Annotated in this window: 92 protein-coding genes, 3 pseudogenes and 2 riboswitches (1 of these 97 running past the window's edge); of the genes and pseudogenes, 47 read left to right on the top strand and 48 right to left on the bottom strand. The window is 63.3% G+C overall.

Going from position 1 to position 115,343, the window contains the following annotated elements; translation table 11 throughout:
• The 4 genes in view from DEIDE_RS15210 to DEIDE_RS15195 are tightly spaced (at most 3 nt apart) and all read right to left on the bottom strand, a layout consistent with a single transcriptional unit that may run on beyond the window.
• Positions 1–1,187 carry the 5' portion of a hypothetical protein gene (locus DEIDE_RS15210; protein WP_012695215.1) on the bottom strand. 49 nt of this gene lie to the left of the window's left edge, so only the first 1,187 of its 1,236 coding nucleotides appear in the window; it begins with the start codon at positions 1,185–1,187; its stop codon lies beyond the left edge, outside the window.
• 3 nt (positions 1,188–1,190) lie between these two features.
• Positions 1,191–4,403, bottom strand: a complete 3,213-nt coding sequence (locus DEIDE_RS15205; RefSeq protein ID WP_012695214.1) for a tubulin-like doman-containing protein — start codon at positions 4,401–4,403, stop codon at positions 1,191–1,193.
• A gap of 3 nt (positions 4,404–4,406) precedes the next feature.
• Positions 4,407–4,733 (bottom strand): hypothetical protein, encoded by a 327-nt coding sequence (locus tag DEIDE_RS15200; RefSeq protein ID WP_012695213.1) that lies wholly within the window; start codon positions 4,731–4,733, stop codon positions 4,407–4,409.
• Positions 4,734–4,736: 3 nt separating this feature from the next.
• Positions 4,737–5,993: a hypothetical protein gene (locus tag DEIDE_RS15195; protein WP_162485695.1), complete on the bottom strand. Its 1,257-nt coding sequence runs from the start codon at positions 5,991–5,993 to the stop codon at positions 4,737–4,739.
• A 1,082-nt stretch (positions 5,994–7,075) separates the two neighbouring features.
• Here DEIDE_RS15195 and DEIDE_RS15185 point away from each other — a divergent pair.
• The 3 genes and pseudogenes from DEIDE_RS15185 to DEIDE_RS19795 all read left to right on the top strand — a co-directional run.
• Positions 7,076–7,629 (top strand): annotated as a pseudogene (locus DEIDE_RS15185) (transposase); the annotation flags it as partial.
• Between the two features lie 1,045 nt (positions 7,630–8,674).
• Positions 8,675–12,478 carry a diguanylate cyclase gene (locus DEIDE_RS15180; protein ID WP_083764300.1) on the top strand — a complete coding sequence of 1,268 codons (3,804 nt, stop codon included), beginning with the start codon at positions 8,675–8,677 and terminating at the stop codon, positions 12,476–12,478.
• Positions 12,479–12,969: 491 nt separating this feature from the next.
• Positions 12,970–13,053: riboswitch (cyclic di-GMP riboswitch) on the top strand.
• Positions 13,054–13,232: 179 nt separating this feature from the next.
• Positions 13,233–13,361 (top strand): hypothetical protein, encoded by a 129-nt coding sequence (locus DEIDE_RS19795; RefSeq protein WP_275040580.1) that lies wholly within the window; start codon positions 13,233–13,235, stop codon positions 13,359–13,361.
• A gap of 178 nt (positions 13,362–13,539) precedes the next feature.
• On the opposite strand, the gene DEIDE_RS15175 is transcribed toward DEIDE_RS19795, so the two are convergent.
• From DEIDE_RS15175 to DEIDE_RS15160, 3 genes are all read right to left on the bottom strand, one after another.
• Positions 13,540–14,691, bottom strand: a complete 1,152-nt coding sequence (locus DEIDE_RS15175; RefSeq protein ID WP_012695208.1) for a ribonuclease Z — start codon at positions 14,689–14,691, stop codon at positions 13,540–13,542.
• 52 nt (positions 14,692–14,743) lie between these two features.
• Positions 14,744–15,903, bottom strand: a protein-coding gene (locus DEIDE_RS15170; RefSeq protein WP_162485635.1) for an IS3-like element ISDds1 family transposase whose coding sequence is annotated in 2 segments (ribosomal slippage) — positions 14,744–15,648 and positions 15,648–15,903 — 1,161 coding nt in all. Because the reading frame shifts where the segments join, the coding sequence is not laid out codon by codon here.
• 210 nt (positions 15,904–16,113) lie between these two features.
• Complete coding sequence (locus DEIDE_RS15160) at positions 16,114–16,641, bottom strand: GNAT family N-acetyltransferase (RefSeq protein ID WP_012695207.1); 528 nt, start codon at positions 16,639–16,641, stop codon at positions 16,114–16,116.
• Between the two features lie 96 nt (positions 16,642–16,737).
• On the opposite strand from DEIDE_RS15160, the gene DEIDE_RS15155 reads away from it, so the two are divergent.
• The gene (locus DEIDE_RS15155) at positions 16,738–17,961 is read left to right on the top strand and encodes a TCR/Tet family MFS transporter (protein WP_012695206.1); all 1,224 of its coding nucleotides are present in this window, start codon (positions 16,738–16,740) and stop codon (positions 17,959–17,961) included.
• 91 nt (positions 17,962–18,052) lie between these two features.
• Here DEIDE_RS15155 and DEIDE_RS15150 read toward each other — a convergent pair whose 3' ends face one another.
• Positions 18,053–18,544: a hypothetical protein gene (locus DEIDE_RS15150; protein WP_162485694.1), complete on the bottom strand. Its 492-nt coding sequence runs from the start codon at positions 18,542–18,544 to the stop codon at positions 18,053–18,055.
• A 369-nt stretch (positions 18,545–18,913) separates the two neighbouring features.
• On the opposite strand from DEIDE_RS15150, the gene DEIDE_RS15145 reads away from it, so the two are divergent.
• Complete coding sequence (locus tag DEIDE_RS15145; RefSeq protein WP_012695205.1) at positions 18,914–19,387, top strand: hypothetical protein; 474 nt, start codon at positions 18,914–18,916, stop codon at positions 19,385–19,387.
• Positions 19,388–19,507: 120 nt separating this feature from the next.
• Here the strand turns inward: DEIDE_RS15145 and DEIDE_RS15140 are convergent, their stop codons facing one another.
• Positions 19,508–21,397 (bottom strand): glycoside hydrolase family 2 protein, encoded by a 1,890-nt coding sequence (locus DEIDE_RS15140; RefSeq protein WP_012695204.1) that lies wholly within the window; start codon positions 21,395–21,397, stop codon positions 19,508–19,510.
• 379 nt (positions 21,398–21,776) lie between these two features.
• Between DEIDE_RS15140 and DEIDE_RS15135 the strand changes: the two genes are divergently transcribed.
• Together DEIDE_RS15135 and DEIDE_RS15130 are read left to right on the top strand one after the other, a co-directional pair.
• Entirely contained in the window at positions 21,777–22,715 is a 939-nt protein-coding gene (locus tag DEIDE_RS15135; RefSeq protein ID WP_242403014.1) for a CvpA family protein, read from the top strand.
• A 43-nt stretch (positions 22,716–22,758) separates the two neighbouring features.
• Positions 22,759–23,151: a hypothetical protein gene (locus DEIDE_RS15130; RefSeq protein ID WP_012695202.1), complete on the top strand. Its 393-nt coding sequence runs from the start codon at positions 22,759–22,761 to the stop codon at positions 23,149–23,151.
• 70 nt (positions 23,152–23,221) lie between these two features.
• Here DEIDE_RS15130 and DEIDE_RS15125 read toward each other — a convergent pair whose 3' ends face one another.
• The 4 genes from DEIDE_RS15125 to DEIDE_RS15110 all read right to left on the bottom strand — a co-directional run bounded on the left by DEIDE_RS15125 (position 23,222) and on the right by DEIDE_RS15110 (position 27,609).
• Positions 23,222–23,578 carry a hypothetical protein gene (locus DEIDE_RS15125; protein WP_012695201.1) on the bottom strand — a complete coding sequence of 119 codons (357 nt, stop codon included), beginning with the start codon at positions 23,576–23,578 and terminating at the stop codon, positions 23,222–23,224.
• Between the two features lie 182 nt (positions 23,579–23,760).
• Positions 23,761–26,280 (bottom strand): carboxypeptidase regulatory-like domain-containing protein, encoded by a 2,520-nt coding sequence (locus DEIDE_RS15120; RefSeq protein WP_083764299.1) that lies wholly within the window; start codon positions 26,278–26,280, stop codon positions 23,761–23,763.
• A 1-nt stretch (position 26,281) separates the two neighbouring features.
• Positions 26,282–27,052 carry a FimB/Mfa2 family fimbrial subunit gene (locus DEIDE_RS15115; protein WP_012695199.1) on the bottom strand — a complete coding sequence of 257 codons (771 nt, stop codon included), beginning with the start codon at positions 27,050–27,052 and terminating at the stop codon, positions 26,282–26,284.
• Between the two features lie 62 nt (positions 27,053–27,114).
• Positions 27,115–27,609, bottom strand: coding sequence for a hypothetical protein (locus tag DEIDE_RS15110; RefSeq protein ID WP_162485693.1), 495 nt, complete (start codon positions 27,607–27,609; stop codon positions 27,115–27,117).
• A 45-nt stretch (positions 27,610–27,654) separates the two neighbouring features.
• A riboswitch (cyclic di-GMP riboswitch) is annotated at positions 27,655–27,737 on the bottom strand.
• Between the two features lie 390 nt (positions 27,738–28,127).
• On the opposite strand from DEIDE_RS15110, the gene DEIDE_RS15105 reads away from it, so the two are divergent.
• A complete protein-coding gene (locus tag DEIDE_RS15105; RefSeq protein WP_012695197.1) occupies positions 28,128–28,625 on the top strand; it encodes a ferritin-like domain-containing protein in 498 nt (165 codons plus the stop codon).
• A 124-nt stretch (positions 28,626–28,749) separates the two neighbouring features.
• On the top strand, positions 28,750–29,733 hold the full coding sequence (locus DEIDE_RS15100; RefSeq protein ID WP_012695196.1) for an acetamidase/formamidase family protein: 984 nt from the start codon (positions 28,750–28,752) through the stop codon (positions 29,731–29,733).
• Positions 29,734–29,830: 97 nt separating this feature from the next.
• On the opposite strand, the gene DEIDE_RS15095 is transcribed toward DEIDE_RS15100, so the two are convergent.
• From DEIDE_RS15095 to DEIDE_RS15085, 3 genes are all read right to left on the bottom strand, one after another.
• Entirely contained in the window at positions 29,831–31,066 is a 1,236-nt protein-coding gene (locus DEIDE_RS15095) for a sugar efflux transporter (protein ID WP_012695195.1), read from the bottom strand.
• A 323-nt stretch (positions 31,067–31,389) separates the two neighbouring features.
• Positions 31,390–33,909, bottom strand: coding sequence for a PAS domain-containing sensor histidine kinase (locus tag DEIDE_RS18215; RefSeq protein ID WP_049760556.1), 2,520 nt, complete (start codon positions 33,907–33,909; stop codon positions 31,390–31,392).
• Positions 33,910–34,635: 726 nt separating this feature from the next.
• Entirely contained in the window at positions 34,636–35,094 is a 459-nt protein-coding gene (locus tag DEIDE_RS15085) for a hypothetical protein (RefSeq protein WP_012695193.1), read from the bottom strand.
• Between the two features lie 99 nt (positions 35,095–35,193).
• On the opposite strand from DEIDE_RS15085, the gene DEIDE_RS15080 reads away from it, so the two are divergent.
• Positions 35,194–35,871, top strand: a complete 678-nt coding sequence (locus DEIDE_RS15080) for a response regulator transcription factor (RefSeq protein WP_012695192.1) — start codon at positions 35,194–35,196, stop codon at positions 35,869–35,871.
• A gap of 3 nt (positions 35,872–35,874) precedes the next feature.
• Positions 35,875–37,329, top strand: coding sequence for a sensor histidine kinase (locus DEIDE_RS15075; protein WP_012695191.1), 1,455 nt, complete (start codon positions 35,875–35,877; stop codon positions 37,327–37,329).
• 136 nt (positions 37,330–37,465) lie between these two features.
• Here DEIDE_RS15075 and DEIDE_RS15070 read toward each other — a convergent pair whose 3' ends face one another.
• Both DEIDE_RS15070 and DEIDE_RS15065 read right to left on the bottom strand, forming a co-directional pair.
• Positions 37,466–39,007, bottom strand: coding sequence for a bifunctional metallophosphatase/5'-nucleotidase (locus DEIDE_RS15070; protein WP_162485715.1), 1,542 nt, complete (start codon positions 39,005–39,007; stop codon positions 37,466–37,468).
• Positions 39,008–39,057: 50 nt separating this feature from the next.
• A complete protein-coding gene (locus tag DEIDE_RS15065; RefSeq protein WP_041227867.1) occupies positions 39,058–40,068 on the bottom strand; it encodes a serine hydrolase domain-containing protein in 1,011 nt (336 codons plus the stop codon).
• 78 nt (positions 40,069–40,146) lie between these two features.
• Between DEIDE_RS15065 and DEIDE_RS15060 the strand changes: the two genes are divergently transcribed.
• The gene (locus tag DEIDE_RS15060) at positions 40,147–41,847 is read left to right on the top strand and encodes a PhoX family protein (protein ID WP_162485692.1); all 1,701 of its coding nucleotides are present in this window, start codon (positions 40,147–40,149) and stop codon (positions 41,845–41,847) included.
• On the top strand, positions 41,844–42,140 hold the full coding sequence (locus DEIDE_RS15055) for a hypothetical protein (protein WP_041227866.1): 297 nt from the start codon (positions 41,844–41,846) through the stop codon (positions 42,138–42,140). Before DEIDE_RS15060 ends, DEIDE_RS15055 begins: the two co-directional genes overlap by 4 nt.
• 482 nt (positions 42,141–42,622) lie before the next feature.
• Here the strand turns inward: DEIDE_RS15055 and DEIDE_RS15050 are convergent, their stop codons facing one another.
• Positions 42,623–44,014, bottom strand: a complete 1,392-nt coding sequence (locus DEIDE_RS15050; protein ID WP_012695186.1) for a diguanylate cyclase domain-containing protein — start codon at positions 44,012–44,014, stop codon at positions 42,623–42,625.
• Between the two features lie 675 nt (positions 44,015–44,689).
• Entirely contained in the window at positions 44,690–45,517 is an 828-nt protein-coding gene (locus DEIDE_RS15045; RefSeq protein ID WP_012695185.1) for a hypothetical protein, read from the bottom strand.
• 146 nt (positions 45,518–45,663) lie between these two features.
• Here DEIDE_RS15045 and DEIDE_RS15040 point away from each other — a divergent pair.
• The 6 genes and pseudogenes from DEIDE_RS15040 to DEIDE_RS19670 all read left to right on the top strand — a co-directional run bounded on the left by DEIDE_RS15040 (position 45,664) and on the right by DEIDE_RS19670 (position 51,299).
• Positions 45,664–46,497, top strand: a pseudogene (locus DEIDE_RS15040) (IS982 family transposase).
• A gap of 72 nt (positions 46,498–46,569) precedes the next feature.
• Positions 46,570–47,901: a carboxypeptidase regulatory-like domain-containing protein gene (locus tag DEIDE_RS15035; RefSeq protein WP_242403013.1), complete on the top strand. Its 1,332-nt coding sequence runs from the start codon at positions 46,570–46,572 to the stop codon at positions 47,899–47,901.
• Positions 47,902–48,422: 521 nt separating this feature from the next.
• Positions 48,423–49,172 (top strand): trypsin-like serine protease, encoded by a 750-nt coding sequence (locus tag DEIDE_RS15030; RefSeq protein WP_012695182.1) that lies wholly within the window; start codon positions 48,423–48,425, stop codon positions 49,170–49,172.
• Between the two features lie 48 nt (positions 49,173–49,220).
• A pseudogene (locus DEIDE_RS19925) lies at positions 49,221–49,352 on the top strand (IS701 family transposase); the annotation flags it as partial.
• A 198-nt stretch (positions 49,353–49,550) separates the two neighbouring features.
• Positions 49,551–50,978: an aldehyde dehydrogenase family protein gene (locus tag DEIDE_RS15025; RefSeq protein ID WP_012695181.1), complete on the top strand. Its 1,428-nt coding sequence runs from the start codon at positions 49,551–49,553 to the stop codon at positions 50,976–50,978.
• Positions 50,979–51,116: 138 nt separating this feature from the next.
• Entirely contained in the window at positions 51,117–51,299 is a 183-nt protein-coding gene (locus tag DEIDE_RS19670; RefSeq protein WP_041227865.1) for a LysM peptidoglycan-binding domain-containing protein, read from the top strand.
• A 124-nt stretch (positions 51,300–51,423) separates the two neighbouring features.
• On the opposite strand, the gene DEIDE_RS15015 is transcribed toward DEIDE_RS19670, so the two are convergent.
• Positions 51,424–51,687 carry a cold-shock protein gene (locus DEIDE_RS15015; protein ID WP_012695180.1) on the bottom strand — a complete coding sequence of 88 codons (264 nt, stop codon included), beginning with the start codon at positions 51,685–51,687 and terminating at the stop codon, positions 51,424–51,426.
• A 270-nt stretch (positions 51,688–51,957) separates the two neighbouring features.
• Here DEIDE_RS15015 and DEIDE_RS19405 point away from each other — a divergent pair, with 270 nt between their 5' ends.
• The 5 genes from DEIDE_RS19405 (at position 51,958) to DEIDE_RS14995 (ending at position 56,837) form a co-directional block, all read left to right on the top strand.
• Positions 51,958–52,107: a hypothetical protein gene (locus tag DEIDE_RS19405; protein ID WP_193589579.1), complete on the top strand. Its 150-nt coding sequence runs from the start codon at positions 51,958–51,960 to the stop codon at positions 52,105–52,107.
• 109 nt (positions 52,108–52,216) lie between these two features.
• Positions 52,217–52,765, top strand: coding sequence for a tyrosine-type recombinase/integrase (locus tag DEIDE_RS15010; RefSeq protein ID WP_012695179.1), 549 nt, complete (start codon positions 52,217–52,219; stop codon positions 52,763–52,765).
• A 471-nt stretch (positions 52,766–53,236) separates the two neighbouring features.
• Entirely contained in the window at positions 53,237–55,129 is a 1,893-nt protein-coding gene (locus DEIDE_RS18210) for a PAS domain-containing sensor histidine kinase (RefSeq protein WP_012695177.1), read from the top strand.
• Positions 55,130–55,970: 841 nt separating this feature from the next.
• Entirely contained in the window at positions 55,971–56,291 is a 321-nt protein-coding gene (locus tag DEIDE_RS15000) for a hypothetical protein (protein ID WP_012695176.1), read from the top strand.
• Positions 56,292–56,390: 99 nt separating this feature from the next.
• A complete protein-coding gene (locus tag DEIDE_RS14995) occupies positions 56,391–56,837 on the top strand; it encodes a substrate-binding domain-containing protein (RefSeq protein ID WP_242403012.1) in 447 nt (148 codons plus the stop codon).
• A 153-nt stretch (positions 56,838–56,990) separates the two neighbouring features.
• Here DEIDE_RS14995 and DEIDE_RS14990 read toward each other — a convergent pair whose 3' ends face one another.
• From DEIDE_RS14990 to DEIDE_RS14980, 3 genes are all read right to left on the bottom strand, one after another.
• Positions 56,991–57,344, bottom strand: a complete 354-nt coding sequence (locus DEIDE_RS14990) for an HD-GYP domain-containing protein (RefSeq protein ID WP_083764295.1) — start codon at positions 57,342–57,344, stop codon at positions 56,991–56,993.
• A gap of 154 nt (positions 57,345–57,498) precedes the next feature.
• Positions 57,499–58,200 carry a cytochrome c biogenesis protein CcdA gene (locus DEIDE_RS14985; protein ID WP_012695172.1) on the bottom strand — a complete coding sequence of 234 codons (702 nt, stop codon included), beginning with the start codon at positions 58,198–58,200 and terminating at the stop codon, positions 57,499–57,501.
• Complete coding sequence (locus DEIDE_RS14980) at positions 58,200–58,724, bottom strand: TlpA family protein disulfide reductase (RefSeq protein WP_012695171.1); 525 nt, start codon at positions 58,722–58,724, stop codon at positions 58,200–58,202. Before DEIDE_RS14980 ends, DEIDE_RS14985 begins: the two co-directional genes overlap by 1 nt.
• Positions 58,725–58,921: 197 nt before the next feature.
• Here DEIDE_RS14980 and DEIDE_RS14975 point away from each other — a divergent pair, with 197 nt between their 5' ends.
• A complete protein-coding gene (locus DEIDE_RS14975; RefSeq protein ID WP_041227860.1) occupies positions 58,922–60,037 on the top strand; it encodes a peptidase MA family metallohydrolase in 1,116 nt (371 codons plus the stop codon).
• A gap of 321 nt (positions 60,038–60,358) precedes the next feature.
• On the opposite strand, the gene DEIDE_RS14970 is transcribed toward DEIDE_RS14975, so the two are convergent.
• The 6 genes from DEIDE_RS14970 to DEIDE_RS14945 all read right to left on the bottom strand — a co-directional run bounded on the left by DEIDE_RS14970 (position 60,359) and on the right by DEIDE_RS14945 (position 67,457).
• Positions 60,359–61,150, bottom strand: coding sequence for an ABC transporter ATP-binding protein (locus DEIDE_RS14970; protein ID WP_012695169.1), 792 nt, complete (start codon positions 61,148–61,150; stop codon positions 60,359–60,361).
• Positions 61,151–61,184: 34 nt separating this feature from the next.
• A complete protein-coding gene (locus DEIDE_RS14965; RefSeq protein WP_012695168.1) occupies positions 61,185–62,186 on the bottom strand; it encodes a FecCD family ABC transporter permease in 1,002 nt (333 codons plus the stop codon).
• Positions 62,183–63,115, bottom strand: a complete 933-nt coding sequence (locus tag DEIDE_RS14960) for an ABC transporter substrate-binding protein (protein ID WP_012695167.1) — start codon at positions 63,113–63,115, stop codon at positions 62,183–62,185. The genes DEIDE_RS14965 and DEIDE_RS14960 overlap by 4 nt, the downstream gene beginning before the upstream one ends.
• A 25-nt stretch (positions 63,116–63,140) precedes the next feature.
• The gene (locus tag DEIDE_RS14955; RefSeq protein WP_012695166.1) at positions 63,141–64,139 is read right to left on the bottom strand and encodes a FecCD family ABC transporter permease; all 999 of its coding nucleotides are present in this window, start codon (positions 64,137–64,139) and stop codon (positions 63,141–63,143) included.
• Positions 64,136–65,068 (bottom strand): sucrase ferredoxin, encoded by a 933-nt coding sequence (locus DEIDE_RS14950; RefSeq protein WP_012695165.1) that lies wholly within the window; start codon positions 65,066–65,068, stop codon positions 64,136–64,138. The genes DEIDE_RS14955 and DEIDE_RS14950 overlap by 4 nt, the downstream gene beginning before the upstream one ends.
• A 202-nt stretch (positions 65,069–65,270) precedes the next feature.
• Complete coding sequence (locus tag DEIDE_RS14945) at positions 65,271–67,457, bottom strand: SDR family oxidoreductase (protein WP_012695164.1); 2,187 nt, start codon at positions 67,455–67,457, stop codon at positions 65,271–65,273.
• A 575-nt stretch (positions 67,458–68,032) separates the two neighbouring features.
• Between DEIDE_RS14945 and DEIDE_RS18205 the strand changes: the two genes are divergently transcribed.
• Entirely contained in the window at positions 68,033–70,792 is a 2,760-nt protein-coding gene (locus DEIDE_RS18205) for a PAS domain S-box protein (protein ID WP_049760555.1), read from the top strand.
• Between the two features lie 211 nt (positions 70,793–71,003).
• Here the strand turns inward: DEIDE_RS18205 and DEIDE_RS14935 are convergent, their stop codons facing one another.
• The 5 genes from DEIDE_RS14935 to DEIDE_RS14915 form a co-directional block, all read right to left on the bottom strand.
• Positions 71,004–71,432: a Fur family transcriptional regulator gene (locus DEIDE_RS14935; protein ID WP_012695162.1), complete on the bottom strand. Its 429-nt coding sequence runs from the start codon at positions 71,430–71,432 to the stop codon at positions 71,004–71,006.
• A 150-nt stretch (positions 71,433–71,582) separates the two neighbouring features.
• Positions 71,583–73,205, bottom strand: coding sequence for a catalase (locus DEIDE_RS14930; protein ID WP_012695161.1), 1,623 nt, complete (start codon positions 73,203–73,205; stop codon positions 71,583–71,585).
• Between the two features lie 211 nt (positions 73,206–73,416).
• On the bottom strand, positions 73,417–74,328 hold the full coding sequence (murQ, locus tag DEIDE_RS14925) for an N-acetylmuramic acid 6-phosphate etherase (RefSeq protein WP_012695160.1): 912 nt from the start codon (positions 74,326–74,328) through the stop codon (positions 73,417–73,419).
• Between the two features lie 5 nt (positions 74,329–74,333).
• Positions 74,334–75,509, bottom strand: coding sequence for an anhydro-N-acetylmuramic acid kinase (locus DEIDE_RS14920; RefSeq protein WP_012695159.1), 1,176 nt, complete (start codon positions 75,507–75,509; stop codon positions 74,334–74,336).
• Positions 75,506–76,276 (bottom strand): GntR family transcriptional regulator, encoded by a 771-nt coding sequence (locus DEIDE_RS14915; RefSeq protein WP_041227917.1) that lies wholly within the window; start codon positions 76,274–76,276, stop codon positions 75,506–75,508. Before DEIDE_RS14915 ends, DEIDE_RS14920 begins: the two co-directional genes overlap by 4 nt.
• A 125-nt stretch (positions 76,277–76,401) precedes the next feature.
• Between DEIDE_RS14915 and DEIDE_RS14910 the strand changes: the two genes are divergently transcribed.
• From DEIDE_RS14910 to DEIDE_RS14890, 5 genes are all read left to right on the top strand, one after another.
• Positions 76,402–78,156, top strand: a complete 1,755-nt coding sequence (locus tag DEIDE_RS14910; protein ID WP_012695157.1) for an ABC transporter substrate-binding protein — start codon at positions 76,402–76,404, stop codon at positions 78,154–78,156.
• 123 nt (positions 78,157–78,279) lie between these two features.
• A complete protein-coding gene (locus DEIDE_RS14905; RefSeq protein ID WP_012695156.1) occupies positions 78,280–79,251 on the top strand; it encodes an ABC transporter permease in 972 nt (323 codons plus the stop codon).
• A gap of 43 nt (positions 79,252–79,294) precedes the next feature.
• Positions 79,295–80,419, top strand: coding sequence for an ABC transporter permease (locus tag DEIDE_RS14900; protein ID WP_012695155.1), 1,125 nt, complete (start codon positions 79,295–79,297; stop codon positions 80,417–80,419).
• 66 nt (positions 80,420–80,485) lie between these two features.
• Positions 80,486–82,051 (top strand): glycoside hydrolase family 10-like protein, encoded by a 1,566-nt coding sequence (locus tag DEIDE_RS14895; protein WP_012695154.1) that lies wholly within the window; start codon positions 80,486–80,488, stop codon positions 82,049–82,051.
• A 168-nt stretch (positions 82,052–82,219) separates the two neighbouring features.
• Positions 82,220–83,107: an N-acetylglucosamine kinase gene (locus DEIDE_RS14890; RefSeq protein WP_012695153.1), complete on the top strand. Its 888-nt coding sequence runs from the start codon at positions 82,220–82,222 to the stop codon at positions 83,105–83,107.
• A gap of 60 nt (positions 83,108–83,167) precedes the next feature.
• On the opposite strand, the gene DEIDE_RS14885 is transcribed toward DEIDE_RS14890, so the two are convergent.
• Positions 83,168–84,220, bottom strand: coding sequence for a sugar-binding transcriptional regulator (locus tag DEIDE_RS14885; protein ID WP_012695152.1), 1,053 nt, complete (start codon positions 84,218–84,220; stop codon positions 83,168–83,170).
• 124 nt (positions 84,221–84,344) lie between these two features.
• On the opposite strand from DEIDE_RS14885, the gene DEIDE_RS14880 reads away from it, so the two are divergent.
• From DEIDE_RS14880 to DEIDE_RS14865, 4 genes are all read left to right on the top strand, one after another.
• Positions 84,345–85,175, top strand: a complete 831-nt coding sequence (locus DEIDE_RS14880; RefSeq protein ID WP_012695151.1) for an MIP/aquaporin family protein — start codon at positions 84,345–84,347, stop codon at positions 85,173–85,175.
• Between the two features lie 27 nt (positions 85,176–85,202).
• Positions 85,203–86,702 carry a glycerol kinase GlpK gene (gene glpK / locus DEIDE_RS14875; protein ID WP_012695150.1) on the top strand — a complete coding sequence of 500 codons (1,500 nt, stop codon included), beginning with the start codon at positions 85,203–85,205 and terminating at the stop codon, positions 86,700–86,702.
• A 153-nt stretch (positions 86,703–86,855) separates the two neighbouring features.
• Positions 86,856–88,427, top strand: a complete 1,572-nt coding sequence (locus DEIDE_RS14870) for a glycerol-3-phosphate dehydrogenase/oxidase (protein ID WP_012695149.1) — start codon at positions 86,856–86,858, stop codon at positions 88,425–88,427.
• Between the two features lie 141 nt (positions 88,428–88,568).
• Positions 88,569–89,627, top strand: a complete 1,059-nt coding sequence (locus DEIDE_RS14865; protein ID WP_012695148.1) for a glucose-1-phosphate thymidylyltransferase — start codon at positions 88,569–88,571, stop codon at positions 89,625–89,627.
• Between the two features lie 24 nt (positions 89,628–89,651).
• Here the strand turns inward: DEIDE_RS14865 and DEIDE_RS14860 are convergent, their stop codons facing one another.
• The 3 genes from DEIDE_RS14860 to DEIDE_RS14850 form a co-directional block, all read right to left on the bottom strand.
• Positions 89,652–90,155 (bottom strand): hypothetical protein, encoded by a 504-nt coding sequence (locus tag DEIDE_RS14860; RefSeq protein WP_012695147.1) that lies wholly within the window; start codon positions 90,153–90,155, stop codon positions 89,652–89,654.
• Between the two features lie 51 nt (positions 90,156–90,206).
• Positions 90,207–90,818, bottom strand: a complete 612-nt coding sequence (locus DEIDE_RS14855) for a hypothetical protein (protein WP_012695146.1) — start codon at positions 90,816–90,818, stop codon at positions 90,207–90,209.
• A 61-nt stretch (positions 90,819–90,879) separates the two neighbouring features.
• Positions 90,880–92,160, bottom strand: a complete 1,281-nt coding sequence (locus DEIDE_RS14850) for an AMP-binding protein (RefSeq protein ID WP_012695145.1) — start codon at positions 92,158–92,160, stop codon at positions 90,880–90,882.
• Between the two features lie 200 nt (positions 92,161–92,360).
• Between DEIDE_RS14850 and DEIDE_RS14845 the strand changes: the two genes are divergently transcribed.
• From DEIDE_RS14845 to DEIDE_RS14835, 3 genes are read left to right on the top strand one after another with little or no spacing between them, the layout of a single operon-like run.
• Positions 92,361–93,410 carry a branched-chain amino acid ABC transporter permease gene (locus DEIDE_RS14845; RefSeq protein ID WP_041227855.1) on the top strand — a complete coding sequence of 350 codons (1,050 nt, stop codon included), beginning with the start codon at positions 92,361–92,363 and terminating at the stop codon, positions 93,408–93,410.
• On the top strand, positions 93,407–95,203 hold the full coding sequence (locus DEIDE_RS14840; protein WP_012695143.1) for a branched-chain amino acid ABC transporter ATP-binding protein/permease: 1,797 nt from the start codon (positions 93,407–93,409) through the stop codon (positions 95,201–95,203). The genes DEIDE_RS14845 and DEIDE_RS14840 overlap by 4 nt, the downstream gene beginning before the upstream one ends.
• Positions 95,200–95,907, top strand: a complete 708-nt coding sequence (locus tag DEIDE_RS14835) for an ABC transporter ATP-binding protein (RefSeq protein WP_012695142.1) — start codon at positions 95,200–95,202, stop codon at positions 95,905–95,907. Before DEIDE_RS14840 ends, DEIDE_RS14835 begins: the two co-directional genes overlap by 4 nt.
• A 78-nt stretch (positions 95,908–95,985) precedes the next feature.
• On the opposite strand, the gene DEIDE_RS14830 is transcribed toward DEIDE_RS14835, so the two are convergent.
• The 3 genes from DEIDE_RS14830 to DEIDE_RS14820 form a co-directional block, all read right to left on the bottom strand.
• Positions 95,986–97,125, bottom strand: a complete 1,140-nt coding sequence (locus tag DEIDE_RS14830) for an ABC transporter substrate-binding protein (RefSeq protein ID WP_012695141.1) — start codon at positions 97,123–97,125, stop codon at positions 95,986–95,988.
• Positions 97,126–97,349: 224 nt separating this feature from the next.
• Positions 97,350–98,543 (bottom strand): MFS transporter, encoded by a 1,194-nt coding sequence (locus DEIDE_RS14825; RefSeq protein WP_012695140.1) that lies wholly within the window; start codon positions 98,541–98,543, stop codon positions 97,350–97,352.
• Positions 98,543–99,082: a DUF6428 family protein gene (locus DEIDE_RS14820; protein WP_012695139.1), complete on the bottom strand. Its 540-nt coding sequence runs from the start codon at positions 99,080–99,082 to the stop codon at positions 98,543–98,545. The genes DEIDE_RS14825 and DEIDE_RS14820 overlap by 1 nt, the downstream gene beginning before the upstream one ends.
• A gap of 57 nt (positions 99,083–99,139) precedes the next feature.
• Between DEIDE_RS14820 and DEIDE_RS19250 the strand changes: the two genes are divergently transcribed.
• A complete protein-coding gene (locus DEIDE_RS19250) occupies positions 99,140–99,283 on the top strand; it encodes a hypothetical protein (protein WP_162485691.1) in 144 nt (47 codons plus the stop codon).
• 10 nt (positions 99,284–99,293) lie between these two features.
• Here DEIDE_RS19250 and DEIDE_RS14815 read toward each other — a convergent pair whose 3' ends face one another.
• Both DEIDE_RS14815 and DEIDE_RS14810 read right to left on the bottom strand, forming a co-directional pair.
• Positions 99,294–99,647 (bottom strand): ArsR/SmtB family transcription factor, encoded by a 354-nt coding sequence (locus tag DEIDE_RS14815; RefSeq protein WP_012695138.1) that lies wholly within the window; start codon positions 99,645–99,647, stop codon positions 99,294–99,296.
• Between the two features lie 228 nt (positions 99,648–99,875).
• The gene (locus DEIDE_RS14810) at positions 99,876–101,063 is read right to left on the bottom strand and encodes a PucR family transcriptional regulator (protein WP_012695137.1); all 1,188 of its coding nucleotides are present in this window, start codon (positions 101,061–101,063) and stop codon (positions 99,876–99,878) included.
• Positions 101,064–101,178: 115 nt separating this feature from the next.
• Between DEIDE_RS14810 and DEIDE_RS14805 the strand changes: the two genes are divergently transcribed.
• The 8 genes from DEIDE_RS14805 to DEIDE_RS14770 all read left to right on the top strand — a co-directional run bounded on the left by DEIDE_RS14805 (position 101,179) and on the right by DEIDE_RS14770 (position 109,499).
• Complete coding sequence (locus tag DEIDE_RS14805) at positions 101,179–101,979, top strand: fumarylacetoacetate hydrolase family protein (protein WP_012695136.1); 801 nt, start codon at positions 101,179–101,181, stop codon at positions 101,977–101,979.
• A 53-nt stretch (positions 101,980–102,032) separates the two neighbouring features.
• Positions 102,033–103,586 carry a 5-carboxymethyl-2-hydroxymuconate semialdehyde dehydrogenase gene (hpaE, locus tag DEIDE_RS14800; protein WP_012695135.1) on the top strand — a complete coding sequence of 518 codons (1,554 nt, stop codon included), beginning with the start codon at positions 102,033–102,035 and terminating at the stop codon, positions 103,584–103,586.
• Positions 103,583–104,395 carry an NAD-dependent epimerase/dehydratase family protein gene (locus DEIDE_RS14795; protein ID WP_012695134.1) on the top strand — a complete coding sequence of 271 codons (813 nt, stop codon included), beginning with the start codon at positions 103,583–103,585 and terminating at the stop codon, positions 104,393–104,395. The genes hpaE and DEIDE_RS14795 overlap by 4 nt, the downstream gene beginning before the upstream one ends.
• A 12-nt stretch (positions 104,396–104,407) precedes the next feature.
• On the top strand, positions 104,408–105,940 hold the full coding sequence (gene hpaB / locus DEIDE_RS14790; protein ID WP_012695133.1) for a 4-hydroxyphenylacetate 3-monooxygenase, oxygenase component: 1,533 nt from the start codon (positions 104,408–104,410) through the stop codon (positions 105,938–105,940).
• Positions 105,933–106,913, top strand: a complete 981-nt coding sequence (hpaD, locus tag DEIDE_RS14785; protein ID WP_012695132.1) for a 3,4-dihydroxyphenylacetate 2,3-dioxygenase — start codon at positions 105,933–105,935, stop codon at positions 106,911–106,913. The genes hpaB and hpaD overlap by 8 nt, the downstream gene beginning before the upstream one ends.
• Positions 106,914–106,926: 13 nt before the next feature.
• A complete protein-coding gene (hpaH, locus tag DEIDE_RS14780) occupies positions 106,927–107,781 on the top strand; it encodes a 2-oxo-hept-4-ene-1,7-dioate hydratase (protein ID WP_041227853.1) in 855 nt (284 codons plus the stop codon).
• Positions 107,774–108,535, top strand: a complete 762-nt coding sequence (gene hpaI, locus DEIDE_RS14775) for a 4-hydroxy-2-oxoheptanedioate aldolase (RefSeq protein WP_012695130.1) — start codon at positions 107,774–107,776, stop codon at positions 108,533–108,535. Before hpaH ends, hpaI begins: the two co-directional genes overlap by 8 nt.
• 268 nt (positions 108,536–108,803) lie before the next feature.
• Positions 108,804–109,499, top strand: coding sequence for an HAD family hydrolase (locus DEIDE_RS14770; RefSeq protein ID WP_012695129.1), 696 nt, complete (start codon positions 108,804–108,806; stop codon positions 109,497–109,499).
• Positions 109,500–109,532: 33 nt separating this feature from the next.
• Here DEIDE_RS14770 and DEIDE_RS14765 read toward each other — a convergent pair whose 3' ends face one another.
• The 4 genes from DEIDE_RS14765 to DEIDE_RS14745 form a co-directional block, all read right to left on the bottom strand.
• Positions 109,533–109,811: a hypothetical protein gene (locus DEIDE_RS14765; protein ID WP_041227851.1), complete on the bottom strand. Its 279-nt coding sequence runs from the start codon at positions 109,809–109,811 to the stop codon at positions 109,533–109,535.
• Between the two features lie 380 nt (positions 109,812–110,191).
• Entirely contained in the window at positions 110,192–111,613 is a 1,422-nt protein-coding gene (locus DEIDE_RS14760) for a replication initiator protein A (RefSeq protein WP_242403011.1), read from the bottom strand.
• Between the two features lie 1,733 nt (positions 111,614–113,346).
• The gene (locus DEIDE_RS18730) at positions 113,347–114,240 is read right to left on the bottom strand and encodes a ParB/RepB/Spo0J family partition protein (protein WP_012695126.1); all 894 of its coding nucleotides are present in this window, start codon (positions 114,238–114,240) and stop codon (positions 113,347–113,349) included.
• Entirely contained in the window at positions 114,233–115,006 is a 774-nt protein-coding gene (locus DEIDE_RS14745; protein WP_041227844.1) for a ParA family protein, read from the bottom strand. The genes DEIDE_RS18730 and DEIDE_RS14745 overlap by 8 nt, the downstream gene beginning before the upstream one ends.
• Between the last annotated feature and the right edge of the window lie 337 nt (positions 115,007–115,343).

The raw sequence follows: 115,343 nt of genomic DNA, 5'->3' as shown, positions 1-115,343 counted from the left end.
AGCTGTTCGAAATTCCGGTCGAGTCGGGCAGCGTAACTGCTTTGTTCGACCTGCAGGTTCGCTCCGGCCTCCTCGAACTTGCCGCTGGCCCGGCTGAGGGAATCTCCCACGGTCTGGACACGCTCCAGCAGCGTCGAGGTATTGCTTTCCACCGTCTCCTGCAGGCGCGTGATGCTGGTGGCCTGAGCCGAGAGGTTCTTCTCCATCTCCCGGCTGCTGCTGCGCAGCGAGGCCGCCGCGCCTTCCTGCGCCTGCACCAGTTCACTCACACCCTGGCTGAGGCCCTGGGTCAGCTGCTGGACGGACGTGTCGATGTTGCCAAACACCGTTTCGATCTGGGTGCTGGTCTTCGCCAGGCCGTCGAGGCTCTGCCCAAGCGTGTCTCCGGCCTGGCCCAGCACCGTCTCGAGCTGGCCGGCGACCTCCTGCAGGCGCCGGTGAATGTCCTGAAAGCTCTGTCCGGCGTCGCGCAGGTACCGGCTCATGCGTTCCATCTGGGAGGTCAGGGCGCGCGGGAAGGTGGCCGGCACCAGTTCGGCGTGCACGAAGGCCAGCAGCTCGTCTTGAAACGCTTCCTGCTGGCGGGACGCCAGGGCGTAGGCGACGCCGGTGCCCAGGCTCAGCAGGATGCCCCACAGGCTCGCCCCGAAGGCCCCCTGCATCACACTCATGGTTTCGCCCAGGGCACTGGCCAGCTGGCCGGGTTCGGTGGCTTTGGCCGCGTTGCGGATCGGTTCGACCAGCGTTCCGATGGATCCCGCCAGACCCAGCACGGTCCCGAGCAGTCCCGCCAGCATCAGCAAGTTCGGAATGTTGCGCACAGCTGACAGCCGCGCCTCACTGACCGCGGCGACCGCGTCACTTGCCGCCTGCACGTCCGGACTGGCCAGCGTGCGCGCCCGGGTGACCGCCACCACCGCGCGGCGGATGGCGCTGTGCTCAGGAAAGGTCCTCACGGCCGTCAGGGCGTCTTCGGCCACTTCATCGGACTCGGGGGGATCTTCGGTGTCGAGCGCCACCGCGATCTTTTCGCGCACCAGCCGCAGGCGGGCCCGCTCCTGGGTGCGCTCGCGGGCCGCGCTCAGCAGGGCCAGCGCGAACACCGCCGTCAGCGGCAGCATCATCAGCCAGAGGGTGATCCAGCCTTCGGGGCGCAGGTAGAACATGGTGTTGATGATTTCTTGCATGGTTTAGGCTCCGGGGAACGGACTGTAGGGCATCCCGAAAGGATGGTTCGCCTCTTCCGGATGGAAGCTGCAGCGCATACCGTTCTTGATGACGTCCTCTTCGGTCTTGCCCACCTCACCACCGCACTTGACACAGAAGTACCCGTCATGCGGCGCTGTGAGGTTCTTCGGGAGCCGGTCGCCCTGGTTCTTGTAGAGGCCCTGAATCAGGTTGTCGTCGGGCGGGAAGGTTTCAAGCAGCGCCTGGCGCAGGTCGTCGTCCGCCGTGAGGTGGCGCAGCAGGGCCGTTTCGGCCACCTTGTCGTTCCAGTCGCTCACCGCGCGGGCCTGCCCGCCCTGGAGCTGCCCGTGCAGCCATTCCACGTACGCCTTGCGTCCGGCGTGAGGGGTTGCTCCCTCTGCGACTTTCTGGCGGACGCGGGCGTCCATCTCGCTCTTGAGCAGGGTCGCGGCGTTGGTCAGGCTCTTGCCGAACGAATCCCGGGGCTCAAAGGCCAGTTTGCGGGCGGCCTTGCCGAAACGGGCCGGCAGCTTGCGCCGCCGCTTGTCCGCGTCGGGATTCTCGCCCGGCTGGTTGGGCCAGTCCATCACCAGGTAACCGCCCTCAAGCCGCGTCACCCCATGCAGCGCTGAGAGGAACACCAGCCTCTCGGCTTCCTCGAGCTTGCGGATTTCGGTGTCGTTGATGGGCGTCCAGTCAATGTCGCTGCGTTTGCGCGTGAAGTAGGTGCTGAACCGGGTGGGCTGGCTGTAGGACAGCTCGCGCACGTCGTCCGCGCCGCGCAGGGCAAACCGGTACCACTCTTCGAGCATCACCACGCGGTACGGGTCGATGCCCTGCAGTTCCTTCGCGGCCGGGTACTTGCTGACCCACGGTTGCACGGCTTTGCGGAAGTCCGGGGTCAGGTTCATCCCGACCAGCAGTTTGCGGCTGGGCAGCGGGCTCATGGGATCGACCTGACCGAGAGGAGCGTTGAGCTGCAGGAACAGGCCCGCGCTGGTCGCGGCGCCCATCGCCTGACTGTTCGGGTCGAAGCTGGGGCTGCGTTTGTCATACAGACGGGTGACCACGTCCTTGCCCCCGCTGCGCAGGGTCTGCTCGAAGGGTTCGATGGCCAGCTGCTCGAGGGTGTTGAGCTGCGAGCGTTCAAAGTTGTCCTGACCGACCGACCAGGGACCAAGCAGCCAGTCCGGATCGTTCGCGCCGGGCAGTACGCCCTTGAGCAGCGCTTCCCAGGAGCGGATCAGGCGCGCTGAATGGGTTTCTTTGGTGCGGTCGTCGATGGCGATCGCTTCTTCTTTGTCCACCGTGCCGTTGGGTGGCGGGTCGAACAGAGACAGGCCGTTGACGTCGTTGGTGTCGTTTTCCAGCTTGGCGCGCAGTTCCCGCCAGCGGTCCGTCTGATTGGTCAGGCGTTTGCGCAGGTTCGTCAGGCGGCGCACAACCTTCTGCGTCTCGTCGTCCAGCACCGTCAGGGTGCCCACCTCGGCTTTCAGGCCACTGCCCGTGTCCCGTAGGGCTTCCTTGACCTTTTGATTGACGCGCGCCTTGAGCTCATCGTCAAGCGCCCGGCTCAGTGCCGGCAGCAGCTGCTTGGACGCCTTGTCCTTCAGGAAGAACACGCCGAGCAGAGTGTTGGTGCGGATGGTCTCCATCTGGTCGATGACGCCGTTGGCGCCGCCAGTCTTCCCTTCGCCGGGCTCCCAGCCACGCAGCTCGCCGATGCGGGGCTGCACGGCCTGCAGCAGGTCAAGCAGCATGTGCGGGCCCTGGTCGTAATCCAGCAGGCGGCTGGACACCAGCCCATGAACTCCGGCCATGACGCCCTCAGCCGCGCGGCGGCGGTTGTCGTTGACGGTGGCATGCACCAGTCCGCGCAATCCTTCACCGCGCTCCTTACCGAAAGCGGCGCGCAGATCGTCGAGGGCCTTGCGGGCGGCCTGCGGATTCCCGGTACGGGCGGCGCGCATGATCTCGTTTTTCTTGGCATCGAGACTGGCCCGGATGGACGCGCCCCCTTCATCGAGCAGCAGCGCTTCGGTCAGCGCCGGGACGGTGAGGCCCAGGGCGTCGAGTTCACCGTCGGGGTTGCCCTCGTACTTGCGGTCCTTCCAGCGGTCGACCGCGTGCACCAGCGTGCGGTACTTCAGCGCTTCGAGAATCCGGCGCATGGGGTACTCGATGGTCGACAGTCCGAAGGTGGAGAACGCGAACGCCCGGCCCTGCTGGACCGTCACCGGACCGGCGTTGACCATGTACGCCATCGGGTCGGTTTCCGGCACAAAGACGTTCAGGAACATGCGGTCGGCGATGGCCTGGGTGAGGCGCATCAGGTCGACGTTCTCGGTGCTGTTGGGGCGGAGCAGGTACACCAGGTCGTACGGCATGGCGTCGTGAGGCAGGACCGGGCTGCCTTCAGGCTTGTCGGGGAACTTGATGGTCTTGTACCGCTCGGTGTCGGTGTGCAGGTGGTACTGGTTGAGTTCGGCCAGGGCGTGGTAGGCGTTGGTCTTCCAGATCTCGGCGTCGGATTTCTGCGAGATGCTGAGGTTCGGGTGCGGCAGTGTGAACATGGCGAGGGTTTTCTCCTCGTCTTCCAGGACGGTCCGCAACAGGATGCCGATATCGCTGGCCGTGCCGCTGCAGGTTCCCCCGCACAGGGTGCCGACCACGATCACCCGCACGCCAGTCTGACCGGTCGAGGCGTTCACGGCGAACTGTACGTCCATCTCCAGGCCGGCGTTGTTGACGTTCAGCGCCGCTTTCGCCTGGGCGTCCGTGAGGTTGCGCAGCCGCGCCACGCGCTGCGTGATGGCGTTTTTGATCTCACTGTAGTTTGGCGGGTACAGCAGCGCCAGGCGGCCCACCATGCGGATGTGACCGGCCCCGGAGTCGATGCTCTGGGCCGGCAACTGGGCGAGGGTTTCTGCGTCAGCCCAGGTGTTCAAGGCGATGCTGGCCTCATGAATTTCCGGGCGGTGCAGGATGTCACGCCACGCGGTGGCCGGAATGCCCAGCGTCTTGAAGTCGTCGGTGCCGTTGAACCGGTTGGGCTTGGCCACGTCCGTCTCGACCGCCAGGAACTCCAGCCAGGGGGCGCGCTGCAGGCCGCCGACCTCCCAGTCGATCCGGTCGGCGAGCGCTTCGAGAATCTCGGTTCCAGTGCTGCCCATCCCGATGACCAGCGTTTTAAAGACCCGCATGCTCTGTGCCATGGCTTACTCCTTGCCCATCCGGGAGAACACGGCGGAAACCAGCACCGCCAGAATCAGGAACGTGACAGTAATGGCCGCCATGTAGATCACGTCCGCTGGGCGGAACAGGAAGTACATTCCGCAGGCCAGACCGACCGCAATCAGGAACAGCGCAAATCCCATGCCCTTACGGGCGGATTCCACCGCGCCGCTGCGTCCGGCACCGAACAGCAGATGCGCGAAGCCGACGGCGGCGGCGTACCAGACCAGCAGGGTCAGCCCGACCGTGGTCCAGAACCCCACCTGGGTGTAGAGCGGCACAAGTTGACCGAAAATCGAGTTGAGTTCCATCGGTTATCCCTCTCCCTGCATGAATGCGACGTTGACCGTCCGGGTAATTTCGCGCGGCACACCGCCTGGGCCGCGCACTTCGCCACTGAATTCGAGGGGAATATCCGGCTCCTCAGGGCGCAGGGACACGGTCGCGGTGTCGCCGACAACCACCCGGCCCGCCACGCTGCTCAGCCGGACATCCTCGTGAACGCCCCGCACCCTCAGGTCCCGTCCGACGCGCGTCAGCTCCGCGACCCGTTCCGCCGGCAACCCCTGCACCGGAACCACCGGCGTGTCCCCTTCGTGGACGTAGCCGGGACCAGCCAGGACGCAGAAGGCTCCGGATTTGGGAAGATCTTTCAGGCTGAAGGCCTGATCGCCCACGCGCAGGGTCCCGCGGCCGCCCCCTCCGCCTCCGGTCCCGCCGAGAAGTTTCCATGCGGCGAAGCCGCCTCCCAGCAGCAGCAGCCCGATCAGGACCGGGGCCAGGTTGGGAGTTCCGCCGCCGGGGGCCTTTTGTGTCGTGGCCGCGAGCAGCTCGGAGCGGTGGCCCCCGGTCAGGGGAGCGGCCGTAAAGGTTTTCGGCGCGAACACAACCGCCTGCAGCTGCCCCTGCACGTCTCCTCTCGGCCTGGTGATGACGTAGGGGATGTTCAGGGTGGCGCCGTCCTGAGTCCCCTCCACCCGAGTCCAGCGCTCGAGGGTGTTGAGGTATTCCGGGGCATTGGCGCTCATCAGCTTGACGCCCGAGGCGCCGACGCTGGCCGCCGTATTGGTGATCAGCACCAGCACCGTACCGGCATCCTGGTCAAACTCCTGGGTGAGTTCGACGGCCACACGCTCGGTATCGTGCCCACCGACGCTGCCCACCGACGGTGTGGTCGGCCACAGCGCTGAAATGCGGGTGTGATCGGCCAGCCGGTCGGCGCCGACCTGCAAGGTCAGGTTGGCCGGGTCCCGGTAGGCCCAGGGCTGCAGCTCCCAGGCCCGGGCGGTGACACGGTCACCGGGAACGGTCACCTTCTGGACAAACTGAGTGGCCAGCTCACGGGCTGCCTGCGCCCCTAGTGGGTCAGCCTTGTAATGGCCGGTGCTGAAGGCGACCACAAAGTGGGCGTTGCTGCGCTCGAGATCACCGCCCGCGTCCTTGACGGCGTCGGTTACGGAACTGACCAGGCGGGCCACACTGGGTTCGAGGCTGCTGCGGACCAGCTCGGCTTTCCCCTGACGTGTCTGCGCCTCCGTGTGAGAAGTACTGAGAACTACCGTTAAGAACATGAGCGGCATCACCCGAGATGTCCGCTCACATAAAAACTTCAATTGTTTTTTGTTGTGTTGCACTGTCTTGCTCCTAACGTAGAGAGGACGAAACATATGAGTCATTAGGGTAACCCTGAAGACATTTCAGGAAAGTCACATGCCACACCCATCAGAGTAGGGCATGGGTTGCCGCCCATCGTTAAGAGAGTGAGAGGGATTTCTAGTCATGGTGTGCAGCTGCACCATTCGCTCCCCCTCCCTTCCACCGCGCACGGCGGGGCTGAACCCGTTTCACGTTTTCAGAGTGAGGGGACACGGCGTCATTCATTGACGTTATCCGTTCAGTTCAGCACCGTCATAAACTGTCTCCAGCACGTGCAAAACTGCCTGACAGAAGAATGCCGTGCACAGCCTCCAAGGAAGCACGCTTAGGGTTGGACAACCAGCGAGACCCGACGTGTACGGTGGATTTGGACTGCTGGGTCCACCCGCTTTCAGCGCTGTCCGTGGCAATGTCGGGGTCTAGGGATGGAGGTAAGCCATTTAGCTCACGCCTCTTTGTTAATGTCAGGGAGCGAATCCTCCGAAAGCGAAGCTCGTTCTTCCAACCCGCTCAAACGGAACGTCCCGAGCGCCAGAAAGCCGTGACGCACAGGAGGCGCACGCCACATTCTGAGACCAGTATTGCTGCTGACAGCAGCTGCATGGGTGGCCTTCATTGCGCCAGAGCCAACCACCGGGGAACTGCCGTACACCAGTCTTGAACCCGGGAGAGGTGGCCTCAAGCGGACGCAGCCACGGAGCCGGTGTGATCCACGCCTTTACGGCTCGAGAGTGGGTTCTGACGTCGCCAGCTACCTGGTCACCACGGGCAGCAAAAGCGCAGCGCCAGCCAACAGCAGGGCGATGACCGCGGCCACAGTCAGAAACCGGAGCTGGGCCGCCTGCTTTTTCACGGAGTCGGCCAGGTGCTGTGATGTCGTCTGAAATGCCTCCTGGGTGCCAACGATTCGCTGCCCGAGTAGAGTCACATCCGCGCGGAGACGCACAATCCGGTCTTCGACGCCAGTACCTGGATGTCGCCCGGACCCGAAAGACGGTCAGTGCATGACCTGCGTTTGTTCAGCCGGGTCCAGCAGCAGCGCCACAGTGAATCCTCGGCCATCATCATCGACAGCCGCACTCTACAAAGCACACCCGAGAGCGGGCACCGGGGCGGCTTCGACGGGGCGAAGAAACGCAATGGTACCAAGGTGCATCTGGTAGTGGATACGCTGGGTCACCTCGTCACCCTGATGACCTCTCCGGCGAACGAGCAGGACCGTGTTCAGGTCCAGGCCCTGTGTCAGCAGGCGCAGGAGATCACCGGCGGCATGCTGGAAGTGGTGTTGCTGATCAGGGCTACACCGGGCAAGCCCCCGTCGAAGCGGCTCGCAACAGCAACATCGAGTTGGTGGTCGTAAAGCGCAGTGACGCTTCACGCGGCTTTGTCCTGCTGCCCAAACGCTGGGTGGTCGAGCGCTCCCTCGCCTGGTTGTCGCGCTTCCGCCGCCTCGGGCGTGATCTCGAACGCCTCTCGTCCACGCTGATCGGCTTTCACTTCGTTGCCGCAGCCGTTCTGATGCTGGCAAAACTCAAGCCCCTTTTAGGATGACGTCTTTCCCAGCCTCTAGTCTTCAGGTCCACGGGCGAGGTCCAGTGGTGAGATTGCCAGCGTGCCATGCGTCATTGGCGTCCCAGGAGGGTGACCCAGCACTTCCTTGATGCCTGCCTGGCAGATACCCGCATAGGGCGCCACTCAATAGGTAAAGCAGATATGGATTCATCTCGCCCTATGTAGGCCCCTCAATGCTTCCGCGCCAAGAGCCCTGGCCGCCGGACAAGGCGAGATGCACACTGCGTACCTCTTGGCCTCAAATAAGGAAGGGGGGTTCCTCACGACCCGGCCAGCCCGTTTTGTGGGCATCCAGGAGTTGGCATACAGGCTGAAGTCCCCAAACAGGGGTGCGCTCCAGGGACTCAGGCTGTAGCGAGTCGTGCGTATCAGCAGCTGGCTGACGTCGTTGTTGTCCAATCTGGAGTCTGCCCTCCCGTAGACCAGTCAAAGGTTAAGGCAGGCACTGATCGTGCGGGCGGTGTCTGTTGTTACGGGCAGATCGCAGCCTTGAGGCACGCCATCATCTGTTTGTCCAGCGTAGTTGGCTCTTATGCCTCAGCCCGCGCCTGAAGGGTGATAAGACCCTGCCGGGGTCAGACATCATGGCTGCCAGTCTGCCATCCCGCCTTAAGCTTCAGTGTTCTTGCAAAACAGCTTTGGCAGAGACACGGCTGACTAGAGCAGCTGTAATCTGGATGCATTTCTGTACCGTATCCCATGAATCCAACAGGCCACGTGAGCTTTAATCGTTCCCGTTAGAGATCTGTGAGTGAGAGTAGGGCATGATGTGGAAGAGACCTCTCAACCTAAAGCACCTCATGAGTCGGGTCTCCCCTCAAAGCTCACCGCCTCTCTGATTCATCGGTCTAGCACTGCTCAACGTCGGGCGTTTTGGTTCCAGACCCTTTCCGCGCTTCGTTCCGACGGATTGGAAATCACGAGACTTCATTAAGGTATAGTTTTTTTCATAAAGACAGTATCATGTGAAGTAGCGCAATGTTGACCGATCGACCTGAGTACCTGTAACTCCTTCCGAGGTTTCATGACGACCGAATCGTGTAGCGAGCCTGGAAACTTAACCAACCCCCTCGAGGCTCTCGCTACGACCAGCTGGGCAGAAGAGTTACGCCTTCAAAACGCTCAAGCTCGGGACCGGGTAAAAGAGGACCCGCAGGGAGCTTATCGCGAGGCAGGCAGCCTTCTTGCGCAGGCCGAGAAACTGGGTGACCTGGCATCTCAGGCCAGTGCCCTACACACGCAGCTTCTCAGCCTTCTGGAACTCGGCGACACGGAGCACGCGCAGTCACTCGCTGCACTCGCGGCCGACCGCTATCTTCAGAGCGCCCAAACCAACGGATACTGTGAAGTCCAGCTTCTACGCGCCGGATTGGCACTCTCCAGCAACCGGTCTGATGAGGCGCTGCGCCTCTGCGACGACATCATCGATGCCTCTCAGGACGAACCCACCACGACTCTGGCCGAAGCTTTGCTCACCAAGGCTATGGTGTTGTTCCGTCAAGGACGGCATGCGGATGCCAGCAGCAGCCTGCAGCACAGCGGTGAAGTGCGGTTATTGCTCGGCGATAAGGCAGGACATGCCAAATGCCTGAATAACATCGGCCTGATTTACGAAGCGGACGGTGACTTTGTGCAGGCACTGAACAGCTTTATGCGCTGTCTGGAATTTCTGCGCACCAACGAAATGGCCATGGACGGCCTGCTGAGCGCCTGTCTGGTGAACGTCGGAAAGGTCTACAGGGAGCTGGGGGAAACTGACAATGCCGTCGACTCGCTGAACAGGGGCGTAGAAATTGCCGAACAGGCCCGGCATCTCGATAAGGCTGGAATCTACGTCAGCCTTGCGGCCGGTCACTCGGAACTCGGGCTGATTCACCGCGAGCGCAAGCAGTTCAGCCAGGCGCTTGATGCGTTCATGCAGGCCCTGCATGTGACACAGAGTGATGGGATGCGCCGCGAGAGGTCCACGCAAGGTGGCAGCGCGCTTCATGAAGAAGCAGAGGTGCTGGATAACATTGGTCAGACGTACGCCCTGATGGGCGAGACAGACCAGGCTTTCAAGGCACTCAACCAGGCACTGCAATTGTCCCTGGCAGCTGACGATACCTCGAGTCAGGCCAGCGTCCTGACGCACCTCGGCTCCCTGTATGCTGCCAGCGGGCAGCACCAGCAGGCCATACCTCTGCTGCGCCGCGCCCTGAAGTTTGCGGACACTATGGCCCTGAAACGTCAGGCGCTCGAAGCTCACGAGCAACTGGCGCGGGCCCTGATGGGAGCCGGTCAGGATACAGAAGCCGCCTCGCATCTGCTGGTGGTCACGGAGCTTCAGCGAGATCTGTTCCGGACCGATAACGAGCGCCGGCTCCGCAACCTCACCGGCCAGCTTGAACTGGAAAAAGCCCGCTACCAGGCTGACATCTACCGTCAGCTCAACGATGTCTCGCTGAAAGCGCGCCAGGATGCCGAAAAGGAAGTCCAGGAGCGCACCGCCGAGCTTGAGCGCGCGCAGCTGGAAATCGTGAACCGACTGGGCCTGGCGGCCGAGTACCGTGACGACAAAACGGGCCTGCACACCTACCGGGTAGGCAATATCACGGCGCTGCTGGCCGAAGCACTCGGGCTCCCCGCGCCGAAGGTCGAACTGATCCGGCTGGCAGCCCGCCTGCACGATGTGGGCAAAATCGGGATTCCGGATACCATTCTGCTGAAACCGGGCAAGTTCACCCCCGAAGAGTACGAGGTCATGAAGCACCACACGATCATCGGCGCGCGTGTACTCCAGGGTGGACGTACCGAGCTCATGCACCTCGCTGAGCAGATTGCCCTGACCCACCATGAACGCTGGGACGGACAGGGCTATCCCAGGCGGCTTTCCGGCCAGGATATTCCGCTGGTTGGCCGACTTGTTGCCGTGGCGGACGTCTGGGACGCACTGACCAGTGAGCGGCCTTACAAAGGAGCCTGGAGCTCTGAAGACGCGCTGGCCGAATTGCGAGCCCAGGCCGGCCGGCAGTTTGACCCGGCGGCTGTCGAGGCGTTTGTACAGCTGGTTGAGAACGGGGTTCTGGAACAACTCGATGACCGGCTGAATTCCCAGGCGGAGCACGCTGACGACGCTCCACCGCTGATTCCTGGCGCAGCTGGCCCCGATCTTCCTTTTGAGATCCACAACTCGTCGTTCGACAATGTCATTCCCTATATCGATGCACTTATCAAAGGAGCCTGGCAGGTTCGCGACGAAGGTCCAGAAGCGCTCATCGGGCCGAGCCTGCAGGCACTTGAGCTGGCTCACCAGTACGGGTACGCTTCAGGCGTCGGCTACGCGCAGCGTAATCTTGCGTACGCGCACGCGGCGCAGCACCAGTACTCCGAAGCCGTGGACTTACTGACCAAGGCCCGGATGTGCGCTGAACAGCTCCCGGACCTTGTGCTGAAACGAGACTGTGCTGTGCAGCTGGGCCGGATCTACGCGCAGCTGCTCGATCCTGAACGTGCGCTGGCGTACGGGCAGCTGAGTCTTGAGGTGTCCAGAATGCTTCATGACCAGGCGGGGGAAGCCCAGGCACTCTTTGACCTTGGTCAGGTCTACCGCACCCTTGAGGGCCGGCACGAGCAGGCGCTGGAATCGATCAAGGGCGCGGGCTCACTGTTCGATGGTCTGACAGACCTGAAAGCGGCCGCGTCGTGCCATGCCGAGCTGGCCGAGCTGCACTTCGGACTGGGGCATTACGAAGAAGCCGCCTTCGAGGGGCGCCGGGCACTCGCGCTAGCTGCAAGTGGTGGAGCAGCGGCCGTGCAGGTTCATGCTCTCACCATTACGGCGCGTGCCTTGGAGGCGCTGGGGGACTGGAGCAATGCAAAGGGCCTGTATGAGGCGGCGTGGGACACGGGAGAGCCTTCCGAACCGCGCATGGCAGCCCAGGTTGCCTGGAGCAGGCTGTACGCGGCCTGCAGCCTGCTGCGGCATGGTGAGCTCGAAGAAGGCGAGCGCCTGCTGGAAGGTACCCTGAACCTGGCTCAGCAGCACGACCTGAAGGCAGTCGCCGAACAGGCATGTCGCGAGTACGTCCGGCTGTACAAGGCCCGGGGGGACGCAGAACAGGCCCTGGCCTTTCAGGAACAGGCGCACACGCTGGAAGTTGAGCAGTTCCGGCAGGACAATGGCCGGCGGGCTCTGGCGCTTACCATCGGGCACCATTCGGACCGGGTACGCATGGAATCCAACTCCTTCCAGAGCCGCAGTATGGAACTGGCCACCACCAATGTGGCGCTTGAACAGGCAAACCAGGAAAAGACAGCCCTGCTGGCAGCGCTACAGGAGCAGACCAAGGTGCTGCAACGCCAGTCCCGGGAGGACGGCCTGACGGGCGTCTACAACCGACGGTATATCGAAGAAGCGCTGGCGACAGAACACTCCAGGCACCGTCAGACGCACCGTACGCTTTCCCTGTTGATGATCGATATCGACCATTTTAAGGCCGTTAACGACAAGTTCTCCCACCCTGTGGGCGACGAGGTGCTGCGGCGGATCGCCAAGCTGTTCAAGGCAACCTGCCGGGCCCATGATCTGGTGGGGCGATACGGTGGCGAGGAATTTCTGATTATTCTCCCGGACACGACGGTGCCTCAGGCAATAGAAGTGGCCGAACGTATCCGGCGCCTGGTTGAGGAATATCCCTGGCGGGAGATTCATCCAAAGCTGCACGTCACGCTCTCGCTTGGTGTTTGTGGCCGAATGGATGTCGCCAACCACGAACGCCTGCTCTCGTTGGTCGACGAGAAACTGTACGAGGCCAAGCATGGCGGCCGCAATCGCGTCGCTTCCTGAATGTTCGCCCAAGGGCATGATTTGGCCAAATCTGGACCACGGTGCCAGGCCCGGCGTTTAGTCGACGTGACACGCTTCTGTGCGTAGAGGGTGCCTGTTGCCCTCATAGCCTGTGCCCTACTGTTTTCAAGTGTCCTGGGAGTGGGTTGTTTTTCAGCCATAGTCACCAGGGCCAATTTTTACCTTTAGCTTTTTCATTCGTGTCGTGGACCGAAAATTCCTATCTGTGAGGCCACGCTAAAGTCAGGGACGAAGAGTCCAGGGTTTTAGAATGATCAGCCAACCCTTAGATGGTTCTACATGTAGGCAGAGAATTTGCTTCTTCTTGGTAAGTTTTGCTGTGCACAACGACCGCTATAAGGCTGGTCATTGCTTTCTTTCAGGTCTCATAACCAATCCTGAGGAGACTAGAGTTCTGCTGAGAGCTCTATTAAGTATTAAGATTAGATAAATATGCGCAAGGGTTGACCATTGTGAAGTTTTGTATGAGAATAACGGCACGAAGCAATGAAATGTTCGATGTAACCGGGCACCTATCGAACATGGAGCTAGTGGTGCGACCGACGTTTCATACGTCGGTTTTGTTTTGCCGGCGGGTGAAGCAGGGACCTTTTCCCCAGAAAAGGTACAGCCGTTTTCAGGGACCACTTCCTGATTCGGATCGTCTTCCCGTCAATTCAGACGAAGCTGGATCGCGCTTTCCCAGGCCAACCGTCTGTACATTGCGGCCCACCTCATCTTCAAGGAGCCTACTATGCGCCACTTCATCATTGCCGTTCTCGCTATGACCCTGCTCGCCGCTCCCGGAGCCAGCGCCGGCTCTTTTGGGGCGTGGGTCAGCAGCACCCCTGAACCCGTCACCACCCAGCCTACCGTCAAATAAGCACCTGACGACAGAGAACATATCAATAGAACGTCGCCGAGAATCTCTCGGCGACGTTCTCCCTTTTTGCTGGTCACAGGAGTATCAAGGCAGCCTCCAGAGCAGGCTGACCTCAGAGGCCACGATAATCCTTCGCTCCCCCTCACGTACCGCCAGAGGTAAAAACGCTTCCGCGAAGTTATCCCAGCAGAGTGGACAGAGCAGCCCCGGCGCAGATGCCGCGGAATGACATTTTGTTGATCGAGTCCTTTCCTCTAAATTGGCTTCCACCGTCGGAAGGGAGCTTCTGGTGACTCTGATTCCAGGCAATCCAGCATTCCTGCGGCAGGTTCGTGCTTGATGGTATCCAGCCGTCAGGAAAGCTCGCCGACGGAAAGGTTTGTCTGACAGTCCCCAGCAGATCATTCCAACGGTCCGGACGGTAGCGTCGTGACAGGTGCAGAAGGGTCAGGTGTTTCACCTCAGCCGCGGCAGCCAGACGAGCGACCTGACTGACCGTGGTGTGATGGTGGCGACAGGCCAGTTCAGAGTCTTCAGGAGCGTACTGCGCCTCTGCGTAGAGACTCTGTACATTCTGCAGCGCCACGCTCAGGCGCCGAAGTTCTGACTCATCGAGCAGAAAGTCCGTGAAATAAGCGAGGCTGTCTCCGGGCTCGCGAGACATCAGCTTGGCGGCCAGCGCGGCGGCGTCGTGGACGGTGCCTTGAATCTCCAGCTTTCCACTCACACCATGCTTCAGCTGTGTCAACCAGGGTCCTGGGCTCAACTTCGATTGAGCTAGGGCTTCGCGGTCCACAGTCAGCCGGTCGGGCTCACGCAGGATGAAGCCCAGGCTGGTTCCGTGATGGAGGAGCGGCACCACCTGAACGCTGACCTCGGCCGTCTGAATAATCGTTCCCTGATGGCCACGAGTGCCAGCACAGTGCATAACAGCAAAGGCCTCATGCGCCTCGAAACGAAAGGACTGCACCTCCTCGGCTGATACGTCGTGTACCAGCCAGGTCCCGCGCAGCTCCGGGGCAAAGTTCCACCAGTAGCCCTGAAAGCGGTGGGACAGGATCTGGGCCGTCCCAGGAGGACCCCACACGTGATTCTCGCGACCGGCGCGGTCGAACGTTGCCCGGAAGAAGTCATCAAAGCCGCCCACGTGATCCATATGCAGGTGGGAAAACAACAGGTGGTCTACGGCCTGAAATTCAGCAAAGGGAAGAGCTGTCAGCGTTCCCGCGCCGCAGTCGAGCAGCAGCCGCTTCCGGCCCTGGCCGCTGTCAGCCGTCACCCAAAGCGCGTTGTCTTCCCCTGGACGTCCAAGTACCTGCGCCTGCAACATAACCGCCAGCCTACTGGTCCATTGGGCCTGGCCCGATATTGCGTAGCTGAAGTTAAGCAGCTGTAGCTTGGCGTTCGAACTCCAGGGGCGTCAAGTACCCAAGAGACGAGTGACGACGCTGACGGTTGTAGAAGACCTCGATGAATTCAAATACGGCTTGTCGGGCCACGTCCCGGGTCTCAAAGATGGTGTCCTCCAGCAACTCCCTTTTCAGGGAGCTGAAGAAGCTTTCCACCACGGCGTTGTCCCAACAATCCCCCTTACGACTCATACTGCCCCTGGCCCGCATGCGGGCCAGTTCTGCCTGAAAGATGCCACTCGCGTATTGACTGCCCCTGTCGCTGTGATGAAGGAGGCCTGGTGGCGGAAGACGTCGGCCAGCAGCCATCTGAAGGGCCGCCAGTGGCAAGGTGGCTGGCATCTGCATGTCCATCGCGTAACCCACCACGGCTCGCGAATGCAGGTCTAAGGTGACTGCGAGATACAGCCAGCCCTCTTTCGTGGGCAGATACGTCAGGTCCAACGCCCAGACCTGGTTCGGCTGCGAGACCTCGAACCGCCGCTCAAGCAGGTTCGGGCAGACGGCCATGGTGTGACTGCTCTCCGTGGTCCGCACCCAGCGGCGCTTTCCCTTGGCCCGCAGACCACTGGCACGCATCAGACGCGCCACCCGCTTGCGGGACACGCGCACTCCTCCAGCGTGCAACTCCGCGTGAATGCGTGGCGCCCCATAGCGGCGTTTACTACGTTGATGCACTTCCTGGATGCGCTGCTCGAGCAGCGCATCCTCTTCCTTGCGGTCGCAGATCGGCCTTCTTCGCCAGCTGTGGTACCCGCTCACCGAGACCTCCAGCACCCGGCACAGCAGGTCCAGGCGGTACTCGGGGCGTTGATCTTGGATGAATTCATACCTCAGCGTGTGGTTTCTTTGGCGAAGAAGGCTGCCGCCTTTTTTAGGATCTCGCGCTCCTGTCGCAGGATTTCGTTCTCCTTGCGAAGCCGTTGTATCTCCTGTTGCTCTGGAGTGAGGAGCTGTTTGCCCTGACCAGGGAATGCCAACTCGCCCTTCTCCTGCTCAGCATTCATCCATTTGCGCAGCAGGGAGCTGTTGATGCCCAGGTCACGCGCGGTGCCCGACAGGTTGCCGCTCGTTCGAGCAAGCTGCACTGCGTCTCGCTTGAACTCGGCGGTGTGGATTCTGCGATCAGTCATGATGGTGCCTCCTATCGTGAGGGCTTATCTCCATCTACGCCATATCGGGTCATCCTCACATAACGCTCATGAGATGCGCCATTAGGCTCATGCTTAGGTCAGGTATTCCCAGACGCTGTCCCAAAGGTGGGGCGGCTGGACCACGGTCCCGTCTCCGGCTGGTGCGGGATCAGCTCTTCAGGTACTTTCTGGCAGAGTTTGCTCCCCTGATCAGGGTGATCCCGCCCAGGTCGACCGGTCCACACGGAAGACCAGATATCCCTGGTCTCTCCCTTCGGTCAGGTGCTCCTGCAGCTGACCACCGATCTTCTGCACTGCCCGTTGAGAGCGCAGGTTCTGTGAGGCAACCAGGAACACCACATGATCCACAAAGTGGAACGCATGCCCAAGCATCAGGCGCTTCATGTCGCCGTTGTAGGTGCCGCCCCAGTATGAACGGGCCAGGAAGGTCCAACCGATTTCGAGGCTGTGAGGATGGATATCCCTGGAGTGAAAGCGTGACGCACCGATCACGGTGCCGGTGCTGGCCTCAGTGGCCAGAAGTGCTCCGCCAGAAGCGAGCATGCCGTCAAAGTAGGCACGGAAGACAGCCGGTTCGTGCCGGTTGTCCGGGTGCTGCTCCCAGATCAGCGGGTCGGAGGCCGCAGCGTACAGAGGGCCGAAATCCTGTTCTTTCAAGGGCCGCAGCGTCACCCGGGCTCCTGACAGCGTGGGCTGGAAATCAAAACGTGGGGTCATGTCATCCTTCTGATTCGCGGGGAGTGTTCGTAAGGTGGGGCGGTCCTGCCGACGTGTGGCAGGGTGACTCGAAGATCGCGAACTACACTGGGCCTGATGCGCTCCCGTCCTGCTGCCATGATTTTCATCCTGCTGACCGCGCTGATCGACATTATCGGCATTGGGCTGATCATTCCGGTGCTGCCGGGACTGGTCAAGGAACTGGCGGGATCGGAAGTAGCGGGCGCGCGCACCATCGGTCTACTGACGGCGGCATACGCAGTGATGCAGTTCATCTTTGCGCCGATCCTGGGGGCCCTGAGCGACCGGTTCGGACGGCGGCCGGTCCTGCTGTTTGCCCTGACCGGAATGGGGCTCGATTACCTGCTGCTGGCGTACGCGCCAGACCTGACGTGGCTCTTCATTGGACGCATCCTGGCCGGGATCACCGGCGCGAGCCTGACGGTGGCCAATGCGTACATTGCCGACGTCTCGCCGCCCGAGCAACGCGCAAAGAACTTCGGCCTGCTGGGGGCCACCTTTGGGGTGGGATTCATCCTCGGGCCGGCTCTGGGTGGACTGCTGGGCGAGTACGGGCTGCGGGTACCGTTCCTTGTGGCGGCGGCCCTGACCGGACTGAACGTGTTGTACGGCTTGTTCGTCCTGCCGGAGTCCCTTCCGGCCAGCGCCCGCGGCAAGGCTATGCAGCGCAGCGACCTCAACCCGCTGCTGCCCCTGAAGGCGCTGGGTGAGTACCCGATCCTGCGCAGCCTCGCGCTGACCTTTGTGCTGCTGGGCCTCGCGGGACAGGTCATTTTCAGCACCTGGGTGCTGTACACCGAGAAGGTCCTGAGCTGGACCCCCGGACAGAACGGACTGGCCCTGGCGTTCTTCGGGCTGCTGACCGCAGGGGTTCAGGGGGGATTGATCGGGCCGTTTATTGCACGGTTCGGTGACCGGCGCACCATCATGACCGGTCTTGTGGCGTCCATCCTGGAATTTCTGGTGCTGAGTGTGGCCCGTAACGGTGCACTGCTGTATACGTCGTTGGTCGTCGGAGCACTCGGTGGACTCGCAAATCCTGCCATCCAGGGCCTGATCTCGCGACAGGTCAGTGAAAGCGAGCAGGGCCGCGTACAGGGGGCCATCACCAGTCTGAACAGTCTCGTGGCGGTCGTAGGCCCGGTCCTCGCGACCACCGTCTATGCCGCTGGCCTCAGCCGTGGCTTCCCCGGTGCGGCGTACCTGATGGCCGCACTGTTCTCAGTGGCCGGTACGCTGCTGATTCTGGGCGTGCTGCGCGGAATTCCCGGTACCGGACGGGTCGAAGCAGGAGCCTGAGCAGAGCGGTTGACCAGCCCTAGCCTGTCATTTCAAGTGGCGACGCCGCAAAGGAGCGGCGGAAGCCAGACAGAGAACGGCTGTTCAGGTTTCAGCGTAAAGGGAAGCTGATGCGTGCAGTGACGCTTCCCCCTTCGCTCGCTGGTTTCAGGCGGACCATGCCCTCCACGGTCATGCCAGAGTCCAGCCGCACTCCATAGACACCGTGAAGATTCGCCAGAGCCAGGGGGGTCAGCACAAAGGCTGGGAAAGGCAGGCCGCTATCCCCATTGCGCGGAAACCCTACACCGGAACCCAGGCCAGCGCCGACATAGCTGCCTCCCCCACTGGGCCACAGCAGGCTGGCATCCAGCAGGAGATTGGGGCCACCTGCCCCGGCAGCAAGATTCCCTTCCATCGACACCCGGTAGCGGTTTGTCCCCAGCACCTCAACGGCCGACGTGCGGGTGGTCATGATATGTACGCCACCTTCAGGGCGAGTACCAAAGCCGCTGACAAAGGCGCCGCCCTGCACTCCGGCGCTGGTTTGGGCCAGCGCACTGGCAGAGAGACTGAGGGCAAGAACAGCAAAGATGAGCTTCACATGTGGAGCATAGGGTGCTTTCACGCAACGACATATCGATAATGCATGATCCGGTGAGGAACCACGTTGCCAGGAAGCGTCTCATCCAGGATCCAAAACTGATCGGAAGATTCTGGCCGCCTGCCGGTAGGACTTGACCTCGTGGTTTCAGCAGACCTGAGAATGCAGGGCCCGCGTTTCCGCAAGCCCCGCCATGCTCTCTCCACCGACCGAGGTGAAGCCGGCGGTCAGCCTCAGCCACCTCAACCATTGGGATCTATTGATAACGGCACGGGTTTGCCTTGGTTCAAATCCTGACGGCTACCCCTGCACACAGAGCGTTGTCACATCGCCATCAAGAGAAGGCCTCACGTATGGAAAGGTAGGTCTATGTCTCACAGCCTCGAACAGTTCATCGGCCAGCCCCTTCGGCGTGTCCTTTACTACCGTCCGCAGGGCGACGCGAACATTGATCTGAACTGGCCAGGGATTCACGATGTCGGGCTAGGCGTGGAACTGACCTTCGATACAGGCTATTTTTTCGTGACGTGGGATAACGCTGCCGAGGAGGAGTTGAGCGTTTATCACGGCCGCATGGTGGACTTCCTCAAAGAGGGCATCTTTGAGGATATTTCCCAACATGCAGACTGGCAGGCACACATTGGGCAGCCGATGGAGGCTGTGCACTTGCTCCCGAACGAAGCCGTCGTACAGATCGGCGGAAAGCAAGTGTTTGTCATCACCGCCGAAGTCGACCCCGATTCACTTCAGATTGATGGCATGGCAGACAACCTGGTTGTGTTCTTCAGCCCAGAAGCCAGAAATGCTTTTTATGCTCAGTATCCCGACACCCAGACTGCCTGATTGCACCACAGATCCGCCAACGACCTTTCACCAATGACACCAGGCATCTGGTCCCTTGGCTGAGCGTCACAGCATCCGATGCGAACCCGTGCCGTTATCAATAAAGTCAGGCCGTCAACCTCAGTCGTCGCCGGCGATTGGCTCACCGTGCCGCTCGCGCCAGCGTTCGCCGTAGCCGGCCGGATTGAGATTCGGGTCCAGGCCCGTGTCCCGCGGGGGCCGCAGGCCCTGGTTACTTCGGGCCAGAACCTGCAGGTCCGCCTTTGGCGTCCGGTCGGGATTGAGCAGACCATTTCGTTCCTGGAAGGTATCGGTCAGCTGCGTGAAACAGAACCCGGACAGGCCCTTACAAGCATGCACCGCAGCCATCAGGTACAGGTGTGCATCGACAAAAGCTTCCTCACTGTCCACCGTGCTGTAGCCCCAGGCCACCTCTGCCGGAACACCTTCCGGGAAATAGGCGATCCCCCCAAATTCCGACAGCATGACCGGATGCTCGGCAGCCTTGAATCCGGGCAGCAGCACCGCCCGGTCCGCCGGATCCTGACCTTCGAGAGTCACTGCTGTCCGCGCCAATGTGCCGTAGCGGCTTTCCAGCACCTTCGGGTCGGCCGCGTAGTCATGCACGGTCACGATATCGGTCGCGACATGTTCCCAGCCGTCGTTGCCGATCACGGGCCGGGACGGATCAAGCGTGCGCGTCATGTAGTAAATGCCCTGCACGTAATCCCGGTGCGCCGGATTCGTCGGTAGGTTCGGCACGCCCCACGACTCGTTGAGCGGCACCCACGCGACAATGCACGGGTGGGAGATGTCACGCTCGATGACCTCCTCCCATTCGCGGCTCAACCGCCGCACCGCTTCCGGTGTAAAGCGGTACGGGCTGGGCATTTCCTCCCAGACCATCAGGCCCAGCACGTCACACCAGTACAGGTAGCGCGGCGACTCGATCTTCTGGTGTTTTCGGGCGCCATCAAAGCCGAGTTCGCGGGTAAGCTCCACATCACGGCGCAGTTCAGCGTCGGTAGCGGTCATCAGCGAATCTGGCCAGTACCCCTGATCAAGCACCATCTTGAGGTACCACGGGCGCCCATTGAGCATAAAACGGCCTCCGCGCACGCCGACAGTACGTAGGGCAGTGTAGCTGCGCACCTCGTCGACCACGGCGCCATTCTCAGCCAGCAGCTGCACGGTCGCACTGATCAACACCGGATGATTCGGGTTCCACAGCAGGTCATTGCGGAAGTCGTCGATGCCTGGGTCCGGCAACGGCACGATGCGCGAAATGTCCGGCCGTTGCAGTTCGTACCGGTCGCGGGCCAGCACCTGTTCGCCTTTTTTGAGAATCACGCGCAGCTCCATGCCCGGCTCCCAACGGCCACCGATGTCAGCTTCCAGCGCGACCTTCCAGCCTTCCATATCACCGGCAAGTTTCAGCCGCCGCAGATAGCTGACCGGCACATGCTCCAGCCAGACCGTCTGCCAGATCCCGGTGGTGCGCGGGTACCAGATCGAATGGGGCTCCAGGAGCCAGTCCTGTTTGCCGCGCGGCTTGGACAAGTCCTGCGGATCATCTTCCGCGCGCACGACCAGGTGAACCGGTCGCTGCTCGGCCACTGCCCGGGAAGCCTGCCGGGTGATATCGGCTGTAAAAGGCGTGTGCCCACCCTCATGGACAGCCACCAGCGCGCCGTCCGCCCAGACCGAGGCGCGCCAGTCCACCGCACCGAAATGCAGGATCAGCCGGCCGTCCTCACCGCGGGGCGTCACGTGCTCGTCGGCCTGTAGGTGCAGGTCCAGGCCGTACCACACTACCGGATGAAAACCGGTGTCATGAATTCCGCTCCGGAGGCTTTCGGGGGCGTACGGCACCTGAATGACGCGGTCGAACTGTACATCTTCGGGGTGCTGCCAGAAACCCTCGTCGTCAAAAGCGAAGCGCCACTCACCGTCGAGGCTGCGCCACTTGGCGCGCTCGAGCAGAGGTTCTGGATGGGTCGAGAGGTGCATACCCGCAGTGTGGTCCCTGGACTCTGCCAGAGATCTGACGCAGTGCTGCTGTGCTGGTGCCCGAGCGACGGTCAGGTCCACGCGTCTTGTGTCACGGGCGTGTACCAGCGGAAACGTGACTGTTTCTTGCGGGCCATACCGGGGAAGTTCAACGCAGGATCAGCCCAACACAGCCTCGGTCACGGGACGGTACTTGGTGCCGCAACCGAGCCACTACAGGCTTGAGGTCCGTTCCGGACGGCTTCCCTTCACTCTGGCCGTGATGACCCTCAATGCGGTCTGAAGAAGACAGGGACCCATCGCCGCTGTCGACGCATTAGAACAGTCGCGGATGTCCGACCCTTTTCTCCCTGCAACAGCTGCTGGCGCTGTGGTTCACGTGACTGACCTGCTGATTATATTGCTGGTAGGGTTGTTTGCCTGGACCGGCTGGAGGCGCGGGTTTCTGGCAGGCGCCCTGGGTCTGCTTCGCCTGACGTTGGCTGTGGTGGCTGGCTTGACCTGGTATCCAGGGGTTGAGGACTGGATAGGTCGCCTGGGTGCCTGGTTGCCCACGTGGAACCGGCCGATCGCGTTTATTGGCGTGGTCCTCGTGACCGGAACGCTGGTCGACCTTCTAGGCGGGATGGTGCTGCGGCGCCTCCCGCCTCCCGTGCATACTTCGCCCGTCAACCGGCTCCTGGGGGTCATTCCCGGGCTGCTCAGCGGCGCGCTGTACGCGGTCATTCTGGTGGCGGTGGCCTTCACGCTTCCTCTGCCTGCCTCTGCCCGGGAGAATCTGCGGGGAAGCCGTCTGGCCCCTCCCCTTTCGGACATTGCCCAGCGCGCCGAACGGACTCTGGAGCCGGTCTTTGGCCCTGCCCTCATCAGCCTGCAGCCCAAGTCCACGGCAGGAAGGCAGGTCAAGCTGCCATTCACGGTTCAGGACGCTCCTCCTGTTCCCCTGTTCGAAGCTCAGATGCTTGACCTTATGAATGCAGCCCGGGCCGAGGCCGGCTTGCGACCCCTCCGGCCGGATCCCGAAATGCGTGCTGTAGCGCGCCGGCATTCTGCTGACATGTTTGCCCGGGGGTATTTCGCTCACACCACACCCGAGGGTGCATCACCCTTTGACCGCATGAGACGCGCCAGAGTGCGCTACTTCATGGCCGGAGAGAACCTGGCCCTTGCCCCCACGGTGCAGATCGCGCACACCAACCTGATGAACTCGCCTGGTCACCGTGCCAACATTCTGCATCCCGGGTTTGGCCGGGTAGGTATAGGGATCCTTGACGGCGGCTTCCGCGGTCTGATGGTTACGCAGAAGTTCCGTAATTGAGTTGCCACTCAGCTCTGCAGCGCCGAATTCTGGAGGAACACTGATGAAACGTGCCATAGTGCCCGCTTTCCTTACCATCGCCCTGAACAGCTGCCAGAGCCAAACCCCACCCCAGGACACTGTGTTGCCGGTGGAGAACGTCTCGTTTCCAGCTACAGTCACCGCGGATCAGGATCTCCCGATCACTTTGACAGTCGGGATCGGAGGCTGTCAGGAATTCAGAAGAATCGTTGCTGTCCGGACGCCCGAAGAAGTTCGGCTGACAGTGCTGGGCAACCGGACCGTTCCACCCGAAATCGCTTGCACCGCAGAGATCAGATTCGTGGAAAGAACCTACCTGGACCCCGGGAGCGCGTCACGCGCCGACCATTTCGGGGTTGTGGTGAACGCCAGGTCGTGGGGCACAGTCCGGGTTGCATCGAATACCCAGCCATGATGACCTGCCAGGCCGTTCCTGTGAAGCCTCCAAGGCGATCCCCGAGCGCCCAGCCTCAACAGTCTCAGGACTAGAGGTCTATCAGGACGTACTCAATCTTGAGAGTCACGTCAGTAAAGCCCTTGGTGGTAGAAAACGTGTAGTTGAGAGCCTTGGCAGACTGGCTGACATCATTGCTGATCAGGTCGACAAGCACCTGCGCAGTTGTCGAGAGGGTCAGGGTGCCTGTCGAGGTTCCATTGCCCGTGTCAGGCGTGAAGCTAACATTGCCTGAGACTCCCGCTGGAAGGGCTTCGAGCAGCCGGACCGTGACGGCGCGCCGGGTGGCACCAACGGTGGTGACCAGCCCGACTGTCGTGTAGGACAGGGCAGAGGTTCCACTGACAGTGCCGGTGCCGGTGCCGGTGCCGAGTGCATTGAAGGTCACGTTAAGGTTTCCCGAAATGGTGATGGTGTCCGCCGCGGCCTGACCTGTAACGGTCAGCGTGAGTGTAAGCAGACCGGTCCGCAGAGCCCTGGAGAAAGACCGCCCTGACGTAAGGCACCTGGATAAACCGCCCAGACGGAGACACGCGGCTGGCGAGGGCGGACGAACTGCGTGCAAGGTCATCATGGAGCTCCTAGGTTGCCCGTCGCCGGGCTGCTGGGAAGGGGAACAGCAGGGCCGGGCACGACAACAGGTCGCTCGTCCTGCATGTGAATGACGCGCGGCCGCCGTGCGAAGCGCAGGATAAGGTCTGCGGGACCGGTAGCAATTTTGATGGTTGCTGGCAATTCAGGCGTCAGGCCCCTGAATTGCACCGGTGTGGCAGGTGTGACGCTCACCCGGTACGCACCTGTCGGCAGTGGACCGAACGACAGGCGGCCCGAGCGATCGGATACGGCCTCGAAGCGTCCGAGACTTCCTTCCAGGCTGACGAGAACACCGGGCAATTCCAGAGGCGTGCTTCCGTCCTCTCCCAGAACGTAAACCAGGAGCCGGGCGGTTGTCAGAACAGCAGGCACGCAGGTCAGGTCACGCCGGACGACCTGACGGCCCTGGACCGGCACGGTGTGCGGAGGGGTGCACCACTGGCCCGAATCAGAGCGCAGCAGCACCAGCTGATCTCCCTGCGGAAGTGCAGGGAAACGGTAGGTGCCGTTCGAGTCGGTCACTGCCAGATAGGACATGACCTGTACCGTCATGCCAGCTATCCCCCGGCCCTGCTGATCAAGCACACGACCTTCAAGGCCGCCCATATCACGACGCACGTACAACGGCAGGTTCAGAGGAATACGTGCCGTGACACGGACCTGAGTGCTGGGAGTGGGGCCGAAGGTCTTAGACAGGCTGGCGTTCAGGGTGCTGCCGCCAGCGAGTGGCTGTTCCACGGCCGCGTTCAGGTTGAGGCCACGCTGAGCGAAATCCGGCTGCCTGACGGTAGCACTGACCTGCGTGCCACCCGGCGCGCGCCAGCTCCCTTCGAGGCTCGCCCCGACGCGCCTGGTGCCGCCGAGCAGGTCAAATGTCACATCCGCCTTGGGCTTCAGGGTAAACGCGTTGCCGTCAGAAGAAAAAGCAGCGTCGAGGCCCGCAGCGTACCGCAGTTCGTTTGTGACGCGCGTGCCCGCCTCAACGGCCTGCTCACTGGTGAGTTCCTGCCGCAGTTCTCCCCACCCGAAGCGGTGCCCTGAACTCACGCTGGCAGTCACCGTGGTTTTTTGATCCGTGAACTGTTCAGACCATTTGAGACCGGCACGCAGGTCGGTGCGCGAATCCCTCGCCTGCACGGCGAATTCCGCGTCCCTCGCGGTGATTGCATACCCTTCAGCAAGATTGACACCCCCACGCAGATGCGCGCCGACACTGAAGGCATTCATCTGGGCCTGGGTGCGCAGACCCACGGCCACGCGCCCGGACGGGGAACCGTCGAAGCCCGGCGCACGGTAACGCACATCCGCACCCGCACGCTGCAGGTTCAGGACGTTATCTTTCAGCGCTGCGTCAGCGTCCACCGTGAAAGCAATGCCGTCCCCACGCAGGCCAAGCTCTCCTTGCGCACTCAGCTGTGGCGTGGCCATACGCGTGGCCAGGGTGGTAGTGACGCCATCTGCGCCGAGATCCACAGCGACGCGGGCGTGGCCCCAGGCGAAGCGACCGCCGTATTCCAGGCCAGCGACGCGTTCTCCAGGAAGGTCCCGGCGAGCGCCGACATAGCCCCGGAGAACACCAGGCCCCAGGCGACTGGCCTCGCCCTGCAGGGCCAGCGTGGGTGGGCGCACAGTAAAGCTGGAAAAGCCAGGCGTGGCCGGACCCAGCAGCAGGCGGGTGCCGGGCGCACGCAGTTCTGCTTCGACAGTGCGGGGTTCGATACGCAGCCGCACGAACAGATCAGGTGTCAGCGCGCCAGCAGCGGAGAACCGAACTTGTGGGCCTGCATGACCACCCTCGATCTGCACTTCCGCCGGAAGGGTATGCCACGCACTTCCAGCTGCCGGTGCGGGCCAGAGAACGTCTGTGATGGCGCTGCCCTCGGCAGCGGCACCCGGCGTGCGGGCGCGCAGGGTCACACTGTATTTCTCAAGGCCTGAAGGCACCAGCCCGCTGACCTGCACATCACTGACCTCGCCGGGCGCGAGGTCCAGCACCTCAGGCACCACGCGTGGCTTGCCCTGTCCGACCGCAGAGAGGTTCACGCGTGCGGGCGCATTGCCGTCGTTGCGAACTTGAAAGGTTGCCTCAGCCTGTCCGTTCGCGGCGGTTGCGGACAGGGTCCGCACGTGCAGGGCCTCGCGCGTAGGTACCCGAACAGTCGCTACCATGCGCACGCCAGCGCCTGTTACGGTGACCATGTGTGTGCCGCCGGGCGCACTGCGCGGAACGCGTACCACGATGACTTCCACTGTCTCCTCGCCTGACGCGAGAGTCAGGGTACGTGCCGGGACCAGCGCGTCCCATCCAGCAGGAAGGGCGAGCTGAAGCTGAACTTCGCGAGGCTGTAAATCTGGGTTGACGAGCCGGACCACGAGCGTGGCAGTGTGGCGTTCGGTGACATCGGCGGCGGCAGCGCTCAACTGAACCTGCGCAGTCGCGCTGGGCAGTAACCCAAGCGTGAGCGCCAGTACGAACGTCGCCCGCCGGCCGAACACCTTATTTCACCTCAATCTGGTACCGGGCCCCAAAAGCATGTTCCTGAGCCTCGTCATCGGCGACGACCACCAGGGTGTATTTGCCGTTGGGCAGATCCAGCGCGAATGTATCTCGCAGTGAGGTACCGGGGTACAGGCGGCGGTTGCGACTGGTGACGGTCGCAGCGAGCTTGCCACTCGCATCGAACGCTTCCAGGGTGACCTTCCGGATGATCCAGCGTTCCCCTTCTCCGTGGGTATCCACGCTGAAGTTAAATTTGCCTTCTGGATTCCGCAGCAGTTGCGGGTTGCTGAAGCGCACCCGCGGCTCTCCGCGTGGCAGATCAGTCACGACCTGCACCATGTAGCCGATCCGGTTGCGGACGCCAAGGGTGGTGCTGGTGACAGGAGGCAATTCTGGTGTGACATGAATAGCACTCCAGAAGGTGCCACTGACGTTCATTGGTGCAGTAAGGGTGTAATTCACCACCAGCTTCGACTTAGCCGGAAGGGTTACGACCTGCTTGTCGAGCATGATCCACTTCGCGTTTGACCGCTCTAAAGTGCCAGCAGGGTCGAAGCTATTAGTGCCATCCGCCTGAAAGCGGTAATCGGAGAGAGAAATAGTGGCCTGTTCTGGAGTGTCATCCGGATTGGAGAGCGTGAGTGTACCTTTGTAAACCCCACCCGGAGCAAGTTGAACATGATGGGTGAGCGCACCGTCCACAGTTACGCCCGCGTGTGCAGTGGCGCTTAGTACGAGCGTCGCAAAGGCCGGCAGTATTTTCTTCATGATGGACACCATTTGAAGATGACGCGCCCGACCAAACGTTCGGGCGCGTCATGCTGCCGAGCTTACTCGTCAGCGAGGACGTATGTAACGGTGATGACCTTGCCGTCAAAGCCTTTGCTGGCGGTGAAGCTGTAATTGAGTGCTGCGTCTGCCTGCGTAATGAAGCGCGGGATAGCAGTAACAAGGTTTGCCGCTGTGGTGACGCCGACATTGACAGCGCCAGCAGTGGTGCCGTTACCGGTCGCTGGTGTGAACGAGACAGTACCAGTCACGCCATCGGGGAGGGCTGCGCTGCTGGCAACCGTGACTTTACGAGTGGTGACATTTGTAGTTCCAGCGGTCGTATCGTTGTGTGTGCTGTAGCTCAACTTAGCGGTGCTGTTAGGCACTGCGGTATTCAACGCGGTGATGCTGATGGAAACATCGCCAGTCACCGCGATGGTATCGACGATGTCATTGCTCAGGGTGACAGTGTGACTTACGCCAGCAGCAGCAGCGGAAGCAGTGGTAATGGCGCTGAGCGCCAGGGCAGCAAAAGCAAATTTGATAAAACGCATGATGACCTCAGAGAGTCCGAAACTCATTGGATAGTGCCTTGAAGGCAGACGAAAAGCCGGTCGCACCACTAGCTCCCCCTGTCCCAGGTGCCCGAATACAGAACAGGGCTCTTCGCGCTCCCCATCAGAGTTTTCTCTGAACGAAGTGAATGAATTCTAGAGACACACTCTCACTCGCCTCTTACAGCTCAGCCCACTGCATCTCATGAATGCCAAGAAGCGAAAGAGGCGCATCCAGCGAGTATTCTGCGCTAATGGGTATTCAGTGGAGATCCGCGTAACGCAGGTTGTCGAACGGCTGTTTTTTCATTTCCTAACAGAGCAAGGCATGGAGCCACTGCTTCCAAAGCGGCCATTGGCACTCACGTTCCCGCACTGCTAAAGATCCTCGCTTGGCGCCTGACTCGTCTGGGTAACACCTAAAGCTCAGCCGAATGCCAGCCCTTTATCTTCTTGGGCTGGCTGCCAGAAACGGCAGACAGTCTGTCAGCACAATGCCGGGCAGAGGTGAGTTGAAAATGCCAATGCAGATGCAAGACCTGAAAGACCTTTACGTCCTCAAGCTCCAGGAAATCTACAGTGCCGAACAGCAGGGCCTCGAAGCCATGCGCCTGGCCGCGCAGACCGCCGCGACACCCGAACTGCAGCAGGGCTTGACGATGCACATCGATCAGACCCAGCAGCAGATTCAGCGTCTGGAGCAGCTGTTTCAGAAGTTGGGCGCCCAGCCTAGCGGGCAAACCAACCTCGCGATGCAGGGTCTGATTCAGGAAGCCCAGAGGCTGATGCGTCAGGATGCCTCGCCGGAAGTGCTGGAAGCAGGCCTGATCGCCTGCCAGCAGGCCATGGAGCACCACGAGATCGCGTGCTACGGCACGGCCCGGACCTATGCCCAGCTGCTGGGCGAGGACGAGGCCGCGCAGGTGCTCGAGCAGACTCTGGGTGAGGAAAAGCGCACCGACGACCTTCTGACGCAGATTGCCGGGCAGATCAACGTCGCAGCCATGAACGCCTGAGTGGATTCAATCAGCGCATGGGGAGGGCCCATGAGGGGCTCTCCCCTCTTTACGATCCAGGGGCCGGGACTGGAGTGGCATCCCGCCAGGGCCATGAACGGCTCGCTGGGCCGTACCCTGAGGTATGCGTGACCATGTCCTCGGCGCTTCCCACATTCACACCACCTGGAACCGGGATCATTCCCCCGCACTGACCGTTCAGCCTGGAGACCAGGTCACCTTCGATACCATGGACGCCTCCGGGGGCGCAGTGGCCCGCCGGGTCGCCTCGGGTGAGCTGGCCGCGCCAGACGGACTGCGTGCCTTGATCGAGCAGGACGCCTACCCTGTGCTTGCGGGGCCGCGCGGCCATCCTCTGACTGGTCCGGTGTACGTCGAGGGGGTAGAGCCGGGAGACACCCTGGTGATTGACATCCTGGAGGTCCGGACCTCCGCCTGGGGCTGGACCGGCTGCAGGCCCGACGGCATTGGCCTGCTGGACGCGGCGCTGGCCGAGGAGGGCCTGCAGCCCTACACGCACTTCTGGGATCTGCGGGAGGGCACCCATGCGCAGTTCGGGCCCGGCGTGCGGGTGCCGCTGACGCCCTTCCCTGGCGTTGTGGGCGTGGCACTTGCCGAGCCCGGCGATCACGCCACTTCCCCGCCCCGGCACGTGGGGGGCAACATGGATATCCGCCAATTGGTGGCGGGCAGCACGCTGTACCTGCCGGTCGAGGTTCCCGGCGCACTGCTGTCGGTGGGCGACCTGCACGCCGCCCAGGGCGACGGTGAACTGTCGGGCACTGGGATCGAGATGGCTGGGCAGCTCACCGTTCGGCTGGGTGTCGAGCGCAGCGCAGGTCTGACCACACCAGAATTCATCACGCCGACGTCCGGCGGGGCGAGCGGACGCTGGCAGGCCACCAGCGGGCACCATCCCGACCTGATGACCGCCGCCCGCATTGCCCTGCGCGCACTGCTGCGCCGTATCCAGGCCCGCGGGTTTACGCTCGAGGAAGCCTACGTGCTGGCCAGCGTCTGCGTCGACCTGAAGATCAGTCAGGTGGTGGACGCGCCGAACTACACCGTCAGTGCGTTCCTGCCGCTGGACATTTTTGTGGACCAGTGAGTCTGCAGCCAGAGTCAGGCTTCGCGGTCAGGAGACAGGGCGAGGCTGACAGAACCTGAAAGGAACCTGTCTGGCCCGAATCCGGCATGGGTCAGGATCAGTCGGACGCGCCCGCCTGCGTGGTGGTCAAGGCAGGGGCGTTCGTCTTCCGGGTCACGGCATACAGCAGGACAAACGCGGCGCCGGTCAATGCCGCGCACAGGACGAAGACCGCCTGATAGCCGAAGGCCTGCGCGAACGCCCCGGACACCACGCCGGCCAGCACCGCACCGATGCTGTTCGTGTTGGCGTAGAGCGTCAGGGCCGTGCTCGTGCGGTGCGGCATCAGCTCCTGGAAGTAGGCCATTCCCAGCGTGGTCATCACCGCGATCACGGCCGCGCGAATCAATTGCGCCACCGCCAGAAGCCACACGGCCGGCGCGACCGCCATCATCACGAAGTAGGCCACGAACAGGCCGAGGCTCAGGGTAATCAGCCGTTCATTAGAAAAGCGGCCCGAAAAAAGCGCGAAGCTGAGGATAAACGGCACCTCCAGAAAGGCGCACAGGCCGATCAGCCAGCCCACAGTGCTGCTGGGTTCTCCCATCGCCCCGGTCACGTGCAGCGGCAGGGCGATAAAGCCCATGGTGTTGGACATGCCGAACAGCACGAAGCTCAGCGCGACCAGCGTCAGGGACCGCTGGGGTCCCGCTGGCTGCACGGGGGCGTCTGGCACCGGGGCGGCGGGGGTGCGGCTGACCGGCCTGGAGCGGGACAGCGCCAGTGGAACGCCCACCAGCAGGTAACACACCGCGGTCGCCAGGAACAGGCCTGTAAAGCCTGCGGTGCCCAGGATCACAGCGGCTGCGGCCGGCCCCAGCATCCAGGCAATCGAGAACATCGACCGCAAGGTGATCATGCTGCGGTCGGCCAGATCATCGCCTGCCAGAGCAAAGTGCGTTTTGGCGAATGCGAACAGCTGCGGAAACGCCGCAGCACCGGTGCCGAGAAACAGGCTGGCGATCAGAACCAGCGGCACATAGCTGCGGGTGGTGCACAGCAGCACGTACCCGATCGCTGCACTGAGGATCGCCGCGATCATGACCGGCTTGTTCCTGGCCCCCCGATCGGACCAGCGCGCCAGCACGGTACTGATCAGCACGCCGCTGAGAGACATCATGGTCATGAAGATCCCCAGCAGCAGGGGGGACATTCCGGCTTCGTTGCGGGCAAACAGAGGCATGTAAGGCACAGCAAACGAGGCCGCCGTGCCCAGCAGCAGCGCAGAGACGGAGAACTGAGGAAAACCGGGCACATGGCGCAAGGAGGACAGCGCTTGGAACGAGAGAGACACGGGAAGGCTCCTGGCAGGTGGAAGAGGCAATGGACGGACCCCGGTGTCTCCACCAGAATCCACAAACGCGGCAAAAGGAAGCGGTGTGCCCTTGTTACGCAGAGCCCACCGAAGATGCCGTCTACCTTATTACGTTTCCGGCTCCAAAAACAATCTCTTTCATGAAACGGGAGTCAATAATGTAAATCGGCAATGCTGACAGTCTGGGAAGCCCAATGTCATGACGTGGTATCTATACCCTATGAAATGTGACTAAAATCAATATTCGATAGTAGCTTCACCAGTGTGATGCACCGCATCAGGATGATCAGGGCGTGCTTCGTTTAACTTTCCGGCAGCTCGGGTAAAGGACCGAACTCCTGCAGGGCTTTCGGCAGGCACACGCTGAAGACTGCCCCCTCCCCGATGCGGCTTTTTGCCGCCACCGTGCCTCCATGACGGGTCACGATCCGGCGCACATTCGCCAGTCCCACTCCTGTGCCCTCGAACTCGTCGTGGTGGTGCAGGCGTTGAAAGACCCCGAACAGCTTGCTGATAAACCGCTCGTCGAAGCCCACGCCATTGTCCTGCACGTGAATCGTGACACTGGTCGGGTGGTGCTCGGCCCAGACGTGCACCCGGGGAGAAGGCTGGGTGCGCGAATACTTGACGGCGTTGTTCAGCAGGTTGCCCAGCACCTGGCTCAGCAGCTGCCAGTCGCCCGGAACGTGCCCCAGCGGATCAAGCTGCCACTCGACAGCCTGCGCCGCCGGTTCGCCGCGCAGCTCATCGACCGCCAGACGAAGCAGTTCATCCAGATTCACGTCCTCGATCAACAGATCCTGGCGAGACGTGCGTGACAGGTCCAGCATCGCGTCGATCAGCACCGTCATCCGGTCGGTGGCCTGCACGATCATGTCCAGGTACTGCCCGGTCTTGTCGACATTGCCCGCCTGCAGCGCACGTACAGCCAGCTCTGAAAAGCTCCGGGCATGCCGCACCGGCGTGCGCAGGTCGTGCGACACCGAGTAGGAAAAGGCCTCAAGCTCCTCGTTGGCGTCCATCAGGGCCTGACGCTGGGTCTCGAGGACCCGGGCCTGCTCAGCGCGCTCGATGGCCAGGCCCAGCTGGTGCCCAGCAGCTTCCAGCACGGCCCGGTCCGTCCGCGACCACTGCCGGGGCCGGAAGGTGCCATAGGCAAAAATCCCATACGGGCGCCCATAGACCATCACCGGAATGGTCGCGGTCGATGCCAGGACCTCGGTGCCCGGAACCCAGCCGTCACCGGCTGGATCGTAGCGGTCCTGATAGTAGGGTTGCCCGGTCACCCAGGGACGGTTGAGGTTGGTGATCTGCCCGAACGGCAGCCCCCCGACCAGCAGCGTGTCGAGCTCCGGATTTCCGGTAGCTGGACTGTCGGTGTTGCCGGTCTGGGCCCGGATATACCACCGGTCGTCTTCGACCTCGAAATACTGAGCGAAACCCTCGCCGATCAGTTCGGCCACGATGGCCTGGGCCCGGCGCACCAGCACATACTGGTCGGTTTCGAAGGCCAGGTCGCGCGCCAGCTGGGCAAAGCTCTCCAGCGCCCGGGTGCGCGCCCGCGCGGCGTCCGAGTGCTCCTGCAGGCGCTGCTCATGCATGACCCGCTCCGCCGCCAGCCCCATGCTGCGGCCCAGGGCCAGCAGAATCGCATGCTCGTCCGGGGTCCACGCGTCGTGCGGGGAGGCCAGCACCAGCAGCGCCTCCATCTGCCCTCCACGCAAATACGGGTAGACCGCCAGGGCGTGGTACTCCGAGAGCAGGCCCTCTTTGTCTCTGAGGGGCTGCCAGTGGTCGTAGAAGACCATCTCCTCCCCCTCGCGGGTCCTCTCCAGCACGTCCTGAGACACCCGGAAGCCACCGGCAAAACGTTCGCGGGTTCGTTCCGGCACCCCACTGCTGTACGCCGTGACGTGGGCCAGCTGGCCCTCCACCCGGGCGTACAGCAGGTCTCCATGCCCCAGCATCTTCGCGAGCACCAGTTCGGCCGCGCACAGCAGCGTGGGGATATCTCCAGTGACCCCCACCTGCGTGGTGAAATCCACAAAGGTCCGCAGGGCATACAGGTGGTTTTCAAGCTCACGGCTCTGGCTGGAAACCTGTTGCTCGAGCTCGGCCGCGCGCGCCTGATCCCTGCGGCGCTCGGTGTGATGGTCGGTAATGTCCTGCACGTAGGCAATGACCTGAGGTTTCGCTCCCTCATGTGAGGCGATCAGCGTCACCAGCACCTGCCGGACTTCTCCGGTGCGGGTGAGCATGGTCTTCTCGTAGCCAGGGGTGAGGCCCTCGGCGAACGCCACTTCGAACATTTGACGGTCTTTCTCCCATTCGGCTTCAGGAGTCAGTGCCTGCCAGTCCACCAGCCCCGCTTCGAACTCGGAGCGGCTATACCCCAGCAGGCGCAGGTAGGCGTCGTTGACCATCAGCAGCGTGCCGTCCATTGTTCCCACAGCAACGCCGATGGGGCTGGCCTCGACCATATGGCGGAAACGCAGCTCATGTTCGCGTTCCGACGCCTCCTCGGCCAGCCGGCGCATGGCGGCGCCCGCCAGGTCCGTCAGTACTTCAGCAAAGGCACGGACCTCCGGAGCCAGTTCCGGCGCGCCGACTGGAGCGTGGAGACTGACCGCCGCCTCCGCGGACTGAAACGCCAGCGTCGTCGGGGCATCTGCCGGTGCACCCTCATCTCCGAACTGTACCCGGTACCCCGGGAGCGTCTGCGCTACCGTCTGTTCGGTCACGCGCCGTACAACCTCCGGCAGCCGTGCACCAGCCAGCTCCCTGGCAGCCGCGTGCAGGTGCAGAAGCAGAGTGGCAGGCATCTTGATCCAGCGTAACGCACCGGTCAGCGACTCAGTTCAGGGTCGTCTTATCGGGTTCCTGCTGCCACCGTCGGAAAAGAAGAAGCCTCCCGTAATGTCATGCGGTTCCTGGGAAAAAATGACGAAAAGCACGGTCTGGCACGGAACCGGTGAGGAGCACCGGCTTCATCATGACGATGTGTCTCGGCAAAGTGTGCGGCGCCGTGCGAAACCGGTACTCATGGGTGCAGGTATGCCGGGGTATCCAGAACCAAAAGCTCAGGCACGACACACTCGGAACTGTTTTTTGAGCGGAATCAAAAGCTGCAGTCCAGGCTATAGAGACCCGCACCAGGCCGGTGGCAGATTTTTCTGTCCAGCGCATGTGCACCTGTGGCCAGCAGACGTGGCGTCAGGTGACCTTGTAGAGCTCTATCTGAGGCTGTCTCCCGATTCCAGCGTCATAGGTGTTCAATCCGTGAGGACGGTGACGGCTTGGGGCACGCAGCTATGCGGTTGTTCCTGGTCAGCGGTTCTATGAGGGAAGGCATCTCGCAAGGCAACCAGAAGCACCCAGTAACTTTGGGCCCAGGTGTACCGTTCTGTCGAAGAACAGCCCCTCCATCAGCACGAGTCCTGAGGAAGAAAGACCACAGAAATCCTGGACTACTCCGGTCAGGGCGCTGTAACAGGCGTTCCTGCGGTCAGGCGCGTTCCACCAGGGATGTCACCCGGCGCGGTGCTGGCTCAGGCTGCCTGTTTCGTGGACGCCGACCGCCGGCCGAGCAGCAGACTGCGCAGTTGCTGGGTCCGGGTCTTGCGGCAGTACAGCTGCCCCTGCCACCAGTACGTATCCCGGGTACGCACACGAACGCTGCGCCGCTCTCCTCCGGGCAGGCTCAAGACCATCAGGTAGGCGCTGATCCGGCCACATTCGGAATCGATCTCAAGATCCTGCACCTGGCCCAGCGGCTCACCCCACTCGGCGCGCAGGACCAGCGCCGGTGCCGCAGACGCCTCCTGTTGGGATGGGGCAGCCATTGCGTCACCACGAGGCTGAAGCAGGTAGGCCGCAGCATGCTGATATTCCCGTACCAGCAGCACCTGAGCCTGGCCCCCCAGCGTGACACTGACGCGCCGGAGGTCGACGCCACCGAAGGAGGCGACCTGGGCCGAACACACCTTGACCTGGGTTGTCGGGGACATGAATGCACAGTACCCAGGGAACCTGTCGCGCTGCTGGAGCAGACCTGAGGCCCAGCTGAGGGCGGCCTATACGCGTCCCGGCGGGCCTAGAATAGAAGTATGAGCCCCAGAATCCTCGTGATCGACGACGACGCTGGCGTGCGCAGCCTGCTGCAGCGCGGCCTGTCCTACGAGGGCTTTCTGGTCGAGACGGCGGCCGACGGCGAGACAGGACTCGCGGCCGTCCGGGACCGCCCGCCGGATCTCGTGATTCTGGACGTGATGCTGCCGGGCCTCGATGGCCTGGAGGTCCTCAGCCGGCTGCGGCGGGTCGACGCCAACCTGCCGGTCGTGATGCTCACCGCCCGCGACCGGCCCGACGAGCAGGTGCGGGGCCTGGAACGTGGAGCCGACGATTACGTCACCAAGCCGTTCAGTTTCGACGTGCTGGCGGCGCGGGTGCGGGCGCAGCTGCGCCGGCGCGAGACCGACGCCCCGGCCGTGCTGCGCTTCGGAAACCTCACCCTGGACCCGGCAGGCCACAGCGTCAGCCGTGACGGGCGGGAAATCACCCTGACAGCCCAGGAGTTCCGGCTGCTTCAGGCGTTCATGGAGCAGCCCGAACGGGTGCAGTCCAAATCGGTGCTGCTCGACCGGGCCTGGGGCCTGGGGTACCTGGGGGATCCCAATGTGGTCGAGACCTACGTCAAGCAGCTGCGTCAGAAGCTGGAAGGCGACGGCCAGACCCGGCTGATTCACACCATTCGCGGGGTCGGGTACGTCCTGCGCCAGGGGTAGGCCGTGACACTGCGGCTGCGGCTGAGCCTGTGGTACGGCACGCTGTGTGCCCTGACCCTGATGGCGGTGGGGCTGGTCGGCTACACCACCTCAGTGACCGAGCAGTTTCTGGCGCTCGACCGCATTCTGGTGGTCAGTGCCCAGCTGGTGGAGTCCGGCATGCGCACTTACGGCCGGTCCTACGCGTTTGAAACCGACACCAGCGTGCCGACCAAGGGCGGTACGGTCATGGTGCTGCGCAGCTACGCCCCCACAGGTGAACTGATGTACCGCTCACCCAGTGACCCCGGGCTGCCCGAGAGCCGGCCCCAGCGCCCGCTCTCTGCCCCGGCGCCGCCCGCATACCTCGACCTGCTGCCCCTGCCGCTCACGAGCGCCCACGTCCCGCCCAGTCCCAACGGCGCTTTCGGCACCATGATGGTCGATGGCCAGCGCTGGCGACGCTACGTGGTGCGCGTGGACTCCCCCCGCAACATCACCATCGGCTATGTGGAGGCGCTGACACCGCTGGGCCGGCTGGATCAGGGCGCACGTGCGCTCGCCCGGCTGCTGATCCAGCTGGTGGTGCTCTCGGTGCTGGCCGTGCTGCTCATCGGCTGGTGGGTCGCCGGTTCGGCGCTGCGCCCGGTGGACCGCCTGACCCGGGCGGCGCGCGCCATCGCCCAGAGCCGTGACCTCGGACGCCGGGTCAAGACTGGCGGCACCCGCGATGAGCTGGGCCGGCTGGCCATCACGTTCAACGGCATGCTCGACAGCCTGGAAACCGCCTGGAAATCCCAGCAGCGCTTCGTCGGAGACGCTTCCCATGAGCTGCGCGCGCCGCTGACGGTGATGCGCGGCAACCTGGAGCTGCTGCGCCGTCACCCGCACCTGGACCCCGCCGAGCGCGAGGAGATGCTGGGCGACATTGAACGGGAAACGTCGCGCCTGAGCCGCCTGGTCGAGGACCTGCTGCTGCTGGCCCGCAGCGACGCCGGCGTGCAGCTGGCCTGCCGCCCGGTCTCTCTACGGGCGGCAGCACTGGAAGCCCTGCGGGACGCGCGCCTGCTGGCCCCAGGACTGAATCTGGACCTGCGCGCGGAGGACCGGCCCTACATGGTGTCGGGTGACCATGACCGACTGAAACAGCTGCTCCTGATCCTGCTGGACAATGCCTCCAAGTACACCCCCGAAGGCAGCACCGTCACGGTCTGTCTTGGCGAGGAGGGCAACGATGTCCTGCTGACGGTCAAGGACCAGGGCAGCGGCATTCCGCCCGAGGCACAGGCCCACATTTTCGAGCGCTTCTACCGCGCTGACCCGGCCCGGCAGCGTGAGCCCGGCGGCGCGGGGTTGGGCCTGTCCATCGCCCAGTGGATCGCGGCCCAGCTGCGCGGCAGCCTGGAGGTTCAGAGCACCGGCCCCGACGGCACCACCTTCTGCCTGAGGTTGCCGGCAGCGGATCTTCCTGAGGAGTAGGCGGCTGGGTGGCGTGAGCCTGCAGGCGGCTCGTCCCTGACCCGCATACTCCTGACGCCAGATCCCCAGGGCCGAACCAACGAACCGCGCCGCCCTTTCGGGTGCGGCGCGGTCACTGGCCTGAGTTCAATCCGTCTTACTTGGGCTCGTTCAGGATCACGATCCGGCCTTCGTTCCGGGCGTCAGCCGGGCTGTTGGCCTTCAGGTAATTGACCAGCACGTCCACGTCCAGGGTGCCGGTGTCCAGGCGCCGGGCACCCGCGAACATAGTAAAGCCGTCTCCACCGCCCGCGGTGAAGTTATTCATGGCCACCTTGTACACCTGCGTGTCCGAGAGCGGCTGTCCGTTGAGGGTCACGCTGGTCACCCGGCTGCCGGCAGGCCGCGCCAGGTCGAATGTGTAGCTCATGCCCTTGGACACGTGCAGGAACTGGCCCTTGTTCTCGCTCCAGGTGGCCACGCCGTGCTCCAGGGCGGCGCGGATCTGTGCCCCGGTCAGGTCGAGCACACTGATGGTGTTGCCGAAAGGCTGCACCGTGATGGCTTCCTCGAAGGTGATGGGACCTTTGTCGATGCTGGCGCGCACGCCTCCCCCGTTCTGGAACCCGATCACGGCCCCGGCCTTGCGGGTGGCTTCCAGCGCGGCGTCGGCCAGCAGGTTGCCCATGGTGCTCTCGCGCTTGCGCACGACCTCGCGGGCGCCGTTCAGGCCGGTGGTGGTCTGGCCCACGACCTGCTGGCGCAGGTTGGCGATCGGCACACTGAGGGTCTGGATCATTTTGCGGGCTGTGGGGTCTTCGGCAATATCGGACGTCACCGGCACGGGGTTGCCTTCCCAACTGTCGACTGCACCGCCGTCATTGAAGTTGACCTTGATGCGTCCCAGGACCTTGCCCCATTCCCAGGCCGCGACAATCAGGGTGCGGTTGCCGTCCGGGTTGGGCACCACGGTCGGATAGGGGCCTTCAGACTTGGGGAAGTCCTTGTTGTTGAAGGTGCCCAGCAGGGTGTGTGAGTGCCCGCCGACAATCACGTCAATGCCCGGCACGGTGGCGGCCACCTGCTGCTCGAGGGTGTAGCCCAGGTGCGACACCAGGAAAATCTTGTTGATGCCCTGGGCCTTAAGCGCCTCGGCGCTGTTCCGCAGGCTGGTCATCAGCTCGAGCATCTTGACGTTGGGGCCGGGGCTGCTGATCAGCGGCAGGTCAGGGGTCACGGCCCCGATCACGCCGACCTTCTGACCACCCACGGTCAGCACGGCGTAGGGCTTGATCAGGTCCTTGAGCAATGGTTCAGTGCTCACGTCGATGTTGCTGGCCAACAGCGGGAAGGTCGCTTTCTGGGCAAACCGGGCCAGCGCCGCCGGACCATCGTCGAACTCGTGGTTGCCGACGGCCATGGCCTGATAGCCCATGTAGTTCATAAACAGCACATCGGCCAGGCCCTTGTAGACGTTGTAGAACAGGGTTCCCTGGAAGGTGTCGCCGCCGGAGAGCACCAGGGGGTTGGGGTCAGCCGAAGTGAACTGCTTGAGCAGCGTGGCCTGACGGGAATAGCCGCCGTACATGTTCTCGCCGACCTTGACCGGGTCGAGATGGCCGTGAAGGTCGTCGGTGTGCAGAACGGTAACGGTCAATGGAGCGGCAGAGGCGCTGCCCAGGGCCAGCGCCGCGAGCATGCTCAGGAAAAGGTTGTGTTTCACTGTGCAAGTGTACCCAGTGGCCCGCGTCAATAGGATGAGGTCAGGCCTCCCAGCAGGGTATTTCCGACCATGCGGCGCAGCGCCTGGATGTCCGTTCCCGCGTGCCGGCTGGGATGCACCCGGTTGGTGAGCAGCACCCAGGCCAGCCGGTGCTCGGGGTCCACCCACAGACCCGTGCCGGTAAACCCTGTATGACCGAAGGCCCCGGGCGAGGTCAGGCTGCCTCCGCTCCAGCCGGGCTGGGCCTGGACGAATACCAGAGTGCGGCCTGGGGCGTGGGACCGTATGGCGGCGGCCTGAGCCGCCGGGCTCAGCCAGGTTCCACGCAGCAGGGCTTCTGCCTGCGCCAGCACTCCACCAAGAGTGCCGAACAGCCCGGCGTGTCCAGCGACGCCGCCATGCGCCGCAGCGTTCTCGTCATGGGTTTCGCCGCGCAGGACGCGCTCGCGCCACGCACAGCGTTCGGTGGCCACGCTGCGCTCAGGGACCGGCGTGAAGGTCAGGCCATCCGGAAGGCCGAAGTCGCGCAGAGGCTGTTCGTACACGCGCTCCAGGACCCGGCCCAGCAGCAGGTAGCCCAGGTCCGAATACCGGACCTCGCCGGGTTCGTCGATCTGCCAGGATTCCTGCAGCAGCCGGGCGCGGATGGTTCCGGTGTCGCCCCAGGTATACATCGGGGCCCAGGCCGGGAGGCCCGCGGTGTGGGTCATCAGCTGCCGCAGCGTGCGGGTGTTGAGCGCACTGCCCTGCATCCAGGCAAGATCCGGCAGGTGTGACTGCAGCGGGTCATCCAGGTCCAGCCGCCCCTCGCCGGTGGCGCGCAATACCTGTCGGGCCGTGAACAGCGGCTTGGTCAGACTGGCCAGATCCCACCACATCTCCTGATCCAGCCTGACCGGCTCGGGAACTGTCTGGGCGTGTCCGAGAACCAGCGTGTCTCGCCGTCCCTCGGAGTCGACCACGCCCAGGGCGGCCCCAGGCAGGCCCTGAGCGACAGCATGGGTCAGCACTTCGGCAGTGCGCTGCGGAATCTGCATGTGCCCACCGTAGCTCACCGGCAAGCCGGGCTGGCGGCCCTGACGCTGGGCTGACGACAGGTCAGGAGCATGCAGGCCATGACGGAACAACCGGTCGAAACAAGTATCTGGCACCGCCTGCTGTCCAAGCAGATCACCCGCCGCAGCGCCCTGGGCACTGTTGCCGGCGCCGCCGCTGCAGTCAGCCTGCCGGTGGCGTTCAGCGACGCGCAGGCGTCTGCCAACAATGGCGCGCCGGTGACGACGGATCCTCAGAAGGTGCAGCCCAGAGCCTTCCCGCCCTTCACGCCGATCGATCCCACGGGCGCCGATGCCTTGACGCTGCCACGCGGCTACCGCTATCAGGTCCTGGCCCCCTGGGGAGAGACCTTCACGCCAGACGGCCGGACCATCGGCTTTAACCATGATTACGTGGGGTATTTCCCCATCGACATGCTTCAGGGCGGAAAGAGCAGCACCGAAGCCCTGCTGACCATCAACCACGAGTACGCCAACCCCATGTTTGTGGGTGGAGACACCAAAGCACGCACCCCGAAGCAGATCCAGGCCGAGATGCAGGACGTCGGTGTTAGCGTGGTCCGGGTGCGCCGGGAAGGCCGCGAGTGGAAGATGGTCATGGACCCGCGCAACCGCCGTATCGATGCATTCACTCCCATCGAACTGACGGGACCGGTACGCGGCTCGGCCGTCGTGAAGGGAGCCACGATGGTGAAAGGCAGCGTGGGCAACTGCTCGGGCGGACAGACGCCCTGGGGCACCCTGCTGACCTGCGAGGAGAACGTTGACGGCTATCAGAAGTCCTGGGAGGGCAGCGGCTACGAGGCCATCCATCAGGGCTGGGTCACAGAAATCGATCCGTTCGACCCGGCCTGGACCCCCAAGAAGCGCACCGGCATGGGCCGTTTCCGCCACGAGAACGCGGCCGTTACCCTGGCCCGTGACGGCCGCGTGGTTGCCTACATGGGCGACGATATGCAGGATTCATGCATCTATAAATTCGTCAGCCGCAACCGGTACAACCCGGCCGACCGGAACGCCAGCCGTGAGCTGCTGGCGGACGGCGACCTGTATGTGGCCAACTTCGGCAACGGCAGCTGGGTGCTGCTCGACTATGCCCGCAACTCGAAGCTGAGAGAGGCCAAAGCAGGCGACAAGCCCCTGTTCACCTCGCAGGCCGAGGTGCTGGCCGACGCCCGGGCTGCGGCGCTGGCAGTGGGTGGCACTCCGGTCGACCGCCCGGAAGACATTGAAGTCCATCCCCGCACCGGCGACATTTATGCCGCCCTGACCAACAACAGCCGCCACGGCAACTTCTTCGGCCAGATCATCCGCTGGAGCGAAAAGGAAGGTGACCCGGCAGCCACCAGTTTCCTGTGGGAGGTCTTCGCCTACGGTGGGCCACAGAGCGGCTTTGCCAGCCCCGACAACCTGGTGTTTGACCCTTACGGCAACCTCTGGATGGTCACCGACAACAGCGACCTCGGAACCAATCCGATCAAGGCCTTTCACGGCAACAACGCCATGTTCTTTTTTCCCACCGAGGGGCCTAATGCCGGCAAGGCCTACCGCTTCGCCGTCGGGCCGGTGGACGCTGAGCTGACTGGCCCGGTGTTCAGCCCGGACGGCAGGACGCTGTTTCTGGCAGTGCAGCACCCGGGCGAGGACAGCGAGAGCCTGGACAAGCTCACCAGCACCTTTGCCGCCAGGGAAGGGACCCGTATTCCTCGCCCCACGCTGGTGGCTATTGAGGGCTTCCCCGGCTGGAGGGGCCAGGCATGAGTGTCGTGGTCTCCAGGGCTCCCTGGATCGTGGGACGCACGGTACGGCTGGAGCACGCTGCGGAGGACTTTCTGAACGAGGTCACCCGCCAGCAACCCTGGCACCGGGCCCGCTTTGAAGCCCTGCTGGAGGACCTGGACGATTTTCTGGGCGGCGCCGCACCGCTGAGCGCACTGACGGACGAACGTTCTGCGGCCTGGCAGGGCGGGCTGGATGCCGAGGACCGCGAGACGGCGTCACTCATGCTTCGCGAGTTCACGGCCTACCTGCTGGACTGGCACTGGGTGAGCTGAAGGTAGCCTGACCGTGCTGCTGCTCGGCGGGCTCGGCAACGCTTCGGCCAGCAGGAGCGCGGTGATCTTCGGATCCGGGGAGAAGATCATCAAGGTCGCCGACCTGCCCACCACGCGGCTGTGCAAACCCAGGACGGCAGCTACATCGACGCCGGGTACAGGTACAGTGACTTCAACGTCTGCTTCGTTCAGGTCTGGGCCTGCGACGGGCGCTGGACCGGCTGCGCGGGCAGCCCTGACAGTTACGCCGACCTCAGGAAGGCCCAGCTTGACGCGTACGCCGCCGCTGCCGGAGTGGAATCTCTACGGATCAAAGATCTTCCTCGCAGTGCTGACGTTCCTTGGCCTCCGGGGATTGATCACCTTACCGATGGATCCCGCCTGAAAACCGGAAGCACCACGGAAGTGCTCAACATGTACGGTCTGGTCAGACACATGAAGGCGCAGCATGGGCAGCGGGCGCTTGCCGCTGCCTCCTCGACTCACGAACGTTTGGCTTGCTGGATCCGGTGGGCATCCTTCTGGCGGTACATCCGCTCGTCACTCAGGCGCAGCAGGTCACCTGGCGTCTGGGCTTCCGCAGGGTACGAGGCAATGCCCGCACTCACGTCCGCCTGCGGAAAGCCCGCCTCCCGCAGGGCGTCGACGGCCCTGCGCACCCGGCGCAGAACCGCCCCGGACCCGGCTGCGCCCGTGTGATTCAAGATGGCCGCAAACTCGTCGCCCCCCACGCGGTAGAGCTGGTCCTCGCGCCTGAGCCCTTCACGCATCGTCTGCGCAAATGCCCGCAGAAAGTCATCTCCCCTGGCGTGGCCTTCGTGGTCATTGACCGCCTTGAGACCGTCCAGATCAAACGACACCACGCTGACCTCGACGCCATGCCTCGACGCGCTGTTCAGAGCCACATCGAACGCCTGATCAAACGCCCGGCGGTTTCCCAGCCCGGTGAGTACATCCGTCGACGCAGCGGTGGCCAGCAATTCCAGGTTTTCCCTTCGCTCCAGGGCCACGCCAATGCTCCGGGCTCCGGCTTCCAGCATCCGGCGCTCGTCGACGGTCCAGTGCTCCCTGCCCAGACGCAGGGAGGACAGCACATATACCTTGCCGTTCACTTCCACAGGGAGATGCGCCAGACTCCTGACTCCGGCCTTCTTGTACAGCGGCAGGACCAGCGGGCTGGCCGCAGCGTGCTCAACGTACAGCGGCTGGTGCTCATCAACCGCCTGCCAGATAAAGGCCGGGGAGCGGGGAACGCCCCGCTGCCGGTACTCCAGAAAATCGGTGCCCACCTCGCCGTGAAGGCGCAGCAGAAAAGCATGATCGTCCCGCACCTGCCACAGCAGCAGGGCGTCGACCCCCACCGCGCTGCCCAGCAGGGCGCAGGCCTCGCGCATCACATCCTCAACCCGGTTGGACCGCTCGAGGGTTACCGAAAGTGTGAACAGCGTCTCGGCTTCCTGACGCGCCTGGTGCACCTCCCGCAGCAGGCGAGAGCGCTCCAGGGCGTAACGCAACGCGCGTTCGAGCACCACCGCACTCAGTCCGCTTTTCACGAGGTAGTCGGCCGCGCCCAGACGCATGCCGGCTATATCGACCCCATGGTTGTCGACCCCTGAGAGCAGAATGGCTGGGGCAGAACACCCGGAGGCCCTGAGCAGGTCCAGCACATCGAGCCCGCTCTTGGCTCCCAGGCGGTAGTCGATCAGGTACACGTCGTGCATCTGAGCCCGGAAGTGCGTCTCCGCCTCGTGCGCGCTGCTGACCCAGTCCACCCGGCACGACCAGGTTTCAATCTCCAGCAGTAACTCCTCCGTCAGAAAGGCGTCGCTCTCGTCGTCATCCACGATCAGGACACGCAACTCTTCGGGAATCATACAAGACCGTCCTGATGCAACCTGCCACTGAATGCGGCCAGGGCGCCAGAGCAGTCACGCCTCCGCCATTGAACCCCCGGGCCGCACGCCAGACCCTGGGCAAGGGTCACGGCATGCAGGCGCAGGGCAAGGAACATTCATTCAGAATACGGCCCTGACCCTGACATCACTCTTAAAAACGGCGGTTGTCTGGAGCGCACCTCTCATACCGATAAAGGGAGCACCTTGGCGCTCCCTTTGTGCGTTCGTCAGCATTCCATTACAGGTCGTGGCCGGAGAGTGCAGACCTGCGGCACGGGGGAACTCCTGTTCAGGCCGAACCGTAAGGGGGTGGATGCCTACACTTTTCCCTCAGTCACACCACACCGCCAGGGCGTTCATCCCGGGCATCGTGGCCGTACTTGTTGCTGGGTTGGTCTTTGGATTCCAGGCCCAGGATGCAGCACAATTCAAGACTCAGGGGCCTGCCGTCGGACCTTGACCCCGCTCAGGGACGGCTCCAATGCCCATCGCCTGCGTTCGTTATCCTTGAGCTGCTCCGTTGCCACTGAAGCCTCGTATGACGTGCACACTGACGACAGGTCACGTCAAGCCCTGACATATGCGCCATTTACACCCAGCAACTCCAACAGGTGATCAAGCCACCGAATCTGTCCGAGAACCCCTGCGCGCCTGTCAGTCGACTTCCGGTGCAAGTGACTTCAGCGCCTCAATCAGCGAATCCACGAAGTTCTGCCGGGTTTCCTCGTCCAGCAGGTCCAGGGACAGGAAAGGGTTCAGGTCCTCGTGCTCTACCAGCAGCAGGCGACCCTCTGTTGTCCGGCAGGCATCCACACGCTGAATACCGCGCTTCATGGCATTCCATTCGATAAACATGCTGGAGAACTCCAGGTCTTCCGGTGACGGCAGATACCGCTCAAGGGCCCAGCGCCGCTCATTGTCCGGGGCGTACAGCGCGTACTGAAACACGTCATTGAGATAGTAAAACGACACCTCGTACTCAAACTCGACCCACGGCTGAATCAGGGTTCCCTCCGGCATACCCTGGAGGGCTGACAGCTCATGCCGGGTCATGACGCTGATTCCGTGCGAATCCGCGCCGTTCCTGGGCTTGGTGAGGTACCGGTCACTGTCCGGCAGGAGATCCAGATCTTCCAGACGGTCCACAGTGGGAATAACGGGATAGTTCTGCCTCGTAAGATCCACGAGGTACTGCTTGCCCCTCATGTCGCCCTGACCGTCCAGAGAGTTGAAGACAAAGCTGTTTTTTGCGGCCATCCTTGCTCTGAACAGTTCATAGTCACGTGCGTACCCTGCAACTGGACCGGCATTCCGGAAAAGAATCACGTCGGCGCTGTCCTCAAATGCCTCGCTGTGTTTTGGATGACACAGGGCGACCTGAAAGAACTTCTGGAGTTCTCCCATCAGGTACAGGTCTTCAGCGGCGTAGGTCCGGCTGTTCGCCTGGTAATGCAGATCGGTCAGGAGAAGCAGCTTTCTCACGTGTGGTCCTGGCGCCGTATGGAGTGATGCGGGAACGCGTTCATCTGGCGATGACTATAAGGGACGGGGAAAGGAGCGAGTCTTTCCATTATTTACCGGAAACAGGGGTTGACCTATAGGGCAAAAAATGCGAAAGGGACAGTGTTATTGCCCGTCTCGATCTCACTTTACTGCCGCTCTCCACCGCTGTCACCATACTCAGTCGCTAGATCGCGCCTCACGTTCGACCGAAACTGCTTCATTCACACAAGAAGGTCTCCGACGCAGAACTGCTGGCGGTGGCCCTGCTTCAGAAGCTGCACAAGATGCCGTATTTCAGCCGCTGGTGGCGCTTTCTCAAACTCAACCACTTTCCACACTATCTGTCCGAGCCCCAGGCCCGCATCCGCCTCGCCCGATTGACCCCTGTCAACGAGCAGCCGGCCACTGCAGTTCAGGAACTGGACTTCGTTGCCGTCGATTCGCAGCCCCTTCCTGTGTCTACATTCAAGCACTTCCCCCGGTGCAAATTCCGTGGTGCCCGCTATGGGTTCAGCACTGCTGGACCGGTCTACGGTTTCAAGCTGCATGCCTGGTGCACCCTGAACGGTAAGATCGCGAAGTACGAGATTCGTCCGGCAAACCAGCACGATTTCACCGTGCTGTGCGAGATGAATCGAGATTGGCCCTCTTATGGAGGACCAAAGCAGATTGGCGATAAGGGCTATCAGTCCGGAACCTGCCTGACCCCACCGAAGGTGAATGCCAGAAGGGTTGATTCGCGCTGGAAAGAGGAGTACGGTGCCGCAAGAAAGTGTATCGAGTCCGCCTTCTCTGTCCTCGTGGGGGCGGGACTGCGCTGGGGACAGGTCAAGACGTTCCTAAGCCTCCGGCTGAAGGTCGCGTTGGGCGTCCTCGCATACAACCTGAAGTTCATTGCCCTCACAAGTCATCCGGACATTTGGAAAGTGGAGCGTTGCGTCTGTCCGCACATTGCATAGGTATCAACACGGTTCGTCATGTCCCGCAGGCCTGGAGTTTTTCACTGCCTCGATCGGCCTACACTTATAGACGTGCGTGCCCTCTCAATCGTGGCTTTGACTCGACTTCTCGCCCTGGGTGCTGGACTGGGTCTGAGTGCCGAGGCCCTTCCAGTGAAGGCTCGGCCCGGCCAACTCACCGGTGCTGTCAAGACCACCACCGGGAGACCCGTGGCCGGCGCCCGTGTGAACATCTTTGGGTTCACGAAAGCGGGAACAGAGTTCAGAACAACTGCCCGGACCGGCAATGACGGCGTCTATGCGGTCACCCTGCCTGCGGGTGGGCTGTACCGGGTCAGCAACGCGTTTGCACCGCTCAAAACAGCGCAGGGCGTGGTCGATCATCGTCTGCATCCGTTAGAACGGAACTTCGAGGTGCTGTCAAGCAACACGAGCGGGCTGGTACGGAATTTCGAACTGCGCCTCAGCGGTCTTAAACCCGCCGAGACGAACGCGTCCGGAAATCCCCGCGATCCGGTGAGCTACTACGGTCAGATCATCCGGGTCCTGTTGACGGGTGACGGACCAACTACTGATCAGCAAAGTACCGTCCTCACGTTCCGGCTCATGCCGGTGGGCCGCCTGGCCGATGGGTCTGAAGGCCGGACGCTGACCCTGCGCCGCACGGTCAAGCATCTGCGAACTGAAGAGGGACTTGGCTTTGACCTGGACAAAACCCAGCTGTTGCACGACGTACCGCTGGGTGTGTATTCGGTGACGGCCACGGTCAGCCGTTCAGCGGGCGCGGCCCAGGGCATTCTTCTCAGCCTGGACGGCAGCGCGCGGCGCCCTGCGGTGACCGTGAACTTTCGTCCGTCAGAAAGCACTCCGGGGACATCCATCTTCAACGTGCATGCCCACCTGGAGGGCGCTGCCGCAGCAGCGCCACAAAGTCAGCGCCCCACACCGGCGATGTCCCCCACGCCTGCTCCCACACTCACCCCGGAACCATCATCTGTGATTCGTGGGCACATCAATGCGCCAAATGCTTACCCTGGCAATGTGCTACTGGTCCTGGAAGACTATGCGATTACCCCTGAAGACGCCCTGCTTGAGGTGCGCTTCCGGTCACTGGACGGTGCGCCAGACCTGGTAGTGCGCCGCACTCTGCGGCAGATTCGCGCGGGCAACGTGGGGGATAACAGCCGTCCGCTCACCGAAACAGGGTATCTTCCGCTGCTGAACCCTGGAGCATTTCTGGTGAGTGCCGCGTTGGTCTCAGCACACGGTGAGGGCCGCACCGTAGATCTGCGTCCGGACGGTGTGGCGGCTGGCCGGGAAGTGCCGCTGCGGTGGGCGCCTGCCGAGCGGTACGGGGTTGGAGGCGGAAAGGTCGTGTACGTGACCATCAACCGCACGCCATAACACGGTAGAACTTCTAACCAGTCTGGCAGGCGCAGCCCACTGGTCGTCGTAGAGTCGCCTCCACGGGCGCAAGTGCTCTGTAGGGCAGCACACTGTCATGGATTTTCCAAATCGCTTCCAGAACTGATCGTCGCCTTGTCAGCCTCTATCCGAGGCAACTTCGTAGACCCGGCTGGCAGGCTCTGCACCATTGGGGAGTTGCAGTCCACTCAAAGTTCATGGTACTGGCGTCCGGGCGAAGATGGCTTGGAGCCGGTCCCGCGTGACTCAAGATAAAAATAAAGTATAAAATATCACATCATCACGCCGGCGTGACTTGACCAGTTCGGGGTCATCTCGTTCCAGTCTGGCCGGCAGAGGGAGAGAATATGAGGAAGCGACAAGCGATTCTCCTGTTTGCTGGCCTGCTTGCCCTGTCCGCATTCAGCAGCTCACCTCCAGCCGCCGACGGCGCCCTGCTCAGCCCATAGATCACCAAGGGCGGAGAACTCGACGGCAACGACCACCCCTACGTAGGAATCATGGTTGCCCAGGACGCGAGCGGCGCGCCCCTGTTCCGCTGTAGCGGCACCCTGGTCGACTCCACCCACTATCTGACCGCCGGCCACTGCACTGACGACGCCGCACATGTGGAAATCTGGTTTGATGCTGGCCCCATACCTGTGGATCCAGGCTACCGCGCAGCCACACTAGCTGGCAAAACACCTGCCGAAGCCTGCAATATTGTCCGCACGGACGCGCTGGTCGGCAGCGGCTACCCCTGTGTGGGTCAAGCCAGCGGCACGCCCTACACACATCCTGCTTATTCCACCGGTCCCTTCTACCTGAACGACCTGGGCATGGTGGTGCTGAACGCTGCGTATGCCACTCCAGGAAACCTGTACGGCAAACTGCCATCACTGAACATCCTGGACACCTTGGCCGCCAGGCCAGGCGAGAATCGGGTGACCTTCACCACCGTCGGGTACGGCTTGCAGGAAGCCTACCCCGAAGCGGCCGCCTGGAAAGACGTCGCCGTCCGGCAGCGTATGGTCGCTCAACCCAAACTGATTCGCCTGAACCCCGTGTACATGACTCTGTCAAACAACTCGAACACTGGCGGCACGTGCTTCGGTGACTCTGGTGGGCCGAACTTTATCGGAGACAGCAATGTGGTGGGCGGGGTGACTTCCTTCGGTATCAACCCGACCTGCGCGGGGACGAGCGGCGTATACCGGGTAGATCGCCCGGACGACCTGACTTGGCTCGCCACCTTTGGACTCACGCCCTAGCTGTACTTCCGGGAAAATTCATTGGCACTGTCCGGGCCGGCATCTGCGATGCTGGCCTTCTTATTTAAGCGCTCCCTTCTCCCGCGATGGACCCGTCACTTCCCCGCCTGGTTTTCCCCGTTCATCAGGTGCTTTCGCCATCAGGCTCAGCGGTTCTGGGCGCCAACCCAGGCTTCGGGTGCTGGCGGGCGAACGACTTTGGTTCGGCTATCGTCGCCCACAGGTGCTACGCTGAACGCCCGACATACAGACCTGGGCGCCTTTGCTGGCCTGACCCTCCTTTCAGGGGAAGGACTGCGCGCCGGCCCTACGTCCGGGCCAGGGCGGATTCCCGCCGCCTGGTGACGCCACAATGACCGGGATTCTGGAGGACAGAAGATGCGCGAATACCACAAGTTCTATATCGGCGGCGAGTGGGTCGAGCCGGCAGCACTCCAGACCCTCGATGTGCTCAACCCAGCCACCGAAGAGGTATGCGGCAGCGTCGCTCTCGGTACGGCCGCTGACGTGGACCGGGCAGTCCGGGCCGCCCGAACGGCCTTCGCCTCCTGGTCCCAGACCAGCCCGCAGGAGCGGCTGGAGGTTCTGGATCGGGTGGCCGCCGAGTATCAGAAACGTGCGGCCGACCTCGCCACGGCCGTCTCCGAGGAAATGGGGGCGCCCGCCTCCCTCGCCCGCAGATCGCAGGTGCCGCTCGGCGCGGGCCACCTTGCCACGGCGGCCGCCATCCTGAAGGATTACGCCTTCGAGGAACAACGCGGCCAAACCATGATCGTCAAGGAGCCGATTGGGGTATGCGCACTGATCACGCCCTGGAACTGGCCCCTGAATCAGATCGTGTGCAAGGTGGCGCCCGCGCTCGCCACCGGCTGCACTATGGTGCTCAAGCCGTCTGAGGTCGCGCCCTTCAGCGCGCAGATCTTCGCGGAAATCATGAACGCGGCGGGCGTCCCGGCGGGCGTCTTCAATCTGGTGCAGGGTGACGGTCCCGGCGTGGGTGTGGCGTTGTCCAGCCATCCGGACGTGGACATGGTGTCCTTCACCGGGTCCACCCGCGCCGGGATCGAGGTGGCCCGCAACGCTGCCCCGACGGTCAAACGGGTGCATCAGGAACTGGGCGGCAAGAGCCCCAATATCGTGCTGGACGACGACTTGTTTGCCAAAAGCGTGACGGGCGGAGTGCGCGCGGTGATGAACAACTCCGGCCAGTCGTGTAACGCTCCGACCCGCATGCTGGTGCCCGCCCCGCGCATGGCCGAGGCCATCGAAAGCGCGCGCGCCGCCGCCGAACAGATGACTGTCGGCGCGCCGGACAGCGGCGCCATGCTGGGGCCGGTAGTTTCCGAAATGCAGTGGAACAAGATTCAGGGCCTGATCCAGCGCGGCATCGATGAGGGCGCCACGCTGGTGACCGGGGGACCCGGCCGGCCGGCTGGGCTGGAGCGGGGGTACTACGTCAGGCCTACCGTCTTCGCGAACGTGACCAATGACATGACCATTGCCCGCGAGGAAATCTTCGGGCCGGTCCTCGTGATTCTCGGCTATGACTCGGTCGAGCAGGCCGTCGAGATTGGCAACGACACCGAGTACGGCCTCTCGGCCTATGTCAGCGGCGCCGACCTCATGGAAGTCCGCAAGGTTGGGGCCAAACTGCGTGCCGGACAGGTGGTGCTCAACGGCGCGTTTGATCTGATGGCGCCGTTCGGGGGCTACAAGATGAGCGGCAATGGGCGCGAATGGGGAGACTTTGCCTTCAGCGAATTTCTGGAGGTCAAGGCTCTGCTCGGCTACGCGCCCCAGGCGTAGGGTCTGTCTGGTTGAAGGCTCAAATTGACAATAGGGCTACAACCCGAGCGACGACTACACCGTCGGCTGGGCAGTCTGCTTCCCTTTACCCTCTGCGTTGCGCTCGCCGCGCCGCAACCTCGTCCTCCCGCCCCAGCCGTGAACGTCATTCCCGCTGCCAGCCCAATTCCCCTCAGGAACACCCTGCCGCCCCCGGCGCCGGTCCTGCGCCGGGGGGCCTCCAACGTTGCGACCTACACCGTTCAGCGCGGCGACACCTTATCGGGCATCGCCGCTTCGCACGGCACCACTGTCGCGCAGCTTCAGATCATTAACACGTGAGGCAGATGCGCTGAAGAGAACGATACTGCTCGCTTGCGAAGGGATGGAGTTCAGGTGACCCTCCGGTTGTAGGAAGAGCAGACAACAAGAGAGCCTGAATCGGCTCTCTTGTTCACGCTCGGGCTTACCAGCGGTCGTCGCGGCGTTGGGGACGGTCGCCGTAGGCAGCGGCTGGCGCGGCCCTCGTCACGACGATGTTCTTGGCTTGCGGACCCTTGCCCCGCTGGCCCTCCTCAAGCTCGAACTCCACCTCGTCACCCTCGTTCAGCTTCTTGAAGCCGCTCCCCGAGATCGCGCTGAAGTGCGCGAAGACATCGGGACCTCCGGGCGTTTCAATGAATCCGAAGCCTTTTTCCGCGTTAAACCATTTCACTTTTCCTGCAGGCATACTTCACTCCTCATCTCCCGGGAACGAGATCGTTCCAGGTGGTCTCCCAAGGCACACTGTGTTCAGTGCAGGCCTGGAGAGTTCCTCCTGCATGGTAGTGGTCCATGTTGTTGCGGAAAATCCCTCCAGCTTCATGGATGTTTGGGGTGTTGAAGCCTTCACTGAAAGCATTGGTCGGCCTTGGCGCTGTGGCACCGTTTGTGGAACCAGAAAAATTAACCCATGTTGATTGATCCAATGCTGCACAGGGTGTAGGAGCTAACCTATGTCATGACGAAGAAAAAAACGGGAACGACTTCGCCTAGGGTCGCGAAGAAAGCGAGCGAACTGCTGAGCAACCCGAAAAGCGCGGCAAAGGTCAAAAGCGTAGCGGCCTCTGCTCTTGCAAACGCAGCCGACAAGCCTAAACAGAAAAAGTAGTGGAGTAGCGACCATGGACCTTTACAACGTTGGGGTGAGCTCAGCCTGACTTCAGTGCTGTGACCTTGCCGGAGCATCAGCGCTGCCCGGTCAGAAGGGCCGCTCCCGGGTGGCGGCCGCCAACGCCCTGTACGCGGCGCTGCGTTTGGCAGAAGTCACCACAGCCCATCCCTTTGAGGATGTGCCGCAACCCCGGGACCGGACTGATGCGATCACCCGGCGGCCTCCGCATCGCGAGACGGTGGTGCACCGGGCGCTGGCCTCCGCGGAACGGGAGCAGCGCACTGACCTGCGGGTCCTGATCCTTCTGATAGCCCATGCAGGGCTACGCATCGAGGAAGCGCTGACGCTCACCTGGAGCCAGGTGGACCTCGCCAGCCGCCTGACTGTCCAGGGCAAAGGGTGCAAGCGCCGCATCGTCGGCATCTCTGGCAGTCTGCTTGACGTCCTTCAGGCACATGCTGGCCAGGGCAAGGGGGATTGCCTGTTCACCTTTGCTCACCGGTCCGGTGCGGCCTACCACCTGCGGCGCCTGATGGAACAGGAGGTCTCCCCTGGGCGGGCTTTCATGCGTTTCGGAAATACAACGGCACCTTATTGTACCGACGGACGCGGAATTTTGTTCGTGTGGCACACCATCTGGGTCATGCCAACGTGAATACCACCCAAGCGTACGTCGATGTGCCGGCCAACGACCTGGCCACCGAACTCGCCGATTTCTGAACGCCGGATCTGGGCCAGGGTTGCCCAACGGCGAGTCTCTCGTAAGGCCAGAGCAAGACCCGGGGAATCGGGATGCATACGTTGCGCGTGCCTGTATCTCGGGGTATAATTTGCAACATCAAAGGCGGCAATCAGCCGCCTTTTTCGATTGGGATGACCGTCGGTACCTGTGTTTAGGCCGGTGCGGGTGCGCGGGAGTTGAGCACGGGGAGGAAGTTGTCTTCGCTGGAACGAACGTGAGACGGCGCAGAGGTGAATGCCACTTCAGCCAAGCATGACGCTGCTTTAGGACCGAAGGGCTGCGGACAGCAGACCACTAGTGTCACGTGCGTGAAGCCTCCCAAAGCCGTAGAATCCACCAGCCTATGCGTTCCTATCGCGTCTCGGAAGTGAGCGTCGCCTCCACATGATCATTAACCGGCACGGGCGGGTCGTCGAGTGGTATGCCAGTGCGCAGACGACCTTCGGGTACACCCGCGACGAGGCCGTGGGCCGCACCCTGAGTGAGCTGATCATTCCCCTCCCGGACCGCGCCGCATACGCGCAGCACCTGGAGAGTGCCCTGGGCGTAGACGAGGTGTACGTCTTTGATCAGCAGGTCAACGCCCTTCACCGTGATGGCCACGTGTTTCCCTGCGAGCTGGCCATGCATGCCTTTCCAACGGTCGGCACCCGGCTGTTCACGGTGTACCCCCGGAACCTGAGCGAAACTCAGCGTGCGCAGGCGCGGTCTGCGGGCCTTCATCAGCTCACGAGGGGGCTCGCGGGCGTGCTGACGCCTGAGGAGGTCGCGCAGGTCGTACTGAACGAGGCGCAGCATTTGATGGGTGCGCGCGCCGTGATCGTGCTGGGTCTGGATGAGACGGGCGCACACCTTCAGAGCTGGGGGCAAGCCGGGTTCAGCTCGCTTATGGCGGATTGGTTCACGCAGGTGCCGCTGAACTCGGCCCTGCCGGTGGCAGAAGCTGCCCGTACCGGTGAGGCCTTGTTTCTTACCGGTGACGAGATTCCGCAGCGTATCCCGGACCTCGCGACGTTGCGTGACGCGGAGCTGCGGCGTGCTGCAGTTCTACCATTGGTGGTCAGTGACCGCGTGACGGGCGTGCTGGGTCTTGGATTTGAGGGCGACCACCCGTTTGACGATGCGGAACGGGGCTTCCTGACCTCCGTCGCCACGGTGTGTGCGCAGGCGCTGGAACGCGCGCGGCTCTACGAGTTGACCCGGGTGAGCGAAACCCGCTACCGGTCCCTGGTGGAAGCCACCAGCCAGATCGTCTGGACCACGCCCCCCAGCGGAGCGTTCGATACGGACCAGCCCGCCTGGCGGGCCTACACAGGCCAAAGCGTCGAGGCGCACCTGGGGTGGGGCTGGGCGGAGGCGCTGCACCCTGAAGACCGGGACGCTATCACCCAGGGATGGACGCAGGCATACCAATCGCGAACGACGTTTGAAGGCGAAGCGCGGGTGCGGCGGCACGACGAGGTGTACCGTCTCATGGAGATCCGGGCGGTGCCAGTGCTGGACAACGCCGGCCTTCTCCGTGAATGGGTCGGAGTGCTCACGGACATCACCGAACAGCGGCTTGCACAGGAGGAGCTGCGGGAACGGACGCGTGCGCTGGAACGGGCGAACGGCGAGCTCGATGCGTTCTCGTACAGTGTGTCTCACGACCTGCGCGCGCCGGTCCGGCACATGTTCAGCTTTCTGGGGCTGGCACGGCGCGCCCTGAGCACCGGAGCGAACGACAAGGCCGCGGGATACGTCTCCACCGCGGAGAACGCGGCGACCCGCATGAACACCATGATCGACGCCCTGCTGACCCTCTCGAGGACGTCCATGCAACCAATTCAGCTCGGCCCCGTTGATCTTCAGCGGCTGGTCAACCGAGTCCGGCAGGATCTTGACCTGGAGAACACCGATCGCCAGGTAGCCTGGGAGATTGGGAACTTACCAGTGGTGCAGGGTGACAGCGGCACACTGGAATTGATGCTGATGAATCTGCTGTCCAACGCGGTGAAGTACACCAGCCGCCGGGACCGCGCGGTCATTCGCGTATGGGCCGAAGAGCGCCCGCAGGCGTGGGCGGTGTTCGTTGCAGACAACGGTGCTGGATTCGACCCGCGATATGCGGAGCGCCTGTTCGGCGTGTTCCAGCGGCTGCACCGCGCAGACGAGTTCGAGGGAACTGGTGTGGGCCTGGCAAATGTGCGGCGGATCGTGGAGCGTCATGGTGGGCAGGTCTGGGCGGATGCGGTGCCCGGTAAGGGCGCGACCTTTGCGTTTACGCTGCCCAAGTGACGTGCTTGAGGCTCGTGGGGACAGCCTTGACGGTGTCGTCCTGTTGCAGATTGAAAGCGACCGTTTCTAAACTGCTACACCTGTGCGCTGTCGTGTTCAGTCCTGTTCATGAACTGGGATACCGGAATCCCTCACAAGGGAAAAACAGTCTGGGCCAGAGCAAACGCGGTGTTAGATGGATGGACGACATGACCCTGCACATCCTCTCTGCCAACCTCACCCTCCTTCCTCCTATCCCGCGCCAGCACACGCCTAGGCAGGGTGCCAGCAGTGAGCGCCGTTGCACCCATGATCAGACGCGTGATCCTGGCCGGCGGAAGGGATGCGCTACTGACTGAGGTGGCGGCGCCGCTCCCGGAGTACCGATGGGCGCCTCCGTCTGTCTCCAATTCCACCAGGAATCCTTAGAAGGACCCGGTACGCGAGCACCACCGGACTCGGGTGAGTCAATGACACTGAGGTACATCACAGGCTCCCCAGGAGCCCGCCCTCTCTGAATCCGCACGCGTATCACAGCTCCAGGATGGCCACTTATGTTGGCGTTCTCAGGGCCAACCCGATCCCCGCATCGTCCGGATCACCCCCTGACCATCTCGACGTGCGCAACAGAGCTTCCGCACCCACTACCTGCTCACCCGCGTCCAGTGCGTCGGCGGGGGATGCTTGAGCTGTCAGAATGGGAGCATATGAAATCCATTTCGTCTCGGCCGTCCGGTTCAGGTGAGGCTCATGGGAAGGCCCCCTGAGTCCACTCCAGCGTCCTGAGGGTGTCTCGCCGGAGTTGCTTGAGCGGGTCCTGGCCTTGATCGGGCCTGACCGTCAGGTACAGGAGAAAGACATCATGGACGGGTGCGCGGTCACCCGACCTGTCGCACGGGCAGCAACAGCCATGCTCCTGGATCAGGGTCACCTCGAAATCGTGCCTCAGGCAGGGACCACCCTCTACCGGCGCCCGGTGCCCATTGATTTGACCTTGGTGCCTCCGGATCTGATGCCCAGGATTGTTCAGGAAGTTGCCGTGGGGCCGCAGACGGTCCGGACGCTGGCCGGACGGTTAGACACCTCGGTAGCGGCGATGCAAGCGACGGTGCGGAGCATGCACGAGGCAGGGTCACTGTCGGTCACCATGGTGGGCGCCACCTGGGTCTGCCGCTCAGCCTGAAAGCACCTCCTGGACTGCGCGTACGTCGACAACCACCTGGGTGGACAGCTGGCCGCTCAGCATGCCCTCTCCCAACCCGGTGACGTGTACGCCATTTGGGTGAAGGCTGACCTTGACGAGCAGCTCCCCACCCGCGTGTTCGAGGACCGGCGGGCCGGCTTCCACGAGGCACTTACCCAGGCCGGGCGGGCCGTACGAGGCGAGACATTTACCGGGTTCGATTCGCTGGCCATCTACCACACGGTCTGCGCGTTGCTGGACCAGGCGGTGTTTCCGTGCACGATTTTCGCTTCAGCGGACCAGATTGCCGCGGTGCTGCTGGATGAAGCAGAGTGGCGCGGGGTGCAGGTCGGGAAGGATCTGCGGGTGGTCGGGTTTGATGACCATCCGTGGGCGGCCGCGCGCGGACTGACTACCGTGCATCAGCCGGTCGAGCGAATGGGTGCGGAAGCGGGGCACCTGCTGCTTAGCCTTCTCAACGGGTTTGATGGGCCGCCCCGGTCCTGCCGTTTGGTTCCCCGGCTGGTTGTCCGAATGACCGCTTGAGCGGGTCACCAGCGGGCATTCCTGCGTCATCCAAACGACGCGTTTGTGGATCACGGGAGACCTCGCTGTGATTCGGCAGTACCCATACCCAAATGAGGAACGAGCTCCAGCCATCTTCGTGGCGAATCACCAGCCTGCTTGCTCAGCCACGCGCTACGTCAGGACTTGCAGGAAAGCTGCAACGACCCGTGCGTCGAGCAGCACACCGGCTTCTTTACGCAGTTGCTCCGCGGCGTCCTCGTGCGTCCAGGCCTTCTTGTCTGGCCGCTCACTCGTCAGGGCGTCGTACACGTCCACCACCGCGAATACCCGCGCCGCCAGAGGAATGTCCTCGCCCGCCAGTCCCTTGGGGTAGCCGCTTCCGTTCCAGCGTTCGTGGTGGTACAGCACGACCTCCAGGGTGGTGGCGGGCAGCGAGGGAATGTGGTGCAGCATTTCGTAGCCGATGCCGGGGTGTCGCTTGATGACCTCCCACTCGCGGGCATCGAGCTTGCCGGGTTTGAGCAGTGAGATACCAAGTGGCTGCGCTTTTGCTTCTGCAGATTGCCGCTACCTCACGCCGCCGACGGTTCAGAAGGCCCCTGACAACGGGCAGATTCCCAGTTTCAAGTCCCTGAGCTCCTGACGTCATTGCAGGTCAATTCTGGACTTCAGGCGGCAATCAGAACCCCTGGAACCCCACCACATTCACGAGCGAGCGGCTGATCCATGCAAATCCGTTGGTGATCAGCAGAATGCCGGCGACCACCATCAAGGCCCCGCCCGCCCGCTCCAACCTGGGCGTGAACCGGTGCAGTGCCCGCACGCGCTCCAGAAACAAGGCTCCAAGCAGAAATGGCACGCTGAATCCCAGCGCATAGGTCAGGAGCAACGGCACTCCCAGGGCAGGCTGCTGAGCAGCCATGAATAACACGCCCGCCAGGATAGGCCCCATACATGGGGTCCAGCCAGCTGCAAACGCCAGACCAACGACAGCGCTGCCCAGATATCCTGCAGGCTTACTTTTCAGCTGAACGCGGCGCTCAAGATACAGGGCATTGACCCGGAGCACCCCCAGCGTAAACAGGCCCATCATCAGCACCATGGCGCCACCGATGACCCGGACCGGCGTTCCATAAGTCGTGAGCACCACCGCAGCGGATTCTACCAGGGCGCCCAGGGCGAGAAATACCACACTGAACCCGGCTAGAAACGCCACGGCGTGGCTCAGCGCCAGCCGCCTGGCCTGTGGTCCGGCCAGCTCGCCACGGCTCATACCGGTCAGAAATCCCAGATAGGCGGGCAGCATCGGCAGCACACAAGGCGACAGAAACGACAACAACCCCGCCCCGAAGGCAAACAGGAAGCCGGGTGAGTCCGTCATCAGGGGCGGATCTGTTTCAGGTACACGCGGAATTGTTCAGGGGGCAGATAACCCGAGTGAACGGCCGTCACTTTTCCCTTTGAATCGATGAATACGGAGACCGGCTGGCCAATGATGCGGTACGACTTGGCTACGCCAGCACCGGTGCCCGGGCCTTTGGCCTTCGGTGCGTCCACCAGCGGCGTGATGGCGCCCAGTTTGGCCTGCTTGAAGTAGTCCAGGGCAGCTTTGGGCGTATCGGTTGCGCTCACGGCGAACATGTTCTTCACCTTGGCCCGTGCCGCTTCCTGGTTCAGTTCGGGCAGTTCCTCTTTGCAGACCAGACACCAGGTAGCCCAGAACGTGAGGACGACCGGCTGGCCCCGAAGTGCACTCAGGGTGACCTTTTTTCCCGAAGGGTCATTCAGCGTAAAGTCCGGTGCGACGTCTCCTGGTCTCACTGCTGAGGCGAGACTGGTGATCAGGAACAGCAGCAGGGTCAGTTGCTTTTGTATGGTTCGTCCTTTGATACGCAGCAGGCGCATGCTTCTGTTCTACCCTGCGGGCAGGCCGCTCCGTGTCGTCGGGACAACATCAAAGTCAGGTGAATCAACTACCGCAGACATGCCCGACCGGACAAATCGACCCGAGCGCCTGCAACATATTTCCCGGAGGTTAGCGTGCGCCGCTATTGTGATCCTGGTGCCGGGAATCAGGGGGCGCCAGGCGCAAGAATATCCGCGTGCCTTCTCTACGGTTTGGTGGCAACGCTGTAGCAGTTGCAGTCCTTCTGGCGGTCAGCAGCGTACAGGCGGCTGCACCGGATTCGCCTGCCGGACTTGTGCAGGCCATGCAGGAAACGCTTCTTCGCCGCGACGCTGCCGGATACCTCGCGCTGGTCGACCAGCGCGACCAGATGTTTGCCACTGAGCACCGGCGCTTCGTGGAGGACTGGGTGGCCCGGCCGCCCCAGGATGTCCGGCTCACGCTGACGAATGTGCGCCAGAGCGGGGATCAGACGCTGGGCCAGTTGCGCTGGTCCTGGCGTACAGCGGCCAACGTGCAGCGTGACGTCACGGTCACCTCAGCCTTCCGGCAGATTGACGGCGGCTGGCGGTATGCCGGCGAAGCCTTTCCCGTTGTGCTGGCAGAAGGACAGGTCCTGGCCCAGTCTGGACAGGAGGACGTAGCCAGGGCCATCGCCGCGGATCTTGACAGCACCCTGAAGCTGGTCGGACGCGTGCTGGGCTATGGTCCGGCCCAGCCACCGGTGGTCAAGGTCTATGACAGCTATGCGGCCCTTTCAGCCAGTGTCCAGCTCAGCCTGCAGCCGGTCGGCGGCTGGAACGAGCCGGGCGAGGCCATCAAACTGGCTGCCCCACGCTGGCCCGAGTCGCGGGCCACACTCGCGCATGAACTGGCACACGCCGCTGTCTTTTCCCGCTTCGGCGAGGGCCAGAGCCGCATTCCCTGGTGGTTGCACGAGGGGGTGGCGCATTTCGCGGCATCGGGTATCTGGACGGAGCAGGCGCGCGCCAGCTACCTGCAGCGCAGCGCCGCATGGCACCGCCAGGGCCGGCTGGTCCCCTGGGACCGCTTATCGAACTTCGAGACGACGCCCGGTGACCTGTGGCCTCACGTGTACGGCCAGGGCTACGCTTTTGTCCGCTTTGCCGCAGACCGCTACGGAATGCCCCGTCTGACTGCCTTTATGCAGGAGCTGGCCTCGGGCCAGACGATACAGGTGGCCGCCTCGCGGGCCTTCGGCTCGACCTTTGACCGGGTAGATCAGGACTGGAAAATCTGGCTGGGGACGCAGGCCGTCAGTACCGTCACCTCGCGCCCGCCACTTCCCTGAACTGAAAGTGCTCCGGCAGCCGGCCAAAAGCAGGGAGGAAATCCTGGAACCTCCAGGCAGCACACAGGTCTGGGAGAGTGCTATCTCTCCTCGTCGGCAGCCACCCGGACTCTCCGCAGGAATGCGCTGTCCCGAAGCGCTCTGCGCCGCTCATGGCTCCGGGTGCACAACCGCCTGCACCGTCAGTTGAACGCGGTTTCGCAAGTCAACTTCGGCGGGGACAGGAGGCATGTAGCTCCTGGCTGCTCGCGGCTGTCAAACAGGCGTCAGTGCGGGATTACCTTTCGGGTGGCCGGAGCACGTGTTCCTCTCTGCTGCCCCCTACCGTGTCAGACCATAAGGAATGATGTGCGGCCGGCCGGTATCCGGGTCCAGCAGCAGATGCGCCTTCAGGCCAAAAATGTCGCGCAGCAGTTCCGGGGTCATGACGTCCTCAGCCGGGCCCTGGGCGTAGATTTCGCCGCCCTTCATGGCAATGATCTCGTGGCTGTACCGCACCGCCTGATTCAGGTCGTGCAGCACCATCACCACGGTCTTGCCCTGTTCGGCGTTCAGGTGCTGGGCGAGGTGCAGCACTTCAAGCTGGTGAGACAGGTCCAGGTAGGTTGTGGGCTCGTCAAGCAGCAGAATGTCCGTCTGCTGGGCCAGACTCATGGCAATCCAGGCGCGCTGACGCTGTCCGCCGGACAGGGCATCAAGTGTCCGGCCCGCGAAAATGGTCATTCCGGTCTGTGCCAGGGCCCACTGCACGGCCTGCCGGTCAACCTCGCGGCGCACCGGGAAACGGCCCTGATGCGGATGGCGACCGAACCACACCAGATCCTCGACACTCAGGCCCTCCGGCGCCGCCGGGCCCTGCGGAAGGATGGCCAGCCGGCGGGCCACCTCTCGCCCAGGCAGCGCATGCAGGGCCTGTCCGTACAGCTGAATCTCGCCTGAGCTGGCCGGTTGCAGGCGGGCCAGGGCCCGCAGCAGCGTGCTCTTCCCGCAACCGTTTGGGCCGATGATGCTGGTGATCTTGCCGCCCGCCACCTGAAGATCCAGCTGAGGCACGATGATGTTGGCGCCGTAGCTCAGGCGCAGGCTACGGGTGGACAGTGGAGCTTCGGTCATAGGTCCCTTTCAGCAGGGCGCCGCGCGACAAGCGTCATGCGGCCCTGCGCAGCAGGTACAGGAAGTAGGGGGCGCCGATCAGGGTGGTGAAAATGCCGGCCGGCACTTCGGTGGGGGGCAACAGGGCGCGGCCCAGGGTGTCGGCCGCCAGAACCAGCAGGGCGCCCAGCATCATACTGACCGGCAGCACTCGGGCGTGCCTTGCTCCGACCAGCAGCCGCGCGAGGTGCGGGGCCAGCAGCCCTACGAAGCCCAGAATGCCGGCCCCCGTCACAGCCGCGGCCGCCATGGCCACAGCGACCGAAAGACACAGCAGCCGCATGGCATTCACGCGGGTTCCCAGGCTGGTCGCCAGGTCCTCACCCAGGTTCAGCACGTCAAGCGTGCGCGACAGCAGCAGCGCGGCAGGCAGCAGCAGGGCCCAGGGCAGCACCCGCATCAGCCGCGCGTGGTCAGCGCCGTAGACCGTTCCCGTCAGAAACGACAGCGCGGTTCCCAGTCCTTCCGGCGCCCGGACCAGCACCAGTTGCTGCGCTGCTCCCAGCGCGGCCGCTACCGCCACCCCCACCAGGGCCAGCCGCACCGGATGCAGGCCCGAAACCTGCCGGTCCCGTGCCAGCAGCATCACCAGGCCAAACCCTCCCCAGGCCCCGGTCAGGGCGGCCCACGGCAAACCGCCCGCAGGCGCGCCCGGCCAGGCCAGCAGAAACAGCGTGGCCGCCAGGCCAGCGCCAGCGCCGACACCGATCACATCCGGCGAGGCCAGGGGATTGCGGATCACCCCCTGCATCACCGCGCCGGAGGCCGCAAACAGGGCGCCGCACAGCACGGCTAGGCCGATGCGCGGTGCCCGAAGCTCCAGCACCAGCTGCCGGGTCAGGTCGTCGGCTCCTCCCAGCAGGGCGGAGACCACGTCTCCGGCGGGAGTGCGCACCGCTCCCAGACCCAGCGCGGCCACTGCCAGGCCCAGGGTTAATCCCAGCAGGATCAGCAGAACCGCCCAGGCGCGGGGCGTGGTGTATCTCGCGGCGGTCACCGGAAGCGGTACCCCTGGGCCGGCACCCCGTCCTGAAGCAGGCGGCTTTCGATGGTCTGGGCGACCATCAGTTTCAGGGCTGCCGGCCCCCGTCCCCGGGTCCAGTTGTCACGATCGAATTCATAGACCCGGCCACGCTGCACAGCTGGCAACTTCTGCCACAGCGGGCTGGTCTTCCAGCGGTCGGTGATGGCGGTCTCGTCAGGTGCGGTGAACAGCACCAGAGTCTGCGGATTGAGGGCCACAAGGCCTTCAAGTGAGATTTCGTACTGCGTCTTGTCGTCCTTGACCGGCAGCGCATTACGGCGACCCAGCGCTTCGACAAAACTCCCGACGAAACTCTGGTTGGTGTGGACCGTCAGCCCGGTCGGAGTCGCCACGGCAGCGACGAAAGCAGGAGCATTCTTTCTGGCGAAGACGCGCGCCTTCTGGATCAGGCCCTGCTGCTCGGCAATCAGGCGACGTGCGGCGGCTTCGCGGCCCACCAGCTGCCCAATCGCAATGGTCTGGGCATTCAGGTCATCCAGGCTGCCGCGCCGGCTGTGAAAAGCCGCGGTGGGTCCCACTCGGCCCAGGGCAGCCACCAGGGTTCGGTGGACAAAGGCGTCGGCCAGAATTAGGTCCGGCTGTGCCGCAGCGATCGTTTCCAGACTGGGCTGCGCGCGGCTCCCGGTAGAGGCAACCCCGGCCAGACGGGGCGCCAGATAAGGGGGCGCCCCACGGTCACCTCCCTGCGTGCCCAGTGTGGCGCCGGTGGGTTTGACGCCCAGGGCAACCAGGGTGTCCACAAAGGAATATTCCAGGGCAATCACCCGACGGGCCGGCGTGGAAAGGGTAAGTGTTCCGCCTTCGTGTTTGACGCTCACCGCCTCAGCAGTGGTCAGGGCAAGGGAGGCGAGAAGGGTCACAGTCAGGGAAGTTCTGGTCATGTCGGGTCTCCTGAGGGGTGCAGCATTATTTACGGCCGATGCGCCGGGCCAGCAGTACGAAAAAAGGGGCTCCAGCCGCCGCGACCAGCAGGCCGACCGGCGTCTCGGCAGGCCGGTCGATCAGCCGCGCAGCGATGTCTGCGGCGGTCAGAAAGGCGGCTCCCAGCAGGGCGGCGAGGGGCAGGCTGAAGCGGTGATCCGGCCCCGCCAGGGCGCGTGCGGCGTGCGGAACAATCAGACCGACAAACCCTACCGGCCCGACCACGCTGACCGACGCGGCGGCCAGCAGCACGCCCAGTCCGGTAATGGCTGCGCTGTCGCGGCCGGTGTGCAGCCCCAGACCACGTGAAACGTCGTCACCCAGGGCCAGGACATTCACCCGGGGCGTGAGCAGCAGCGCCAGCAGCAGACCCAGCAGCATCCAGGGCGCGACCTGAAACAACTGGTCCCAGTTCCGGCCGGCGACCGAGCCCGACAGCGCAAACAGGGCGCCCTGCGCGCGGTCCTCAAACAGCAGCTGGATACTGCGGCTGACGGCAGACACCAGATAGGCCACCGCCACCCCGGCAAGGGCCAGCCGCAAGGGGGTCACGCCCACGCTCCGCGCCGCACTGTAGGCCAGCAGGGCCGCCAGCACGCCACCGACAAATGCGGCAGGAACAAACAGAACTGCCGGCGAGGCAGGAAAGAACACAACCATCAGCAAAATGGCCAGAGCGCCCCCCGCCTCTACCCCGAGAATCCCAGGGTCGGCCAGAGGATTGCGCGTCACGCCCTGCAGCAGTAGTCCCGAGACCCCCAGCCCGGCGCCAGCCAGGGCAGCCACCAGGGTCCGGGGCAGACGCAGGGTCTGTACCACCAGACTGTCGGTGCTGTCGTCAGGGCGGCGCAGCAGTTCCAGAACGCGGCCGAACGGGATGTCAGTGGCGCCCAGTGCCAGCGAGCACAGCAGAATCAATGACAGCGTGGCCACCGCCAGGACCAGGGCTGCCGGGCGCAGGGGGATGAGACGCAGGGCGTTCATGACCACCAGTCCTGGTCCATGGCCGTAACGCAGTACTGGCGGACATCAGTACGTTCGGGTTTGTGGCTGGAACCCGGCAGGCGCAGGGCAGCGGCCTCCTCGACCGTCGCACGGACAGTGCCCTGCCGGCCATGAAGGTCGTAGTGCAGCCGGACCTCGGTTCCCTGAATTTCAGCCCGGCGCCGCGCCTGGGTCCAGGCCCACCCGTGGCGCATCAGCAGTTCACGGTCCACGACCTGCGCCAGAGGCGGCAGACCGGCAAACCCCCGCAGGTGCGCGCGAAGTTCGGCCGGATGCACTTCCCGGGCGGCCACTCGCAGTGCCAGGTCAGGACTCAGATGGGCCCACAGATACCCTGAGGGCAGCTCCACGGCGGTGGCTGCAAACCGGTGGCCTCCAAAATGTCCGGTCCGCCAGGCCCTGACTCCGGCAGCGTCGAGCGCCTGATGCACAGGCGCGCCGTACTTCCCGCATGCGGCGTCCACCGTCCCGTGCGTGCAGACGTGGAAATCGCTGCCCACTGAAACGTCTTGCTCTGTCCATCCCTGCAGACACCTGGGGTTAAGCAGCGTGTCGTGGAGGCCCCGGGCCCACTCGTCCTGGGAGACCGAAGAGAGATAATCACGGCGCACAAAACCGCCAGGACCCTGGCGGTAGTGCCGCACGCGAAGTGGAGCCCCACGTGTGGCAGGCGCGCTCATCAGCAGACCGAAACCGGCTCCGGAGGCTTCTACACGTCCACGTAACGCTTCGAAGATTCCTCGCTGCTCATCCGTCCAGGCGTCGGGGTTGCGCAGTTGTGCCCACTGTGGAATGTCCAGCTCCAGCACCGTGACTTCCTGCCAGAACGGGGCCGTCCCGATTGGGTCCTCACCGGCTTGCCGTGAGATGTCGGCGCAGAGGGGCAGCCGTGAAACAACCGCCGTCATTCTGCGCAGCGGCCTACGGCTGGAAGGGACATTTTTGCCCATTGAGGCAGGGGATTGAGGCGCTCTGGACAAGTCACGCGCCACAACTTATGTAATCCGACAAATTTAGTCAAGTATGAAGCAACCAAACGCCTGAACTGACTCCAGGTCAGCGCAGGCGTTCAGGGCAGGACAGTCCGGAAAGGACAGCCAGAATCCGGGATCAGCGACGTCCGGCGCGCACCCAGCCGTCGAGATAGCGGTCGAGGGCGTGGTCCAGACTGGGCAGCAGTTGTGCCCGGTCGCTGCGCAGCGCGCTGTAGCGGGGCCGCGGGGCCACCCAGCCGAGTTCGCGGGCAGAAGCCGCACGAATCCGGTGATCCGGCAGGCCTCCGGCGTGCGCCAGGCGCCCGACCATCTCGGCCCAGGTGCTTTCACCCGTATTCACCAGGTGCCAGACACCGGACTCACCGTCGATCAGCAGATCCAGGCTGGTGTGCACCAGATCCGGCAGGTAGGTGGGCGAAAAGCGGTGGTCCTGGTCTACCAGAACCGTTTCCCCGGTCTGCAGGGTCCTGAGCGCCTCAGACAGCAGCCCCCGGCCCGTACCGGAGCCGAACACTGCGGAGCTGCGGACAATCAGGGCGGTAGGATGGTTGGCCAGGACCTGACGCTCCGATTCGAGCTTGGCGCGGCCATAGACATTCACCGGGGAGGCCACGTCGAGTTCATGGTAGGGCGCCTCGCCGTCACCTCCAAAGACCTGGTCCGAGGAAAAGGTCAGCAGCTGCACGCCGCGCCGCTCGCATACCTGTGCCAGCAGAGCCGCGCCCACGCTGTGGGTCAGCCAGAACTCCTGATGCTCAAGCTCCGCCTGGTCGATCTTGCCGTAACCCAGCGTATTGATAACCGCCCATGGGCGCTCGGCTTCAAACAGCGCTTCAAGCGCGGGCTGATTGGTGATGTCGATGTCGGCCGGACTCAGCAGGCGGTGATCCAGGCCGCGGTCATGACAGAGCCGGGCGACAACCTGCCCGAGGCGACCAGTGCCCAGTATCAGCAGAGGCCGAACGGGACCGCGGGCTGCAGGCACAGGCCCAGGATTCCCCACCGGCGGATAGAAGAAGCGGTCGGGCCGCCGCCAGAAGCCGGGGGACACCAGGCTGGGATGTTCGGGAGCCACGCCCTGCGCCCGGGCGCGGAGCACCTTGGCCAGTGCGGTGGGGCGCGGCACCGGAGAGCGCACGTCAAACGCGCCGGGTTCGTAGTAGCCCCTGAACTCGGTGTGCAGAATGTTCCAGTCGTAACTGCCCAGCGCCGCCCAGGACGTGACAGCCCGCATATCGACGCCTTCGGCCTTGACCTCTTCGGCTGCCTGCCAGATCTCCTCGAACCAGCGCAACTGTTCTTCCCGGCTGCTGCCCAGGTGGGCTTCAGTCACGGCGATCGGCAGTCCGTAGCGTTCCCAGGTTTCACGCAGCAGCTGCTTGATACCCGAGTGGTTGTGATAGACCCGCACCGCTTCGATGTCGGCGTGCGTGTCGTTGCAGTGATGGGCCAGGTAACGCTCGCGGCGCTCGTCCAGGAAACGTTCACTGGTCAGGTAGTAGTCCACGCCGATCACGTCCGGCGGGCAGGGATTTTCACGGAACCAGAGCAGCTCTTCGGCAGTGGCGCCCGACCGGGTGAGGTAGTCCCACAGCGGATGGGTCTCATCAAGCAGACCACACAGCAGGTCATAGGCGAGCCAGCGGCGATGATTCTGGAAATCTGCCTGAGGCTGCATGGCTGGGGTGGCGTGCACCTTGGCCAGATCCTCGGTCTGAATCAGCTGGGCTTCGGGCTGCACCTCGCGGATGGCCCGCATGGCAAGAACGGTGCCGCGGCATTCGTTGAGCAGCATCCGCACAAACGCATCGTCGGTGGCGTGGTGTGGGTACCAGATCCCGTACAGGCCACTGAAGCGCGCAGTGGTCAGGGGCTCGTTGACTGGTGTATAGGTGCGCAGCCAGGGATATCGCCGGGCTACCTGCCCCGCATACACTGCCAGCTTTTCAGGAAATTCGGGGTCAAGCAGGCTGGTGTAGCGTGGGCCGCTGCCGTGGTGGAGCAGGGTCGCAATCGGCTGCATGTCCAGTTCCCGCAGGCGCTCAAGCCGCGCGTCGGTCCAGGACCAGTCCAACTGTTCGAGCGATTCCGGCGCCACCTGTTCCCACAGCACGGGATACCGGATGCATTTTGCGCCGAGCGTGGACAGCAGATTCAGGTCATCGAGGCGCTCATGATGACCGCAGACCTCCAGCTGGTTGAGGTAGGTCTCACGCACCCGGTTGAAGGTGCATTCGATTCCAATCCACAGGTCCAGACGATTCATGTTGCTCTGGACCGGCTTCTGACCTGAGGTACTCATAGAACCTCCTTGAGGGAGGCGGACCGGGCAGTTGCGTATTTCTGGGAGCAGGCACGAGAAAGCATGCTGGATTGTGGCCCGTCGCCTGCTGCGCAGCGTCCCGGGTTCCTAAAGGAAACTTTCCACCTTTCTCCTTTCTCACTGGTATTTAATTAAGGTTTCGTGCACTTTGTACGGATGGGCGTCCAGAAGTCAGCAGTCTTGCCGGTTCCTGCTGCACTCCCGCCCGAGGCGTTTTGCTACGCAGAAAGAGGTGGAAACGTTGTTTCCAAACCAGGAGCATTATCCCCAAAAGGCGTGACAGGAACAGCTCTGAACGCGTTCAGAGCTGCGACAACTCGCAGTATTGTTCTGCCTCGTTTTGTGTTGCTCAAACTGATCTTCACGCTAACCTGTGCCCAGAGAAGCCCTGTTCTTCAGTGGATCATTGTGCCAAAAGCTTCATAAAGGTCGACGGATCAACACAAGGCTGCCAGTAAGGTCTCCGACAGAAAGCAGCGCATAATCTTTCTGACGGTACGCACAACGAGAGTTGAGGGAATATAAACAGACACTGAGGAGAAGGCGCAGCAGCGATGACCCACAATCTTCCCCTGGACGTCTTGTCAGGCAGCACACCGGGTCACTTGAAGTCAGGCTTTGACCTGCTGGTTCAGATCAGCAGGAACTCTCCCCAATTTACGTTCCTGGTGGGATCGACCCGCGTCATCGAATATGCCAATCCCGCAGCTCTGCAGGACGTGGGCCCGGCTGTCCATGGCCGCGACATGTGTTCAATCGTGCACCCGGAAGACTGGCCAGCGCTTCAATGCCTGCTTGAACGCCTGACGCCCGGAGAGGATGCCCTGGTCAGCGCCATCCGGCTCCAGAACGGCCGCGGCGGGTGGCAACAGCTGACGGGCCGGGTGACCCACCTTCTTTCCGATCCCACCGTACAGGCCCTGCTGCTCCAGCTGCACCCTCAACAGGACCGTCAGCGCGAGACCATCGGCCGGATCAGCCGCGCCCTGAGCAGCAGCTACACCATGCCTGACGTGGTCGACGCCATCCTGACCATAGGCATTGACGCCCTTGGAGCCGCCGCAGGAGCGATCCGGCTGCTGAGCGCTGACGGGCAGTACCTCGAACTGACCGGCAGCGCCGGGTATTCCGACACCGCTGCCGCCACCTGGGGCCGGTGCAGCCTTGACGCGGAAGTTCCAGCAGTGCGCGCAGTCCTGCAGCAACAGCCGCTGTTTCTGCAGAATGAGGAGTTCAAAGCCAGCTATCCGGCGCTGCACCACACCCATGTGGCGACATTCCAGAGTGCAGCTGTCCTGCCGCTGATGACTGGCGACCGGACCATCGGGGCCCTGTCATTGTCGTTTAACCATAACCAGCCCTTTGGCCCGGAGGACCGGTCATTCCTGACCACAGTGGCAGACCTGTGCGCGCCGGCCCTTGACCGTGGCCGGCTTCAGCGGGAGCTGCGCCAGGAACAGGACTGGTACCACACTGTCACGCGCAACAGCTCCGACATAGCCACAGTGATGGGAGAGGACGGGATGATCCACTACGAAAGTGGCTCGGTGACCCGCATCCTGGGGTTTTCGACAACGGAACTCCTGGGACAAAACGCATTTACGCTGATTCACCCGGACGACATTGCGCTGACCATGAAAGTTGTTCAGGGCCTGGAGGCTGGTGTTCCGTCACAGCCAACGATGTTCCGCTTCAGACACCGCGATGGTCACTGGGTGTGGCTGGAGAGCATTGCTGTAGACCTGCGTCAGGAACCCCATGTCCGCGGCATCCTGGTGAACTCACGCGACGTGACATCCAACAAGGAGGTTCAGGAGGCCAATCAGCGCGCCATGCGTGCTCTGGAACTCAGCGAGCGCAACTTCCGGCGGCTGGCCCTGGGCAGCGGCGATCTGGTGTGCCAGCACGCGGTTGATGGCCGGATCGAGTACAGTTCGCCTGCGGCCCTGGACGTTCTGGGATGTGACAGTCAGGAGCTACTCAACCAGCAGCCTTTCGCCCGGGCACATCCGGACGACCAGCCACAACTGCACAAGGCTTTTGGCCAGCGCTTCAGTCCAGCATTCGAGCACGAAAAATTCGAGTACCGGGTACAGACCGGCTCCGGGTCCTGGATCTGGCTGGAAACCAGCTTCAAAGCGCTGCGGGACGCCCAGACCCGCGAGATCACCGGATTTATCAGCACCACGCGGCAGATCGAACAGCGCAAACAGGCCGAGCAGATGCTTCGTGCCCAGCTGGACCGGTATCAGCAGCTGCTGGAGTTCACCGCTTCTCTCGAACAGCTGCGCCATCCTGTGGAGCTGGCTGACGAGGCCCTCGACAAGTGCCTGAGCCTGACCGAATACGACTATGGGTACGCCTTTGAATGCCATGAAGGAGAGATCCGGATGGTGACCCGTTCCGCTCATGCACCTGCGCTGGAGGGAACACCTTTGGGCACCCTGCCGTTCTCAGAGCGGGTTCGCCAGGCCCTGCGGCGTCAGGAAGCGTGTTTCCTCGGGCCCGACGACGCCATCTTCGAGCCGGCTGAAGCCAGCCCCCGGAGCCACTGGCAGTCAATGTGCCTTCTTCCGATCAGCCAGCAGAGCGAGCTGACGACTGTTCTGGTGTTCGGAACAGACCGTTCGGTGGTCACCAGTGCCGGCACCCGCCAGTTGCTGGGCAATGTGGCCGCGCGGCTGAGCCACGCCCTGGACCGGCAGTACCATCTGAGACAGCTCAACACCTCGCGCGAGGAAACGTTGCGTGCCCTGGGTCTGGCCCTGGAATACCGTGACTACGAGACCAAGGGGCACACCGACCGGGTCGTGGCGCTGACCGAGCGCCTGGGTCAGGCGCTTGGCTTCGCTGGCGCCGATCTCGACGCACTCCGCTGGGGCGCATTCCTGCACGATACCGGCAAGGTGGCCATTCCGGATGCCATCCTGCTCAAGCCCGGCAAGCTGACACCAGAAGAGTGGGAGGTCATCAAACGCCATCCGAGCATCGGCTATGAGATGCTTCACCATATTCCCTCGCTGCCGCCGGCAACCCTGGATGTCGTGCTGTACCACCAGGAACGCTGGAATGGGAGCGGCTATCCCTGTGGACTGGCGGGCACGCAGATTCCGCTTGCTGCCCGGGTCTTTGCGGTGGTGGACGTGTACGACGCCCTGACGAGTGAGCGGCCCTACAAGGCAGCCTGGCCTCATGAAGAAGCCGCCATGCAGCTTCGGAAAGAAGCCGGTGTAAAACTCGACGCCGGTGTAGTTCAGACTTTCCTGACCGTGCTGGAACAGCACAATGCTGAATTGGCGGCACAAGGTACCTGACCTGAAAAGGGCAGGACAGAGTACGCCGTTCCAGGGGAAGGCTCACAAAGAATGGAACGCTGTCAGGTCAGCGGGCGTCTGTGCTGGACATAACTTGTCAGCGTCATCTCCGCATGGTCCCCATGCGCACGCAACGGTGCATTGCCAGAGGCCGAACAAGACACGGCAGCCCAGGAGAAGGGCCCACTGCAACGAGACGCAGTGGGCCCCTTCAGTTTCTTTTCTGACAGCCCGGACACAGGCCCTGCAGGTCCACCCGCGCCTGGGTAATCAGCCAGCCGCTGGCCTGCGACGGCGGGTGAAGTTCCTGAAGGTCGAGGTGGATGTCCGTCAGCTGACCACAGTTCAGGCACACCAGATGCGAATGCGGGTCCAGGTTGGTGTCGTACCGGACCTCGCCCCCATGGCCGATCATCTCCTTGACCAGACCTCGGTCGCTGAAGGTTTTCAGGTTCTGGTACAGCGTCGCGATGCTGATCGGCTGACCCTGCTCGCGCAACTGCTCGGAAATTTCCTCAGGCGTGAAGTGACCCCGCGTCAGCGCAAAGAATTCCAGCAGTCGCAGACGCGGCTGGGTTGCACGCAGACCGTGGTCTTCGAGCAGGTTCTGCAGCATGGCCGTGGAGGCAGGTGTGGTCATAAGGTGGGAAGAAGGTGGCAGCGGGGTCGCGTCTGGCACCTGCAGAACCTCAGCATAGCGGCCACGGCGCGGTAAGACACACGGGCCGCCCAACTGGGGGTACAGGATACTTACGCCCGGAAACGCCCTCGGCCGGATGCCCTCTTTCGCTCAGTACGGCTGCGCCTCGTGGCTGTTTTCCTCGGCCTGTTCGACCGCCTGTTGCTTGCTCTCTTCGCTGCTCTGCCCTGCCTGGGCCAGGCCCTGTGCCACGCTGCGGCCGTAGTCGGCGTCACACTGGGTCAGCAGCTCGACCATTTTGGTCTGGATGACAGGCGCTGCGTCCTTCAGGTTGTCCACCAGATTGGCAATCAGATCGTCGCGTTCCCAGTCCTCGAAATTGCGGTACTGCTCTCCGGCCTGGGCAAAGTTGTTGGTCCGCTCGATGCTCTGGCGTACCAGGGGGCCTTCGACCCAGGGAGTGTGGTCCGGGTAGGTTCGCGGCGCTTCGGTCAGGCCCTTGAGGTTAGACGGCTCGTAATTGACGTGGGCATTCTGGCCCGGCGCCGTATCGACCATATAGACCATCTGCCCGTCACGCTGGTTGGTGGCGACATGCTTTTTGGGTGCATTGATCGGCAGCTGGAGGTAGTTGGGGCCCACGCGGTAACGCTGCGTGTCGGAGTACGAGAAGGTCCGGCCCTGGAGCATCTTGTCATCGCTGAAATCCAGGCCATCAACCAGCACGCCGGTGCCGAAAGCCGCCTGCTCCACTTCGGCAAAGTAGTTCTGCGGGTTGCGGTTCAGGGTCATGCGGCCCACCGGCAGCCAGGGGAACTGCTCGCGCGGCCAGATTTTGGTGTCATCCAGCGGATCGAAGTCGAGTTCCGGGTGGTCGCCGTCGCTCATGATTTGCACGCACAGTTCCCACTGCGGAAACTCACTGCGCTCGATGGCGTCATACAGATCCTGGGTGGCGTGGTTGAAATTCTTGGCCTGGATCTTCTCCGCTTCCGGCTGGGTCAGGTTGCGGATGCCCTGCAGCGGCTCCCAGTGGTACTTGACCAGCACGCCTTCGCCGCGGTCATTGACCCACTTGTAGGTGTTGACCCCAGAGCCCTGCATCTGGCGGTAGTTGGCCGGAATGCCCCACGGCGAGAACAGCAGGGTGATCATATGCATGGCTTCGGGCGTGTTGCTGATGAAATCAAAGATGCGCTCACCGCTCTGGCGGTTGGTCACCGGATCCGGTTTGAAGGCGTGGACCAGATCAGGAAATTTCATGGCGTCCCGGATAAAAAACACCTTGAGGTTGTTGCCCACCAGATCCCAGTTGCCGTCCTCGGTGTAGAACTTCACGGCAAAACCACGGGGATCACGCAGCGTCTCCGGGGAGTGGCCGCCGTGAATGACACTCGAAAACCGCACGAAGACCGGTGTCTGCTTTCCTTTTTCCTGGAACAGCTTGGCCCGGGTGTAGCGGCTGACCGGCTCTTCGCCCACCGTGCCGTAAGCCTCAAAGACTCCGTGCGCGCCCGCGCCGCGGGCATGCACCACCCGTTCGGGAATGCGCTCGCGGTCGAAGTGGCTGATTTTTTCCAGAAAGTGATAATTCTCCAGGGTCGTAGGGCCCCGGCTGCCGATGGTGCGCAGGTTCTGGTTGTTGGTGACCGGATGGCCCTGCCGGGTCGTCAGCGTCTGGTTCTGCTCCCCTTCTGCACGGCGGGAATCGCTGGAACTCCCCGCGTTTTCAACGGCGGTTCCAGTGTTGTTCTGCGGATTGTGGTCGGTCATGAGGCTCCTTGAATAGTCGGAGAGACGGCACTCAGCAGACCCCGACGGTGCTGCGTGATGCTGATCCGAGAATCATAATGGGTATGAATTGTGAAGTCCAGACCAGATTCAGGTGCCTGGTGGCTTCACCGTACACAGATGTAAGCAGGGAGCGGCCGTGGGGATTGCCCGGGCAGAGAGCAGCTCAGGGCCAGACCGCTGCGCCCCAGGATCACTCTCCAAGGGTGGCGCGGGCATGCCCTTTAGAGGCGGCCAGCCGCTCGTCGGCCTCCTGTGAACTGACGCCCAGCTTCAGCATGACAATCGCCGTTTTGATCCTTCCGGCTGCCGCATTCAGCGCCGTGAGGGCTGTGTGTTCGTCAGTGCCTGTTGCATGCATGACCAACCGAAGGGCACGGAGCTCAAGCTTGGTGTTGGTCGCCCGCACATCCACCATCAGGTTGCCGTAGACCTTCCCGAGCCGCACCATCAACGCACTCGACAGAATATTCAGGGCGATCTTCTGCGCTGTTGCCGCCTTCAGACGGGTGCTGCCACTGATAACCTCCGGACCAGTGTCCAGCAACACCGGGCATTGCACGGCCGTCAGCAGCGGAGTGCCCGGATTGTTCGACAGCCCCACTGTGAGGGCTCCATCCGCCCTGGCCTGGGCGACTGCGCCCAGCACGTAGGGGGTGGTGCCGCTGGCCGCCAGGGCGATCATCACGTCGTCCGGTCCCACCCGGGCGCCGCGCACGTCGCTTTTTCCGGTGTCCTGATCGTCCTCGGCGCCTTCTACCGCTTCACGGATGGCGCGGGATCCGCCGGCGATAAGCGCGACCGCCCGCTCAGGGGGCCAGGAGAACGTCGGGGTCAGTTCGGTGGCGTCCAGCACGCCCAGCCGGCCACTGGTCCCGGCCCCTGCATAGATCAGTCGGCCGCCACGCTCCAGAAACGGCAGGGCCGCCTCGACCGCGGCACTCAGCGCGGGCACTGCGGCGCCCACCGCACTGAGCGCCTGCTGCTGGTCGTCGGCAAAGGTCTGGACCAGGGCCAGCGGCGAGAGCTGATCCAGATGGGTATGCCGGGGATCAAAGCCCTCTGTGCGCCGTGGGTCGTCGGTCAGGCGGAATTCGGTGCTCATGCTGGTCACTCCGTAAAAGGTGGGGGAAGAAGAAGTTTGCCACCAGAGACCGCATGCCGGGCGCCGGTGGTGTGAGGCAGGGTGTTGGGCCAGCCCTGCGCCCGCGCGTAGCCCAGAAATGCAAATGCTGCCGCCTCCCTGGTGGTATCGGTAAAGCCGCGCGCCGACCAGCCGAGGTCCTCGAAGGTCCGGAGCGGCACCGGCAGCCGCCCTGCGAGTTCACGCATCAGGGTCGGATTGCGCGCTCCGCCCCCGGCCACCGCCACCTCGTCCAGCCCATGCGGCACCACCCACCGCAGGTAGGCGTCCGCGATGGTCTGAGCAGTAAACGCGGTGGCGGTGGCGGCCAGATCAGGAACGCTGAGGTCGGGGATCCCCAGTCTGGCCAGGCTCCAGGTCTCCCGGCCGGTTGCCTTGGGCGGCGGCGCAGACAGCTCCGGGTGGCTCAACCAGCGCTGCACGGTGGCCTGATCGACCTGTCCGGCAGCTGCCAGGGCGCCGCCCAAGTCGCAATCCAACCCTGCGAGCGCGGCCGCCTCATCCAGCAGGCAGTTGGCCGGGCCCGTATCAAAAGCCCTGACCGCGCTTGCATCAGTGCCGGGAAGATACGTCAGGTTACTGATGCCGCCCAGGTTGTGGACCGCCCGGTTGACTCCGGGTTCACTCAGCAGTGCCCAGTCCGCAAAGGGAACAAGTGGAGCGCCCAGTCCACCTGCCGCCAGATCAGCCGGGCGGAAGTCAGCCACCACAGGCTTTCTGGTCTGCTCTGCAATCAGGGCAGCTTCTCCCAGTTGCAGGGTGGCCGGGCGTGCCCATCCCCGCCCGGCGTCTGCGCGGGGATGATGCTGGACCGTCTGCCCATGGCTGGCGATCAGGTCGGCGTCGCCCGCCAGGGGCCGTGCCGCGTGTGCCAGGGTCTCCCCCAGCCACCAGTGCAGACTGGTCAGCTCGGCGGCGCCGGTCTCACCGCGCATGGCGCGCAGGACAGCCAGACGCAGGTCCGGCGGGAATGGCGTGAAGTTGTGAGCCACGACCCGGCCTCGGGGTGCCGTGCCGGTCAACGTGGGAAACGGGCAGCCTGACCCGAGGGCGGGCCAGCCGGGCAGTTCCAGCAGCGCTGCGTCGATGCCGTCGGCACTGGTGCCGCTCATCAGTCCCAGGACGCGGGGCGGGCGACTCACGGGCCATCTCCCTGAAGTTCCATCACGAAGTCGTAGCGGTCGCCCCGGTAATGCGCCCGTGCGTATTCGATCGGGCGGCCGTCCCGGGTCCAGGAGACCCGCTCGGTGGCCAGCAGCGCGCTGCCTGGAAGAATGCCCAGTAGCGAGGCCAGCTGGTCCGGGGCATTGACCGCCCTTAGATGGCGGATAGCCCGGTAGGGTTGCAGATTCCGCGCTGCCAGCAGGGCGTACAGGCTGGCATCGGTGACGTCCTGTTCGGTGAGTGGCTCGACCAGTGAGGCGGGCAGGGTACTTTCCTCCACGGCCAGCGGCTCGCCACTGGAGGTCCGCAGCCGCCGGACCCGCAAGACGGTGTCGGCCGGCGAGAGGGCCAGGCTCATGGCCTCCTGGGCCGTGGGACGGCCCCGCTCAAATTTCAGCACCTGTGCGCCTGGCCGGTGTCCACGCGACCGCACGTCATCGGAAAACGAGGTCAGCAGTCCAAGGGGACGGGCCGCTGGCGCTTCAGGCGGCGGTGCGACAAACGTCCCGCTGCCGTGGCGCCGGGTCAGCAGGCCCTGCTCGGCCAGCTGGGCGAGGGCCTGGCGCACAGTGACACGCGACACACCCAGACTGCTGGCCAGTTCCCGTTCGGACGGGAGGGCGCTGCCGCGCTCCAGTTCGCCGTCCCGAATGCGCTGGGCAATGCCCGAAGCGACCTGAAGATACACAGGGGTCGCGCTCGCGGCATCCAGTGGCAGAGCCCATTCCGGCAGGTGCAGGGACATCGAAATGACCATACCACTTCCAAACCACTTTGTCACAGAGTTGCAAGTGGCACCAAAGTGGTATTAGGCTAAAGACACGAACGCCACAACCTGCCTCGTCCCTACCCCCTGTTCCGGAGGTTCCCATGCTGAAACGAAGCACCCTCGCCCTGCTCTCCCTGGCACTGCTCGGCGGCGCCCTGGCAGCGCCCAAGAAAGTCAGCGGCTACAACGCCCTGGGGATCGTCAACGGCAAGACCGGCGGCTCCTACACCCTGACCCTGGGCGACAGCCCCCAGAGCCTGTTCTATTACGGCGTCATCGACAACAACCTCGGGTTGATCTCGCAGCAGATGTTCGACGGCCTGGTGGAGTTCAACCTCGCCACCTACAAGATCGAACCCGCCCTGGCCGAAAGCTGGACCATCAGCCCTGACGGCAGGACCTACACCTTCAAACTGCGCCAGGGCGTGAAATGGAGCGACGGGCAGGCCTTCGATGCCGATGACGTGGTGTTTACCTACAAAAACATCATCATGAACCCCGAGGCCCGGGCAGGCGACGTCGGGAACTTCAGGCTCGACGGCAAGAACGTCGAAATTGCCAAGGTGGATGCCAGCACCGTGCGCTTTACCCTGCCGCGCGCCGCTCCGGCCTTCCTGCTGCAGCAGCGCTACTTCATCATGCCCCGGCACAAACTGCTGAAATTCAGCCAGGAAGGCGGCGCCAAGGCGGCAGATATCAACGGCGCCTGGCCGACCAATGTCAACGAAACGGAAGTGGTGGGCACCGGGCCTTTCAAGCTGGCCACCTACACCGCCGGCCAGAAAGTCACCCTGACCCGCAACCCCAACTACTGGAAGGTGGACGCAGCCGGCAAGAAGCTGCCGTACCTCGACCGCCTCGAATTTCTGGTGATTCGTGACCCGCAGGCTCAGGTGGCCCAGTTCCTGGCCGGAAATTTGGACCAGCTGAACATCACCGGCGCGCAGTTCCCGGACCTCAAGCAGAAGGAAGTGGCCGGCGCCCCGTTCAAGGTGATGCGCTCGACCGCGCTGTTCGGCAGTCCTCCCTTCGTGGCCTATAACTTCGACGCCAAGGACCCGGCCCTGGCCAAGGTCTTCAGCGACGTGCGTTTCCGCCGCGCCATGCAGGGGGCCGTCAACCGTGAACGCATCATCGAAACCGTCTATAACGGCCTGGCGAGCCTGCCCGGACACGGCGTGGCCCCAGCCAACAAGGCCTTCTATACCAACACCACCAAGCAGCTGGGCAGCTTCAACCTCTCGGCGGTCAACGAGGCCCTGGACGCCATAGGTCTCAGCCGCAAGAACGCGGCTGGCATCCGCCTGCTCCCTAACGGCAGACCGTTGGAGTTCGACCTGACCTACGGCACTGACAGCAGCGTCTACCCGCCGATTGCCACCATCCTGCAGAGCGACTTCGCCAAGGTGGGCGTCAAGGTCAACCTCAAGGGCATCCTGAGCAGCCGGCTGCTGTCCACCGGTCAGAGCGGCGACTGGGAAATGATTCTGCACGCCTTCGGCGATCAGCCTGATCCCGAACTGCGCCGCCCGATCTGGCAGCCTGGGGGCAGTCTGTACTACTGGCACCGCAGCACCCAGCCTGCCAAGGACGGCGACCCGGCCATCGTGTCGCGAATGGCTAAGTGGGAGCGCGATATCTACAACATCTTCAACGACGCGGCCACCACCACCAGCGCTTCCCAGCGCAAAGCGCTGTACACCCGCTGGCAGCTGATATTTGCGCAGAACCTGCCGGTGACGCCCATCGCCAAACCCGAGAACATCGGGGCCATCAGCAACAAATATGGCAACTACGTGTACAACCTCGGCGTGATCCCTGGCTACAACCCGGTTCCGCTGATCTTCCAGAAGTAAGCCGCCCGCTGGTGGCGCGCCCGTTCCCGGCTTTCTGCCGAGACAGCGCGCCACCAGCGCCCTTCCTGAGGCAGGAGAGACCGTGAACCGAGCAAGTTCCTATCCTCACCGGGTGCGGCCAGAATGCTGACCTACGCGCTGCGCCGCATTCTGGGCATGATTCCCACATTGGTGCTGATCAGCGTGGTGTGCTTCACCGTGATTCAGCTGCAGCCCGGCAGCTTTATCGATCAGTACCTCGACGATCCGCGCGTGACCAAGGAAACGGTGGCCAGCATCACCCGGCAGCTGGGTCTGGATCAGCCGCTGTGGGTGCAGTACCTCACCTGGATCCGGGGCATCGTGACCGAGGGCGACTTCGGGTATTCGTTCGTCAACGGCCGCCCGGTCAGCAGCCTGATCTGGGAGCGGCTGGGCTGGACCGTGTTCCTGGCCCTGCTGACCCTGGTGGTCAGCTGGGTGATTGCTGTGCCGCTGGGCATCTATACGGCCATCAACCGCTACGGACCCAGCGCCACCATCATGAATTTTCTGGGATACATCAGCCTGGCGACACCGGACTTCCTGGTGGCGCTGCTGCTGATTGCGCTGGTGCTGAACGCCGGCGGCACGAACGTGGGCGGGCTGTTCAGCCCCGACTTTATCGATGCTCCCTGGTCCTGGGCCCGGGTCCGCGACCTGCTGGGCCACCTCTGGATTCCCATGATCGCCATTGGCCTGGAAGGAGTCGCGGGCCTGATGCGTCAGATGCGCGCCAGCATGCTCGACGTCATCAACCAGGACTACATCCGCACGGCGCGCAGCAAGGGCGTCACCCCGCAGCGGGTGCTGTGGCGCCACGCGGTGCGCAACGCCATCAATCCGCTGATCAGTCTGGCGGGTATGAGCCTGCCCAGCCTGATCAGCGGGACCATCATTGCCAGCATCGTGCTGAACTTACCGACCATCGGGCCGTTTCTTTACGACAGCCTGCTGAACAAGGACCAGTACGTCGCCATGACGCTGCTGCTGTTCAGCGCCCTGCTGCTGCTGATCGGCAACCTTCTCGCGGACCTCGCGCTGGCGTGGGCCGACCCCAGGATCCGGTACGAATGAATGCGGCCATGACACGTGCCCAACCGCGCCGGGAGGTTCATCCATGACGGCGGTCACCGGCCCGCTGGCCGCCCAGACTGTTCGTGCGCGGCAGACGCCACTGGCGCTGGCGCTGCGCCGCTTCCGCCGCAACCGGGTCGGGGTCCTGAGTTTCTGGGTGCTGACGGCCATGTACCTGATCGCGCTGCTGGCTGGATTCCTGGCGCCGTACTCGATCACGGCCCAGCACGAGGCCTACCCCTACCAGCGCCCGCAGGCGGTGCATGTCATGCACGAGGGCAAGCTGATGCGGCCGTTCGTGTATGGCTTCAAGAAAACGCGGGATCCGGTCACGTTCCTGTCCACCTTCGCCGAGGACAAGAGCCGCCCCCTGCCAATCCTGCTGTTCGTGCGTGGCGACGATCCGGCCGAGTTCCGGTACAGCCTGCTGGGCGTTTTCAAAAGCCAGTGGCACCTGTTTGGGGTCAAGGATGGCTACTACTTTCCGATCGGTACCGACAAGTTCGGCCGTGACCTGTTGTCGCGCATGCTGGTGGGCTCGCAGGTCAGCCTGACAGTCGGCGTGATCGGGATTCTGATCAGCTTCACCATCGGCATCGTGCTGGGGGGCATCAGCGGCTTTTTCGGCGGCTGGGTCGACAACGCGATTCAGCGCGTCATCGAGGTGCTGCTGTCGTTTCCGCGCCTGCCCATCCTGCTGGCCCTGTCCACCATCATCCCGGCGAAATGGCCCAGCACGTGGGTGTACCTGGGCATCGTGGCGGTGCTGTCCCTGATTGGCTGGGCCGGACTGGCCCGCGTGGTCCGCGGGCAGGTCATCAGCGCCCGCAACGTGGACTATGTGCAGGCGGCGCGGGCCATCGGTGCCAGCGACCTGCGGGTGATCCTGCGCCACATCATGCCCAACCTCAGCAGCTTTCTGATCGTGACGGCCACGCTGGCCTTGCCGGGCTACATCCTGGGGGAAAGTGCGCTGAGCTTCCTGGGCCTGGGCATCAAGGAACCCATGACCAGCTGGGGCCTGCTGCTCAAAGACGCCCAGAACTTCGAGACCCTCAACCTCTACCCCTGGCTGCTGCTGCCGGGCCTGATGATCGTGATTTCCGTGCTGGCCTTCAACTTCATGGGTGACGCCCTGCGCGACGCCGCCGATACCCAGAGCCGCTAGAAGCTGCCGCCCCCGGTCCGCCGCATGGTCTTTCGCCCTCTTGCATCACGTGAAAGGAGCCCAACCATGACCCACAAGCTTACTGCTGTCCTGGCTACCTCCCTGCTGCTGGCTGCCTGTGGTACCGCTCCTCAGTCGTCTGACCTCGATGCCCTGGACACCCAGGGCGTCAGGACGCCCGGCCCGCATGACAGCCCACGCGGCCGGGGTCAGCAGGAATTGCGTGGCCTGTGGGTCGACGCCTTTGGTCCAGGCATGAAGACGCCGGCGGAAATCGATGTGCTGGTGGCCACGGCACGGGCTATGAACGTCAACGTGCTGTTCGCCCAGGTCGGCCGCCGGGGAGACTGCTACTGCAATAACGCCGCCATGCCGCGCACCAACGATCCAGCTGTGCCGGCTGGGTTCGACCCCCTGGCCGACCTGATTACCAAAGCACACGCCCAGGGCATTCAGGTGCACGCCTGGATCATCACCACTGCCATCTGGAACAGCACGACGCCACCGACCGATCCTGCTCACGCCTTCAACGCCCACGGACTGGGTAAAACCGGCCGCGACTTCTGGCTGATGGTCAAGAACGACGGCACCACACGCGGCGGCAACGACTGGCTGCTGGACCCTGGTCATCCGGACGCGGCGGAATATATCCGCAACATGTACGTTTCGGTAGTCAAAAACTACGATGTAGACGGCATTCAGTTTGACCGCGTGCGTTACACCGACTTCAATCCAGTGGGTGGCCCCAGCAACTGGGGATACAACCCCACCGCGCTGGAGCGCTACCGGGCCGAGACCGGCGCTACGGGCATGCCGCTGCCGGGTGACCCGCAGTGGAGTGCGTGGCGCATGCAGCAGGTCACCAATCTGGTGCGGGAGACCGCTCTGGCGGTCAAGGCCACCAAGCCTGACGTTAGTGTGAATGCCGCAACAATCACGTACGGTGCCGGGCCTGCCAACGAGACCGAGTGGCTGCGCTCCCGGCCCTATACCGAGGTGCTGCAGGACTGGGTGACCTGGGTCAAGGAAGGCTACCTGGACGTGAATGTCATGATGAACTACAAGCGTGACTTCGTTCCAGCCCAGTCACTCTGGTTTGACCAGTGGAACCAGTTCGCCGCCTCGCTGCAGAGAGTGGCTCCTGATGTTCATCAGGTCAGTGGCAGCGCCATTTATCTGAACGACATTGCCAGCAGTGTCAACCAGGTCTGGAAGACCCGCCAGGCGGGGCTCAGCGGCTGGGCCGGGTACTCGTACCGCACGCCTGACAAAGACGTAAACGTCGGCACCCGCACCAAGGAACAGGTGCTGCCGGAACTGACTGCAGCATTGTCCGGCGACGGTGGGCCCTTCGAGCGTGCGGTGCGCTGGGACCGTCCGAATCCCGCGAAGCTGCGCGCCGTGAGCGGACAGATCACGGTAACCATCGGGCCGCTGGGCAGCCGCGTTGTGCGGCTGCTCGATAACAGCGGCCAGGAAGTTGCCCGGACCCAGACCGACGGTCAGGGCCGCTACGGGTTCATGAGACTCCCGCAGGGTCCCGTGCAGATCGAGGTTAGCGGTGTGACGAGCGAGAAGTTTACTCCCCTGCCCAGGCAGGTCACTCTGCTCTCCCCCATCGCTCTGCCCTGAGATCAGCAGGAAAAGAAAAACGCAGCAGAGAGGCAGGCCCGTAAGGCCTGCCTCTCTGCTGTCGCCGGACGAAGCGACAAGCGAAGCGCCCCCAGCCTTTTCCCGCCTGAATGTCGCAACAGGAGCGGGGAGCGTTAGACTCAGCCTGATGATCACGCAGGTTCACGCATGACCCGTTCGCCGCTGCTTCTGGGTGTGGACGCCGGTGGCACCGCGACCGGCTGGGCACTGGTCCGCGGCTCCCAGGTGGTGGCGACAGGAACCTCGCCAGCCTTCACAGCGCTGCTGCTGGGAACTCCGGCTGGCGCCGAAAGCCTCCAGGCGCTGGCCACCGCCCTGCCTGGACGCCCCGACGCAGTCCAGGCCGGGATTCCGGGCGTCACTGCCCACACCGACGCAGCACGGCACCTGCAGGCCGCTCTGGCAGAAGTTCTGAACGTTCCGGCTGGGCAGGTGGATGTCGAGGGAGACCTTGATCTGGCCTACCGCGCCCACCTGGCGCCCGGAACCGGCATCCTTCTTTACGCAGGAACAGGCAGCATCGCCTACCATGTCGCGGCGAACGGCGAGACCGTCAGGGCCGGGGGCCGGGGCTACCGGCTCGGGGACGACGGAGGCGGCTTCAGCCTGGGGCGCGCAGCGATGCGGCACCTGACCACACAGCTGGATCTCGGACAGATGCCTGACTCGCTGCTGGCGCGCGAAGTGGCGGCCGTCACCGGGGGGCTGGACTGGGAGACGCTGCGGAGCTTCGCCTATGGGTCACCCGGCGCTGCGGCCCTGGCGCGTCTTGCCCCGGCAGTGGGCCGGGCTGCTGACGCCGGGGACCCGGACGCTACCCACATACTTGAAGACGCCGCGTCGTCCCTGGCAGAACTTGCGGTACGACTCCGCACGCAGGTGGGTCCCCTGCCGGTGACCGCCACCGGAGGGGCCCTGCGGGTCAGCCCACTGTTCCCAGCGGCGCTGACCCGCGCTCTCCCCGGCGTAAATGTCCAACAGCGAAACCACGCAGAAGCCGCGGCCCGTTACGCGGCGCGGCTGTGGACATCCTGAGAGCCAGCCCACACAACTGCCCCTCTCCCAAGGGCCAGTTGCAGTGCCTGGACTTCGTGCTTAACCGTGCAGCAGAGTGCGGGCAGTTATTTCGTCCACGATCAGGGTATTCATCAGGCCGCCGTTGAGCGCGCCACGCAGAGCGTCCACCTTGGCCAGACCGCTGACGATGCAAACGGCGTGCGTCACACGGGTGGTCAAGGTCAGGTCCGGCCCGCTGGCCCGCGCGTTGATCGGAATATCAGCGAAACTTCCGTCGCCACGGTAGAACACGGTAGCGATGTCGCCAACGACCCCCTGCGTCAGCAGGGTCTGCTGGTCTTCGGGATCCAGATACCCCCCTACGTGCACGTGGCTGGGTGAGCCTGGGTCGAGCGTACCTACCGAGTACAGCAGGACGTCGGCGCGCTCCTGCAGTTCCACCACGTGCCGGACACTGCGTTCGCGCCACATGGCCGTTTTTGTGGCCGGGTCATCGAAAAAGGTGGGCACCGGGAACAGGTGGGCACGGGCGCTGTAATTCTGGGCAAAGCGCGTGATGGTATCCGTGACGAAACCGCTCATAAAATCCCGTGCGTGGGCGCTGCCGTTGAGCTGAACGAACTGTAGATCGGCCACATGGCGCGGCGTCAGCATGCGCGACACCGCGTCCAGGGTGTTTCCCCAGGCGAGTCCAACCACCTGCTGTGGCCGCAACAAAGTATCGAGCAGCCGGGCGCTGGCAACGGCCACCCGGTCGAGCCATACCGCTTCACTGCTCCCGGGGGGCACACCTACCACGTGCGGGGTCAGCCCTGGATACGCCGAGCGCAACTGCGCTTCGAGACTCTGTGGCTGTGCCTGGGGATCGTGGATACGGATTTCGACCAGCCCGGTACGCCTCGCCAGGGTCAACAGACGGCTGACCTTGGGCCGCGACAGCCCCAGCTCCCGGGCGATGGCGTCGGTCGTCAGGCCCTGGTGGTAATACAGCCGGGCAATCTGCACGGCCAGGGCCCCGGAATCGTCAGTCACAAGATCAGCATAAACGGAGGACCGCACGCACGTTACGAGGACAGCCCTCCACTCCCCCATCTTTGAACACCTGTTCACTTCTACTTGACATATGTTCATAGAGCAGTAATGATGAGCTTACCTACAATTCTGGCCCTGCGGCCTGCGCCCGCGACCTGAGCCCTTCTGCACCTGCGGAAGAGACATCGCCTCGTAGTGCCTGCACGGTGCCCAAGGGGGAAGCATGACATTTACGAAAGCGCAGGAATTTATGGCTGAGCTGCTCGGCACCATGGTCCTGATCCTGTTCGGCTGTGGCGTAGTCGCCATGGTCGTACTGTTTGCCAGCAACAATCCGGCTATTCCCGGCCAGATTGTCAACGGCGGCTATACCAACATCACCCTCGGGTGGGGTTTCGCGGTCCTGATGGGCATCTTTATCGCCGGCACCATCAGTGGGGCACACCTGAACCCGGCCGTCACCATCGCGCTGGCTGCCACCGGACGCTTTCCCTGGAGTAAGGTCGCGCACTACATCGCCGGACAGTTTGTGGGCGCGTTTCTGGGTGCTGCTCTGGTGTTTGCGGTGTACCACGCCAAATGGCTGGGCGTGGATCCGTCCCTGGCGAACACTGCCGGAATCTTCAGCACTTTCCCGGCCGTTCCCGGATTCTGGCCTGGGTTTATCGATCAGGTCGTGGGGACTGCCCTGCTGATGGGGCTGATCCTGGCGATCGGCGACAAGCTCAACAATCCGGCCGGGGCGGCCTGGGGTCCGCTGGCCGTCGCGTTCGTGGTCATGGCCATCGGAATAAGCTTCGGCGGCATGCACGGCTACGCCATCAACCCTGCCCGGGACCTTGGACCGAGACTGTTTGCGCTGATCGCAGGCTTTCAAAACACCGGATTCCAGAACGGTGTGTGGCTGATCCCCGTGATCGGGCCGCTCGTGGGTGGACTGCTGGGCGCGCTGATTTACGACACGTTCATCGGCAAACCCCTGCTGCGCGCCGGAGCCACCGCACATGGCGTTCAAGGTGCCGATCCGGCCTACAACCTCGAGCATCAGTCCTGAGATCTACCTACCGACAGGAGGCTTTACATGAGTCAGTTCATTCTCGCACTTGATCAGGGCACCACCAGCAGCCGCGCCATCGTTTTCGATCAGGAGGGCAACATTCGCCGCGTTGCCCAGAAAGAATTCCGCCAGATCTTTCCCAAACCCGGCTGGGTCGAGCACGACGCCCAGGAAATCTGGAGCACCCAGATCGGCGTCGCCCAGGAGGCCATCTCAGGTGCGGGGCTCAAGGCCAGCGACATCGCGGCCATCGGCATCACCAACCAGCGTGAGACCGTGGTGGTCTGGGACCGGCACACCGGCCAGCCGATTCACAACGCGATCGTGTGGCAGGACCGCCGCACATCCACCTTCTGTGATCAGCTCCGGGCCCAGGGCCACGCCGAACTGTTCCAGCACAAGACCGGCCTCCTGATCGACGCCTACTTCAGCGGCACCAAGCTCAAGTGGATTCTGGATCATGTCGAAGGAGCCCGCGAACGGGCCTTGAAGGGCGAACTGGCCTTCGGCACAGTCGACTCCTGGCTGATCTACAACCTGACCGGCGGGGCGCTGCACGTTACTGACGCCACCAACGCCTGCCGGACCCTGCTGTACAACATTCATACCGGCGAGTGGGACGACGAGCTGCTGCGCATTTTGGACGTGCCGCGCGAGGTCCTGCCACGGGTATGCAGCAGCAGTGAGGTGTACGGCGAAACCGCCGAGGGGCTGCTCGGAGCCCGGATCAGGATCGCCGGGATCGCCGGGGACCAGCAGGCTGCGACCTTCGGGCAGGCCTGTCTGGAGCGGGGAATGGCCAAGAACACCTATGGCACGGGCTGCTTCATGCTGATGAACACGGCGCATGAAGCGGTTCCCAGCAAGAATCAGCTGCTGACCACGGTGGCGTGGCAGCTTGGCGGCACGCGCACCTACGCCCTGGAGGGCAGTGTGTTTGTGGCCGGCGCGGTCGTGCAGTGGCTGCGGGACGGGTTGGGAATTATCCGTGACAGCAGTGAGGTCGAAGCCCTGGCCACCAGTGTCGACAGCAGCGAGGGTGTCTTCCTGGTGCCTGCTTTTGTGGGGCTGGGCGCACCGTACTGGGACAGCTACGCCCGCGGCACCATGGTGGGCCTGACACGGGGTACCACCAAAGCACATATCGCACGCGCCGCTCTGGAAAGCATCGCCTACCAGTCGGCAGAACTGCTCGAAGCCATGGGACAGGACAGCGGCGCCCCGCTGCGGGAGCTGCGCGTGGACGGTGGCGCAAGCACCAACAACCTTCTGATGCAGTTCCAGGCCGACATCCTGGGCGTTCCAGTGGTGAGGCCCAAAGTGACGGAGACGACCGCACTGGGCGCAGCCTACTTGGCTGGACTGGCCGTGGGGTACTGGCAGGGCACGGAGGAGATTACCCGTCAGTGGCAGGTGGACCGCATTTTCGAGCCGCAGATGGCCGAAGACGAGCGGGCCCGCCGCCTGGCACGCTGGCGAAGTGCCGTGCAGCGCAGCCGCGAGTGGGAAATCGCCGAAGCCTGAACCTGAGAGGTGCAAGTCCGGTCTGCTTTCTCGGACCGGACTTCATCTTTATGAGGCTTGCCCCTTGTATTCCCTGCTTGAACATTTGTTCAGAATGATTGAACATACGTTCCGAAAGCGACCTGTAGATTCCTCAACCAGAAAGGACCATTCATGACCAAACCTGCCGACCCCCGATCAGAGAGCCTGCGCGACGCTACTCAGCCCCACACCTGGGACCTGCTGGTTATTGGTGGGGGAGCCTCCGGACTGGGCACTGCTCTGGACGCAGCGAGCCGTGGTTACCGCACGCTGCTGCTCGAAGCCCACGACTACGCCAAAGGCACCAGCAGCCGCAGCACCAAGCTCGTTCACGGCGGCGTGCGCTACCTGGCTCAGGGCAACGTCTCGCTGGTCCGTGAGGCCCTGCATGAGCGGGGGCTGATGCGCCGAAACGCCCCACACCTTGTGCGGGATCAGGGTTTTGTTGTGGCCGCCTACCGGTGGTGGTCAGCGCCGTTTTATGGCGTTGGGTTGAAGATGTACGACCTGCTGGCCGGCTCACTCGGGCTGGGCAGCAGCCGCTTTGTCAGTGCTGCCGAAGCCTTGCGCCGCATTCCCACCCTTCAGAAAACAGCGCTGAAGGGCGGCATCCTGTATTTCGACGGCCAGTTTGACGATGCCCGCATGGCCGTTACCCTGTTGCGGACGTTCCAGAATTTTGGCGGAGTCGCGCTGAACCATGCGCCCGTGACCGGGTTGATTCACGACAGCGGCAGGGTCACGGGGGCCCGGTTCCGCGATACCGAGACCGGCCAGGACCACGAGGTCCGCGCCCGCGCCGTCGTAAATGCCACTGGCGTGTTCGTTGACGATATCCGCCGGATGGAGGACCCTCTCGTCGAACCGATGCTCTCACCCAGCCAGGGTGTTCATGTGGTGGTCGACCGGCGATTCCTGCCCGCGGACACCGCCATCATGGTTCCCCGCACCGATGACGGGCGCGTGCTGTTCGCGGTTCCCTGGCACGATCATGTGGTGATCGGCACCACCGACACTCCGGTCCCGCAGACCAGCCACGAGCCGCGCGCCCTGCCGCAGGAAGTTGACTTTATTCTGCGTACAGCAGCTCAATACATGGATCCCGCACCCACCCGCGCCGATGTCCGCAGCGTGTTCGCTGGTCTTCGCCCGCTGGTCAAAGCTGCCGGCGGCACCGATACCAAGGCCCTGTCGCGTGACCATGTGATCCGGATCAGCGGTGGCGGACTGATCACCCTGACCGGCGGAAAATGGACCACCTACCGCCGCATGGGCGAAGACACCGTCAACCGCGCCGCTGAGCTTGCGGGTCTGCCCCAGCGTCTCAGCCTGACGCAGGCCCTGAAACTTCATGGTGCATTCCGTGAATCTCCGGAGAGCCAGGTGCCTGACAGTCACTGGAAGGTGTACGGCACGGACGCCAGCCGGATTCAGGCGCTGCCCGGCGCGCAGGCGGCCCTTCATCCAAGCCTTCCCTATACGGAGGCTGAAGTCCAATGGGCTGTCCGGCATGAGCAGGCGCGCACCGTCGAGGATGTGCTGGCGCGCCGTCTGCGTGCGCTGCTGCTGGACGCCCAGGCCAGCATCGAGGCGGCGCCGCGTGTAGCAGCTCTCCTGGCCGAGGAGCTGGGCCAGGATGCGGAGTGGCAGGCTGGACAGATTCAGGCTTACACGACGCTGGCTCAAGGATATGTCCTGGCCTGAGAAGATCAGTGATGCGCCTCGAGTTCAGAAAGCTACGCATGAGTAACAGTTGCTCCAGACCGTCCTTGTGAGCAAACCTCAGGCCAACATAAATATTTCCTTGCCGAAGCAATCGTGACCTACGCACTAAAATGCCCAGCAATGAAAGCCATTATTCCTGCCGCAGGTCTGGGCACCCGACTGCGCCCACTGACATTCACGCGTCCTAAACCTGTACTTCCTGTGGCGGGTCAACCGATTATCCGCCTGGCCATTAAAACCCTGACCGAGGCCGGAATTCGTGACATCGGCGTGGTGGTCTCCGACATTACCCGCGAAGAAATCCAACACGCCCTGGACGGGATCCTGGATGTGCAGGTCACCCTGATCAACCAGCACGAGCAACTGGGCCTTGGGCACGCCGTACTCACCGCCCGCAGCTGGGTAGGACAGGATGATTTCTGCGTGTATCTGGGTGACAATCTGTTCGAGCATGGTGCTGCGCCGTTTGTTGAGCAGTTCCAGCAGGACAAGCCCGAAGCACTGATCGCCCTGGTTGAGGTCGACAATCCCACTGCCTTCGGTGTGGCAGAACTGGACGGCGAACAGATCATCCGTCTGGTGGAGAAACCGAAAAATCCTCCCAGCAACCTGGCCGTGGCTGGTCTGTACTGCTTTACCCCAGCAATTTTCGACGTACTGGAGGGTATGCCTCCTTCAGCACGCGGCGAGTATGAAATCACCGACGGCATTCAGGGTCTGATCGAACGCGGCGCCACGGTGCTGGGGCGGCGGGTCGAAGGCTGGTGGAAGGATACGGGCCGGCCGGAAGACCTGCTTGACGCCAACCGGCTGCTCCTCGAAAAGATTGAACCTGATGTGCAGGGCGCCGTCGAGGACTCACAGATCACGGGCCGCGTCATTATTCCAGCGAGCGCGACCGTGCTGCGCTCCAAGATCGTCGGACCGGTGATGCTGGGAGAAAACGTGTGGGTCGAAGACGCCTACATCGGCCCCTTTACCAGTGTCGGTGCGGACAGTGTGGTTCGTCAGGCCGAAATCGAGTACAGCTCGATCGATGCCGGAGCCCTGATCGAAAAGGTGGATATCCGTCTGCAGGACTGCCTGATCGGCGTGAAGGCTCAGGTGTGCGGTGGCCACCGCCGGCCACGCGCCCTCAAGCTCACCATCAGCGACGCGAGCGTGGTCGAGCTGGCCTGAGCCTCACTTCGAGCGGACCGCCGCTTACTGCACCGGCTCGATATCCGAAAGCGAGGTGGAATTGGCCGTGATCCGCTGCTGTTGAAGCTGACCAAGTTCCTGGGCATCCACGGCGTGCTGCGCCATGATGATGGTCTGACAGAGCAGCATCAGTGAAGCGGCCACACTACTGGGCAGGGTCCGGGCCCCATGATCACGCAAAATGGTGCCCGCATGGCCATCGGTCAGAATCATCACTTCCGGGCCCACCAGCAGGCCAGCTGGGTCCGGCGCAGGCCAGACACGAGCCCGGCACGCCATCAGTTCGGTACGCCACTGTGCTGGCGTGGGTGGTGCTGCGGCGTGTCTGGGTGTGGGCGCAAGGCTGCTTTGAACAGCCTGAATCAGCTTCTGAACCTCGGCCCCCTGTTCTGGGCCCAGCTGAGTGAGACGCTGAATCAGGTGGTGACGGTCGCCGGTCCCTTCCTGCCAGTCGATCAGCAGATCCAGCAGGGAGGGGCCTGTCTCTGGCGGGGAGGAGTCGTTCATGCCGTTACTGTACGCCGTGGGCATGAATGTTGCCCGGAGAAAGCAGGAGACTCAGCTGACCACGCGTTTTTGTTCGTCCCATACCGCCGCCATCCGGGTGGCGCCGACCGGAAGTGCATTGACCGGCGACAGGGGCACCTGGCCGCCGACCCGCACCAGCGCCTCGCATTCACGGGCCCAGCGGGCCTGAGCATCGGCCACCCGCGCGCGCAGGCGTGGCCGGGTCAAGACTCCCAACGCGCCCCGCGACCCCTGAAGCGCACTGAAAGCTTCAACCACATCGTCAGCAGCTTCGGCCAGGGCCCAGGTGGCACGGCGCAGGTCCGCGACTGCTGAGGGACGGATTTCGAACAACTGATCCGTGTGGGCATAACCGGCGATATCCAGCGGCTCCGCCCCCAACTCGCGCTGCATCAGGGATTTCAGATGCAGCACATGCCGAACGTCGGATGACGTGGAGATAGCGCTGCCGGTCGAGCGTACAGAGGTGCCGACCAGAGCGAGGACCCGCGGGGTCAGCCCTCCGACCACCATGATCCGCAGCCTGGGCAGGCGCAACTGCCAGCTTTCCAGCACGGTCAGGGTCTGCCCCGCCCGGTAGACCGGATCGCTTTCAGCACCAAGCACATCGGTCAGTGTTTGCCCCGCAGCTCCAGTGGTCATGACCCAGTCATACTGCCCCGGCAGAGCTGCGGTCTATAGAAAAGGCCTCATTAACTCGAACTCACCGCTTCTCGCGCAGATCCGTCACGCGGCGCAGCTTGCCACCTTCGCTTCTCGGCAGGCTGCCAGGAGCGCACAGCTCGCAGGAGATGCTGACCCCCACCTGAACCTTGACCAGTCGCACTATTTCCTGCTGCAGTGACGGCGAATCGTCACTGGACTCAACTTGCAGGTGCAGTTCGTCCATCAGGCCGCTGCGCGACACCGTGACATGGTAGTGCGGGCTCGTCTGGCCCAGGCTGGCCAACACCGCTTCGAGTTGAGTGGGATACACATTGACCCCGCGCAGGATAATCAGATCGTCGCTGCGGCCCCGGATCAGGTCCATCCGGCGCATGGTGCGCCCGGTGACGCCCTGTTCTGGAATCAGGCGGGTGATGTCCCCGGTCCAGTAGCGCAGAATGGGCATCGCGCTGCGGCTCATGCTGCTCAGGACCAGGACCCCCCACTCGCCGTCGGGCAGCACCGCGCCGGTCTCCGGATCCACGATCTCGGGATAGAAATGGTCCTCCCACACGTAGCTGCCGTGCTGCTCAGAAGCGTCCTCGTTGCTGACTCCAGGTCCGATGATCTCGGACAGACCATAGATGTTGGTGGCCCGCACCCCCAGACGTGTCTGAACCTCCTGTCGCGTCTTTTCTGCCCAGGGTTCGGCCCCCAGAACGGCGTAGCGCAGGCTGATGTCGTCCGGCCCCAGGCCCTGGCGGGCCAGAGCGTCGGCCAGCACCAGGGCGTAGCTGGGCGTGCAGGCGATGACCTCGGGCTGAAGATCCAGAATCAGGCTGACCTGCCGCTCGGTGCCGCCGCCCGACACGGGCACGGTGCACAGTCCCAGGCGCCGGGCGCCCCCGTGGGTCCCTAGTCCACCGGTAAACAGCCCGTAGCCGTAGGCGTTGTGAAACACCATCCCGGGGCGCGCACCGGCAGCGTACAAACTGCGCGCGACCACCTCCTCGAAGACATTCACGTCGTGCTCGTCGTAGGCAACGACCGTGGGTTTGCCGCTGGTGCCGCTGCTGGCATGAATCCGGCGCAGGTCAGTGCGGGGCACCGCGCTCAGGCCCAGCGGGTAGTGATCGCGCAGGTCGGCCTTGCGGGTAAACGGAAAGTGTTGCAGGTCGCCCAGCGTTTTCAGGTCACCTGGTACGACGCCAGCCTCATTGAATTTGGTGCGGTAGGCGGGAACGTGCTCGTACTGACGAGCCACCATGCTTTGCAGCTGCTGCAGTTGCAGGGCGCGCAGGTCGGAAACAGGCAGAGATTCACGGTCGGGTTGAAACATGGGGAGCCTCCATCACGGCAGAACACAGTGCCGGCACATAAAACCAGCAGAATTTCGACAAGTGGCGCCAGTCTAGCCTCCTTGCTGCCCCTGGCGTAGACTGCAGGGCCGCGGCTTGCCGGGCTCCGGCGGCTCCGATATGGTGCGGACAATGACAAACCGAGCGTGTACTGGAGGCCAGCAAGCGGCCAGGCAGGAAACTGCATATGTTTGATCCGGCAATTTTTCCAATCCTGGCGGCAGATGGTCTGACCAACGGCGCCGTGTACGCGCTGCTGGCCCTGGCGCTGGTGCTGGTCTTTGCGGTGACACGGATTATTTTTATTCCTCAGGGAGAATTCGTGGTGTTCGGCACCCTGACGCTGGCCGCATTGCAGCTAGGAAAGACCCCCGGCACGCTGTGGCTGCTGCTGGGGGCGCTTGCCGTTGCGGCCGTTATGGAAGCCGCTTCGCTGGCCCGGCGTGGTCAGGCCGGGCGAGGAGGCATGGTCCTGGGCACCGCCACACTGCTGGGCCTGGGCGTGTGGGCCCTGACCGGCTGGCTGGCGCCTCTGAAACCACCGCTGTGGTCCCAGGTGCTGCTGACCCTCGCGCTGGTGGCGCCGCTGGGGCCTTTGCTGTACCGCACGGTGTACCAGCCGCTGCAGAACGCCAGCGTTCTGGTGCTGCTGATCGCCTCAGTGGCCCTGCACCTGCTGATGACCGGACTGGCCCTGCTGTTCTTCGGGCCCGAGGGCTCCCGCACCCCAGCATTTGTGGAAGGCAACCTCAGCCTGGGTCAGGTGACGCTCAGCCGTCAGAGTTTGCTGGTGATCCTGGTCTCGGCCATGCTGATGCTGAGCCTGGCACAATTCTTCAACCACACCATGGCCGGCAAGGCGCTGCGGGCCACGGCCGTGAACCGGCTGGGCGCCCGCCTGGTGGGCATCAGTCCCTCAGCCGCCGGCACGCTGACTTTTACGCTGGCGGCCCTGATCGGGGCCCTGGGCGGAATGCTGATCGGGCCATCAGTGGCCATGAACTATGACAGCGGCTTCCTGATCGGGCTCAAGGGCTTTATCGGGGCGATCATCGGCGGTCTGGTGAGTTATCCGCTGGCTGCGGCCGGGGCCATTCTGGTGGGCCTGATCGAGAGCTTCGCGTCGTTCAGCCTGTCGGCCTGGAAGGAAGTGATCGTGTTTACGCTGATTCTGCCGGTGCTGCTGTGGCGAAGTGTAACGACCCGCCACATTCCGGAGGACGAGGAATGAGCGCCGCGCGTCCCCCACTCTCCCGCCGGACACTGCTGGCCGGCGCCGCCGTGCTGATTGCCGCCCTGCTTCCCCTGCTGCTTCCCACGTTTCAGGTCACGCTGCTGACCAACATCCTGATTTCTGCCATCGTGGTCACAGGCCTGGTCCTGCTGACCGGCGTGGTCGGCCTGACCAGCTTCGGGCACGCGGCCTTCATGGGTGTGGGTGCCTACACCACCGCCATTGTCAGCACCCGCCTGGGCTGGAGCCCCTGGCTGGGCCTGCTGGCCGGTTTTGTAACCACCGGCAGCATCGCGGCCTTCCTGGGCCTGATCACCCTGCGGATGCAGGGGCACTACCTGCCCCTGGCCACGATCGCCTGGGGCATCAGCCTGTTCTATGTCTTCGGCAACACCCCGGCGCTGGGCGGCAACACCGGCCTGACGGATATTCCGCCGCTGCAGCTGTTCGGGCTGAACCTGACCAGTCCACGGTCGTTTGCCTATCTGGCCCTGCTGGGCCTCGGTCTGACCGCCCTGGCAGCGCAGTTTCTGCTGTCGTCGCGAACCGGGCGGGCCATGCGAGCGCTGCGCAGCGGGCCCCTGGTGGCTGAGGCCTTCGGCGTCAATACGTTCAGCCTGCGGGTCCAGGTGTTCGTGCTCTCAGCTCTGATGGCCTCGCTGGCCGGCTGGCTCTATGCCCACAACCAGCGCTTTTTGAATCCCACGCCCTTCAGTCTCTCCGCGGGCATCGAGTACCTGTTCATGGCCGTGGTCGGCGGATCCCAGTACGTCTGGGGCGGCGTGATGGGCTCGGCGCTGATCACCCAGCTGCGTGAACAGCTGCGCGACGTGCTGCCGGGACTGCTGGGTCAGCAGGGCAGTTTCGAGACGGTGGTGTTCGGGCTGCTGATTATCCTGGTGCTGCAATTTGCGCGCCGGGGCCTGTGGCCGCTGGTGGAGCGCATCCTTCCGCAGGAACGCATGCGGCTGCTGCCAGCCGGGCGTCCCCTCGCCGGGCGCCTCTCGCCAGAGCCAGGCACCTCGCTGCTGAAGGTGGAGCATGCGGTCAAGCAGTTCGGTGGCCTGAAGGCCGTGAACGACGTGTCCTTTGAACTGCGGGCCGGAGAAATTCTGGGCCTGATCGGCCCGAACGGCGCCGGCAAAAGCACGGTCTTCAACCTGCTGACTGGCGTCAATCCAGCGACCAGCGGCCGGGTGAGCTTCCTGAACCAGGACATCACCCGGCGCAGCGCCGGTCAGATTCACCGTCTGGGGATCAGCCGGACCTTTCAGCATGTGCATCTGCTGCCGGAACTGACCCTGCTGGAAAACACCATGATGGGCGGCTACGCACGCGCCCGGGCCGGCGTGGTGCGCAGCATGCTGCACCTGGAGCGCCACGAAGAGGCCGCGCTTCAGCAGGAAGCCCTGAAGCAGCTTCAGCGGGTCGGGCTGGGAGAGCAGGCGTTCGAACTGGCGGGGAACCTGCCGCTGGGGCAGCAGCGGGTGCTGGAGGTGGCACGCGCCCTGGTGGCCGACCCCGTGCTGCTGCTGCTCGATGAGCCAGCCGCCGGGCTGCGCTACGGCGAGAAGACCGCTCTGGTGGAGCTGCTGCGCCGCCTGCGTGACGAGGGTGTGACGATCCTGATCGTGGAGCATGACATGGACCTGGTGATGAGCCTGGTCGACCGCCTGGTGGTCATGAATTACGGCGAGAAGCTGGCTGAGGGCTCTCCGGCCGAGGTGCGCGCGAACGCGGCGGTGCGCGAGGCCTACCTGGGTGTAGACCTGACGGAGGACGTGGCATGAGTGTTCTGCTGGACGTGCAGCATCTGCATACCCGCTACGGCCGGGTCGAAGCCCTGAGTGACGTGAGCGTGCAGGTGCCCCAGGGACACATCGTCAGCGTCATCGGCGCCAACGGCGCGGGCAAAACCACCCTGATGAACTCGGTGATGGGCATCCTGCCGTCGCAGGGGGAACTTCTTTACGCGGGCGAAACGCTGCGCGGCGTTCCGCTCGAAGGGCGGGTCGCGCGCGGCATCAGTCTGGTGCCCGAGCGGCGCGAACTGTTTGCCAGCATGAGCGTGGCCGACAACCTGACCCTGGGCGCCTACACCCGCCGCCGGGGGCACTGGCGCGCCGACCTGGACGAGGTGTACGCCCGCTTTCCCCGCCTCTTGGAGCGGCGCAGCCAGCTGGCAGGCACGCTGTCAGGAGGCGAGCAGCAGATGCTGGCCATTGGCCGGGCCCTGATGGGCAGGCCGAAGCTGCTGCTGCTGGACGAACCCTCGCTCGGGCTGGCGCCCCTGATCGTGCGCGACATCCTGCGCATCGTGCGCGACCTGCGCGACAGTGGCGTGACCGTGCTGCTGGTCGAGCAGAATGCGCGCGCCAGTCTGGCCATCAGCGACGAGGCTTACGTGCTTGAAACCGGCCAGGTCAAGATGAGTGGTCCAGCTCAGGAACTGGCCAGGCATCCTGAGTTGAGTGCCAGCTACCTCGGCGGTTGAACACCATCCGGTCAGCGCTACGCAGAACCACAAAAAAGAGGAGGGGCAAATACCCCCTCCTCCTGTTGTGCCGCTCGGTTACTTCAGCAGTTTCCAGCCCCCATTCACAATCTGCACCATCACGCGGCTGCGCGCGTCAAGCCCCAGGTGGTCGGTAGCGCTCAGGTTGAAAATGCCGTGCGCCCCGATCACGTTCCGGGTTCCTTCAAGAGCATCACGCAGCGCCTCACGGAAGGCAGGCGTGCCGGGCTGGGCTTTCTTGAGAGCTACAGGAAGCGCCTTCTGCATCAGCAGCCCGGCGTCCCACATGTGCGCGCCAAAGGTGCTGACGCTGTCCTTGCCGTACTTTGCCTCGTACAGGTTCATGTAGGCCAGCCCGACGCGGCGGGTGGGGTTGGTCGTGGGCAGCTGATCGGCAACCAGGACGGGGCCCGCAGGAAGGATGGCGCCTTCGACGTCCTTGCCCCCCACCCGCAGGAAGTCAGCGTTGGCTACGCCGTGGGTCTGATAGATGGTGCCGGTATAGCCGCGGTCATTCAGGGTCTTCTGTGGCAGAACAGCTGGAACTCCGGACGCCCCGACCAGGATGGCATCGGGCCTGGCCGCGACAAGCTTCAGGATCTGCCCGGTGACGCTCGTGTCACTGCGGCCATAACGTTCCTCAGCAATCACCTTGATGCCGCGCGCCGCCGCGTTGCGCTTGAGTTCGTTGGCCCATCCCTCACCGTAGGCGTCATTGAAGCCGATGTAGCCCACAGTGCGCACCTTGTTTTTCACCATGTGCTGCACAATGGCCGCGGCCATCAGGGCGTCGGTCTGAGGCGTCTTAAAGACCCAGCTGCGCTTGGCATCAACTGGCTTGATGATGCTCTCGGAGGCAGCCAGACTGATCATCGGCACCCTGGCCTGGGACACCACGTCGATCATGGCGAGTGAGGCGGGCGTCGTGGTCGTGCCGATAATCAGATCGACCTTGCCGTCCTGAATCAGCTTGCGCGCATTGGTGACGGCGGCCGTGGTGTCGGAGGCGTCGTCCAGAATGGTGTAGACGATCTTCTGGCCGGCAACGGTCTGCGGCAGCAGCACGACCGTGTTTTTCTCGGGAATCCCCAGGCTGGCCGCGGGACCGGTAGACGAAACGATGACGCCGACGCGGACTTCGGCCAGGGCAAGGGACGTGGTGGCAAGCAAAGCGGTCAGGAGCAACCGGGTTTTCATAGTGAGCCTCCGTGCAAAAACACTGCGTTGTGGTTGCTGGAATGCTAGCAGAGTCCGCTGCTCCGCTTTCCACGCCATTTCACGGTTGAACCGGGTTCCCAGGAGGTCCGGCTCCTGCGACTGGATGTGATTCCTGTCGGCAGGCAACCGCCCATGCCGGACAACACAGGCGATTGCCGGAAGAACGTCGCTTCAGCTACAGCGCGCCTCCCCTGTTTCCAGCTCTACTGACGCCCTGAAACCTCTGGAAAAGCCGGTTTATCCAGCGTGTCCCGTCTGCCCATAGAGGCCAGCACCAGCACGGCGGTCACGCCCAGCCCAGCCATCATGCTCAGTGAAACGCTGTACCCGGCGGTCATGGTGAACAGGAACCCTACTCCCAGAGGGGTCAGGGCCTGGGCCCCATTCACCCACGAGGCCATCCGGCCGTTGGCAGCTCCAAAAACTTCTGTCCTGTACGCAGCCAGCAAAACTTCATTGCGAGCGAGCGTCAGCGCACCGTTCGTCATGCCGAAAAGGCCCGCGCCGAGCACCGCCGCCGCCGCGGAGTCTGCCCAGTGAAACAGCAGGGTCGCGGCTGACAACCCGGCGATCAGGGCAGCGCTGAGTGGCACGGCCTGCCACCGGGCCATCAGCGGCATAAACAGCATCCGGCCGGGCAGCGCCGCCAGGCCCATCCACGCGGCCAGCCCGGCAGCCTCAAGTGGCGGGTACCCAGATCCGAGCAGCAGCGGCACCAGTTGCAGTCCCACTCCTACGGTGATGATCCGCGCCAGGGTGAAAGCGGCCGTCAGCCGGAAAAACCGGCGGTCCGGGACAAATGGAGACCCGGCCGCAGGCGCTCCACTCGAGTTCGGCAGTACCGTCCAGACCAGCGCCCCCATAGCCAGCAGCAGCGCGGCCAGACTGAGCAGGGCCGGTTGCCGCCCAAAACCCTGCAGCAGGACGGTGGTCAGCGGCACGAACACCGTGCTGGCCAGTCCTGCCACCAGGGTGATGGTCAGGCTGGCGCGGGCCCGCGCGGAACCACCCAGCTGGTGGGCCAGTACGGTGAACACTGCCTCGTAGAACGTCAGACTCATCGCTATGCCCGCCAGCAGCCACCCGACGACGAACATGGGGTACGAGGAGGACACGGCGAGAATCACAAACGCCACGGCACCCAGCACCGCCCCAGAGGTCAGAAGGATTCGCCCGCCATTTTGATCGAGTCTGCGGCCCACTCTGGGAGCCAGTACTGCCGTGACGACCAGCGCCAGGGTAAAGGCCAGGCCAGTATGGGTGCGGCTCCAGCCAAACGTCTCCTCAGTCGCGACTGCCAGGAGCGGCTGGGCATACCAGAGGGCGCCGTAGCTGACCGTGCTGAGCAAGGCCAGCGTCCACACCAGGAGTGGCGTGGACGCAGAAGGCCGGATCATCAGCTGAGGGAAATCGGGGCCTGAGGCGCGCAGCAGCCGCTCTCGGGCACGCAGTCTCCGGCGGCGTCGGCAGCCGGCAGCCCACAGGCGTCAGCGGCCTTGCACTGCACGCCAGGCGTACGCAGGTGCACGATCATGCGCTCCGGCTGCGTTTCGATGTGCGTGACGTGGTACTGCAGGGCCGGGCGCTCACCACTGCCGTACTCGAACCGGACTTCCGCTTCCTCCCGGACGGGAATATGCCGGACCACCCGGTCATAAATAGCCAGAAATTTGCGGTTGGTCATGAATCCCGCCTTGGCTTCTTCTGTGGTCCCGTCCATCAGCTGGATGACGGTTTCTCGCCAGGCGCTGGCCTTACCGCCGCAGTCCATCGCCTCGACAGTGACGGCCTTGACCTCGGTGACGTGGTAACCGGCCGGAACCAGGACTTCGCCGTGCAGGTGGAATTCCAGGGGCCGTTGAGGAAGGGTGCGGAGCCGGGCAATCAGGGCAGCAGTGGTGGTCTGGTCGGTCAGGCCGGGAATCGTCTGGGTCATGGCAGGGCTCCTTTAGCAGGTCAGGCAGGGGGCGGAAGATAACCTGGGGGCAGGCAGGTGAAACAGAAGGCGGGGGTCCCAGGACACGCGGCGGCGCGCCTGTCGCACCAGGGCTTCGTGCCTGGCCTCCTGGCGGAGTTGCTGAAGGCGGTCAACGGAAGTCTCGACAAGCCAGAGGGTGTTCATGTGGACTCCTTTTGAGGAAGGCGGCTTAAGAAGCCTGGGCTTGAGGACGGGAAGCGGGCGTGCAGGCAGGAGACTGAGCAATCTGCCGGGCGAGGATGTTCAGAAGGGACTGCACGGTGTCCAGACCCTGAAGGCTCAGCGTGTAGTGGGTCCAGCGGCCGCGCTTCTCAGCAGTCACCAGCCCAGCATTGACAAGCAGCCGCATGTGGTGACTCACGGTCGGTTGCGCCAACCCCAGGTGATCGACCAGGTCGCAGGCACAGACGCTCTCTCCGTTCTGGCAGCAGCCCGGGGTCGCCGTGGCCAGAAAGTGAAGGGCTTTCAGGCGGTGAGGATCGCCCAGGGCCTTGAACACCTCTGCTGTCGTATCGAATTCCATAGATCTATACTGATCTACATATTGCCATTTGTCAATACGTCAGAAAAATTTTGGTTGCCGGTGAGGCCTGCCGAGTCGAAACGTCAGCCTGTCAGCAGACTCAGACCATGTTTCCAACACGTCAGATGAACCCTGGCCGAATCGGCACACGGGCTCACTGGGCGCAACTTTTCCCTGGAACGGAGACGCGGGAACCGGTTGATGAACCAGTCCTGGCCGAACTTGAGCTTACGGCCGGGCTTCGAAGGCCAGATACAGCCGGGCCAGCAGATGTGGATCATCCAACGGGCCGCCCAGTACCTCTTCTGCGCGGCGCAGGCGGTAGCGCAGGGTATTGACATGAATGTGCAGCTGGGCCGCCAGGCCCGTCAGGGGTCCGGTGTGGTTCAGGTAGGCCCGCAAGGTCACTTCAGTCCGCCCGCTGTCGTCCAGGGTGGCCAGGCGCGAGCGCACTTGCGCCTGCAAGGTACTCAGGGCGCCACTGGTAAGCAGCGTATGCAGCGGGTCAAGTTCCTGAAACAGAGTGCAGCCTCTGGCTTCCCGGGTGCCCGTCAGCGCCTGGGAAGCCTCATCAAACGCGCCGCGCACGTTTCCGGCATGGTGCCTGGCACTCACGCCCAGGCGGACGTCCTGCTCTGTGGAGGCCAGCAGCGCGGCATGCAGGGCCACACCCTCGCGGGGCAGGTCGCGCGTAGGCCACAGCCAGACGGCCCGCTGACCACGCACCGTGGAATAGGCGGTCACCCCCCGCTCCATGAAATACCCCTCACCTGCGCTGGCCAGCACGTCAAGCGCGTGTTCCTGGGCAGCGCGGGCTGTCTTCGTGGCTGCCGTCTCGTGCGAAAAGCGCGCCACGGCCAGCGCGAAGGGTCCGCTCCCGAGCCCTGGAGCATCGTCCTGGCCTGAAAGCAGGGCGTCCAGGGACCGCTCTCCCACTCGGCGGCGCGCGGCCCCGGCGGCGGCCGACTGCAGGCGCGCCAGCAGGGCGTACTCGGCAGCCACCGGCATCAGCGGCGCCCACCGAGCGGCGACGGCCATGGTCAGCGTGCCCACGTGACGGGTTTTATGGATGAGTTTCCAGACCTGCCCTGGGCGGGGATCACCAGACGAAGCCACCAGGTCCCCCCAGCTGGCATGAATGGCGACGAATCCTCCAGTCAAACGTGCCAACAGGCGCGTCAGTTCACGCTCGGGCTGGGGATGGGCAACGGCCTCGCGCAGCGCGGCAAACACGCTGGCGCTTCCGGGCACGGCGGCCATCTGCTGCGCCCGGAAGGCCAGTACGGCCGTCCGGACCACCTCGGCCGGCTGATCAGGCAGCAGCGCGCAGGCGTCCTCAGGTGTGGTCCAGGCACAGCTGCCATGATCTGGCACCGGCAGATCCAGGGCCACACACAGGTCGGAAAGCTGAGGCATTTGTCTGATTCTACAAATGAAACAGCCAGGATTCATGGAATCTCCAAAAACCCGAAGGCCGCCCCAGGCCTATGCTGAAGGTCACTTCACTTTTAGTGTCAGCCCAGGAGAATCCATGAAATACGCTCGTTTCATCAGCGGTGGCCGGCCGCTCACCGGTCATCTGCACGACAACCACCTGATTGACGCCGCAGGCGTGGCTCACGACCCCAGCAAGGTGCACTTCCGCCTGCCGGTCGATCCGCCCAAGGTGATCGCCCTGGCCCTGAACTTCAACGACCACGCCGGCGAACTTGGCCTGACCCAGCCCAAGGAGCCCGCGCTGTTCTGGAAGCCGAATACCACCCTGCTGCCTCACGGTGGTACGGTGATTTACCCGCGCGGCGCCCAGTTTATGCACTACGAGGTGGAACTCGGAGTGATCATCGGCCGCGACGCCCGCAGGGTCAAGGCCAAAGACGCCATGGATTACGTCGGCGGCTACACCATCGGCAACGATCTGGTCGTGCGCGATTACGTCACCAATACCTTCCGCCCCCCTATGCGCGGTAAAGGCTGGGACACCTTCGGGCCGCTCGGACCGTACTACGTCACCGCCGACGAGATCAAAGATCCCCACGACCTGACCCTGCGCGCCTACGTCAACGACGAACTGCGCCAGGAAGGCAGCACCCGGGACATGATTTTCGGAATTCCTGAACTGATCGAGCACATCAGCCGCTTCATGACCCTGCAAAAGGACGACGTGATTCTGACCGGCACCCCCAAGGGCATCAGCCACGTGCACCCGGGGGACGTGATGCGCCTGGAGATCGAGGGCCTGGGCACGCTGATCAACGACATTCAGGAAGAAGATAACCTTGCCGAGCCGATTACCGGACAGGAAAGCAAGGAAGGCGAGTGGGACGGCCGCTGAGCCGCAGCGACGCCCTCAGCATGACGAGCCTCTCCACCTTTTAAGGAGCGACCATGACACAGACAATCAGCCCCAATCACGATCTGGCACGCCGGCTGCGTGAAGAGCGCCTCATAGGAGGCCTGCAACACTTTGTCGGTGGCCAGTGGGTAGCCTCCAGCAGCGGCGAGACCTTCGACACGCACTCCCCGGTGGACAATGCCTTCCTGACCCAGGTGGCCAGTGGCGACGCTCAGGACATCGACCGGGCTGCCCAGGCCGCCCACGAAGCCTTCCGGACCTGGCGGGAGGTCAGCGGCGCCGAGCGGCGCAGGATCCTGCACCGCATTGCCGACCTGATCGAGGCGCGGGCTCAGGAAATCGCGGTGCTCGAAAGCATCGATACCGGTCAGGCGATCCGGTTTATGAAATCCGCGGCCACCCGCGGCGCCGAGAACTTCCGCTTCTATGCCGACCGGGCGCCAGGCGCGGGCGATGGCCAGAGCCTGCCGGCCCCCGGCTTCATCAATTACACCCTGCGCCAGCCCATCGGCCCGGTGGGCGTAATTACGCCCTGGAACACGCCGTTCATGCTGTCCACCTGGAAAATTGCTCCTGCGCTGGCGGCAGGCTGCACGGTCGTGCACAAGCCGGCCGAGTGGAGCCCGGTCAGCGCCACGCTGCTGGCCGAAATCATGGACGAAGCGGGGCTGCCGGGGGGTGTGCACAACCTGGTGCACGGCTTCGGCGAGAGCGCTGGCAAGGCGCTAACCGAGCACCCGCTGATCAAGGCCATCGCCTTCGTGGGCGAGACCACCACCGGGAGCCACATCATGCGCCAGGGGGCCGAGACCCTCAAGCGCGTGCATTTCGAACTAGGCGGTAAGAACCCGGTCGTGGTGTTCGACGATGCGGACCTGGACCGCGCTCTGGACGCCGTGGTGTTCATGATCTACTCGCTCAACGGCGAGCGCTGCACCAGTTCCAGCCGGGTGCTGGTGCAGGAAGGCATCTACGACGAGTTCACCGCCCGCATCGCCGAGCGCGCGCGCAACATCCGTGTCGGCGATCCCCTGGACCCTGAAACTGAGGTCGGGCCGCTGGTGCACCCTCGCCATTTCGAGAAGGTCATGTCCTACTTCGGCAAGGCCCGTGAGGAAGGGGCCACCATCGCCGCCGGTGGCGAGCGCGTGGGCCAAGCGGGGAACTTTGTCTCCCCCACCCTGTTTACCGGCGCCAGGAACGATATGGCCATCGCCCAGGAGGAGATTTTCGGACCTGTGCTGACCGCCATTCCCTTCACCGACGAAGCCGACGCCCTGGCGCTGGCCAACGACGTGAAGTACGGCCTGGCAGGCTACCTGTGGACCAACGACCTGACCCGCGCGCACCGCTTCGCGCAGGGCCTGGAGGCCGGGATGATCTGGGTCAACAGCGAGAACGTGCGGCACCTGCCCACTCCCTTTGGCGGCGTGAAAAACAGTGGCATCGGCCGGGACGGCGGGGACTACTCCTTTGAGTTCTACATGGAGACCAAGAACATCGCCATTTCCCTGGGCACCCACAAGACCGCGAAGCTGGGCGTCGGTCAGGCGCCCAAAGTGGACAAGACCGTGGTGGAAGGATGAACTCACCGCAGCGCGTGCTGATCACTGGGGCGGCCGGGACCATCGGCCAGGCCCTGCGTGAGGGGCTGCGCGGCCACTTCCCGCTGCTGCGCCTGACCGACCTCCGTGACCTCAGCGAGGCGCAGGCCGGCGAGGAGATCGTCCAAGCCGACCTGACCCATTTCGATGAGGTTCTTGCCGCGATGCAAGGCGTCGACGCGGTGATCCACCTGGGCGCCATCGCTGACGAGCACACCTATGAACGCATCCGTGCGGTGAACATGGACGGCACCTATCACGTCCTGGAAGCGGCGCGGCAGGCTGGAGTGCGGCGCGTAGCCTTCGCGTCCAGTATCCACACGGTGGGCTTCTACCCCCGCAGCGAGACCATTTCCCCGGACGTGCCGGTGCGGCCCGACACCTATTACGGCGTCAGCAAGGTCTTCGGCGAGGCCCTGGGCCGCATGTACTGGGAGCGCTACGGGATGGAATTCGTCAGTGTGCGCATCTGCTCGTTCCAGCCGCAGCCTAAAGACCGCCGCCACCTGTCTACCTGGCTCTCGCCCCGGGACGCTACTCAGCTGTTCAGCCGGGCTGTCACGGCCCCGGACGTCGGCTACCTGACCGTGGCCGGCATCAGCGGCAACACCCGCCGCTGGATGTCGCCCGAAGGCTGGGACCGCCTGGACTATCAGCCTCAAGACGACGCCGAAGGCTATGCCAGTCAGGTCGAGCACCTGCACGGCGACCCGGACCACATCACCGAGCAGCGGCAGGGCGGGCTTTTCGTGGACCCGAACTACACCGGTCTGGCCAGCCAGGACCGATAAAGGAGCTCTCCCATGACTCAGACAACCACTGGTCCAATAGCCGACTCCAGCGCAGGCACACGTGTTCCCGGCGCTGTGACCGGGCAGCAGTTCCTCGACCGCCTGCGCCAGAACCCTCCAACCCTGTACATCGACGGCAAGCGTGTGGAGGACCCTACAACGCACCCGTCCACTGCCAACATGTGCCGCTCCCTGGCTGGCCTGTACGACCTCCAGCATCAGCCTGAGCTGCGCGACCTGCTCACGTACGAAGAAGGCGGCGTGCGTTACGCGACCTCCTTCATGGTGCCCCGCACGAAAGAGGACCTGGCCAAAATCGGCGAGGCCCACCGCGTGCGCGCGAACTACGGTCTGGGCTTCCTGGGCCGCGCGCCCGACTACATGAATGCCAACGTCATGGCCGCCGGGATGGGGGCCGAGTACTTCAGCACCTGCAGCGCCAGCATTGCCGGCGACCCGAAGCGCGACTTTGCCGCCAACATGCGCCGCTACTACGAGTACGTGCGCGACCACGACCTGTGCCTGACGCACGCCCTGACCAACCCTCAGGTCAACCGCGCTAAAATGGCCTCCGAGCTGCCCGACCCGTACATCGCGCTGGGTGTGGTCGAGGAGCGCGAAGAAGGCATTATCGTGCGCGGCGCGCGCATGATGGCCACCCTGCCCATCGCCGATGAGATCCTGATCTTCCCGTCCACGGTCCTGAAGGAAAATGCCGACAGGAGCCGCTACGCCATGGGTTTCGGTCTGCCCACCAACACGCCGGGCCTGAGTTTCCAGTGCCGCGAGCCCATCGACGTGGGCCGCGACCCCGAGGATCATCCGCTCTCCAGCCGTTTTGACGAACAGGACGCCTTCGTGATCTTCGACGATGTGCTTGTTCCCTGGGAACGCGTATTCCTGCTCTACGACGTGGAACTGGCCAACAAGGCCTACGCCGGCACGGACGCCGTGCTGCACATGGCTTACCAGGTGGTCAACCTCAAGGTCTCCAAGACCGAGACCTTTCTGGGCACCGCGCAGAGCATCGTCAACGCCATCGGCAGCGGTCAGTTCCAGCACGTACAGAGCAAGGTCGCTGAAATCATCATCATGCTGGAGATCATGAAGGCCCTGGAGGTGGCAGCCCGCGAGCAGGCCACGCTCAACAGCTACGGCGTGATGACCCCGGCCCGCGCTCCCCTGGACGCTGCACGCAACTATTACCCGGCCAACCACGCGCGTCTGCCGGAGCTGCTGCAGCTGCTGGGCGCCTCGGGCATCATCATGATGCCCAGCAAGGCCGACCGCGAAGGACCGCTGGGACCGCAGATCGCCAGGTTCCTGCAGGCCGGCAACGCCAGCGCCGACGAGCGCCTGAAGCTGTTCCGGCTGGCCTGGGACATGGCCATGAGCTCGTTCGCGGGCCGCCAGGAACTGTACGAGCGCTTCTTCTTCGGCGACCCGGTCCGCATGCACTCGGCACTGTATGAGGTCTACGACAGCAGCGAGGCCGTGGGCCGCATCCAGGCCTTCCTGAATCAGGGAGGCGCCGCGCGTGACTAAGCCTGACGTCATCCGCATCGCGCAGGCCATCTTCACGGTCTCGGACCTGGCCGCCAGCCGCGAGTTTTACGTTGATCTGCTGGGCATGAACATCCTGCACGAGGAAGGCAACGCCCTGTACCTGCGGGGCGTGGAGGACCGCGAGTGGACCCTGAAGCTCGAGCAGAGCCGCGGCCCCGAAGACCCGGTGCGCGTCCGTCAGCTGGGTTACCGGGTGCGCGGTGAGCAGAGCCTCGACGCCCTGATTGCCCTGGCAGCGCAGCAGAACCTGCCGTGGCGCTGGGAAGAGGAACTGGACCGGCCCCGCATGTTGCGGCTCCAGGATCCTTTCGGCATTCCGCTGAGCTTCTACCACGAGGTTGGCACGCACCCCTGGATGCTGCAGGAGTTCCACCGCCACCGCGGCCCGGGCCTGCAGCGTGTGGATCACGTCAACGTGATGGTTCCGGACGTGAAAGCGACCATGGACTGGTACCTGAACGAGCTGGATTTCCGACTGTCGGAATACACGGTAGACGAGCACGACGCCTACTGGGCCGCGTGGATCCAGCGCCGCGGAGGGGTCCACGACCTGGCCCTGACCAACGGGCCAGGACCGAGACTGCACCACTGGGCCTACTGGATGCCGGACGTGAACTCGATTATCCGCACCTGCGACATCCTGGCCGGCGCCCGGCAGCCTGAGCGCATTGAGCGCGGCCCAGGAAGGCACGGTATCTCCAACGCCTTTTTCCTGTACATCCGCGACCCGGACGGCCACCGCATCGAGCTGTATACCAGCGACTACATCACGGTGGACCCGGACTTTAAGCCGATCCGCTGGATGCGAGACGACCCCCGGCGCCAGACGCTGTGGGGCGCAAAGACGCCACTCAGCTGGTTTGAGGAAGCCTCGGTGATGGAAGCCTTCGGCGGCGGCCTTCAGGCCCATGAGGCCGGAGCCCTGACCGGTATTCCGGTCCATGTGATCTGATGGGAAGACCAGCATGATAGAGCTACCCCGAGTCATCCCCGAGACAGCCCTGATGGGCCTCGCCGCCGAACTGGAGGCCGCTGAATCCAGCGGTGTTCAGCTTTCGCCCTTCAGCGAACGCTTCCCCGGCATGACCGTCGCTGACGCCTACGCGGTTCAGCGCGCCTGGGTGGCCCTCAAAATTGAGGATGGCCGCCGGGTGGTGGGCCACAAGATCGGGCTGACGTCACGGGCCATGCAGATGGCCGTGCAGATCAATGAGCCGGACTACGGAGCGCTGCTCGACGACATGTTCTTCGAGCCGAATGGAGACATTCCCCTCTCACGCTTCGTGGAGCCGCGTGTGGAGGTCGAACTCGGCTTCCTGCTGGGCCGTGACCTGCAGGGGCCCCATGTGACGGTGTTCGACGTGCTGCGCGCCACCGAATACGTGACTCCGGCAGCGGAGATCATCGACGCCCGCATTGCCCGGGTCAGCCGGGAAACCGGGAAGCCGCGCCGCGTCATGGACACCATCAGCGACAATGCCGCCAACTCCGGTGTGATCATGGGCGGCCGGACTGTAGCGCCAGACGCTATCGATCTGCGCTGGGCTGCGGCGCTGTGCGTGCGCAACGGGGTCATTGAAGAAACCGGGGTGGCTGCCGGCGTGCTGGGACACCCAGCCCAGGGCATTGCCTGGCTGGCCAACCGTCTGGCCGCACACGGCGAAGGCCTGCGTGCCGGCGAGTTCGTGCTGGCCGGCTCGTTTACCCGTCCTGTGGATATTTCCAGCGGTGACGTGTTCACCTTTGATTACGGACCGCTGGGTGCCTTCTCGTGCCGCTTCGTCGGCACCCCCCGCGGTCAAGGAGGAGCCCATGTCTGAAAATCTGTTCAAGGCGGCGCTTGCAGGGGGCAAACCCCAGATCGGGCTGTGGCTGGCACTCGCTGACCCCTACAGTGCCGAGCTGTGTGCCGGAGCCGGGTTCGACTGGCTGGCCGTGGATGGGGAACATGCCCCGAACGATCTGCGATCGACCCTGTCCTGCCTGCAGGCGATCGCCCCGTATCCCTCGCACGCCGTGGTACGCCCGCCGGTCGGCAATGACGTGGTCATCAAACAGCTGCTCGACATCGGAGCGCAGACCCTGCTGATTCCCATGGTGGATACGCCCGAGCAGGCCCGCGCCCTGGTGGCCGCAACGCGCTATCCACCGCTGGGTGTTCGGGGCGTGGGCGCCGCACTGGCCCGTGCCAGCCGGTTCGGACGCGATGCGGGCTACCTCGGCGAAGCCAATGACGGTGTATGCCTGCTGCTTCAAGTTGAGTCCGTGGCTGGGCTTGAAGCCCTGGAAGCTATCGCTTCAGTGGCAGGCGTGGACGGGGTCTTTATCGGGCCAGCTGACCTCGCCGCCAGCATGGGGCATCTGGGGCTGCCGGGCCACCCGGAAGTCCAGGACGCGATCCGGGACGCGGCCCGCCGGATACGGGCCACCGGTCGCGCTGCTGGCATCCTGAGTACCGATGAGGCGCAGGCACGGACCTATCTGTCCTGGGGGTACAACTTTGTAGCCGTAGGCACGGATGTCACGCTGCTCTCGCGTTCAACAGCCGCGCTGGCTGCGGCCTTCAGAAGCTGACGAAAGGCCGCAGCCTACATGCTCCTCCCTGCCGGATACCCGTCCGGTCGAGCCGTGCTCAGCTGAAACTCACTGGGGCCAGGCGGCCTCCTTTTCCGCTGCAGGCGGCCTAAGATGCGGGCCGCCTGCAGCGTGTCCTCCTGTTGAATATGGCTCTTGGGCCCGAGAAGGGTCGGCACAGGCTCTGGAAGCCTGAGGACCGTCCCCCTTCTGGCGACCCCCGGGATTACCCCGCGCACGCTGACGGGCGACAGTCTAGGATGCAGGTGTGATCATTGCCTTCGTCAATCCCCTGGGAACCCTGCTGAGCCCGTTGGAAGACGGAGCGCCGGATTTCAGCGCGGGCCTGGGACAACTGCTTCAGCAAGCGGAACTGGTGCCAGTCACGGGGATGGACGAGGTGGAACTCCTGATGGTCCCGGCCTCGTTCACGTCGTGGCAGATTCTTCGTCACGGCGCCGTGGTGCTGACCCCTGACGGCGCAGAGGACCCGGCCTGGAGGCGCCTGACCCTGGAGACCCAGGCGGAGATCGCTGACGCGTTAACGCTGGCTCATCAGGCGGCGGTACATATCGGACAACTCGGGCAGCTTGACACGGAGGCCGAACTGCTCACGCACGGGGCTTACCCCCTGTTGCTCAAGGTGACGCATCCGCACCAGCTGCCGCTGGCGACGGACCAGTTGTTTCAGGAACTGCAGGCCTGGCTGGAAGAGAGTCCCTTCCGGTCCAAGCTGCGGATCACACAGTTGGGCACCGAGGTCCTGGTCCTGCCCCGTGACATCACACCGGAAAGTGCCGTGAACTATGTGCTGAGCCGCTGGGAAGGCACCATCACCCTGACCGTTGGCGTCAGTGTATACCCGACTGACCTGCCGTTTATGTCGCAGTGCGATCTTGCGCTGACACCTGGGGCGCCCCTGGCGGAACTTCAGGAGCGGGAACAGGAGCCGCAGGACGACTGACCTCTGGAGCGGGCTCCAGGACCGCCTGTGAGCTTATGCCTGGCGCCAGCACAGTGCACGCTCACAGGCGGCGACCTCCCACTCGGCAGCCAGGGACCGGGGGGCCTCCAGCCCCAGCCAGTACGCATGGTCCTCGGTGGCCTGTCGTGCGTGCCATTCTGGCATGGTCTCCAGGCGCGCAATAAGGCCAGTAAGTCCAGCTGCTGCGCGCGCCGCTTCTCCTGCGGCGTAAATGGCTCCCGCGCCAGCGTGCCGGCTGGCCTCGTCCCGCAGTTCCTGAACCTCAATGCGCAGGGTTTCAATCAAGTGCATAGTCCTCCCTCTACTCTGCACCTATAGAGAAGCGCTGGATTCCCCGCCCCGGGTGGGACCGGAAAGATGGGTACAGCCAGCGAAAGAACCTGACAGCAGCAGAAACCCAGATATAGGTACAGCCATCGCCAGTCAGGTTGACATCTTCTCCGGTCAGATGAAACCACCCGGATCACGGGCAGCCTTCCCGCATCCACAGAGGACTTAGCGTGCAAAATCGCCTGAGTTGTCCGGTAATGGAACGCCACTGATTTCTCAGAGCCAGGCCGAGACCTTGTCGCCCTGTAATACCACCACTGGACAGGCCGCATCTGGCAGAGTACGCGTAGATAAGTTGGCAATCCCGGACTTCTGAACCGCATGTCAAAGAAGCGACGTTTTCAAACTGCGGGTGACGCACTCAGGACGTCCTGGTTTACAGTGGCCAGGACCGAAAGCAGGTCGTCGGTGAATGCATCAAGTGTACCGTCCCTTTTTGCCTGCAGAGCGGCTCGCATGGTGCGGTCCGGATCAGGCTGGCCGACGATCAGGCCCATACGCAGCAGGCCGTATTCGCTGACACTCAGCCGGTCACGCAGCAGAAACTGAATGGTCTTCATGGCCTTCTCAACTTGCGCTTCCAGCGTTTCGGGCTCATGCATGGCCTCTTCCAGGGTGGGCATGCGAGCTGGCTGCGGAGCTGACGCTGGTGCGCGGCCAGGCGCCGAGACGGCTGTAGACGAGGGTTCCGGGTACTTGTCTTCCTGGTCACGAATGACATCCACGAGCAGCGCTGACCGGTTGCGCACGCGGTATCCGCTGTCGAGTAACCGCCGGAACTTCTGAAGCCGTTCCCGAATATGGTCCTCACCAAACTCCTCCATCAGCCGGCGGGCTACAGAGATCGAGACCTTATGGCCGACCAGCTCTGCCATCACTGGAGAGGACTGGAGATCCAGTTCGGCCTTGCGGCCCCCTACTTCGACAAAGCGGTAGGTGATGACCTGTTTTTTACCGCGCCCATCATACTCAACACTTTCAAGGTACTGACGCTCGATCAGTTCATCGTGGGCACCTTGCAACGTGGACCGGATCTTGTTGCTGCGCTGGTCAATGATCTTGCAGGCAGCAGCCCAGTCAATCAGGTTCACGCTGTACGTCATGCGAGGCGTACGTGGATCTTCAGGCGAGTAGCGCCGGGCATCCAGCAGGCGGTAGAGCGCCCTGGTCAGCGGACGATCCAGGCTGGTGAGAAACTCGATGTCCAATGGTTTGGTGTACTGCGAACGCACCGACCGCACGATAGGTTCAGCCAGGCGGATACGAAGAGCACTGCTGCGGCTGAGGTTCAGGTCCTCGTCTCCACTTGTAAATTCGAGGCCCTGGAGGTAGTTGAAGGTCACGGTGGTCCAGTTGCCGCGCCGGTGGTCCCGCCAGGCTTCCGACGCCGAATACGTGGCCGTACGGAGGCGGTACAGGGTCTGCTTCAGATTGGTGTAGTACCGGCCAGAGTCATCAAGACCCGCCCGCTTGAGAATCTGGTACGCCGTGGTATGAAGCAGTCCGTCGTCCGGGCACCCGGATTCCACGTACAGGTCCATGATGGCCGTGGCGATGTCACCGTCGAGACCGTGGGGCACGCCGCCGTACTTGGGCATGGCGTCGCAGGTCAGGGTCGCCGGCCGGCCGTCCACCTGAAATTCCACTGTCCAGGAGGAAAACGTGTCTGGGACGCGCTCCTGGATGCTGATGAGCCCCAGGCGCCCCACGTTGGCTTCGTCAATCCGAGTAATTTCGGTCAACGGTGTCGGTGAGCGTTTCACGTTCCGGGTTTTCCGTGCCAACGCCCAAGCCTCCAGTGTGGAATGGCCGCATGATACCGTTCCGCGTCCCTGGTGGCGATACCGGACAACTCAGGCGGTTTGCTGGGAATGCAGTACCGGACAACTCAGGCGATTTCGACTTTGAAGCCCTTAAATGCTGCTACTCAACGGCAAAACTCTCCAGATGTACGCCGCAGGAGCCGGCATCGGACAACTCAGGCGATTTGGTTCTTCCAAGTGCGTCCTATACCGGACAACTCAGGCGATAATACCGGACAACTCAGGCGAATCCCTTTCTATACATACCGGACAACTCAGGCGAATCCAGGAAATTAATACCGGACAACTCAGGCGAACATGGCTCTTCTATTACCGGACAACTCAGGCGATCGAGTGTTCAACTACCGGACAACTCAGGCGAAACTACCGGACAACTCAGGCGATTTAACCCGTCAGGTACCGGACAACTCAGGCGAAAAAGTGGGTTTTTCATCGTGTTTATCGGTATCGAGGCACTCCCCTTGATGATGATCATCATTCTTTTTATCTTTTAAAAGATCAATCAAAGAAGTCAACATCACTAAGGTTCAGACATATTGGTCAGGAGGGAACTCAGAGAAATCTGTGTTTCGCGGTCGTAACTTGTTTAGACTGTCCCCAAGGTCTGATTGAACTTTTTTGAACTTGTCTCCGGACATTTGCTCGTGGTGACGCTTCTCCCGGACGAGCGTGAACTGCACGTTCACGCTCGTGACACCAGAACCTCTCCCCTATTCGCTTTAGATGCGAGGAGTTCTGGGCACCTCATGCCCAGAACTCCTCGCACCCTCACGCTCGCGACACATCTCACTCCTCCAGCTTCCGCGCTGCGATCTGGAAGGCGGATATATCATTGTTAAGGCAGTGCAGCCCGAATGCCTCTTGCGATGAAAACACGGCCTGGCTCAGTCCAACGCATAAAAACCTTCGCGAAGAGAAGTGAGACTTAATCAGCTCCCTCTGCGGTGGCGAGTCCACCAACGTCAGCATCCGGCACTTCAGGAAAATGACATCCCAGTAACCAGGAATGGTGGGGTCAAACGCGGAAGGAAGCTTGGGGAAGCCTCGCCGCCCTACCGGACAGCCCGAATTGACATTCATCCAACCCATTTGAACCTGACTCTTTACCAGGCGCATCCGATGGCCTCCCCTCGTTGGTTGCTTTCGTTCTTTGGCTGGTCCTGGCCGGGCCATTCACGCCAGATCACACACATGGTCCCTCACCGGCTGGAGATCCGATCATCAGGGTCCATGGGGTAGCCATAGGGTGTGTGCTTCATTGGCCGGCAGGGTCATGAACCGGTCACTGAGCAGTTCGTTATCCACGCGGGTATTTTCTCGGAGGAGTGGACACTGTCAAATCCGTTTCCAGTGTAGGGATGGTGCCCATTCAGCCGTGATGAGTCTATAGTCGTCAACCAGGAGTGCCCATCGCCGGGGAGGCAAGACCTTGTACTGTAACGCGGGGCAGGGAAACGCGGGCGACTGTACCGCTGTTGCCTGAGTGCAGAAGAGTCGATCATACGAGCGAAATCTCTACGCCACTGATGATCGAGACCACGGCAATAAGCTCCATGCGGGCAAAGTAGAATTTGCGAACTCGTCCGTCCCATGACCACCGTGTTGCAATAGCTGAGGATCTGGAATGCTTCATGCCGGTGTGCCACACACGGCACCCTGAATGGGAAGGCCGATCAGTTAGCCTCGTCCACCTCGACAAGAATCCGGTGAAGTTCAGCTACTAACTTGTCAACCCGTGACTGTTGACGAGGACTGATGCGTTCAAGCAGCCTCTTTTGCCCTAAGGCGCGTGCCACAGCTTTGATCTGAGCTTCACGTTGAGTGTGTGGTGGCTTCTGTGCGTCATGCAAGGCTTGAACCGTAGCTCCATCCCTGGCGAGGGCGAGAAGGCGCCCTCGCTCTTCAGCGTCCCCAGCACCTCCTATAACCAGAGCTTTGCGGTAGTCCAGACCCCCGCGAACTGCCTCTTTCACATCTTCAGGCAGATTCAGGATCCGACCTTTGTTCCGCAGAAAGCTCTGCCATTTTTCACCGCCCAAGCGGCCAAATGCAGTATCCAGTTCCCTGACGCCATCCGGATCCTCTTCGGGTTTGTCCAGCAGGCGACGCAGGCGCGTCATCACTTGATCTTCCGGTATATCAAGCGCCAGCGCGGCAATCCGGCGCTTGGCCTCTACCTCTTCGAGAGGATTGAGATCCTCACGAATCAGATTCTCGACAGCACTGGCAGCAGCGGCCTGCTGGTCGTCGAGGTCCCGGACATATGCGGGAATAGTTGTGAGTCCTGCCAGTTGGGCAGCACGCCACCTTCTTTCTCCCGCTACAATTTCCAGCCCTGCTGGAGTCGTACGGACGAGAATCGGTTGTAAAACACCGTTTTCACGGATGCTATCAGCAAGTTCCCGTAGATTTCCCTCAGTAAAGGTCGTGCGGGGTTGATGTGGCGTGGGGGTCAGTTGGCGTACATCCAGCATGCGGAGTTGATCCTGGCTGACGAGATTTCCTGCACCTGCCGGCCCGAGGAGCGCATCAAGGGTCGCCGTGGCATCAAACTTTCGCTTAGCCATGGTGGACCTGCTTTTCCAGACCAGCAATTATTGCGATTTCGCGAGTCAGCGCCTGCACTTCTGCGGCCGCGGGACTATTCGGTGCATAAACAAGAATGGGCTCCCCTACCCCTGCACTGTCGTTCCATGTCGCAGGCCGGTAACTCAGGGGGGCAGCGAGCGGCTGAATCTGGCGTCGCAGCGCCTCCAACACCTCCCGGTCATGGGTATTGCGACCATCATAGAGTGTCGGCACAAACAGTCCGACCCGGAGATCAGGCCTGAGACGGCGGTAGGTGTTCAAAGCTGCCGCTACACCCGGGAGACCATTGAGCCCCTTGGCTCTGGTCGGAACCGGCACAATCAGCAGGTCAGCAGCCAGCGCAGCCAAAACCGCGAGCTTGCCGAGGCTGGGTGGGCTGTCCACGAGGACCACGTCATAGTCACCCTTCAGCTCTTCCAGGGCAAATCGAAGATTAAGAGTGGAACCCTCCTGAGCCATCATCTGCCCTTCTGAAAGAGCCAGGTGCAGATTGCTTGGAATGAGACGCATGCCGTGCACTATTTGAGGCGTGGGCAGTCGCGCCTCGCTGTTGATCGCCGTTTGAAAAGCAGTCTGGTTGTCAGTGACCATTGAGTGTCCCAGCCAGGTGCTGAGGTTTGCCTGAGGGTCAAGGTCTATGAGGAGTACACGGTAGCCTTCCATAGACAAGGCGTGACCGACGTTGAGGGCCAGACTCGTTTTGGCAGCCCCTCCAGCGTGGTTAAAGAAGGTAAGTGTGCGCATTTCCTGTGCAGCATACGTGGTCTGGCCTGCGGGCGTCTTCACGTGAAGACACGTCGCAGTGTCTGTCTTCACGTGAAGACGCCTCTGTCTTCAGGCTACTTCGGTCGACTTGGCCAAGTGCGTGGAAGTCAGCAGGAGAAACCAGAGCAGCAGGGTTCCATTCCAGCAAAATGCTCCTGTGGATAGCAGGATAAGACTGTAGGCCACTTCTCGTTCTTCCAGATACTCTTATACACAGTCGCAGCACTTGCTTTCAGTCATGGCGGCAATGGAGTCCAGCTCCAGGCGTTGTATGTCCGTGTATGGAGGTTTGGATAACCGCGGCGATCTCTCCCCC

This window comes from Deinococcus deserti VCD115, from assembly GCF_000020685.1.
Taxonomy (GTDB): domain Bacteria; phylum Deinococcota; class Deinococci; order Deinococcales; family Deinococcaceae; genus Deinococcus; species Deinococcus deserti.
Note: the sequence above shows the minus strand (reverse complement) of the source record. Positions and strands in the feature narration are given on the sequence as shown.

What these genes read in the sequence shown, in the direction of transcription:
- DEIDE_RS14815 (WP_012695138.1), bottom strand. Translation starts at nt 99,647, where the DNA reads ATGGAATTCGATACGACAGCAGAGGTGTTCAAGGCCCTGGGCGATCCT.
- DEIDE_RS14970 (WP_012695169.1), bottom strand. Translation starts at nt 61,150, where the DNA reads ATGACCGAAGCTCCACTGTCCACCCGTAGCCTGCGCCTGAGCTACGGC.
- DEIDE_RS14865 (WP_012695148.1), top strand. Translation starts at nt 88,569, where the DNA reads ATGAAAGCCATTATTCCTGCCGCAGGTCTGGGCACCCGACTGCGCCCA.
- DEIDE_RS14985 (WP_012695172.1), bottom strand. Translation starts at nt 58,200, where the DNA reads ATGACGGACTCACCCGGCTTCCTGTTTGCCTTCGGGGCGGGGTTGTTG.
- DEIDE_RS14980 (WP_012695171.1), bottom strand. Translation starts at nt 58,724, where the DNA reads ATGCGCCTGCTGCGTATCAAAGGACGAACCATACAAAAGCAACTGACC.
- DEIDE_RS15180 (WP_083764300.1), top strand. Translation starts at nt 8,675, where the DNA reads ATGACGACCGAATCGTGTAGCGAGCCTGGAAACTTAACCAACCCCCTC.
- DEIDE_RS15115 (WP_012695199.1), bottom strand. Translation starts at nt 27,052, where the DNA reads ATGAAGAAAATACTGCCGGCCTTTGCGACGCTCGTACTAAGCGCCACT.
- DEIDE_RS18215 (WP_049760556.1), bottom strand. Translation starts at nt 33,909, where the DNA reads ATGCCTGCCACTCTGCTTCTGCACCTGCACGCGGCTGCCAGGGAGCTG.
- DEIDE_RS14825 (WP_012695140.1), bottom strand. Translation starts at nt 98,543, where the DNA reads ATGATCCGGCCTTCTGCGTCCACGCCACTCCTGGTGTGGACGCTGGCC.
- DEIDE_RS14850 (WP_012695145.1), bottom strand. Translation starts at nt 92,160, where the DNA reads ATGTTTCAACCCGACCGTGAATCTCTGCCTGTTTCCGACCTGCGCGCC.
- DEIDE_RS14960 (WP_012695167.1), bottom strand. Translation starts at nt 63,115, where the DNA reads ATGACCAGAACTTCCCTGACTGTGACCCTTCTCGCCTCCCTTGCCCTG.
- hpaB (WP_012695133.1), top strand. Translation starts at nt 104,408, where the DNA reads ATGACTCAGACAACCACTGGTCCAATAGCCGACTCCAGCGCAGGCACA.
- DEIDE_RS15140 (WP_012695204.1), bottom strand. Translation starts at nt 21,397, where the DNA reads ATGCACCTCTCGACCCATCCAGAACCTCTGCTCGAGCGCGCCAAGTGG.
- DEIDE_RS15000 (WP_012695176.1), top strand. Translation starts at nt 55,971, where the DNA reads ATGGACGGGTGCGCGGTCACCCGACCTGTCGCACGGGCAGCAACAGCC.
- DEIDE_RS14905 (WP_012695156.1), top strand. Translation starts at nt 78,280, where the DNA reads ATGCTGACCTACGCGCTGCGCCGCATTCTGGGCATGATTCCCACATTG.
- DEIDE_RS18205 (WP_049760555.1), top strand. Translation starts at nt 68,033, where the DNA reads ATGACCCACAATCTTCCCCTGGACGTCTTGTCAGGCAGCACACCGGGT.
- hpaE (WP_012695135.1), top strand. Translation starts at nt 102,033, where the DNA reads ATGACACAGACAATCAGCCCCAATCACGATCTGGCACGCCGGCTGCGT.
- DEIDE_RS15145 (WP_012695205.1), top strand. Translation starts at nt 18,914, where the DNA reads ATGTCTCACAGCCTCGAACAGTTCATCGGCCAGCCCCTTCGGCGTGTC.
- DEIDE_RS15080 (WP_012695192.1), top strand. Translation starts at nt 35,194, where the DNA reads ATGAGCCCCAGAATCCTCGTGATCGACGACGACGCTGGCGTGCGCAGC.
- DEIDE_RS14910 (WP_012695157.1), top strand. Translation starts at nt 76,402, where the DNA reads ATGCTGAAACGAAGCACCCTCGCCCTGCTCTCCCTGGCACTGCTCGGC.
- DEIDE_RS15060 (WP_162485692.1), top strand. Translation starts at nt 40,147, where the DNA reads ATGACGGAACAACCGGTCGAAACAAGTATCTGGCACCGCCTGCTGTCC.
- DEIDE_RS15025 (WP_012695181.1), top strand. Translation starts at nt 49,551, where the DNA reads ATGCGCGAATACCACAAGTTCTATATCGGCGGCGAGTGGGTCGAGCCG.
- murQ (WP_012695160.1), bottom strand. Translation starts at nt 74,328, where the DNA reads ATGAGCACCGAATTCCGCCTGACCGACGACCCACGGCGCACAGAGGGC.
- DEIDE_RS15030 (WP_012695182.1), top strand. Translation starts at nt 48,423, where the DNA reads ATGGTTGCCCAGGACGCGAGCGGCGCGCCCCTGTTCCGCTGTAGCGGC.
- DEIDE_RS14915 (WP_041227917.1), bottom strand. Translation starts at nt 76,276, where the DNA reads ATGTCCCTGCACCTGCCGGAATGGGCTCTGCCACTGGATGCCGCGAGC.
- DEIDE_RS14880 (WP_012695151.1), top strand. Translation starts at nt 84,345, where the DNA reads ATGACATTTACGAAAGCGCAGGAATTTATGGCTGAGCTGCTCGGCACC.
- DEIDE_RS14805 (WP_012695136.1), top strand. Translation starts at nt 101,179, where the DNA reads ATGAAATACGCTCGTTTCATCAGCGGTGGCCGGCCGCTCACCGGTCAT.
- DEIDE_RS19405 (WP_193589579.1), top strand. Translation starts at nt 51,958, where the DNA reads ATGACGAAGAAAAAAACGGGAACGACTTCGCCTAGGGTCGCGAAGAAA.
- DEIDE_RS14935 (WP_012695162.1), bottom strand. Translation starts at nt 71,432, where the DNA reads ATGACCACACCTGCCTCCACGGCCATGCTGCAGAACCTGCTCGAAGAC.
- DEIDE_RS15160 (WP_012695207.1), bottom strand. Translation starts at nt 16,641, where the DNA reads ATGACCCCACGTTTTGATTTCCAGCCCACGCTGTCAGGAGCCCGGGTG.
- DEIDE_RS18730 (WP_012695126.1), bottom strand. Translation starts at nt 114,240, where the DNA reads ATGGCTAAGCGAAAGTTTGATGCCACGGCGACCCTTGATGCGCTCCTC.
- hpaI (WP_012695130.1), top strand. Translation starts at nt 107,774, where the DNA reads ATGTCTGAAAATCTGTTCAAGGCGGCGCTTGCAGGGGGCAAACCCCAG.
- DEIDE_RS15205 (WP_012695214.1), bottom strand. Translation starts at nt 4,403, where the DNA reads ATGGCACAGAGCATGCGGGTCTTTAAAACGCTGGTCATCGGGATGGGC.
- DEIDE_RS14955 (WP_012695166.1), bottom strand. Translation starts at nt 64,139, where the DNA reads ATGAACGCCCTGCGTCTCATCCCCCTGCGCCCGGCAGCCCTGGTCCTG.
- glpK (WP_012695150.1), top strand. Translation starts at nt 85,203, where the DNA reads ATGAGTCAGTTCATTCTCGCACTTGATCAGGGCACCACCAGCAGCCGC.
- DEIDE_RS14895 (WP_012695154.1), top strand. Translation starts at nt 80,486, where the DNA reads ATGACCCACAAGCTTACTGCTGTCCTGGCTACCTCCCTGCTGCTGGCT.
- DEIDE_RS15200 (WP_012695213.1), bottom strand. Translation starts at nt 4,733, where the DNA reads ATGGAACTCAACTCGATTTTCGGTCAACTTGTGCCGCTCTACACCCAG.
- DEIDE_RS14840 (WP_012695143.1), top strand. Translation starts at nt 93,407, where the DNA reads ATGAGCGCCGCGCGTCCCCCACTCTCCCGCCGGACACTGCTGGCCGGC.
- DEIDE_RS14950 (WP_012695165.1), bottom strand. Translation starts at nt 65,068, where the DNA reads ATGACGGCGGTTGTTTCACGGCTGCCCCTCTGCGCCGACATCTCACGG.
- hpaH (WP_041227853.1), top strand. Translation starts at nt 106,927, where the DNA reads ATGATAGAGCTACCCCGAGTCATCCCCGAGACAGCCCTGATGGGCCTC.
- DEIDE_RS14855 (WP_012695146.1), bottom strand. Translation starts at nt 90,818, where the DNA reads ATGACCACTGGAGCTGCGGGGCAAACACTGACCGATGTGCTTGGTGCT.
- DEIDE_RS15070 (WP_162485715.1), bottom strand. Translation starts at nt 39,007, where the DNA reads ATGCTCGCGGCGCTGGCCCTGGGCAGCGCCTCTGCCGCTCCATTGACC.
- DEIDE_RS14885 (WP_012695152.1), bottom strand. Translation starts at nt 84,220, where the DNA reads ATGAACATATGTCAAGTAGAAGTGAACAGGTGTTCAAAGATGGGGGAG.
- DEIDE_RS15100 (WP_012695196.1), top strand. Translation starts at nt 28,750, where the DNA reads ATGCGTGACCATGTCCTCGGCGCTTCCCACATTCACACCACCTGGAAC.
- DEIDE_RS14765 (WP_041227851.1), bottom strand. Translation starts at nt 109,811, where the DNA reads ATGCACTTGATTGAAACCCTGCGCATTGAGGTTCAGGAACTGCGGGAC.
- DEIDE_RS15085 (WP_012695193.1), bottom strand. Translation starts at nt 35,094, where the DNA reads ATGTCCCCGACAACCCAGGTCAAGGTGTGTTCGGCCCAGGTCGCCTCC.
- DEIDE_RS15110 (WP_162485693.1), bottom strand. Translation starts at nt 27,609, where the DNA reads ATGCGTTTTATCAAATTTGCTTTTGCTGCCCTGGCGCTCAGCGCCATT.
- DEIDE_RS18210 (WP_012695177.1), top strand. Translation starts at nt 53,237, where the DNA reads ATGATCATTAACCGGCACGGGCGGGTCGTCGAGTGGTATGCCAGTGCG.
- DEIDE_RS14930 (WP_012695161.1), bottom strand. Translation starts at nt 73,205, where the DNA reads ATGACCGACCACAATCCGCAGAACAACACTGGAACCGCCGTTGAAAAC.
- DEIDE_RS15175 (WP_012695208.1), bottom strand. Translation starts at nt 14,691, where the DNA reads ATGTTGCAGGCGCAGGTACTTGGACGTCCAGGGGAAGACAACGCGCTT.
- DEIDE_RS14745 (WP_041227844.1), bottom strand. Translation starts at nt 115,006, where the DNA reads ATGCGCACACTTACCTTCTTTAACCACGCTGGAGGGGCTGCCAAAACG.
- DEIDE_RS14820 (WP_012695139.1), bottom strand. Translation starts at nt 99,082, where the DNA reads ATGACCCAGACGATTCCCGGCCTGACCGACCAGACCACCACTGCTGCC.
- DEIDE_RS15055 (WP_041227866.1), top strand. Translation starts at nt 41,844, where the DNA reads ATGAGTGTCGTGGTCTCCAGGGCTCCCTGGATCGTGGGACGCACGGTA.
- DEIDE_RS14830 (WP_012695141.1), bottom strand. Translation starts at nt 97,125, where the DNA reads ATGAAAACCCGGTTGCTCCTGACCGCTTTGCTTGCCACCACGTCCCTT.
- DEIDE_RS14870 (WP_012695149.1), top strand. Translation starts at nt 86,856, where the DNA reads ATGACCAAACCTGCCGACCCCCGATCAGAGAGCCTGCGCGACGCTACT.
- DEIDE_RS19795 (WP_275040580.1), top strand. Translation starts at nt 13,233, where the DNA reads ATGCGCCACTTCATCATTGCCGTTCTCGCTATGACCCTGCTCGCCGCT.
- DEIDE_RS14890 (WP_012695153.1), top strand. Translation starts at nt 82,220, where the DNA reads ATGACCCGTTCGCCGCTGCTTCTGGGTGTGGACGCCGGTGGCACCGCG.
- DEIDE_RS15195 (WP_162485695.1), bottom strand. Translation starts at nt 5,993, where the DNA reads ATGTTCTTAACGGTAGTTCTCAGTACTTCTCACACGGAGGCGCAGACA.
- DEIDE_RS15130 (WP_012695202.1), top strand. Translation starts at nt 22,759, where the DNA reads ATGAAACGTGCCATAGTGCCCGCTTTCCTTACCATCGCCCTGAACAGC.
- DEIDE_RS14900 (WP_012695155.1), top strand. Translation starts at nt 79,295, where the DNA reads ATGACGGCGGTCACCGGCCCGCTGGCCGCCCAGACTGTTCGTGCGCGG.
- DEIDE_RS14860 (WP_012695147.1), bottom strand. Translation starts at nt 90,155, where the DNA reads ATGAACGACTCCTCCCCGCCAGAGACAGGCCCCTCCCTGCTGGATCTG.
- DEIDE_RS15050 (WP_012695186.1), bottom strand. Translation starts at nt 44,014, where the DNA reads ATGATTCCCGAAGAGTTGCGTGTCCTGATCGTGGATGACGACGAGAGC.
- DEIDE_RS14945 (WP_012695164.1), bottom strand. Translation starts at nt 67,457, where the DNA reads ATGAGTACCTCAGGTCAGAAGCCGGTCCAGAGCAACATGAATCGTCTG.
- DEIDE_RS15105 (WP_012695197.1), top strand. Translation starts at nt 28,128, where the DNA reads ATGCCAATGCAGATGCAAGACCTGAAAGACCTTTACGTCCTCAAGCTC.
- DEIDE_RS15155 (WP_012695206.1), top strand. Translation starts at nt 16,738, where the DNA reads ATGCGCTCCCGTCCTGCTGCCATGATTTTCATCCTGCTGACCGCGCTG.
- DEIDE_RS15015 (WP_012695180.1), bottom strand. Translation starts at nt 51,687, where the DNA reads ATGCCTGCAGGAAAAGTGAAATGGTTTAACGCGGAAAAAGGCTTCGGA.
- DEIDE_RS15065 (WP_041227867.1), bottom strand. Translation starts at nt 40,068, where the DNA reads ATGCAGATTCCGCAGCGCACTGCCGAAGTGCTGACCCATGCTGTCGCT.
- DEIDE_RS14835 (WP_012695142.1), top strand. Translation starts at nt 95,200, where the DNA reads ATGAGTGTTCTGCTGGACGTGCAGCATCTGCATACCCGCTACGGCCGG.
- DEIDE_RS14810 (WP_012695137.1), bottom strand. Translation starts at nt 101,063, where the DNA reads ATGCCTCAGCTTTCCGACCTGTGTGTGGCCCTGGATCTGCCGGTGCCA.
- DEIDE_RS14795 (WP_012695134.1), top strand. Translation starts at nt 103,583, where the DNA reads ATGAACTCACCGCAGCGCGTGCTGATCACTGGGGCGGCCGGGACCATC.